Genomic DNA, 115,343 nt, shown 5'->3' with positions numbered 1-115,343 from the left:
ACGCGAACGCTTGTCGGCTCGAGCTTGGCGGGCATGTCGGCAAGAGCACGAAGCAATGGCTGTGCTGCTTCGAGCAATGGGTTCTGTGCGGCCTTGACTGCCGTCAGTCGCACCTGGGCCGAAGGCTCCGGCGCCAACTGGACGCCCAGAGGGATGTCCCCTGATGCGGCCGCTTCCCCGACTCGATCGTCCTGATCGGCGCGAGGCTGGAGTCCGCTGGTTCCGCCGGCGATCTCTTGCGTAGAGTTGTTGTCGAACATGAATGCCTTGGAACGATGAATAGACGAATAGATGGAACTGGGAAAAAATCGCGTGGGGCGCTTACTGGCTCATGAAGAAAAAGCTGCGCACCCGCAGATCGCTTTTGCTTTTCTGCAGCAGGCTCTCGGGCAGTTGAAATCTCGCGCAGTCAGCTGCAATGCGCGGACCGCACCGCGTTCTCTATTTGTCCCGCACTCCCCACAACTCCATGCGCAAACCCGGAAAATCGCCCGCCACATGCAAGGCCAGTCCGCCGTGCTTCACCAGGTGTTCCCACAGCGGGCCGCGAGAATCGATCTGGAAGTAGACGAAGCCCGCGTTGAAAGGAATCTGGCGTGGTGGCACCGGCAGCGTCTGAAGTGGAATCCCGGGCAGGTGCGAGCGGATCAGTTCAGCAAGCCGATCGCTCGGTCCCACCTTGCAGCGCGCCGGGAACTGCGTGGCAAGCTGGTCGGGCGGCGTGTGTGCGGCAACGGCAAAAACGAGGCTGGAGAAGCTCTGCAACTCCGACGGATCCACACTGGCAACCCGCACGCCATTGGCGCGATTGGCCAGCGCAATGTTCTGTGCGCTGCGCACGAGCACGTCGTTGAGCAAGGCCTGTACGTCCATCACCAATTCCTTGAAGGACAGGTACGGATCGACGTGCTGGTACGGCGGATGCGCCTTCGGCCGGCGGGTGCCGGGACGCACGTACGTGGACAACTCACCAGTGAAGGTTCGAAGCGCCAGGTAGATATCCTCAGGCGAGGTCTCGCGGACACGGAGCCAATGCTCAAACATCGGCTCGTACCGATTGAAGATTTGCAGCAGCAAGAAGTCCGACACCTCTGCCGCTTCGGTCGACTTGCCATCGTTGCCCGTGAGCCGCGTTGCGAGCGACTGGGCGCGCAGGCGGCAAAGGCCATGCAGGTTCGTCACCCAATCCAGCAGCAAGGAACTCGCGCCATAGCCCGCGACTGGAGGAATGAGCCTGGTATCGACCTCGATGCTGCCGTCCGAGCGCAGTGTCGTGACTTTTGAGATCGGCAAGCCAATCCAGGCGTCGGTCATTTCCCTTTGCGGCAAGAGGCGCAGTCGCAAGCGCGAGAGCTGGACCGGCTTGGGGCCCTGACCGACGGAGTTGGCATCGCGCAGTTCGGTCTCGAACACCGAGAAGCGCGCCAGCGACGCCACCGAGGTGGCCGCGTCGTCGAAGGTGGTCTCCTCGCCATTGGGCGTTCGGATGGGCACCGCCAGAAAGATCGTCTGCTCCAGATGCTCCGGGAGAATCGTCAGCGGCGCCGGTGGCGGTGTCTGGCCCGGTGTATCGAAGGGCGTGCCGTCGGAAAAAATGCCGGCCGCGCTCGCCAGCACCAGCTTGCCCAGCGACAGCGACTCCGCATCGATGCTGTAGTGGCTGAAGCCCCAATAGAACGGACTCAGCGATGCCGCCCGCTTGTGCGCGAGATGCTCCAGGTATCGCTCCTGCTGCTGGAACAGCTGCGGACGAAGAAAGAGCCCCTCGCTCCAAGCGACTTTGTTGTACCAACTCATGGTCTTGTTGTTTCAGTTGCAAGTCGACGGATTACTCAATGGGTGTGACCTGAATGCCCTTGGCCTGCAGGTCGATCCGCAGCTTCGCCTTGTTGGCCGGCATCACCATCCGGTACCACGCCGCCTCGGGCGCGGGATCCAGCTTTTGAACGACACGCCATTCGGCATGGGCAAGGTCACGATATCCGGCGAGGATGCCGACCGCTGCAAGATCTGGATGGGACTTTCTCCGAATTGTCTTTGTGTCTCCGGGCCGCAGAATGAACTCGTCTCGCACGAGCATGTCGGCCCCGATGACCGACTTGTCGTTGGCATTGAGCGTGAAGAAGTCGGCCGACTCGAAAGTGCCGGGCGACTTGAGTTCATACACCCGCACCATGATGGGCGCGGCCCTGCCCTTGTCGTCGGGATTGACGTCCTCGGCGGCAGCGATCGTGAGGTCGAGCTTCGTTTGCTCGCGGGGAAATGAGAACTGCGCGTGTGCAGCCTGGGGCATGCACAGAAGAGCGAATGCGGCGGCGATCAGGGGGAGCGCGGCGGCGAGCCAGGTTCTGGCCAATGACGCCGACGAACGCCGCAACGCGGCGAGTCGCCACAGGTCGGACAATTTGAAGGCCATGATGAGTATGGAATGGGTGTGGGAAAAAATCCGCTCCGGCATGAGTTCATTGGCGCGCAGTGCACCCATGCCTCCACCGGACCGGAAAACTTCGACCAGGCCCGGCGCACCGGGCCCGCGGCATCAGGATTCCTTGTTGCCCTTGATGTCGTAGCCGGCGGTCACGGCGCCGCCGCTGCCGCCCTGCGCGTTCTGCACCGCGTATTCCTGCTTGATCTTCGAGAAGGACAGGCGGACGCGCTCGCGCACACGCAGCTCGTCGGAGTTGGAACCGAAGGGCTGCACGCTCGTGACGATGACGTCGGTGAACGTGAACTTCAGGTACTCCAGCGGGCTGCCGCCAGCCTTGCGCACAGTGAGCTTGGCTTCCTGGATGTGCTTGCCGGTCAGGCAGTACTTCATCAGGTTGGGGCTCGAGCGATCGACGTAGTGGTCGAACTCCAGGTCTTCAACGGTGGCCTTGCCGGCGCCGCCGCCGGAGCCGGCGTGCATCATCGATTCCTGCATGGCCTTCCAGGAGAAAGACAGCACTTCGATTTCATTCTTGTGCGACGAATCCAGCGACTCGCCTTCGATGCCATTGATTTTCAGAAAAATGTCTTGAGACATGAGAACCTCCCTGAGCGTTGAGCTCTTTTATTGACTAACGGAAACGTCCGGGTGTCGACGCCGGACAAACATGACTGCGGCATCTCGGTGCCGCTTCTTCAATTGCTTGGGCTGATCAGGCTGCTTCCTTGAGTGAAGGCAGCTTGGCGACCAGGCGCAGCGAGACGGTCAGGCCTTCGAGCTGGAAGTGCGGACGAAGGAAGAACTTGGCGCTGTAGAAGCCAGGATTGCCTTCGATGTCTTCCACCACGACTTCCGCAGCCGCGAGCGGACGGCGCGCCTTGGTCTCCTGCGACGAATTGGAGGGATCGGCATCGACGTAATGCATGATCCATTCGTTGAGCCAGCGTTGCATGTCATCGCGCTCCTTGAACGAGCCGATCTTGTCGCGCACGATGCACTTCAGGTAGTGCGCAAAACGCGTGCTGGCAAACAGGTACGGCAGACGCGCTGACAGGTTCGCGTTGGCCGTCGCGTCGGGGTCCATGTATTCCTGCGGCTTTTGCAGCGACTGCGCACCGATGAAGGCCGCGTGATCGGTGTTCTTGCGATGCACCAGCGGAATGAGGCCGGCCTTGGCCAGTTCGGCTTCGCGGCGATCGGAGATGGCGATCTCGGTGGGGCACTTCATGTCGAAGCCGCCGTCGTCGGTCGGGAAGGTATGGCAGGGCAGGTTTTCCACCGTGCCGCCCGACTCCACGCCGCGAATCATCGTGCACCAGCCGTATTGCTTGAAGCTGCGGTTGATGTTGACGGCCATCGCATAGGCCGCGTTGTTCCAGACGTAGTTCTTGTGGTCGGCACCTTCGGTCTCTTCTTCGAAATCGAATTCATCGACCGGGTTGGACTTGACGCCGTAGGGCAAGCGCGCCAGGAAGCGCGGCATGGCCAAGCCAACGTAACGTGAGTCTTCGGTGTCGCGCAGGGAGTTCCACGGCGCGTGCTCGAGGTTGCCCGTGATCTTCGCGAGGTCGCGCGGGTTGGCCAGCTCTTGCCACGACTCCATGCCCAGCAGCGAAGGCGAAGAGCCTGCGATGAAAGGCGCATGCGATGCGGCCGAGATCTTGGCGACGGCGCCCAGCAGTTCCACATCCGCCGGGGTGTGGTCGAAGTAGTAGTCGGCCACGAGGCAGCCGTAGGGCTCGCCGCCCAGCTGGCCATATTCTTCTTCGTAGATGCGCTTGAAGATCGGGCTTTGGTCCCAAGCGACGCCCTTGTGACGACGCATCGTGCGACGCAGTTCGTCCTTGGACAGGTCCATGAAGCGGATCTTGAGCTTCTCGTCCGTCTCGGTGTTGGACACCAGGTGGTGCATGCCGCGCCAGGCCGATTCGAGCTTCTGGAACTCTTCCTTGTGCAGCACGAGGTTGATCTGATCGGACAGCTTGCGGTCAATCTCGGCAATGATGGCTTCGATGCTGCTGTAGGCGTCGTCGGTCATCGTCGTCGCATTGACGAGGGCCTGCTCGGCCAGCGTGCGCACGGCCGCCTCGACAGCATCGCGCGCCTCGTCGGTCTTGGGCTTGAATTCCTTGTCGAGCAAGGAAGAAAAGTCGGTGGAGTCCGCAAACCGGGTGTTGACTTCTACGGCTTGCTGGTTGTTGGTCGTCATTGTTGTGTTGCCTTCCCTTGATATCTGATGCCTGCCTGTGCGGGTCAGGCGACGGTGGCTGCTTCGGCACCGTCCTTGTCGGTGGCGGGCTTGGGCGTTGCGGTCAGAGACTTCATGAGCGCCGGGTCCTGCATGAGCTTGTTGATCAGGCTCTCGGCGCCGGCCTTGCCGTCCATGTAGGTCTGCAGGTTGGAGAGCTGCGTGCGTGCTTCGAGCAGTTGCCGCAGCGGCTCGACCTTGCGTGCCACGGCGGCGGGCGAGAAGTCGTCGATGCTTTCAAAGGTGATGTCGACCATCAGCTGGCCTTCTCCGCTCAGCGTGTTGGGAACGGCAAAGGCCACGCGCGGCTGGATCGCCTTCATGCGCTCGTCGAAGTTGTCGATGTCGATGTCGAGAAACTTGCGTTCGCCCACCACGGGCAGCGGCTGCACGGGCTTGCCCGACAGGTCAGCCAGCACGCCCATGACGAAGGGCAGTTCGATCTTTTTCTCGGAGCCGTAGATTTCCACGTCGTACTCGATCTGGACGCGTGGAGCCCGGTTGCGGGCGATGAATTTCTGACTGTTGTTGATCATGGGAATCGGAACGGATTGACTGAAGGTCTGATGGATTGATGAAGAAAACCGCGCGAGCTCAGCAACTGACGCGGAGGCGAACTGACATCACTGAGGTTCATGCAAAGTCGATGTGGCAAACGATGGAATGTCCTCCCCTGGATTCATGAATTGGCGTGCCGTTGGACGGAACGTCCACTGAAATGCGTGTGATCTTTCGCTTGTCCTGCAGGGCACTCAACCAATGCCGCGACAGGACGGGCAAGAGGTTTTGCTCGATGAAGCCGATGAGCCGGCGCGCGCCGGTCTCGTGCGTGCCGCACTTGTCGATGACGTGCTGGACCAGCGCGGGCGTGTACGCCAGTGCAATACCGTGCTGTGCGTGCATTCGGTCGACCACGCGGCGCAAATGCAGCGAGACGATGTTGCCCAGCGCGCTCGCGCCCAATGGCAGATACGGCACCACCGACAGCCGCCCGATGAACGCAGCGGGAAAGACCTTGCGCAATGGCGCCTGCAGGGCTTCGCGCAAGGCAGGCGTGTCGGGGACCAGCGCCGGGTCTTCGCACAGGTCGGCAATCAGTTCCGAGCCGGTGTTGCTGGTCAGGAGAATGGTGCTGTTGCGAAAGTCGATGCGACGGCCTTCGCCATCTTCCATCCAGCCTTTGTCGAAGACCTGGTAGAAGATTTCGTGGGCATCCGGATGCGCCTTCTCGACCTCGTCCAGAAGGATCACGCTGTAGGGGCGGCGACGCACGGCTTCGGTCAGCACGCCGCCTTCACCGTAACCCACGTAGCCCGGCGGCGAGCCCTTGAGCGTGGAAACCGTGTGGGCCTCTTGGAACTCGCTCATGTTGATGGTGATGAGGTTTTGCTCGCCGCCGTACATGGCCTCGGCCAGCGCCAGTGCCGTCTCGGTCTTGCCCACACCGGAGGGGCCCACGAGCAGGAACACACCCACCGGCTTGTCGGGGTCCGTCAGGCGGGCGCGCGCCGTTTGCACGCGCTCGGCAATCGCGGCAAGCGCGGCGCTCTGGCCGATGACTCGTCGGTCCAGCACTTCATGCAACTGGAACACCGCCGCCACTTCGTCCCGGACCATCCGCCCCACGGGGATGCCGGTCCAGTCCGAGATGATCGCGGCGACGACGGATTTGTCCACCTGCGGGAAGATCAGTGGCGTGTCTTGCTGGCGTTCTGTCAACGCGTGTTCGAGGGCTGACAGCTCCGGCGACAAGTTTGGATCTTGCACAGCGTCAGCGTCGCCCACCGTTGCAGCAGCTTGCTCGCGCAGCGTCTGAATCTGCTGCACCAGCGCGAGCTCTGCCTGCCAGCGCTGTTCCTGCGCGTCCAGTTCCTTTCGCGTGGAGTCGAGTTGCAGCTTGGCCGCCGCCAGCTGGCGCACCCGTTCATCGCTGCCGTGCGCAATCACACCTTCCTTCGTGAGGAGGTCAATTTCCGTTTCAAGGGCGCTGATGCGCTGGCGCAGGTTGTCGACCGCCGCTGGCGGCGCGTGCAACGACATGGCCACGCGCGCACAGGCGGTGTCGAGCAGGCTGATGGCCTTGTCCGGCAATTGGCGCGACGGAATGTAGCGGTGCGACAGCACGACGGCGGCACGAACAGCCTCATCAAGCACCGCAACACCATGGTGCTTCGCGAAGGTGTCAACCAAGCCGCGCACCATGTTGATGGCGCTGGCTTCCTCGGGTTCCATCACCTGCAAGACCTGGAAGCGTCGCGTCAACGCGGGGTCTTTCTCGATGTGGCGCTTGTACTCGCTCCACGTCGTCGCGCCAACGGTGCGCAAGGTGCCGCGCGCCAACGCGGGCTTGAGCAGGTTGGCCGCGTCGCCCGTGCCCGCTTGGCCGCCCGCGCCAACCAGCGTATGAACCTCGTCCACGAACAGGATGATCGGCTGCTTCGACTTGCCGGCCTCCTCCAGCAGCCCCTTCAACCGCGACTCGAACTCGCCGCGCATGCTGGCGCCCGCAATCAATGCGCCCACATCAAGGCTGAGCAGTCGCACTTCGCGCAGGATGGGCGGTACGTCCCCGCGTGCAATGGCAAGCGCCAAGCCTTCGACCACTGCGGTCTTGCCCACGCCAGCCTCGCCGGTGAGCAAAGGGTTGTTCTGGCGCCTGCGCAGCAGGATGTCGACCATCGTCCGGATCTCGTGCTCGCGCCCGATGACGGGGTCGATACCGCCTGCACGCGCTCGCTCGGTCAGGTCGGTGCAATATTTGGCGAGAGCCGACTTGCCGTCGCCCTGCTCCGCAATGGCTCCGCTGGCTTCACCGGGCACGGCGCTCGACAGGTCCGTGCCGTCGTATGCGCCCTCCTTGTCTTCCGGCGAACCCGCCAGGATGGCCGGCAGGTTGTCGCCCAGTTGGTCGACCGGCAACTTCTTGAAAGCCGGCGAAATGCCCAGCATCAACCGGCGCAAGTCGGGCTCCGACAAGATGGCCGCCAACAGCCACGCGCTGCGAATGCACGGGCTCGCAAACTCCAGGCTGGACAGCACCCACGCACGCTCGATCGCGCTGGCGATGTGATGGGAAAAATCGCTGATGGAACTTGCGCCGCCGGGAAGCGAGGCGAGCGCGGTGGCCATGTCGCGCTCGAAGGCGCTGGCCTCGATTTGATAGTGGCGACAAATGCGGTGAAGGTCGCTGTCGTTCGCCTGCCAGAGCTGGTGCAACCAATGCACGAGCTCCACATGCGGATTGCCGCGAAGCTTTGCGAATGCGGTGGCCGATTCGATGGCCCGGAACAGGGTGAGGTTCAGCTTGCCGAACAGGGCGCGTCGTGAGATGGACATTGTGTGGATTCGCGCACCGTCGCCATGCCACTCCGCAAGAGCGGAAGTCGCGTGACGATCAGCGCCAACTGATGTGGGGGTTGCTTCTCGCGGAGAAGTAAATCGGGCGACTCAGCCGTCGAGTCAATCGGAGCGATTGACTGAGGCCTGGCCCACTGCAAACTTCAACAACAGTGCTTGCACACCGTGTCAATGACCCCCGGGTGGAACGACTGGCTACGCAGCCGCCCACTCCTCTTCACGCATTCCCATGTCATCTCGATGCCCCTCGCCTGTCATTTTTTTAGGTGAGTGCATTCTTGAGTAAAAACTCGTATCGCGGAATGGTGAATATCACCCAAGTGCCGCTGACGCTACAAAAAAGCCCAGCCGCGAAATGCTTTTTTTCAATCGCCAGAGTTATTAACTGTTGAACGTGACAAGCAACAGTTGCACGTCGTATTCAGGCCCTGCCGTCGGGCATTCAAAGGCCGCCCAGCTGGCTGAATGAGGTCCGCAATCCGACGTAGTCTGTCGGCCCGCTGTTCTCTGGCGGGTTGCCGGTGGCGGACAGCCAGGCGGCAATGCTCGGCAGGCGTTTGTCGAAGTACACCTGCAGGTAGCGCCAGTTGCCGCTTTCGTTGTGCGCCTCCGTGACTTCGAGCGCCTCGACGCCGATGGCCCGTACGCTGGTCACCATGGCCAGTGAACGCCCTTCCAGCAATGGGAGCGTGACTTCGCGGCCCTGGCTGAGGATCTCGTGGAGGATTCGGCGATTGACCACGTACTCAGGCCAACTCTGCTTGATGCATGCATCGTTGAGTTCGCGAAACACCCAGTGCATGTTCGACGCGAAAAGTGCAGCCGCCTGCCCTGCCTGCCGCGTGCCTTGCGAGGCATGCAGCGACTGCAGGCGAACGGACCAGCCGATGGCCACCAGTACGCCAAAGGTCTGCACCCACGCGGCCCATTCCATGGACCCTTCAGGATGCACAACCCATGCGCACAGGGCAAGCGCAGCAATCAACGCGGCAATGGCCGCCTTTTGTCTAAACATGCTTCACCCCGATATGTCGTCCGCGCATCAATCGCGCGGTCCGTCGTTTCCGAACATCCTGCGAATTGCGGCAACGCCGGAGACCAGCGCGTTCGCGTAGCTGGCGTATGGCGTGGACGCTGTCTCCAGGGTCACATAGGGCAGGACGTCGTCCAACGGAAGGTCAGAGCCCTCCATCAAGACCCAATAGAACTCGCCCTCTTCGAGTTCATGGACCGTCAATGCAATATTTCGCAGTTTCGACATCAGTGGACTGCAGGTACCGCCAAACCAGACAAGACCATCCTACGGGCCCTCCGTAGAAACACTGAGCAATTTTCTCACGCTTAATAACAAATGTGGCTCTTTGTATCAATTTGGGCAACACCTGAATACCCTGAAAAGGTGCAGCCTTGCTTGCAAGAGCGCGGCTTGCAGTGTTTTTCCTACAGGCGGCGGCGGCCAGAAACCGTAATGTGAAAACCCCAACTCAATGCGCACGTGGAGGCAACAATGAAGAAGTTCACTCTGGACAATCACATGATCTCGGCCATTGGAGGCGCCTTCTATCCCACGGGCCACTCCATGGTGATGTTCCCCTCGGAGGCGGACGCGAGCCGCATCGGCCATCAATTGATCGAGCGCGACGTGGTGAGCGGCGATGAGGTCTACCTGATACCGGCCTCGGAGATCCTTGCCCAGATCACACCGACCGTGAAAGACACCGACAATCCCCTGCCCTCCGCGGGCACCGACGGCGCCACGGTCCGCGCCTACACAAAGCTCGCGCGAGAAGGCCATGCGGGCTTGCTCGTCAAGACCCGCGATGAAACGGTCGCCGAAAAAGTGATGGAGGTCGTCCGGCAGGCGCCGTATTCGATTGCGCAGCGTTACCGGCGCCTGGTCATCGAAGACCTCTGAGGGCGCAGGAAACGCTGCACACTGGCGAGACGCGCGGCCTCAGACGGCCATCGTCCCGGTCTTGGCGTTGATGAGTTCCTCCGGCTGGTCGGCCTCGACCCAGGTCTGGTTGTTCAATCCAGCCTGCAGGCGCTCCTCGTCCAGCGCATCCGTCCATTTGGCGACCACGATGGTCGCCACGCCGTTGCCAATGAGGTTGGTGAGCGCCCGCGCCTCGGACATGAACCGGTCGATGCCCAATATGAGCGCCAGCCCCGCCACCGGCACATGCCCAACGGCCGACAGCGTGGCCGCCAGCACGATGAACCCGCTCCCCGTCACGCCCGCCGCGCCCTTGGAGGTGAGCAGCAGCACGCCCAGCAGCGTGATTTCCTGCATCAGCGTCATTGGCGTATTGGTCGCCTGCGCAATGAACACCGCGGCCATCGTGAGGTAGATCGAGGTGCCATCCAGGTTGAAGGAATAGCCCGTCGGAATGACCAGGCCCACGCAGGTCTTGTTGGCGCCCAGGTTCTCCATCTTTTCCATCATCCGGGGCAGCACCGACTCGGACGATGACGTGCCCAGCACGATCAGCAGTTCTTCCTTGATGTACTTGATGAACTTCCAGATCGAGAAGCCATGGAAGCGCGCAATGAGCCCCAGCACCACGAAGATGAACAGCAGGCAGGTGAGATAGAAGGTGCCCATCAGCTTGCCCAGCGAAAAGAGCGAGCCGACGCCGTACTTGCCGATGGTGAAAGCCATCGCGCCAAACGCACCGATGGGCGCCACCTTCATCACGTAGCCGATGATCACGAAGAGCACGTGCGACGCCTTCTCGATCACGTCGAACACCAGCGTGCCGCGCCCGCCGAAGCGGTGCAGCGCAAAGCCCGTCATCACGGCAATCAGCAGCACCTGCAGGATCTCGCCCTTGGCGAAGGCATCGACGACCGTGTTCGGAATGATGTGCAGCAGGAAGTCGACCGTGCCTTCCATCTTGCCGGGCCCCGTGTAGGCGGCAATGGCCTTGGTGTCCAGCGAGGCGGCGTCGATGTTCATGCCCGCGCCCGGCTTGAACAGGTTGACCAGCACCAGCCCCACCACCAGCGCCAGGCTGCTCACGATCTCGAAGTAAAGAAGCGCCAACCCACCGGTCTTGCCGACCTTCTTCATGTCTTCCATGCCGGCGATGCCCACGACCACCGTGCAGAAGATGATCGGCGCGATCAGCATCTTGATGAGCTTGATGAACGCGTCCCCGAGCGGCTTCATCTGCTCGCCCAGCGCCGGGTAGAAGTACCCGAGCAAGATGCCAATGACCACCGCCGTGATCACCTGGACATACAGCGACTTGTAGAGAGGCGGCTTCGCGCCGCTTGCAATCGGTGCTGACATCGACATCTCCTGGTGTGTGCGTTATGGGAGCCTGGCGCGTCACTCTAGTCCCGTGGTGCCAACCTGTGTGTAGTCCAGTGTCTGCGCCTTGCACCCGGTCCCGCAAAAAAGAAAACCCGCCGAAGCGGGTTTCTTTCAGTTGGCTGTCATCGACAACTCAATGCATGTGCAAGCCACCGTTCACCGAGAAATCGGCGCCGGTCGAGTAGCCACCTTCATTCGTTGCCAGCCAGGCAATGATGGAAGCGATTTCGCTGGGCTCGCCCAAGCGCTTGACGGGGATGGTCGCCACGATCTTGTCGAGCACTTCCTGGCGAATGGCCTTGACCATCTCGGTGCCGATGTAACCCGGGCTCACGGTGTTGACCGTCACGCCCTTGCCGGCCAACTCCTGCGCCAGCGCCATCGTGAAGCCGTGCATGCCGGCCTTGGCCGCCGAATAGTTGGTCTGCCCGGCCTGGCCCTTGGCGCCATTGACCGAACTGATGTTGATGATGCGGCCCCAGCCCTTTTCGACCATGTCGCCCACCACCTGCTTGGTGACGTTGAACATGCTGTTGAGGTTGGTCTCGATGACCGCGCTCCAGTCTTCGGGCGACATCTTCAGGAACATGCGGTCGCGCGTGATGCCCGCGTTGTTCACCAGCACGTCGATGGTGCCGTGCTCGGCCTTCGACTTGGCAAAGGCTTCCACCGTGGATTGCCAATCGCCGACGTTGCCGACGGATGCATGAAAGTCATAGCCTTCCGCCTTCTGCTCGCCCAACCACTTGGCGTGGTCGCGAGTGGGCCCGCAACCTGCGATGACGGTAAAGCCGTCTTTGTGCAGGCGCTGGCAAATAGCCGTACCGATGCCTCCCATGCCCCCGGTGACGTATGCGACTTTCTTGCTCATGTTCATTCCTTCATAAGTACAAGCCCATTGTGGGCGAAACCACTTTAGCCAATTAAGAAGTCAGGACTCTCAGGAAAACACCAAGTGAGATTGCAACGAAGTGTCACGCCCGCGTTTGATACGGACTCAATGTTTTCCATCGTGTGAAAAAGGATTGCAAAGTCCTGGGCCGAGAGTACCGCATTGCACGCCGCAAATCTGCAGGCGGCGCCCTGTTCTTTTTGGGTATTGCCAAGGCCTTCGGGTCGCGGCGCGGCGACCACCCTGCCCTCATCGCCGGCTCGAAACCGCTTCCAGCGGCTGAAGCCGATCCAGCCACCTGATTGGAGCGCGACATCAATATGGTCGCTCGGGGACGATGCGCCCGTTCCACATTTGAGCGTGGCGGACAACATCACCTTTGGCCTATCCGTCGCGAGCCGACTACGGGACGGCGTCTCACGCTCGCCTGGCTCAAGCGTCCGCCCTGTCGGGGCGCAAGCCTTCACAATGGATTGGCGGTCGGCGCCATCGGGCTTCGGCACTCTCTCAAAACTTCATGCGGGCGGGTAATCCAAATGAAAGTCGTGACATGGAACACCCAATGGTGCTGCGGGCTCGACGGCGTGGTCAGTCCGAGCCGCATCGTCGAGGGAGCACGCGACATGGGCGATTTCGACGTGCTGTGCCTGCAGGAAATCGCCAGCGGCTTCGACGAGATGGACGGCGCTCCCGGCGACCAGCCGGCGCAGTTGCAGGCCCTGCTGCCGGGGTTTCGACTCTTCTTTGGCGCCGCCGTGGACGAATTCGACACCCAGGGCCGGCGCCAGCGCTTCGGCAACCTGATCGCCACGCGCCTGCCCGTGGCACGCGTACAGCACCACCCCCTGCCGTGGCCCGCCGACCCCGGCGCGACCAGCATGCCGCGCATGTGCACCAGCGTCACCATCGACAGCCCCGAACTGGGAGCGCTGCGGGTGATGACGACCCATCTTGAGTATTACTCGGCCCTGCAGCGCATGGCCCAGGCGCAGGCGCTGCGGACGCTGCATGCCGAGGCCTGCGGCATGGCGCTGAGGCCGCCCCTGCCGGACGAGCCTGGCACGCCCTTTCAGCCCAAGTTGCACACCTGCGAAGTCATTCTCTGCGGCGACTTCAACATGCCGCCGGCTGACCCGGCCTACGACGAGATCGTGCAACCTTTCGCCTGCGACGGTGCGCGCAGCACCCTGCGGCTGCACGACGCGTGGCGCGTGCTGCACGGCAACACCCCCCACGCCCCGACCTTCCGCCTCTTCGATCGCCGATACGGCCCCGATCCTCTCGCCTGCGATTTCATGTTCCTGAGCGATGGGCTTGCTTCACGGCTGAAGCGCATCGAGGTCGATCTGGCGACGCGGGTGTCCGACCATCAGCCCGTCCTGATCGAACTCACCTGACGAATCCACCACTGCAAAGCGCAGCCCGCCCGGTTAGAGTTTGCCCAAAAGGCCGTGCGCCAACGGCCGGACTGGAGACACATCGCATGAAGCCAGCATCGCGTCCACCGCGCCAACGTGCCCATCCCGTCGGGCGGGCCGACCTCGCGTGGGTCTTGTTGCTCACGCTGCTGACCTTTGCACTGTCGAGCGCACTCGAGCTTCACGAGCGCCTGGTGGCCATCGCGGCAAGACTGGAGGCATGGCAGGCCGATGAGTTTCCGCTGACGCTGGTCGTCCTGTCCCTTGGGCTGGCCTGGTATGCCTGGCGCCGCCGCAACGAAGCCGCGCACCTGCTCGAAAACAACCGCGAACTCACCCAGCAGCTGATCTCCATCCAGGACCGCGAGCGGCTGGCGCTGGCGCGCGAACTGCACGACGAACTCGCCCAGCACTGCACCGCCATCCGCATCGAGGCCACCTACATACAGCGCTCTCGCGCGCTCGACCAGATCGGGGCAGCTGCCCGCCGCGCCGCGACGTCCGCCGAACTGCTGCAGGTCGGCGTGCGCCGACTGTTGCGCCGCTTGCGGCCTGCCGAACTCGACGAACTCGGGCTGGTGGCCGCCATGCAATCGCTGTGCGAAGACTGGGCCGCGCGCAGCGGCGTGGACTGCGAGTTCCAGCCGCAGGGCGATCTGCGTGCCTGCGGCGAAGCAGTGGACACCACCGTCTACCGAGTGGCGCAAGAGGCGCTGGCCAACGTCATGCGACACGCCCAGGCGACAAGGGTGCACATCGACCTCGCGTCCACGTCCACCAGCGTCGTCCTGCAGGTCAAGGACGATGGCCGCGGCTTCACCGCCACGAGGCCCCCGCCCGGCTTTGGCCTGCTGGGCGCGACCGAGCGAGCCGCCGCGTTGGGCGGCACCTTGGAAACCAGGAGCGCGCCGGGCTCGGGCACGCAGATCCGCATGCAGATTCCGCGCATGGCGCAGGCCCCGCTGTGATCCGGCTGCTGCTCGTCGACGATCACCCCGTGGTGCGCGCCGGCTACCGGCACCTGCTCGAACAGGACGGCGACATGACCGTGGTCGCGCAAGCCGGCGACGCCGACGAAGCCTATGCGATGTACGTCGCCAATGCGCCTGACATCACCATCACCGACATCGCCATGCCGGGCAGCAGCGGCCTCGAATTGATTCGCCGCCTGCGTGAGCGCGCTGCGCAGGTGCGCACGCTGGTTTTCAGCATGCACGACAGCGAGATGCTGGTGCGTCGTGCCCTTGAATTCGGCGCGCTCGGCTTCGTGTCCAAAAGCAGCCCGCCCGAATGCCTGATCGACGCGGTTCACTGTGTGCGCAAGGGCGGGCGCTACCTGAGTCCGGGCTTGCCGCAGCGACTGCTCGAAGGCGAGCCGCCGGCGCCCGGGGTCGAATTGCTGACGCAGCGCGAGTTCGAGATCTTCAGGCTGTTGTCGCGCGGCGATTCGATCGCCGATTGCGCGCGCACGCTGCACCTGAGCCAGAAGACCGTGTCGAACCTGCAAAGCCTCATCAAGGACAAGCTGGGCATCAGCACCACCGCTGCCATGGCGCACCTTGCCATCCGCCATGGATTGATTCCTCCAGATAACCACTGAGACCGGTCGGGAAGTCTTCCCTGTTGCATTTGATTGGGGGCCCTTAACTTGACTGTTGGGCGCGCAGCGATGCGCGAAAAAGAAAACAACAGCAGGAGACCCTATGAAGCGTTGCGCGCGCGCCTTTGCCTTTTCATTGGCACCCATTGCGGCAGCCGGCCTGCTGCTTTGCAGCACATTGGCGGCCCATGCGCAGACAACGCAACCCGCGGCGCCAGACGAAGCCAACGTGCCCGCCGGGCAACTGCCTCAAATCAATGTCATCTCGGCCACGCCGCTGCATGGCCTGGATGTGCCGATCGACGACATCCCCGCCAATGTGCAGACGGCCACCGGCGCCGACATGGAACGCCTGCATTCGCTGGACCTCTCGAACTACCTGGCGCGTGCGGTCGGTGGCGTGACCATCAACGAGACGCAGGGCAACCCGTTCCAGGTCGACATCAACTACCGGGGCTTCACGGCATCTCCCTTGCTCGGCACCCCGCAGGGCCTGTCGGTGTTCATGGACGGCGTGCGGCTGAACCAGCCCTTTGGCGACGTGGTGAGCTGGGACCTCTTTCCAAGCTCGGCCATCGCCAACATTGCGCTGATGCCGGGCAGTAATCCGCTCTTCGGGCTCAACACGCTGGGCGGCGCACTGTCCATCCAGACCAAGGACGGCATCAACAACCCGGGCACCTCCGTTCAATTTCTGGGGGGCTCCTACGGGCGCGTGGCCGCGGAGTTCGAGACGGGCGGCAGCGACAAGGAAAGCGGCTTCAACTGGTTCGTGACCGGCAACCGCTTTCACGAGCGCGGCTGGCGCACGGCATCGCCCTCGGACCTGAGCCAGCTCTTCGCCAAGGTGGGCCGCACGATGCGCGACACCGACCTCTCACTGACATTGGCACTCGCGGACAACGACCTCACCGGCAACGGAGCGCAGGAATTGGGTGCGCTGCAGCGCGACTGGTCCAGCGTGCTTTCGATTCCCGACCAGACCAGGAACAAGTCGGTGTTCCTCAACCTGGCCGGCACGCACGCCATCAACGACGCCGTGAGCTTCTCGGGCAATGCGTACTACCGGAAGATCCGCACCAGGACTTTCAATGGCGACGTCAATGACGACGCCTTCAGCGAGAACGTCTACCAGCCCAATGCCGCCGAGCGCGCGGCGCTCGCTGACGCGGGCTACACGGGCTTTCCGACGAGTGGCGAGAACTCCTCGAACACGCCTTTTCCGAGCTGGCGTTGCATCGCCACCGCGCTCCTGAACAGTGAGCCGAACGAGAAGTGCAACGGCCTGATCAACACCACCTCCACCAACCAGAGCAACTACGGTTTCACGGGCCAGGTCTCGGCGCAGACCAAGACGGGCAGCATCGAACACCTCGTCACCGCCGGCGTTGCGTACGACGCCAGCCGCGTGAGCTTCACGCAGGGTACGCAGTTCGCCTATCTGAATCCGGACCGCACCCTCACCGGTGTCGATGCCTTCGCCGACGGCACGCAGGACTCGGAAGATGCCTTCGACGGCCGGGTCGACCTGACGAGCCGTTCGCAAACCGGCAGCATCTACCTCACCGACACCATGGCGCTGAACGCCATGACGCACCTGACCCTTTCAGGCCGCTACAACTACACCAAGGTGAAGAATGTCGATGGCATCACGCCCGGCGGCGAACCGGGTTCGCTGGATGGCGAGCACAACTTCTCGCGATTCAACCCGGCCATCGGCCTGACCTTCAAGCCCGTCGAGAGCTTCACCTTCTACGCCGGCGCCAACCAGGGCAGCCGTGCGCCCACGGCCATCGAACTGGGTTGCGCCGATCCGGAGACGCCCTGCAAGCTGCCCAACTCCTTCGCCGGCGACCCGCCGCTCAAGCAGGTCGTGACCACGACCTTCGAAACCGGCGTCCGCGGCACCTGGAACAACCAGCTGGCGTGGAACCTGGGTGTGTTCCGCTCCGACAACCGCGATGACCTGCTCTTCGTCACCGACGACGTAAGCGGCTTCGGCTACTTCAAGAACTTCGGCAAGACCCGGCGCCAGGGTGTCGAGATGGGCTTGCACGCCAAGCCGGCCAAGGGCTGGACCATCGGCGGCAACCTGAGCCTGCTCGACGCCACCTACCAAAGCCCGGAAACCGTCGGCGGCGCCGGCAACAGCAGCAGTGACCTGGCGCAGGCGGGCTTCCCCGGCACCGGCGGCAATATCCAGATCAACCCGGGCGACCGCATTCCCATGCTGCCGCGCCAGACCCTGAAGCTCTACGCGGACTGGGAGCCGAACATGCAATGGCGCATCGGGCTGGACATGACGGCGTCGGCGGGCTCTGCCGTGCGCGGCAATGAGAACGGACAGGACGTGCCGGACGGCGTCTACTACACCGGCCCCGGCCGCACCTCGGGCTACGCGGTGTTCAACCTCGGCGTCGACTACAAGCCGAAGCCGGGCCTGAAGCTCTTCCTGCAGATCACCAACCTGTTCGACCGCAAGTACGCGACGGGTGGCGTGCTGGGCAGCAACGGCTTCACCACCAACGGCAGCTACATCGCACGCGCCTTGCCGGCGAACGCCAACGGGGACTTTCCGGTGAGCCAGGCCACCTATTGGTCGCCCGGTGCGCCGCGCACGGCTTGGGTCGGGGTGCGCTACACGTTTGGAAGCTAGCCTCAGGCCTGATTCAGGTTTGAATGAACCCGGCCCGCCCCCCCTCCAGCGGCGGCGGCGCAGGCAGCGTTTCACCCATCATCTCGCGCAGGGTCGCCTCGATCATGGCCGACATGGCATCGAGGGCCAAGTCGTTGGGCTGGGTGCCGAAGGGTTCCTCGATCTCCGCGCCCAGCGCCTCGAGCGCGAAGAAGGTGTAGGCGATGAAGGCGACGATCACCGGCGTCATGGGCCCGATCGAGTCGACCAGCCCGAAGGGCAGCAGCACGCAATAAAGGTAAATGGTGCGATGGATGATGACGGCGTAAGTGAACGGAATCGGCGTGCTGGCGATGCGCTCGCAGCCGCCCAGCGCTTCCGTCAGCCGGCCGAGCGGCCCTTCCATGGCCTGGATCAGCTCCGGTGACAGCTGTCCCGCTTGCCGGCGGTCTCGCAGCCATTCGCCGGCCATGAGCAGCAGCATCGCCGCCTTGTAGCGGGTCGGCTGCAGGCGGGCACACTCTTCTTTCGACAGCAATCGCTGGAAGTCGGCCACCGGATCCGTCATGCGCAGTTGATGGCGCGTTGCGTGGACAAAAGCGATCAGCCGTGCGGTCAGCGTGCGCACCTCCGACGGCGAATCGGCCAGCGTCAGCGCCTGGCGCACCAAGGCGCGCGTTTCGTTGAGCAAGGCGCCCCAGAGCGTGCGCGCCTCCCAGAAGCGCGCATAGCTCGTGCTGTTGCGAAAGCCCAGGAAGATGGCCAGCGTCAACCCGATGAGGGAGAAGGGCACGAAGTTGAGCGGGATCTTCCAGGCAAAGAGGTGCCCGTGGAGCATCGTGACAACGATCGCAAAGGCGGTGGTCCCCAACAATTGCGGCGCGATGTCGCGCAGCACCGAGCCGCGCCAGACAAAGAGCATGCGAAGCCAGTGCGGTCGCGGACGGACGATCATCGGACAGGCGTCAGGTTCACCGGGTCATCAAGGGCAGCGAGGCGATCATTTTTACGCGAGGCTTGCTTTGACGCAGATCACGCGAAAGCAAAGAAGCACGGCGATGATAAAAAGGAGTATTTTTTCATTACTCCCGCCGACCCAGCGGTAGTGGCCAACTTTGAAAGCGTCATGTTTGAACTCGCACCGGAACGCTATGCCTCCTTGAATCCCTTGATGGAACTCCCGTGCAACGGCGCGGAAGTCGCAAATGCCGTGCTCTCGGGCCGCACGCAGGGCAAGGTGTTCATCAGCGCCCCGAACGACTTTCGATCTGCTTTTTTCTACGACAACGGCTTCTGCGTGCTCGCGGGCGAGTGTGCGAACGCGGCCTTCGCAAGAGCCAGCGTGCGATGGCTGCAAGCCCGTGCGCCTCAGGACTTCTTCGTGCTCTATCCCGGCCATGGGGCCTGGGTGGAAGTGCTCGATGCGGCCATTTCCCCCTCCACGCGGAAGCGCCAAAGGTTCGCGTTCGAATTCGACCATTTCAACTTCCGCGTCCGGCGCACCAAGCGGGCGCTTCCGCCGGGCTTCTCCATGGTCCCGATCGACGCAGCCCTGATGCGAAAGGCGGAAGCGACCCTCTATCCATGGATGGGGGGAACATGGAAGTCGGCCATCGACTTCGAGCAGAACGCCCTCGGCTTCTGCGTGCTGGCCGACGAGCAGGTCGTGAGCCTTTGCTATTCGGTCTTCGTGGCCGGGAAGCGCCACGTCATCGACATCCTGACGGCTGAGCCCTGCAGGCACCTTGGATTGGCAAAGATGGTCGCCACGGCCTTCATCGACGAATGCCTTCGCCGCGGGCTGCAACCGGCGTGGGATTGCTTTGAACACAACGTGCCCTCGCGCTGGCTTGCGCATTCGCTGGGCTTCAGTCCAGCGAGCGAGTTCCCCGTGTATTCGTGGCAACGGACAAGCGACCCGGCGCAGTCGATCCCCGAGGGCCGGATGCGGGCATGAGCCTGAGCCCGGGGTGATCCGCTATTCGAGCGTGAACCCGACCTTCAGCGTGACCTGCCAGTGCGCGACCTTGCCATCCTTCACATGGCCACGCGTCTCGATGACCTCGAACCACTGGATGTTGCGCACCGTCTCGCTGGCCTTGGCAATGGCGTTGTGCACTGCGTCGTCGCTGCTCGTGGGCGAGGAGCCGGCGAGTTCAAGAAGCTTGTAGACATGGCTGCTCATGGTCTCTTCCTTTTTTTGGATGAGGGGATCGCAAGGAACCCCGGGAACTTGCACCGACCGGCCGCCCTTCGGACGACCTGCCGGGCCGCCCGCCCACTATACGGCTATGCGCGCTCGCGCAGTCGCATTCGCAGGCCCACAGGCGTCATCGTGAAGGACAGCAATTCGCGCGCGGCCTGCCCATCCGGCGTATCGACGCCTTCGATGTCGAAGCGGCCCAGCAAGGTCGCCATGGCCATCTTCATTTCGAGCAAGGCGAGGTAGCGTCCCGGGCAGATGCGCGGACCGGCGCCAAAGGGCATCGACGTGCGCCTGGCGCTGCTGGACAAGGCAGCAGGGTCGCCGCCAGCGAGCCAGCGCTCGGGCACGAAAGCCTGCGCATCGGGCATGTAGGCATCGCTCACGCTGTTGCGCCGCATGATGGCGAACAGCACCGTGCCCTTGGGCACCTGCACGTCGGAAATCACTGTGTCGTGCAGCGCCTCCAGACCGATGAGCGGCGCCACCGGCTTGAGGCGCATCGTTTCGTTCGCGCAGGCCTCCACATAATCCAGTTGCGCCACCTGGTCGAAGGTCGGGCGGGCGCCGTCGCCGACCACGGCGCGCACTTCCTGCGTCGCACGGGCCAGCGCCTGGGGATGGCGCCACAGCAGGTCGATCATCCACGCGATGGTGTTCGCCGTCGTGTCCTCGCCGGCCAGCAGCATGGTCATGACGTTGCCGGCCACCTGCCGATCGGTGATGCCACTGCCCGGCTCGTCCGCCGCGACGATCATGGCTTCGAGCAGGTTGCGCGGATGCGTGCGCAAGGTTGGGTCGGCCTCCATCCGGGCACGCGCTTGCGCTATGAACGCGTCGACGGCTTCGTTGACCGCCGCCACGCCCCGAGCCAGCCGCCGGTCGGCGGCCGAGGGAAAGTAGCGCCACGTTGGAATCGGCGCCAGCACGCGCTTCAGCACGGCCGGGAAAATCTTGTCCAGGTGCTGCTGGATGATGTCGCCTTCGGACTCCAGCGTGTTCACCTCGGCACCGAATGCCAGGCCGGCAATGGTGTCGACCGTGTAGCGCATCAGGTCGCCCTGCAGGTCGATCGACTTGCCGCTTCGCGCGGCGGCCGACCAGCGCCGGCCCAGCCGGTCAGCAACGTTCTGCAGCGAGGGAAAGTAACTCTTGACGTGCGCAGGATCGAAGCCAGCCATGACCATGCGCCGCTGACGCCGCCAGTCTTCGCCGTTGGCACTGAAGACTCCCGGCTTGAGACCCAACTCCTCGAACACGGCTTGCAACCGCCGCGTGCGCCTGAAGCCTTCGGGCCGGTCGCGCAAGACCGAGGCAACGACTTCGTGGTCGCCCAGGACCAGAAAGTTCCGGCGCCCCAGCTTCAGCTTGTAGACGGCGCCGAACTCCTGCGCCCATTGCTCCAGTTGCAGATGCATCCTGGACCCATCGATCTCCAGCAGTTGCCCCAGCACCGGGAGGCCGCGCGGCCCGGGCAGGTCGGCGATCTGGCGCAACGCTGCCGGCGCGGTCGCCGCAGGCTTTTCAAGCGTAGTGGTTTCCATGGCGCAGCCAGCATATCGTGCGCCAATGGAAATGCAAAAAAGAAAAGCCGCGCTGCATCAGCGCGGCTTGACTTGAGGCAAAGAGGAAGATCAGCGCTCGATGGTCAGCGCAACGCCCATGCCGCCACCGATGCACAGCGAAGCGATGCCCTTCTTCGCGTTCTGGCGCTGCATCTCGTGCAGCAGCGTCACAAGAATGCGACAGCCCGACGCACCGATGGGGTGACCGATGGCGATGGCGCCACCGTTCACGTTGACCTTGCTGACGTCCCAGCCCATTTCCCGGTTCACGGCGCAGGCCTGCGCGGCAAAGGCTTCGTTGATTTCCAGCACGTCGAGGTCAGCGGCTTTCCAGCCCGCACGCTGCAGCGCCTTGGTCGAAGCCGGCACCGGGCCCATGCCCATGATGGCGGGGTCCAGACCTGCAGTCGCATAGCTGGCGATGCGGCCGAGCGGCGTGAGGCCGAGCGACTGCGCGCGCTTGGCGGTCATCACGACCACGGCAGCTGCCCCGTCGTTCAGGCCCGAGGCATTGCCTGCCGTGACGCCACCGGCCTTGTCGAAGGCGGGACGCAGTCCGGCCAAGCCTTCGGCGTTGGTCTTGCGGTTGATGAACTCGTCCTTGTCGAAGACGATGGGGTCGCCCTTCTTTTGCGGGATGGTGACGGCGGCGATTTCGTCCTTGAACTTGCCGGCGTCCTGTGCCGCGGCGGCCTTGGTCTGGCTGCCCAGCGCCAGTTCATCCTGCGCGGCGCGGTCGATGCCGTATTTCTTGGCCACGTTCTCGGCCGTGATGCCCATGTGGTACTGGTTGTAGACGTCCCACAGGCCGTCGATGATCATCGTGTCGACCAGCTTCCAGTCGCCCATGCGCTGGCCGTTGCGCGAGTTGGGCAGCACGTGCGGCGCCAGGCTCATGTTTTCCTGGCCGCCCGCCACGACGATGTCGCTGTCGCCCGTGGCCACCGCCTGTGCCGCCAGCATGACGGCCTTCAGGCCCGAGCCGCACACGGCGTTGATGGTGAGCGCGGGAACGCCCTTGTCGATGCCGCTTTTCAGAAGCGCCTGGCGCGCGGGGTTCTGTCCGGCACCGGCGGCCAGCACTTGGCCCATGATGACTTCGCCGACTGCGTCGTTGCTCAGCTTGGCGCGTGCCAGCACTTCCTTGATGACGATGGCGCCCAGCTCCGTGGCGGGAATGCTGGCCAGCGAACCGCCAAACTTGCCGACGGCCGTGCGAGCGGCAGAAACGATAACGATATCTTCCATGTGCATATCTCCTGGGGGTTGCTGAAGCTCGGAAAAAAAGCTGATGGCCCGGGGTGGGTCAGGCCTTCGCTTTCACGTAGTTGCCCGGCGCGGGTTCGGTCGCCTTGTACTTGCCGCGGCCATAGGTCCTGGGTGCGGCAATCTGCTTGCCCGCATGCGTCTTGAGCCACTGCGACCAATCGGTCCACCAGCTGCCCGCATGCTCCTGTGCGCCTTCAAACCATTCGTCGTACGACTTCGGCAGCTTGCCGTCCTCGCGTATCCAGTGGCTGCGCTTTTTCTTGGCCGGCGGATTGATCACACCCGCGATGTGGCCCGACGCGCCCATGGCGAAACGCTTCTTGCCCTTGAGCAACTGCGTGGACGCATACGCGCCGCCGATGGGAACGATGTGGTCTTCGCGCGAGCCGTAGATGTACGCCGGCGCCTTGATCTTGCCCAGGTCGATCGACTCGCCGGACACCGTCAGGGCGTTGGGCACCTTGAGCTTGTCTTCGAGATAGGTGTTGCGCAGGTACCAGGCATAGAAGGGACCCGGCAGGTTGGTCGAGTCGCAGTTCCAGTAGAGCAGGTCGAAGGGCGGCGGGGTCTCGCCCTTGAGATAGTTGCTCACCACGTAGTTCCACACGAGGTCGTTGGGACGCAGGAAGCTGAAGGTGGACGCCAGGTCGCCGCCAGGCAAGAGGCCGCCCTTGCCCATTTCCATTTCGCGGTACTGCACCATGGCTTCGTCGATGAAGATGTTCAGGATGCCGGTATCGGTGAAGTCGAGCAGCGTGGTCAGCAGCGTCACGGACGACACGGCATCGCCTTCGCCGCGCGCCGCCAGGACGGCCAGTGCGGTGCTCAGGATCGTGCCACCGACGCAAAAGCCCAAAGCGTTGAGCTGTTCGCTGCCGGAGATCTCCTGCACGGTGTGGATGGCCGTGATGACGGCTTTCTCGATGTAGTCGTCCCACGTGGCTTCGCGCAGCGAATCGTCCGGATTGCGCCAGCTGATGACGAAAACCCGATGGCCCTGCTCCACCGCATAGCGGATCAGCGAGTTTTCAGGCTGCAGGTCGAGGATGTAGAACTTGTTGATGCAAGGCGGCACAAAGAGAAATGGCCTCTCGTAGACCTTGGCCGTGAGCGGCTTGTATTCCAGCAACTGGAACAGCTCGTTCTCGAAGACGACCGCGCCTTCGGTGGTGGCCACGTTGCGCCCGACTTCGAACGCGGTTTCATCGGTCATGCTCAGGTGGCCACGCTTGACGTCGCTCACCAGGTTGTGCAGGCCCTTGGCGATGCTCTCGCCCTGGGTGTCGATGGCTTTCTTGATTGCGTCGGCGTTGAACGCCAGATAGTTGCTTGGCGCAGAGGCTGCCATCCATTGCTCGATGGCAAAGCGCAGGCGGGAACGGGTTTTCTCGTCCGTTTGCGCGGCCTCGGCCATGGCCATCAAGGTCTTGGCGTTGAGCATGTAGACGGCTGCCGTGAAGGACGCCATCGGGTTGCTGCTCCATGCCTCGCCGGAAAAGCGCCGGTCACTGCCGGGCTTGGGCGCGAAGCCCTGCTGCCAGAGCTCGCTGGCCTCGGATACATATTGTTGCTGCATGGTTTGCAGCTTTTCCGCATCAAAGCTGATTTGCGGCAGGTCCCACGGGGCACCCTTGCCCTGACCCTTGCCAAAGGCCTGGATGGATTCCAGCGCCTGATTCCACCCCTGCTGAAACGGCTCGAAAAGATCTGATGCCGCTGTCTGCTGTTTCATCATGTCTCCTGTCCCTCACGTGATCGGATTCGTGCATTGAGTATGCTGCATTCGACGACCCCCCACAACGCGGTGGACCTTTCACGCTTTTCGTTCTTTCTGTTATGCATCTTGTGATCATCGCCTGGCTCTATGTGGCGCTGATGATGGCGGTGGCCGAAGCGACCAACACCACGGGCACCGTGCTGGGCGCGATCATCACCTTCGTGCTCTATGGCCTGTTGCCCATCGCAGTGGTGGCCTACATCATGATGACGCCTGCACGGCGCAGGGCCCACAGGGCGCGCGAGGCGGCCGAGCGCGAGGCCGCCATTCGAGCCGGGGCGGCGGCCCAAGCCTCAGCGCCGCCAGACCAGGGCGGCGAAGCGCCCGCTCACCCGGTCGCGCCTGTGAGAAAAGAACCTTGAAGGGTTCGCGACGGTGCACCACGTATCGGTGCCATCGTTGCCGTGAACTTCCTGAATGCCCATCGACCGCAGTTGCAGGCGCGCCAGCGCAGACAGGTTGGCAAGCCACTTCCCCGGGGGCCCGGCGGGCGTGAAAAAGCGCTCGGCCTGCGGGTCCTGCGCCTCGAACTCGGCCTTGACCTCCGGCCCCACCTCGAAAGCATTGGGCCCGATGCACGGGCCAAGCCAGACCATCAGATGGCCGCGGTCCGCATCACCAAAGCTTTCCACGGCACGCCCCAGCACCCCTGCCGCCAGGCCGCGCCAGCCGGCATGTGCAGCCGCAACGTGCGAACCGGCCCGGTCCGTCAGCAACACGGGCATGCAGTCAGCCACCATCACGGTGCAGGCGACGCCGGCAAGCGATGTGCTGCACGCATCAGCCTGCAATCCATCGGGCGAGCCGGCGTCCAGCGGGACGATTTGCGTGCCGTGGACCTGCTGGAGAAACACCGGCCGCGCGCCGATGGCATCGGCAAGGCGCGAGCGGTTGCGCGCCACGTCGGCAGGGTCGTCGCCGACATGGTCACCCAGATTGAGGCTTGCATACGCGCCGCTGGAGACGCCGCCGGCGCGCGTCGTGCACAACGCGTGGATGCCCGCAGGCGCGGGCCAATCCGGCACGATCCAGTCGGGATCGATGGCGCTGCTCACGCTTCGGCGTCCGGACAGCGCGAGGGCTGCGCGCTCTGGAAGGCATCGAGTTGCATGCAGGCCTCGAAGGCGGCCATGGTGCGCGGCAGGCCGCTGAAATCGCAGTCGAAGCGCTGGCCATTGAAAACTTGCGGCACGAGGCAGCAGTCGGCCATGGTCGGCGTGTCGCCGTAGCAATAGACCGAACGCGGTTGCTGCCCGAGTTGCCGCTCGAAGGCCTCCAGGCCCTCGCGCACCCAGTGGCGATACCAGCCGTTCTTGGCCTGATCGTCGAGCTTGAGTTCGCGCACGAGGTGCTTGAGAACGCGCAGGTTGTTCAGCGGGTGAATCTCGCAGGCGATGGATTCCGACAGGGCCCGCACCCGCGCGCGACCCAGTGCATCCGCGGGAATGAGCGCTGGCTCGGGATGGAGTTCGTCGAGGTATTCGATGATCGCCATCGACTGCGAAAGCCGCTGGCCATCCTCCAGTTCGAGCATCGGCACCAGCGTGTCGGCCGACTGTTCGACGTAAGGCGCGCGCTTGTGGTCGCCGCGAGCGATGTGCACCGGCACGTATTCGTAGGGAAGCCCCTTCAGCGCGAGCGCAATGCGCACGCGAAACGACGCCGAGGAACGAAAATAGTTGTACAGCTTCATGATCCGGGGAGCATAGCGGCGGGCGAGTCCCGTACACAAGCGAAGGGCCGGCGCGTCTGGCACACTGCCGCGTTCAGAGTCCCCGACCACTGTTTAATAGGAAAAGACGAGATGGCTTCCGAGTACGTTTTCAGCGCCGTTCCCATGGTGTCGCTCCCCGTCGTGGGGCAGCCGGCGCGCTATCCGGTACACCGCATCTATTGCGTCGGGCGCAACTACGAAGAGCACGCCAAGGAAATGGGCTTCACCGGCCGTGAGCCGCCCTTCTTCTTCATGAAGCCCGCCGACGCGGTGGTGCTGGTCGAGGCGGGCCAGACGGGCGCCATGGCCTATCCGACGCTCACGAAGAACCTGCACCACGAAATCGAACTCGTGGTGGCCATCGGCAAGGCCGGCAAGAACATCAAGGCGGCCGACGCCCAGCAGTACATCTACGGCTACGCCGTTGGCCTGGACATGACGCGCCGCGACCTGCAGAACGACATGAAGAAGCAGGGCCGGCCCTGGGACATCGGCAAGGCCTTCGAGCAGTCGGCGCCCATCGGCCCGATCGTGCCGGTGGCGCAGGCCGGCGACGTGGCCAACGCCGAAATCTCGCTGCAGGTCAACGGCGTCGACCGCCAGCGCAGCACCGTGAGCAAGCTGATCTGGAACATCGGCGAAACCATCGAGCATCTGTCGGCTGCGTGGGAACTGCAACCCGGCGACCTGATCTTCACCGGCACGCCCGAAGGTGTAGCCGCTGTGGTCTCGGGCGACACGATGGTCGGCGAAGTCGCGGGCCTGCCGAAGCTCACGGTCAAGGTCGAGTGATCCGCGCATGTTCCCTCGCGCGCTGATCAAACACTGCAAGAACTGCGGCACCGCCGTCGTCTACCGCATTCCGGATGACGGCGACACGCGCGAGCGCGCGGTATGCCCGCAGTGCAACACGATCCACTACGAGAATCCCAACAACGTGGTTGGAACGGTTCCGTTCCTGGGCGACAAGGTGTTGCTGTGCAAGCGCAACATCGAGCCGCGCTGGGGCAAGTGGACGCTGCCGGCCGGCTTCATGGAGCTCAATGAAAGCGTGGCGGAGGGCGCGGCACGCGAAACGGTGGAAGAGTCCGGCGCCAACTTCGAAATGCGCGAGCTCTTTGCCGTGATGAGCGTGGTGCGGGTCGGGCAAGTGCACATGTTCTACCTTGCCGAACTCATCAACGACACTTTTGCGCCGGGACACGAGACCATCGAGGCGCGCCTGTTCACCGAGGACGAAATTCCGTGGGAGGAAATCGCCTTTCGCACTGTGCGCGAAGCCCTGCGCTGCTACTTCGAAGACCGGCGAAATGGCAGCTTCGGCCGGGTCCACACTGCCGTTATCGTGTGACACCTTTGAAGCCCAAAGTTAGCGTTGGCACGCTTCGCGTGGTTCAGGGAAACTACTTCACGCCTCGTCACCTTTTGGAGGGAACATCGGGCGGCGATTGCGTTCCAATGCCAGCCATGGATCAGACACGACGCCCCTTACGCCTTCTTCAAGCCATCAGCATTGCGCTCGCCGCGAGTGTGCTGGTGGCCTGCAAGACCACACCCCTTCCGCCTCCGACGCCCAGCACGCAGGCCGTTCCACCGGTTCCCAAGCAGATCCAGCCGCGCTTCATCCGGCCCGCCAACGGCGTGACCATTGCGCGCTTTGATGGCAACTCCCGCAAGGGCATCGACATCGCGGGCAACCTGGGCGACCCCGTGGTGGCATCGGCCGACGGGCGCGTGGTGTACGTGGGCGACGAGTTGGCCAACTACGGCAACCTCATCATCGTGGACCACGGCGACAACTTCCTCACCGCTTACGCGCACAACCAAGTCTCGTTCGTGCGCGAAAAAGAAGTCGTGCGTCAAGGCCAGCAGATTGCCTCCATGGGCAAGACTGGCACCGGCGCCGAACGCGTGAAGCTGCACTTCGAGATTCGCAAGCAGGGCTCGGCGGTCGACCCCGAGCCTTACCTGTCGGGCAAGCTGCGCTGATTTCTTGCCAGCCGGAAGCCCTTCGGCAGCCCGGCCTCGGGCGTCATGCCGTAGACCGGCTCTCCCGGCAGGCCGGCCATGAGCGGAACACGCGCAACCAGCAAGCGCTCGATGTCGATGCCGGTGCGTACGCCCATGGCCTCGAACATGAACACCAGGTCTTCGGTGACCACGTTGCCCGAAGCACCTGGCGCGTAGGGGCAGCCGCCCAGTCCGCCGAGCGATGAATCGAAGGTACGCACGCCCTCCTCGAAGGCGGCCAGGCAGTTCGCCAGCCCGAGGCCGCGCGTGTTGTGCATGTGCGCCGCGCCGGCCTTGGCCCCCAGCTCCGCGCGCAGGCGCTTGAAGAGGCGTCGAACCTGCGCCGGGTTGGCGTAGCCCACGGTATCGGAAAGCCCCGCCTCATCGGCACCGGCCTCCACGCATTGCGCCGCCAGCCGGATGACTTCGTCTTCCGGCACCTCGCCCTGCAGCGTGCAGCCAAAGGCAGTCGAGATGCCGGCTTCGAGCCTGACCTGCGGCGCAAGCTCACGTCGCAAGTCGCTGATGGCACGCACCTCCTCGACCATTTCCTCGCGCGTCTTGCGAACGTTGGCCAGCGAGTGCGCCACGCTGGCCGACACAGGCATGGTGATCTTGTGCACGCCCGCCTCGATGGCCGCCTGCGCGCCCTTGCGGTTGGGCACCAGCGCCATCACCGTCAGCCCGGGCAAGGTGATGGCGTGCCGCACGACGTCTGCAGCATCGGCCATTTGCGGCAACAGGCGCGCCGGCACAAAGGACGCCACTTCGATCTCGCGAATGCCGGCTGCGTGCAGCGCGTCGATCCAGCGCAGTTTGTCTGCGGTCGGCATGGTGGCCTTGATCGATTGCAGGCCGTCGCGCGGCCCCACTTCACTGATGAGAATGTCGGGCGCGGCGGGTTTCAGAGGTTCCACGGTAGTTCTCCTCGGAGAGCAATTCAAGCACGTTCACTTCTTTGCGGCCGACCCCATCATCTCGTGCACCAGCCCCGCGAATGCCCGCGCCGCAGGCGACGGCGTTCGATTGGCCAGCATCACGATGCTGTAGTGCGTCTGCATGTGGGTCAGCTTCTTCATCGGCACGCGAACGAGGGCGGCGCTTCCCTCGCCCATCTGCGCGAAGTCAGGCGCGAGGATGATGGCATCGGCGGTCAGCGCAAGATGCACCAGCGTCCACAGGTCGTCGCACACCACATTGAACAAGGGTCGATCGCTTCGCCTGACCTGCTTGCTGAAATGGGCATGGGTGCCGGCGGGCAGGTTGGGGCTTCCGACGGGGTAGTCCATCGCCTGGTCCAGCGTGACCTGGGAAAGCGCCAGCAGCGGATGGCCGGGACGTGCAAAGAATGACACGGGCACATTGGGCACGCGCTTGAGCTGCAGGCCTGGCTGCTTCTTCAGCTCGCGCGTGTCCGCCACGAACAGGTCAAGTTCGCGCCGGTGCAGCCGCTCGCACAACTCGTTGGGGTCCGCCAGGTCGACGCGCACGGCGATCTGCGGGTGGCGACGCATCATCTGCGAGAGCACCGGCCGCCCGAGCACGCTGGCCGCATAAGGCCCCAAGCCCACACGCAGGCTGCCAATGGACAGGCCCTGCAGCATCGCCACATCGCGCTTGACCTGGTCCGCGTCTGCCACCAGTTCCCGCGCGCGCGCCAGCACCAGTTCACCGGCAGCCGTGAATCGCACCTGGCCGTAGACGCGGTCGACCAGGCGCGCGGCGAGGTCTTCTTCCAGCGCTTCGATGCTGCGCGACAAGGCGGGTTGCGACAGGTGCACCGCCTCGGCGGCGCGACCGAAGCTGCCCTGCTCTGCGAGGGCCACAAGATGGCTGAGCTGTCGCAACTGCATTTTTGCAATCCATGTAAAAAGAAACGACGTTTTTTGCATTGGAGATTATTTCTCCGGCGTACCAGAATTCCATCACTCGACACGAAAAAACGGAGACTCGCAATGAAATTCAACTTCGCCTGGCGCACCGCCGGCGTTCTTCTGGCGGGATTCGCCATCCACGCGACGGCAACGGCCCAAGACTACCCCCGCAAGCCCATCACGATGGTCGTACCCTACGCGGCAGGCGGCGGAACCGACGTCGTCGCACGTGCGCTGGCCGAGCAGATGAGCAAGCAACTCGGCCAGCCCGTCATCATCGACAACAAGCCGGGCGCGAGTGGCATCCTGGGTACCAACTACGCGGCCAAGGCGACGCCGGACGGCTACACGGTTCTGGTCGGGCTGACGCAATCACTGCTCACGAACCAGTTCCTGTACGACAAGCTGCCCTACGACCCGCGCAAGGAACTGGCGCTGGTGACGCAGATTGCCACTGCGCCGCTGGTGCTGCTGGTGCCCGCGTCTTCCAGCGTGCACACCGTATCGGATCTGCAACGCGAGATGCGCGCCGCCAGCAAGGGTGGCAACTGCGGCTCCTGGGGCGCGGGCTCCTATCCGCACCTGGCTTGCGCGCACATGGCGGCCAGCTGGAAAGCGGAGATCGCTCACGTCGCGTACAAGGGCGAGGCGCCGATGCTGCAAGACCTTGCCGGCGGCACGCTCAGCTTCACCATTGGCAGCGTCGCCACGTCCAAACCCCTCATCGACGCCGGCAAGCTGCGCGCCATCGCCGTGACGGGCACTGAACGCATGGCCGCCTTGCCCAACGTGCCGACCTTTGCCGAAGCGGGCTTTGCCGATCCGCAATACCGCATGAGCGGATGGCTCGCGCTGGCCGTGCCGCAGGGCACGCCCAAGCCCATCGTCGCGCGGCTGCAGCAGGTGGCGCAGCAGGCCATTGCCGCGCCTGAACTCATCAAGCGATTCGAGCCGCTGGGCATGCTGCCCATGGGCACCACGGCGGAGCAGTTCCGCCAGAACTACGCAGCCGATTGGCCGGTGTGGGAGCACCTGGTGAAGGTCTCCGGCGCCAAACTGGACTGAGCATTGACATGACCACCAACAACAACGCCCGACTCGCGCAAGCGCCCTTCTTCCCCGACACCAAGGCCAGCGCGGCTCACCAAGAAGACGACGCCACCCGCGGCTTCATCGCCACATGGCCGAATGCCGAAGTGCGCGATGCGAACGGCCGCGTGGTCTGGACGCTGGCCGGCTACGAATTCCTGCAAGACGAGGTGGCCGCGCCCACCGTGCATCCGGGCCTGTGGGAACAGGCGCGGCGCAACATGCACCACGGCCTGTTCGAAGTGACCGAACGCATCTACCAGGTGCGCGGTTTCGACCTGGCGAACATGACGATCATCGAGGGCGACAAGGGCGTCATCATCATCGACCCGCTGACCTGCGCCGAGACGGCCGCGGCCGCGCTGAAGCTGTACCGCGAGCAGCGCGGCGAGCGTCCGGTGACGGCCGTGATCTACAGCCACAGCCACGTCGACCACTTTGGCGGCGTGCGCGGCGTGATCGACGAGGAACACGCGATTCGAAACAACATCCCGATCATTGCGCCGGCCGGCTTCCTCTGGCACACGGTGGCCGAAAACATGATCGCGGGCAATGCGATGTCGCGGCGCTCGCAGTTCCAGTTCGGCAGCACGCTGCAGCGCGGCGTCTGTGCACAAGTGGACTGCGGTTTGGGCAAGACCCTTCCGCACGGCACCATCACGCTCATTCCACCCACCCGCACCATCGAGAAAGACCGCGAGACGCACGTCATCGACGGCATCGAGATCGTCTTCGCGCTGGCGCCGGAAAGCGAAGCGCCGTCGGAGATGTTCTTTTTCTTTCCGCAGCTTCGTGCGCTCAACCTGGCCGAACTCGGCCAGCACACGATGCACAACCTGTGCCCCCTGCGCGGCGCACAGGTGCGCGATGCGCGCTTGTGGTCGCGCTATCTTGACGAAGCGCTGCACGAATTCGCGCCCCACGCGGACGTCGTGTACGCGCAGCACAACTGGCCCACCTGGGGGCAGGAGAAGCTGACGCAATTCATCGCACAGCAGCGCGATCTCTACAAGTACGTGCACGACCAGACCGTGCGTCTGATGAACAAGGGCCAGACCGCCATCGAGATCGCCGAGGAGCTTCGCCTGCCGCCTTCTCTCGCGCAGGTGACGCATGCGCAAGGCTACTACGGCGCGCTGGTGCACAACGTGAAGGCGGTCGTTCAGCACTACCTGGGCTGGTACGACGGCAATCCTTCGCGCCTGCACACGCTGCCGCCGGTGGAGGCGGGGTCACGCTATATCGACTACATGGGCGGCGCCGATGCGCTGCTGGCCCGCGCGCAAAAGGACTTCGCACGCGGCGAACACCGCTGGGTGGCCGAGGTGCTGAGCCATCTCGTGTTTGCCGATCCGGCGAACCACGCGGCGCGTCAGCTTTGCGCGGCGTCGCTGGAGCAACTGGGCTTCGAGGCGGAATCGTCAACCTGGCGCAATGCCTACGTTTTGGCTGCGCGGGAGCTACGTGAAGGCGTTCCCAAGGCCAAGCGGCGCAGCATGAGCTACGACCTGCTCAAGGCCGTGCCGATGGAGATGTTCCTCGACTGCCTCGCGATTCGCCTGGTTGCGGAGCGCGCACAAGGCCAATCAATGCAGATCGGCTGGCACATCACCGATGCCGACGAGCACTGGGTGCTGACACTGGGCAATGCAGCCTTGACCTACCGTCGAATGGAGAGCGGGGCCGACGCGGATGCCACGATTGCGGTGACGCGCGAGCGACTCGTTGGATTGCTGGCGCACGACAGCGGCGTGGCCTCGGCCATCGCGCACGGGCTGGAGAGCGGTGACGTCGCCGCCACGGGTGACGTCGCTTGCGTGAAGGCGTTGATGTCGATGCTCGACGAGTTTGATCCGATGTTCAATGTCGTCGAGCCTTGAGTCTCGCCCCGGCAGGGCTCAGTCGATGACGACCGTCGACGCTTCGGGATAGAGGTTCGGCAGCAGGATGCCAAGCGAGGACAACGGAAAGCCAATGCTCAGCGGCGAGCGATGGCCGTCGCTTCTCAGGATGCCGTCGGCAAGAAAGCGTGAGATCACCTTTCGTGCCGTGCGCTCCTCCAAGCCGGTCATGCGGATGAAATCTCCGCGAGACATCGCACCTGTGGCGGCGACAGTCTGAAGGGGAAGAATGGCCTCCTCCCTGTACTCCGTGATGCTTTCCGTTGCGCCACGAACAAGTACGTACGCCCGAATCCGGTCCTTGAGTTTTCCCAAGTCGAGCATGGTGGCCATGAATTGCACCTGGTCTTCGCACACGCTCACAAAGTATCGGCACCATTCGAGCAGCATTCGCTGACTCAGGTTGCCGCGACCATCCAGGTCGCCCTGCCGCGCGCTGTCGGCGTTGTCCAGCATCTCGTAGTAGCGCTCGCGCTGACGGGCCAAGCCGCGATTGACCGACCACAGTCCGCCGTTGATCGGCAAGAGAGCGCAATGGGTTTGCAATCGCACGGCCCGCCCATTCCCGTCTTCGAAGGGATGCGTCCATGCCATGCGATGGTGTGCGGACGCGACGGTGTACAGAACGGCGTCGACACCCGACAGCCGTCCATATCGTTCATCCATTCTTGCAAGGAACTTTGGGACCGACTGCCACGCCGGTGGCTGGTGCCGACCGACTGCAACGTCATGCGTGCGCAACTGACCCGGGACGACGAGGCGACCGTCGTCTGTGACGCGATCCTCGAGCGACAGCCGGCTGTACAGCCCCGTATGGGCCTGAATCAGGAAGTCACTCTGGAGTGCGCCCGCTTCGGTCGTCACCAGTTGCTCGAGTTCCTGCTCCGCCTCGATGTGCGCGAGCGCCACCCGCTGTCCCTTGGCTACATCGGCCTTGTCGGAAAAATCCTTCCTGAGGGCGCGTTCGATGTTGGCAGGATGCGTTCCCTGCCCCTCTATCCGATTCGAATAGTAGGAGTTCATCGACCTGACAATTTCTCGAAGGACCGCGCGCGTCTCGGGACTGGCCGACGCCTTGAGTTCTGACGACTTCTCGAAAATACGTCTAGTGGCTTCGATCACGTCGCCCAAATCGTTTGCGGGCAGAAGCGGCTCGAACTGATGAGGCTGATCGTAGACAGCGACGGACTTCGAAGGTACTGACATGGTTTCCGGTTTGGATTCCGGCCACCCTACCAGCTTACTTAAACAATATCAACAACTTATCGTTGTTCCAGCATCAATTCAAGAGATGCGAATTCCGGTTTCTTTTCCGCATTGAACCGGTGCAGCACGGATTGAGCCGACTACGCAGCCTGCTCGGCTCCTGAAGTCGCGACGCAGTAATCGAGCAAGGCGTCCAACTCGGTCGACTTGTCGAACACCGCATCCGCGCCGCAGTCGAGACAGCGCCGGCGCATCGCCGCCGTAGCGTAGTTCGTGACGACCGCCACCTTCTGGAAAGGCTTGCGATCGCGGCATGCAGCGATGACGCCGATGCCGCTGCCTTCAAGCAGGAACAGGTCAACGATGGCAACGCTCCAGTTGTCTTCGTTGGCCCCCAGCCACTCGACGGCGTCGGTCTCGCGGGCGGCAGTGCCGACCACTTCGACGTTGGCCAGTTCGTACAGGGTTTCGGTCAGGTTGTTCCGGATGATTTCGTTGTCTTCAACGAGAAAAGCTCGCAGCTTCAAGAGTCGCCTTCAGTCTTGTCCTGGTTCATCTTCGCGCGCGCAACGGACAGGGTGCCGTACGAAGCTCACGCGAGTATGAAAGCCCTGCGCGAAGGCGCTGTAGGACAAGGACCAATCCCCTCGACACCGGCCCGCCATTTGCCGGTCGGCGCGGTTTTGGCCCGGCGAAATCAGTTCGATTCGGCCTCGGCAAAGGCGGGCGCCGTTGCCGTCGCCTGCGCCGCAGGCACCACGCCAGCCGATGCCTGCAACGCGCCCCGATAGCGCCGGCTGCACGGCACATGCGTCCCGTCGCGCATGTGCAGGCGCGCATCGCCGCCGTCCAGCGGCTCGATCTCGGCGATGCGGTCCAGGTGCACCGCGTAGCTGCGATGCACGCGCACGTGGCGCGCCGGATCGAGTTGCGCCAGGAAGTCGGTCAGCGTCGCGCGCAAGAGGTAGTCGTGGCCGTTGACGTGCAGGCCGACGTAGTTCCCCTGCGCCTGCAGCCAGTCGATGTCCCCGGCGGCGATGAGGAATTCGCGCCGCAGCTTGCGCACCAGGAAGCGCTCCGGCCGCGCAGGCGCGGCGCTCGCCAACGGCAGCTTCAACCCGGACGCGCCCGCCGCATCCCCTGTGCCCACCCCATCCGGCGCTTCCGCAGCAAGGGCCGGCACCGGCGCATCCTCCGGCTCGTCCAGCACGCGCGCCTCGCCTTGCAGCCGCAGCATGAAGAGCCGGTACGTCAGGATCGCCAGCAGGATCAGCCCATAGGTCCGCACGTCCTTGAAGTATTCGTACGGCCAGCGCAGCAGCCAGTCGCCGAAGTCGTAGCGGCCGCCGGCGAGCGCGTAGATGCCCTTGCGCAACGCCACCATGCACGCCACGTGCACCACGCTGAAGACGACGCTGGCCAGCACATGCCACGACCAGTTGCGCCCGACCAAACGCAGGTTGACCGGAAAGCGCCGCTCGAAAGCGATCACCGCCGGCACCAGCGCCAGCATGGTGAGCTGGCTGGTGAGCTCCCACGTCACGACTTCCCAGAAGGCGACGCTGCGGCCGGCCGAACGGGCGTCGACGACGGCCACCGCGATGCTGAAGACGGCCTGCAGTCCCAGGAGCACCACCCAGAAGGCGATCTCGGCCCGGCGCCGGAAGGGGCGGTAGCGCTCGAACGAGTTCATGCGGGGCGCGTCCATCTGGCGGATTTTCGCCATTGCAAGGGACCGGAGCGGCTTTTTTCGCCACGATTTCGTCCCTGCCGGGCACCGCTCGTCACAAAGCGGCCCCGTCTCGACCCATTGGCAAGCCGCTTTCGCGGCCTCGCGCCAACCATGGCGGCCACTTCTACCTCCAGGAGAGCGCCATGAAAGACGAAAGGCGATACGACATCGATGCGCTGCGCGCGCTGGCCTTCGGCCTGCTGATCCTCTACCACGTGGGCATGTACTACGTGGCCGGCTGGCCCTGGCACCTCAAGAGCCCCTACGCGGCCGAGTGGCTGCGCTGGCCGATGCAGTTCGTCAACATCTGGCGGATGGACTTGGTGTTCCTGGTCTCGGGCGTGGCCTTCGGCTTTTTGAGCCGGGGAGAATCCTCCCTGCGACTGATCGGTCAACGTGCGTGGCGGCTGCTGCTGCCGCTGGTGTTCGGCATGCTGGTGGTCGTCCCTTACCAGGCTTACGCGCAAGCCGTGGCCAACGGCTCGGTGCCACCCGGCTTCGGCGCCTTCATGCTGCGCTACTGGGCACAGGGCCCATGGCCGAAAGGGGCCTTCGACGGCTCCGACTTCGGCATCACATGGAACCACCTCTGGTACCTGCCTTACCTGTTCTGCTACACCGCCCTCCTCGCACTTTTGCTGCCGGTGCTGCGTTCGCCGCACGGGCTTCGGTTGCGTGCCGCCTTCACCGGCCTTCGCGGCTGGCGGCTCCTGCTGCTGCCCGCCCTGCCGCTGGCGCTGTACACGCTGACGCTGGCCGCCCGCTTTCCGGCGACGCACGACCTGATCCATGACGGCTACCTGCACCCGCTGTATTTCACGGTGTTCCTCTACGGCTACTGGATGGGGGTGGACGCCGGCCTGTGGAACGAGCTGGCACGCCTGCGCCGCCTCTCGCTCGCGCTGGCGCTTGGGCTGGTCGGCCTCTACTTCGTCGCGCGGGCACTTCCGCTGGACGCTTCGACCGGCGCGTGGCTGATGCGCCTGCTGCGCGCGCTCTATCTCTGGACGGCCATCGCCGCCATCCTGGGCTTTGCGCACCGCCACCTGAACCGTCCGTGGCCCTGGCTGCGCTGGGCCAACGAATCGGTCTACCCCTGGTACATGCTGCACCAGACGCTGATCATTCTCGGCGCCGTCCTGCTGGCGCGCTACGAATTGGGGCCCGTCATGGAACCGCTGATGATGGTGGCGTTCACCGCGCTCGGCTGCTGGATGCTGACGGATGGCGTCATTCGCCGGGTGGGCTGGATGCGGCCCTTGTTCGGACTCAAGCCCGCCGAGGCGCGGCGTTCGCCCGCACGCCCTGCCCCGGTGGCGGTCTATCTTGGATCGGGCGAATGAACCGCGCTCATGCAGTCGGCACGTTCGCCGGAATGCGCTTGCCCATGCTGACGCGTGGCTCGACCACATAGCCCAGCGATTCGTAGAACGGCGTGACCGCCTCGTTGCCGCCGACAATCTGCAGGTTGATCTTCATGCAGCCGCGTTCGATGAGGGCCTCTTCAGCACGACGGACCAGGGCCGTGCCGATGCCGCTTGCCCGGTGCGTCGCCTTGACCGCAACGGAATAGAGCCAGCCACGGTGGCCGTCGTAGCCGGCCAGGATGGTCCCGATCACTTCGGTTTCGGTGTTGTCCAGCGCGACGAAGAAGAAGTTGCCCGCCACTTCGAGCATCTTGTCGATCACGAGCGGCGGTTCGTTGTGCGGTGTGCCGTAGGAAAAGGTCGCCTTCCAGAGTTCGATGACGCCTTGGCGATGGATTGCGTTGTCGTAGGGCGTTAGGTGGGTCATGTTGCGCGCACGTGATATCGGGAAGGCGGCAACGATATCAGTCTGCGGCGCCAGTCATCGCCGCGCCCTCGCGCAGCACCGCTCAAACGCCCAGCAGCGCCGCCACCGGCTCCGGCGCCGCAATCATCGCCGCCGATTCCGACGCCAGCACAATGCGGCCCTTCTCCATCACCACCGCACGATCGGTGTGCGCCAGCACCTTGCGCCAGTCGCGGTCGACAATCAGCGTCGCGATGCCCGTGTGACGGATCTCGCCGATCACGCGCCAGATCTCGGCCACCACCAGCGGCGCCAGGCCTTCGGTCGCCTCATCGAGGATCAGCAGGCGCGGGTTGGTCATCAGCGCGCGGCCGATCGAGAGCATCTGTTGCTCGCCACCGGACAACTGTTGCCCGCCATGCGAGAGCCTCTCCGTCAGGCGCGGAAAGGTGCTCATCACGCGGTCGAAGGTCCAGTCGCGACGGCCTTCGGGGCCGGCGCGTTCGCTCATCAGCAGGTTCTCGCGCACCGACAGGTTTGGGAAGATGCCGCGGCCTTCGGGCACGTAGCCGATGCCCTGGCGTGCCATCTTCTCGGGCACCCAGCCGGTGACGTCACGGCCGTCGAGCTTCACGTGGCCTGACGCGGGGCGCACATAGCCCATCAGCGTACGGATGAGCGTGGTCTTGCCCATGCCGTTGCGCCCGAGCAGGCCCACCGAGGTGGACGCGGGCAATTGCACGTCGACGCCGCGCAGGATGTGGCTGTCGCCGTAGTAGGTGTTGACGCCTTCGATTTGCAGCATGTCCGTGCTCATCAATGGCCTCCCTCTTCGCCGAGGTAGGCGGTTCGCACTTCCGGGTTCACGCGGATCGAGGCCGGGTCGCCGGTGGCGATCACCGCGCCGTTGACCATCACCGTGATGCGGTCGGCAATGCGAAAGACCGCGTCCATGTCGTGTTCGACCAGCAGGATCGCGTGCGTCGATTTCAGGTTGGCCAGCAGCGCGAGCATGCGATCGGTTTCCTCGGCGCCCATGCCGGCCAGCGGCTCGTCGAGCAGAAGCACGCGCGGGTTGGTGGCCAGGCACATTGCCACTTCGAGCTGTCGCTTGGCGCCGTGGCTCAGCGTGCCTGCGACGCGATGCGCCACGTCTGCGAGGCCGGCCGCTTCGAGCGCCGATGTCGCTGCCGCATTGCTCGTCGCACAGGCGCTGGATGACTGCCAGATCGCCCACGGCCGCGGCGTCGCCGCCTGTGCGGCGAGCCGGCAGTTCTCGTGCACGGTGAACTCCGGAAAGATCGTCGTGCGCTGGTAGCTGCGGCCCACACCGGACAGCGCACGCGCGGGCTGCGAGCGCTTGGTGATGTCGTGCCCGTCGAGCGCAATGCGGCCCGATGAGGCGGCAATCTCGCCCGAGAGCATGTTGATCAGCGTCGACTTGCCGGCGCCGTTGGTGCCGATGACGGCATGCACTTCGCCCAGCCGCAGGTCGAGCGTGACGCCGTTGACGGCCACCAGCCCGCCAAAGCGGCGCGTGAGCGTTTCGACGGAAAGCAGTGAACTCATACCGCCGCCTTCGATGAGAAACGCCCTGCCAGGCCGATGAGTCCCTTGGGCAACAGTGCCACAAAGGCAATGATGGCCAGCCCCAGCGTCAGCTGCCAGTGGTCGGCCAACGGCCCGACGAACGCCTGCGTCGACAGCACTTCCTTGAGCAGAGTGAACGCCACCGCACCGATGACCGCGCCGCGCAGATGCCCGAGCCCGCCGAGGATGATCATCAGCAGCACCTCGCCCGAGTTGTGCCAGGCCAGCAATTCCGGATTGACCACGCCATCGCGCGACGCCACCAGAAAGCCCGCCAGCCCCGCCAGCGCCGCCGCGATGACGAAGGCCGCCAGCTTGTAGCCATACACCGGAAATCCGGCCGCACGCATCCGTTGCTCGTTGACGCGAATCCCCGCCAGCGCCGCGCCGAAACGCGAACGGCGAATCAACACCAGCAGGCCGTAGGTGAACACCAGCGCGGCCAGCACGAAGTAGAACTGCACAGTGCGGTTCTCCAGGTCGAGCGCACCCAGCGCCGGGCGGATGTACATGTAGATGCCATCGCTGCCGCCACCGATCTTGGTGTCGTGGAACACGAAGAAGGCCATCTGCGCAAAGGCCAGCGTGACCATGATGAAGTACACGCCCCGCGTGCGCAGGCTCAGCGCGCCGACGATCAGTGCATAGCCGGCAGCGCAACCCATCGCCAGCGGCAGCAGCGTCGCGATGGAACCGCCCTCCTTGCCCGACCCCAGCACCGTGGCGTATGCCCCGATGCCATAGAACGCCGCGTGGCCGAGGCTCACCAGCCCCGTCATGCCGACCAGCAGTTCAAGGCTCAACGCAAAGATCGAAAGGATCATCACCTTGACGATGAAGTCCGACACGTAGGGGCTCAGCATCGGGCCCGCAATGGCCAGGATGATCGCGCACGCGAGCGGAACAAAAGTGGAGATCCGGTTCATCACGCCTTGCGCCCCATCAAGCCCTCGGGCCGCCAGATCAAGACAATCGCCATCAGCACATAAACGCCCATGCCACTCACCTCTGCAAAGAACACCTTGCCGAAGGTGTCGACAAAGCCGACCAGCAGCGACGCAACGAGCGCACCGGTGATCGAGCCGATGCCGCCAATCACCACCACCACGAAGCAGATGATGAGCACGCTCGCGCCCATGCCCGGATACACCGAGGACATCGGCGCGGCGATCATCCCCGCCAGGGCAGCCAGCGCCACGCCCGCCGCAAACACGATGCGGTACAGGCGCCGGATGTCGATGCCCAGCCCGCGAACCATGTCGCGGTTGCTCGCACCGGCGCGGATCATCATGCCCAGCCGCGTGCGGTTGACGACGAAGTAAAGACCGATGGCCAGCACGATGCACGCGGCCGACGCAAAGAGCCGGTACCACGGATAGCTCATGAGGTCACCCAACGCAAAGCTGCCGTCGAGCCACGGCGGCACTTTCACGCCATGCACGTCATTGCCCACGAGCATCGAGCGCAGTTCCTCGAACACGAGGATGAGCCCGTAGGTCATCAGCACCTGCTGCAGGTGGTCGCGCTGGTACAGGTAGCTGAAGAAGGCCCACTCCAGCACATAGCCGAACACCGCGGCGAGCACCACGCCCGCCAGCAGCATCACAAGGAACTGGTCGCCAAACAGCGGCGACAGCGCAAACGCCATGTAGGCGCCGATCATGTAGAAGCTGCCGTGCGCCAGGTTGATGACACCCATGATCCCGAAGATCAGCGTCAGCCCGGACGCCACCAGGAACAGCAGCAATCCGTATTGCACCGAGTTCAGGCACTGGACAAGAAAGGTTCCGAAATCCACTGTGGACCCACCTCAGTTTTTTTATCTGTCTCCATCGCCGAAAACCGCGGAGCCGGCTTTCGCCGGCCCCGCTCAAGTCACCCTCCGGGGGTGATCACATCTTGCAGCCGCGCGCCGGGTCGGACAGACCCTTCACCGCCACATTGACGTACTTGTTTTCCTTGCCTTCCACCTTGCGCAGGTAGAAGTCCTGCACCGGGTTGTGCGACTTGCTGATCGTGAACGGGCCACGCGGGCTGTCGATCTTGGCCTTCTCGATGGCGCCGGCGAAATCGGCCTTCTTCGTCAAGTCGCCCTTCACCGCCGTCATGCCGATGGCCAGCATTTGCGCGGCGTCATAGCCCTGCACGGCATACACGTCCGGCTGCAGCTTGAACTTGGTGGCGTAGGCGGTGCGGAAGCTGTTGTCGCGCGGCGTGTTCAGGCCGTCGGCGTAGTGCAGCGTGGTGAGCATGCCTTGCGCGGCGTCGCCTTGCGCATCGAGCGTGCCGTCGGTCAGGAAGCCGGGGCCGTAGAGCGGAATGGTCTTGTTCAGGCCGGCCGCCGCGTAGTCCTTGACGAACTTCACCGCGCCGCCGCCCGCAAAGAAGGAATACACCGCATCGGGCTTGGCCGCCGCGATCTCGGTCAGCAGCGCCTGGAACTCGACGTTGGGGAACGGCACCGTCAGGTCCTTCACGACCTTGCCGCCGCCCTTCTCGAAGCCCTCCTTGAAGCCGGCCACCGACTCGTCGCCGGCGGCGTACTTCCAGGTGATGGTCATCGCGCGCTTCTTGCCTTCCTTGGCGGCCACTTCGCCCATGGCGTAGGCCGGCTGCCAGTTCGAGAAGGAGCTGCGGAAGATGTTCTGCGCGCACATCGGGCCGGTCACCGCGTCGGCGCCGCCGTTGGGCACGATCAGCACGGTGCCGCTTTCCTTCGCGGCCTTGGCCATCGCCATCACGACGCCGGAATGAACCGTGCCGATGATCACGTCGACGTTGTCGCGCTTGATGAGCTTGTTGACGTTGTCGGTCGCCTTGGCCGGATCGGATTCGTCGTCGACCTTGACGTATTCGATCTCGCGGCCGCCGAGCTTGCCGCCGAGTTCGTCGACGCGCAGCTTGAAGCCGTTTTCAATCGCGACGCCGAGGGCGGTGTAGGTGCCGCTGTAAGGCAGCATCAGCCCGACCTTCAGCTTGGGCTGCTGTGCATGGGCAAAGGTGGCGAGGCATGCCAGTGCGAGGCTCGACAGCACTGTGCGGGTGACGGGGTAGCTCATGCGTGACTCCAGTTTTCATGAATAAACGAAACGGCAGCAACTATTGCCTTTTCTGGCTGATCGCGATGCGGGGAATGCCCGCATTCCGGCAATTCGAGCAGCTGCGCATGCAAGACGCGCGCCTTGATGTCGCGAATCTGGGCGAGTGTGCCGTACTCGTCGTCGATGCCCTGGATGGCGAGGAGCGGGCAGCGGATCGTCCCGATTTCCTGCTCGATGTTCCATTGGCGAAAGTGGGAGTTCAGCCAGATGCGGTTCCATCCCCAGAAGGCGGAATCGGCGCTGTCGTGGTAGCGGGCGAGTCGCTGCGGGAAGTCCGTTTCGAGGTAAGCCTGTCTCGCTTTTTCGATGTTCTCGACGGTCACGTCTTCCACGAAGATGTGCGGCGCGAGCACAACAAGCCCTGCGACGCGGTCGGGATATTTCGCGGCGTACAGCAGGGAGATGGAGCCGCCGTCGCTGTGGCCGAAGAGCCAGGGGCGCTCGTCAATGCCGATGGCGTCGAAGAAGGCGGGGAGCACTTCATGCGCCTGGCGGTGCATGAAATCGACGTCCCAGGTTTCGTCGTCGTCGCGCGGCGTGGAGCGGCCGTAGCCGGGGCGCGAGAAGACGATGCCGCGAAAGCCCCCTGCGTCGCAGAGCTGCTGGGGGAAGTCCTTCCACATGGCGACGGAGCCGAGGCCTTCGTGGAGGAAGATGACGAGAGGCGCATCGGTGCGCTCGGGCGCGATGTAGACGTATTCGATGCGCACGTCGCGCTCGCGCCATCGAATATCCGCAAATTCGGTCATACCTCTTGCCCCCTCTCCCTCCGGGAGAGGGTTGGGGTGAGGGCTCCGGACGGTTGATGAGGCGGGGCGGTGGATACGCCCGGTGCCCTCACCCTAACCCTCTCCCGGAGGGAGAGGGGACAAGACAAACCCCTCACGCCTGCTTCTCCCGCTCACGCAGGCGAAAACGCTGGATTTTGCCGGTGGCGGTCTTGGGCAGCTCGTCGACGAACTCGATGAAGCGCGGGTATTTGTACGGCGCAAGCCGCTCCTTCACAAAGGTCTTGAGCTCATCGTCACTCACAGCCTGCCCCGCCTTGCGCACGACAAAGGCCTTGGTCTTCGTCAGCCCGTCCGCATCCTCCTTGCCAATCACCGCAGCTTCGAGCACACCGGGGTGCAGCATCAACGTGGACTCAACCTCGAAGGGCGATACGTAGATCCCACTGACCTTCAGCATGTCGTCGCTGCGCCCCGCATAGGTGTAGTAGCCATCGGCGTCGCGCGAGTATTTGTCGCCGCTCTTGGTCCAGCCGTCCTTGAACGTGTCGGCGCTCTTCTCTGGATTGCCCCAATACATGAGCGCCGTGCTCGGCCCCTTGATGTACAGGTCGCCCACTTCGCCCACGCCGACCGGCTTGCCGTCCTCGCCGCGCAGTTCGATCTCGTAGCCTTCAACGGGTTTGCCCGTAGTGCCGTAGCGAATGTCGTCCGGCCGATTGGAGATGAAGATGTGCAGCATCTCCGTCGAACCGATGCCGTCAACGATCTCGCAGCCGAAATGGTTCTTGAAGCGCTGCGCGATCTCGCCCGGCAAGGCCTCGCCGGCCGAGGAACACATGCGCAACGCGACCGCGTCTCGCGCCGGCAAGCCGGGGTTCGCCAGCATGCCGGCAAAGCCTGTCGGCGCGCCGAAGAAGACGGTCGGCTTGACGGCGCCGGTCCAGCGCTTGAAGGTTGCGTCAGGCGTCGGCCGCTCGGCCATCAACAGCACCGTCGCGCCGACGGAAAGCGGAAAGGTCAAGGCGTTGCCCAAGCCGTACGCGAAGTAGAGCTTCGCGGCCGAGAAGCACACGTCGCCTTCGGTGAGGCCCAGCACCGGCTTGCCATACAGCTCGGCCGTCCACCAGGGATTGGCGTGCGTGTGCACCGTGCCCTTGGGCTTGCCGGTGGAGCCGGACGAATACAGCCAGAAGGCGTGGTCCTGCGGCGCGGTGGCGGCAGGCGCGGCCAGCGGCGTGTGCTCCGCGATGACCTCGGACATGACCTGCACACCGTCGGGCAAGTCACCCGACGGGTGCGACACGATGATGGTGCGCACGCTGTTCGGCGCCTTCGACATGGCATCCCGCAACACCGGCAGCAAGGCGCCGGACACGAGCGCGCCCTTTGCGCTGCTGTTGCCGAGCATGAAGGCGTAGTCGTCGGCCGTGAGCAGCGTGTTGACCGCCACCGGCACCACGCCGGCATAAAGGCAGCCGAGGAAGCTCACAGGCCAATCGGTGCCGTCCAGCATCAGCAGCAACACGCGGTCTTCGCGCTGCAAGCCGCCCGCCAGCAGCGTGGACGCAAGCCGGCGCGACTGGTCTTCGAGCGCGCCGTAGCTCAGCTGGCCGTGGTCGTCGACATACGCCGTCTTGCCGGCGCGGCCGCGATTGAGCGCGAACAGGTGCTCGGCAAAGTTGAAGGTGTCGGGCAAGCTCATCGTGGGTGTCTCCTCGGGTTCATCGGCTGCGGCGTCTCTCGCGATCCATCAAGTGAACTTGATCTGCCCCTCGGGCAAGAGATAGAGCACCAGCGCCCTGCCCTGCGCAACGGTCGGATGGTGGGCAGTGCCGGGCCCGTAGACGCACCAGCCCGCGGGCCGGCCATCGAAAGTGGCCTCGCCTTCCAGCGGAATGATCAGGTCGATCTCGCCGTTGGGGTGCGTGTGGTGCGGGCCGGCAATGTCGCGCATGTCCACCACGTCCACCGAGAAGCGGTGCAAGGCGTCCTCCGCCTTGAAGACGCGGCCGTAGCGAATGCCGCCACCTTCGCGCTCGCACAGCCAGCCTTCTTCAACTCCCTGCTCGCACAACTGCTTGATCTGGCCAAAGGTCTCGCTGCCTGCGCCGTGCGTGGCGTTGAGCCATCGGTCGAGATCGTCGTCCAGCGGACGACCGGCGATCTGCGTGCTCAGGTCGGCGATGACTTGGTGGAAGGCTTGCTTGGACATGGTTCGTGGGATTTCGCTTGCGTTCGAACTTGCGACAATTGCCTGCGTGCAGTATCTTGCCTGTGCTCGAACCATAAACATCGAGACAATAGGTGTCAAGCAATATAGTGCATGGCGGGTATTTACCCTGAGGAACCGGCCAGAGAACGAAAGCGCCAATGAACGAGCGAATCGACGACAACTTGCTCACCGCCCCCACCGCCGAAGTGGCCGAGCCCGCGGAGGAAGCCAAGAACCCCCTGCTGGTGTCGCTGGGCGAACGCGTTCGCAACCTGCGCGCACGGCGCGGCCTGACGCGCAAGGCCGTGGCGCAGGCAGCCGCCGTGTCGGAGCGCCACCTTGCCAACCTGGAATACGGCATCGGCAATGCGTCGATCCTGGTGCTGCAACAAGTGGCCGGTGCCCTGCAGTGCTCGCTGGCCGAACTGGTGGGCGACGTAACCACCGTCTCGCCCGAATGGCTGCTGATCCGCGAACTGCTCGAAGGGCGTGGCGAGGCGGATTTGCGCCGGGCGCGCATCGCCTTGGGCGAACTGCTGGGCACCGCCAGCAGCGACCCGGCACGCAGCCGCCGCATCGCCCTCGTGGGCCTGCGCGGCGCGGGCAAATCCACTCTGGGCCAGATGCTCGCGGACGACCTCGAAGTGCCCTTCGTCGAGTTGAGCCGCGAGATCGAGAAGTTCGCGGGTTGCAGCGTGCGCGAGATCCACGACCTCTACGGCACCAACGCCTACCGCCGCTACGAACGCCGCGCGCTGGAAGAAACCGTGCAGATCTACAGCGAGGCCGTCATCGCCACGCCGGGCGGCATCGTCTCGGACCCGGCAACTTTCAACCAGCTGCTCGCGCACTGCACGACCGTCTGGCTGCAGGCCGCGCCGGAAGAACACATGGGCCGCGTCGCCGCGCAAGGCGACACCCGCCCGATGGCCGCCAGCAAGGAGGCCATGGAAGACCTGCGCCGCATCCTGAGCGGGCGCGCTGCTTTCTATTCGAAGGCCGATCTCACGGTCGACACCTCGGGCCGCGACCTGGCGGCGAGTTTCCAGGCTTTGCGAACGGCGGTGCACGAACGAATCAGCCAGACCGCCTGAAACCCGAAAACTTTCGTCCAAGGGCTTGACGCGCACGTCAACATGCATAATGATGCATGTCACGCCGCCAGCAACTTGCATTATTCTTCCAACAGGAGACCCCGACATGACCGACACCGCCGCCTACCCCGCACGCGTCGACTACCGCATCGATCCGACGCAGTACCGCCACTGGAAGCTCAGCGTCGAAGGCAACGTCGCGCGCCTCTCGCTGGACATCGCGGAAGACGGCGGCATTCGGCCCGGCTACAAGCTCAAGCTCAACAGCTACGACCTGGGCGTGGACATCGAGCTGAACGACGCGCTCAACCGCGTGCGCTTCGAGCATCCGCAGGTGCAGTCGGTCATCGTGACCAGCGGCAAGGACCGCATCTTCTGTTCGGGCGCCAACATCTTCATGCTGGGCGTCTCCAGCCACGCCTGGAAGGTCAACTTCTGCAAGTTCACGAACGAGACGCGCAATGGCATCGAAGACACGTCGAAGCACTCGGGGCTGAAGTTCCTGGCTGCCGTGAACGGTGCCTGCGCCGGTGGCGGCTATGAGCTGGCGCTGGCCTGCGACGAAATCCTGTTGGTGGATGACCGCTCTTCCTCCGTGTCTCTGCCCGAAGTGCCGTTGCTGGGCGTGCTGCCCGGCACCGGCGGCCTGACCCGGGTGACGGACAAGCGCCATGTGCGGCATGACCTGGCCGACATCTTCTGCACCAGCGTCGAAGGCGTGCGCGGCCAGCGTGCGGTCGAGTGGCGTCTGGTGGATGCGATTGCGAAGCCGGCGCAATTTGCGGCGGCCGCGCAGGAGCGTGCGGCACAGCTCGCATCGAAGAGCCTGCGTCCCGCGTCTGCCAAGAGCGTGAGCCTGACACGCCTCGAACGCGAAGACGGCGCCGACAGCATCCGCTACGAACACGTGACGGTGCAGATCGACCGCGCCCGCCGCACTGCCACTCTCACCGTGAAGTCGCCCACCGGAGCGCAGCCCACGGACATCGCCGGCATCGAAGCCGCAGGCGCGTCTTGGTGGCCGCTCGCCATGTGCCGCCAGTTCGACGACGCCATCCTCAACCTGCGCACCAACGAACTCGACATCGGCACGTGGCTGCTCAAGACTGAAGGCGACGCGCAGGCCGTGCTGGCCAGCGACGCAACGATGCTGGCCAACAAGGACCACTGGCTGGTGCGCGAAACCATCGGCGCGCTGCGCCGCACGCTGGCGCGGCTGGACGTTTCTTCGCGCAGCCTCTTCGCGCTGGTTGAAGCCGGCTCATGCTTCGCCGGCACGCTGGCCGAGATCGCCTTCGCCGCCGACCGCACCTACATGCTCGCGCTGCCCGACGAACCCGAGCGCACGCCGAAGCTCGCGCTCAACGAGTTCAACTTCGGTTTCTTCCCGATGGTCAATGACCAGAGCCGCCTGCAACGCCGCTTCTACGAAGAGTCGGCGCCGCTCGAAGCCGCACGTGGCGCAGCCGGCAAGTCGCTGGACGCCGACGAAGCGCTGAAGCTCGGCCTGGTCACCGCCGCGCCCGACGACATCGACTGGGACGACGAAATCCGCATCGCCATCGAAGAACGCGCCGCCATGTCGCCCGACGCCCTCACCGGCCTTGAAGCCAACCTGCGCTTCGCCAGCAAGGAAAACATGGCGACCCGCATCTTCGGCCGCCTGACTGCTTGGCAGAACTGGATCTTCAACCGCCCGAACGCTGTTGGTGAAAAGGGGGCGCTCAAGGTCTATGGCACGGGCGAGAAAGCCGGCTTCGACCTGAATCGCGTCTAGTCATGTTGCTCTCCCCCAGGCATCGCGCACTTCGTGTCGCTTCGCCAACCCCCTCACCGGGGGCAACACCAGCGGCCCGGCAAAGCCGATTCCGCGGTGTTCCACGAACAATCCCGGAAATCCCTGGGTCGACAAATCAATCAGAAGAGGAAGCACGATGAGCACGATCAACTACAGCGAGAAGATCCCCAACAACGTCAACCTCGGCGAAGACCGCACCTTGCAGCGCGCGCTCGAAGGCTGGCAGCCGAACTTCATCAACTGGTGGGACGACGTGGGCCCGGACGGCTCGACGAATTACGACGTGTACTTGCGCACCGCCGTCAGCGTCGACCCGCAAGGCTGGGCGCAGTTCGGCCACGTCAAGATGCGCGACTACCGCTGGGGCATCTTCCTGAACCCGGGCGACGCGAACCGCGAGATCCACTTCGGCGACCACAAGGGCGAGAAGGCCTGGCAAGACGTGCCCGGCGAGCACCGCGCCAACCTGCGCCGCATCATCGTCACGCAGGGCGACACCGAGCCGGCCTCGGTCGAGCAGCAACGCCACTTGGGGCTGACGGCGCCGTCGATGTACGACATGCGCAACCTGTTCCAGATCAACGTGGAGGAAGGCCGCCACCTGTGGGCGATGGTCTACCTGCTGCACAAGCACTTCGGCCGCGATGGCCGGGAAGAAGCCGAAGCACTGCTGCAACGCCAGTCCGGCGACGTGGACAACCCGCGCATCCTGGGCGCCTTCAATGAGAAGACGCCTGACTGGCTCGCGTTCTTCATGTTCACCTACTTCACTGACCGCGACGGCAAGTTCCAGTTGTCGGCCTTGGCGGAGAGCGCATTCGACCCGCTGGCCCGCACGACCAAGTTCATGCTGACGGAAGAAGCGCACCACATGTTCGTCGGCGAAAGCGGCGTCTCGCGCGTGCTCTCGCGCACCGCTGCCGTGATGAACGAACTCAAGACCGATGACCCGCAGAAGGTGCGCGCAGCCGGCGCCATTGACCTCGGCACGATCCAGCGCTACCTGAATTTCCACTACAGCGTGACCATCGATCTCTTCGGCGCGGACCAGTCGAGCAACGCCGCCACCTTCTACAGCTCGGGCCTCAAGGGCCGCTACGAAGAAGGCAAGCGCACCGACGACCACGTGCTCAAGGGCCAGACCTACAAGGTGCTGGAAGTGAAGGACGGCCAACTCCTTGAAAAGGAAGTGCCGATGCTGAACGCCCTGAACGAAGTGCTGCGCGACGACTTCATCAAGGACTCGGTGGCCGGTGTCGGCCGCTGGAACAAGGTGCTGGAAAAGGCCGGCATCCCGACGCGGCTCACCGTGCCGCACAAGGCCTTCAACCGCCAGATCGGCGCGCTGGCCGGCATCAAGATGTCGCCGGATGGCCGCGTGGTGAACGAGCAGGAATGGGCTGCGAAGAAGAGCGAGTGGCTGCCGACTTCGGATGACTTCGCCTTCGTGACGTCGCTGATGGGCCGCGTGGTCGAACCCGGCAAGTTCGCAGGCTGGATCGCGCCGCCGGTGATGGGGATCAACCGGCAGCCGGTCGATTTCGAATACATCCGCTTCGGTTGATTGGAGTTACTCCTTCCCCTCCGGGGGAAGGCTGGGATGGGGGCAGCGGCGTACCCACGATCAACGTCGCTTGCCCCCACCCAACCCTCCCCCGGGAGGGGAGGGCTCAAGAAGGGCTCAAGGAGATAAAAACATGGACATGGCCGTCAACGTCGCGGTGATCAAGCAACACCTGATCGACCCCGAAATCTGCATCCGCTGCAACACCTGCGAGGCGACCTGCCCCGTCAACGCGATCACGCACGACGACCGCAACTACGTGGTACGCGCCGATGTGTGCAATGGTTGCATGGCCTGCATCTCGCCCTGCCCCACGGGCTCGATCGACAACTGGCGCACCATGCCGTCGATCAAGGCCTATTCCATCGAAGAGCAGCTGACGTGGGATGAACTGCCGCCCGAACTCACGCCCGAACAACTCGAGGCCGAAGGCGTCGGCCCTTCGCCCGAAGAAGAAGCCGGCCCGCAGGCCGCAGCCGCCGCGGCCGCCGAACAAGTGGAGCCGGAACCCGGCACGGTCGCTTTCAATTCCGCGCAATACGGCGCCACCACGCCGCCCTGGTCGGCCGCGCACGCGTACACCAATCTCTATCCGCCCAAGGCGCCGACCACCGCGACCGTCGTCGGCAACTTCAACTGCACCGAAGCTGGCTTCGAGAACCAGACGCACCACATCGTGCTCGACTTCGGCACCATGCCCTTCCCGGTGCTGGAAGGCCAGTCGATCGGCGTGATTCCGCCCGGCACGGACGCCAACGGCAAGCCGCATTTCGCACGCCAGTATTCGATCGCCAGCCCGCGCAACGGCGAGCGGCCCGGTTACAACAACATCGCGCTCACAGTGAAGCGCGTGACCTCCGACTACAACGGCAAGCCGGTGCGCGGCGTGGCGTCCAACTACGTCTGCGACCTGCAGGTGGGTGACAAGGTGCAGGTCATCGGCCCCTTTGGCGCGTCCTTCCTGATGCCCAACCACCCGAAGTCGCACATCGTGATGATCTGCACCGGCACCGGCAGCGCGCCGATGCGCGCGATGACTGAATGGCGGCGCCGGCTACGCAAGAGCGGCAAGTTCGAAGGCGGCAAGCTGATGCTGTTTTTCGGCGCCCGCACGCAGCAGGAACTGCCCTATTTCGGCCCGCTGCAGAACCTGCCCAAGGACTTCATCGACATCAACTTCGCCTTTTCGCGCAACGTGGGCCAGCCCAAGCGCTACGTGCAGGACCTGATGCGCGAGCGCGCCGCCGACCTGGCCGAACTGCTCAAGGACGGGCAGACGCACTTCTACGTCTGCGGGCTCAAGAGCATGGAAGAAGGCGTCGTGCTCGCGCTGCGCGACGTCGCCACGGAAGCCGGACTGGACTGGGACACGGTGGGCGCGGGCCTCAAGCGCGAGGGCCGCCTGCACCTCGAAACCTATTGACCGCCGCCGCATGAAATTCGCGGAGTTTCATGTCGGGCAGATCATCGAAGCAGGCCCTCGCGAGGTCAGTCAGCAAGAGATCCTCGCCTTTGCGAAAGACTACGACCCGCAGTGGTTCCACACCGATCCCGAGGCCGCGGCGCAAGGCCTGTTCGGCGGCCTCATCGCCAGCGGCTGGCAGACCTGCGGCATCGCAATGCGGCTCGTGGCCGACAAGGCTCTTGCCGACTCCGAATCCTTTGCGTCGCCGGGCCTGCAATACCTGAAGTGGCCCAACCCGGTGCGTCCCGGCGATTCACTTCGACTGCGCGCGGAAGTCATCGCCGTGCGCCGCTCCGCGAGCAAGCGCACGCTGGGCATCCTTGAATGGCGCTGGCTGCTTTTCAACCAGAACGATGCGATGGTGCTGGACTTGGTCGCGACCAGTCTCTTTCGCCTGGAAGACGACTGAATTCCGCGCAGCTCAGCCGGCGTCCGCCGCTTCGTGCTGATACGGCGGCAGCCTGGCGCCGCAGTCGCTGCAAAACAAGGCCCGCGAAGAATGCCCTTCGCTCAGGCACTCATGGCAGGTGCGGGTCGTGGACTCCCGCTGCTTCTGCGCGGTGAATTCCGCACTGACGATGCCGGTCGGCACGGCGAGCGTGCCCCAGCCCAGCAGCATCATGGCCGAGGCAATCACCCGCCCGAGCACGGTATGCGGCGTGATGTCGCCGAAGCCCACCGTGGTCATGGTCGTGATGGCCCAATAGATGCCAACCGGAATGCTCGTGTAGCCGTTCTCCGGCCCTTCGACCACGTACATCAGCGTGCCCATGACCACCACGACCAGTGCCACGAAGGTCACGAACACCAGAATCTTGCGCCGCGACGCGTAGAGCGCCTGCCCCAATGCGCCGAACTCGGTCACGTACTCGCTGAGCTTGAAGATCCGGAACACCCGCAAGAGGCGCAGCACCCGCACATCGATGAGCGCCGACATCCCCGGAACCAGAATGGCCAGGTAGCTCGGCAGCACGGCCAGCAGGTCGATGATGCCGTAGCCGCTCAGCGCATAGCGAAGGGGCTTGCGCACACACGAGAGCCTTGCGATGTACTCGGCCGTGAAAGCGAGCGTGAAGATCCATTCCAGCACCCTGAAGACGGAGTCGTATTTCGCATCGACGGAAGGCAGGCTGTCCATGACCACGACGGCCACGCTGGCCAGGATGAACACGAGCAGCGCGACGTCGAAAAGTCGGCCCGCCCGCGTGTCCGCTTCGAAGATGATGGTGTACAGGCGCAGCCGCCAGCCCGCGTCGGGACGACCCAGGCGTTCCTGGTCCCTGGCTTGCGGGCTTGGGTTCGCGGGCATGGGCGGCATGGTATTGCGCGACACTGGTGCCGCACAAGAAAAGAAAATGAGAAGGAAGCCATCATGAGCCATACCGAACACCAGCGCTGCTTTTGGGCCGGCAGCGACCTGATGATGATTGCCTACCACGACGAAGAATGGGGTGTGCCCGAGTACGACTCGCGCGCGCTGTGGGAAAAGCTGATGCTCGACGGCTTCCAGGCCGGGCTGTCGTGGAGCACCATCCTGCGCAAGCGCGACGCCTTCCGGGAAGCCTTTGAGGGTTTCGACCCCGTCAAGGTGGCGCGCTTCGGCGAGAAGGACGTTCTTCGCCTGCTCGACAACCCCGGCATCGTCCGCTCGCGCGCCAAGATCCAGTCCACCATTCAGGGCGCACGCATCTATTGCGAGATGGCCGATCGCGGTGAAGACTTCAGCGACTTCTGCTGGTCGTTCACCGACGGAAAGGTCATCACCGGAGACGGCGACGGCTTCGTCGCCTCATCGCCTTTGTCCGAGCAAATCTCGAAGGAACTGAAGCGCCGCGGCTTCAAGTTCGTCGGGCCGGTGATCGTCTATGCGTGGATGCAGGCGGTGGGCATCGTCAACGACCACAGCCTCGAATGCTTCCGCCGCGAACAGGTCAAAGGGCGCGGTAAGCGTGCGTCCAGAAGTCGGTGAACACGGCCGGCGGCGCGGGCGAATCCATGAGCCGTTGCGTGAGCAGGATGCCGATGAAATCATTCGCCGGATCGGACCAGGCCGAGGTGTCGAACCCGCCGTCCCAGCCGAAGCGGCCGGGCACCGTCCACGGCAGCGACTGACGGATGTTGACGCCCATTCCGAGGCCCCAACTGCTGTGATCGCCGAAGAAGATCTCTGTGCCTTGCCGCTGCACGGGTGTGAGCTGGTCGCGCGTCATCGCTTCGACCGACGCTTCTGACAAGAGTCGCACGCCCTTGTGCATGCCTTTGTCCAGCATCATCCTGCTGAAGGCGAAGTAGTCGTCAACGGTCGACACCAGCCCGCCTGCACCCGATTCGAAGGCAGGTGGTCGGCTGTAGTCGCTGGCGGCCGATGCGTTGTCGAACACTTCCAGCTTCTGGCTCGCGTGGTTGAAGGCATAGCAGCCGGGCAGCCGATCGAGACTGGACGCGGGCACGCTGAACGCCGTGTCTTTCATGCCGAGCGGACCGAACATCCTCTCGCGCAGGAAGTCCCCGAAGGATTGCCCGGCCACGCGCGCGATCAGCACGCCGAGCACGTCGCCACCTGTGTTGTAGGCCCAGCGCTCGCCGGGCTGGTACATCAGCGGCAAATCGCCCAGCCTGCGCATCCATTCATCCGTTGCGGGCGTCAGCGCCGGCTGCGGTGGGCCATCACCACCCAGATGCCCTTCTGCAATCGGTTGCTGAATGGGGTGAGTGCCCGGCATGGCCATGACGCTGCCGAAGCCGAAGCAGTAGGTCAGCACGTCACGAACGGAGATCGCGCGCTTTGCAGCCACGGTGTCGTCGAGCGGCGATTCGATGCTGCGCAGCACCTTGCGATTCGCCAGCTCCGGCAACCACGGTTCGATGGCATCTTCGAGGCGGAGCTTACCGTCGTCGACCAGCATCATTGCGGCAGCCGCGGCGATGGGCTTGGTGATCGATGCGACGCGGAAGATGGTGTCGCGGCGTATCGGCGCCTTGCCATCGATCGTCAGGGTGCCGACGGCATTGACATGCACGTCATCGCCGCGCGCGACAAGCGTCACGATGCCGGGGATGTCGCCGCGTTCGACATGCTGGCGCATCGCATCGTGCAGTTGCGCGACGCGCGACGCATTGAGGGGTTGCTTGCTCGGCATGAGGCCTCCAGAGCGGATCATTCTTTCGCGCCAAGGCGGTTCGCGCAAGAAAAAGACCGCAGCCCCGGCACCGGGACTGCGGCCGCCTGAAAGCGATTCGCGCGCTTCAGTTCACCAGGCCGATCTGCATGTAGCCGGCAAAAGCACCCGCGCCCGCCACAGCGACCAGTTTCTTGTTTCGCACGACCCAATAGCCGCCGGTGCCTGCGTCGGGAATTGCCAGGCCCAGCTTGATATCGCCAATGCCCGGAAATTTCAGCGGGAGGCTTTGTGAGCCATTGCTGCCGTCGGGGCGCACGAAGTTCGTCACATAGCTTGATGCGTCGATGTTCAAGCTTCCCCAGGCGCCATTGCTGTCGGCGCCCTGCGCCGTCGATGCCGGCCACGCTGCCGAATGCACGACCCCGATCCGGAACACCGTCTCACCGGGCGATCCGCCTGCAGGCATGCCACCGGCCAACAGGTACACCTTTTCACCACCCACCATGGCGATGGCGAACTGGCCGGTGTCTGCAGCATTGGCCGAGTTGGTGATGCGCCATTCGTTCGCTGTCGTGCCCGGCGTGATGTTGTACGTCGTCAACGAGGACGTACAACTCGTGATGGCCGTCACCGCCACATCGTTGCAGTACTGCATTTGGGTGCCGCCCGTCGTCACCAAAACCTGGCGAATGTTCTGACCGTTGGTTCCCCCTGGCACGAGATTGCCGCCGACGCGGTCGTATGTGCCGGCCAATCCGGCTTGCGACGTCACGAATGAATTCGACGCAACAAAAGGCTGAACCGCAAACGCCGTGGTGCTGCCTGCCTGGTTGAAAGGAAACGCCCCGACCACCGCGTTGTCCGTCATGCGAAAGCGCGCTGTATTGGTCGGGGCGGTGACGCGCGAGCTGTTGAAGATGTACCCGGTGCCGTCCGCCGCGAAGGTGCCGCCTGCCGAAACACCGGCCGCATCCGTCATCGTGTAGCGCATGGTGTCGAAATTGAGGTCCAGCGTCTGCTTGCTCCCATTGGCTGCATAGACGCGGTAGGTGCCATTGCGCGCATCGCTGTGGCCGCCACCACCGCCACCACCGCTACCTCCTCCACCGCCACACCCCGCAAGACTGCCTGCCATGATCGCCGCGCAGGCGAAAGCGCTCCAAAACCTCATGCTTGTTCTCCCTGACTGTTCTCGTTATGCCGACTTGATCGGGATGACAAGGCCCGACCCGGGAAAGCGTAGCACTTGAAAAGACCGGATTTCTTCTGCCTGGAGCGTCCTCAAGAAGAAAATCGCAACCTTTGGTTCGGGACGGAGCCAGCCGGGGCGAGGTCCGTCCGAAAGACTTGGGCGAACCCTTCAGCGAACCACTGAAAGGATCACTCATTCGCACTGCGCGCGCGCAGCCTGTCGAACAGCACCGCCACGATGATGAAGCTGCCGACGAAGGTGCCCTGCCAGAAGGTGCTGATGCCCAGCAGGATCAGGCTGTTGCGGATCACCTCGATCAACGCCGCGCCCACCACCGCGCCAAAGGCCGTGCCGATGCCGCCCGCGAGGTTGGTGCCGCCGATCACGGATGCCGCAATCACCGACAGCTCCATGCCCTGCCCCAGGCTCGTCGTCACCGTGCCGAGCCAGCCGACTTCGAGCACGCCCGCGATGCCCGCGCAGAACGCGCAGAACATGTAGACGCTGACCTTCACGAGCTTTACCGGCACGCCCGTCATCGTCGCCGCACGCTCGTTGCCACCGATGGCGTACAGGTGCCGCCCCCACCGCGTCCAGCGAAACAGAAAGCTCGCCACCACCAGCAGCACGATCAAGAAGAGCACCGGACTGGGAACGCGAATGGGATCGACAAAAGGCAGCGCCACATTGACGAATCCCCCACCCAGCGCCAGCAGCTGCGGCTGGTCCGGCCCGAACTCATAGACCATGCGGTTGTTGGACAGCACCATCGCCAAGCTTCGCACGATGGACAGCATCCCCAGCGTGACCACGAAGGGCGGCACGCCGATGTACGCGATCATGAATCCGTTGAGTGCGCCGACCAGCAGCGACGCACCCAGCGCCAGCGGAATCGCCACCCAGATCGACGTGCCCGCATGCATCGTCATGCCCACCACCATGCCGGACAGCACGAGCACCGCCCCCACCGACAGATCGATGCCACCCGTGACGATCACCGCCGTCATGCCAATCGCGATGATCGCGACGAAGGCAAAGTTGCGCGTCACGTTGAAGAGGTTCTGCTGCGTCGCGAACACGTCGCTCGCAAAGGTGAGCACCACAAATGCGACGATCGCAGCCACCGAGACCCAGAAGGTCTGCTGGCTGACGACCCACGAGAGCCAGCTGCCATGCGCACTGCTGTCGATCGATTCCTCAAGCGTCGTCACGGCCATGTCGTCTTGCCTCGCTTCATGCGGTCTCGATGGCGCCGGTGATGAGGCCCGTGACCTCTTCCGGCGAGCTTTGCGCGATCGGCTTGTCAGCCACCTTCACGCCGCGCCGAAGCACGACGATGCGGTCCGCCACCGCGAACACGTCCGGCATGCGATGGCTGATGAGCACCACCGCGATGCCGTGCTCGCGCAGGCGACGAATGAGGTTGAGCACCTCGGCGATCTGGCGCACGCTGATGGCGGCGGTGGGCTCGTCCATCAGCACGATCTTCGGATCCGCCAGCCGAGTCCGCGCGATGGCGACGGCCTGACGCTGGCCGCCGGACATGCGGCGTACCAGGTCGCGCGGCCGCGTCTCCGACTTCAACTCAGCAAACAGTTCGCCCGCGCGCCTGAACATCGCGCGGTAGTTCAGCACCTTGAAGGGGCCGACGCCGCGCGTGAGTTCGCGCCCGAGATAGACGTTCTCGGCCGCCGTCAGGTTGTCGCACAGCGCGAGGTCTTGATAGACGATCTCGATGCCCTCGCCGCGTGCGTCGGCGGGCTTGTGAAAGGCCACCTTGCGCCCCTCCATCAACACCGCGCCGTCGCTTGGCGGGTAGTTGCCCGCGACGATCTTCACCAGCGTGGACTTGCCCGCGCCGTTGTCGCCCATCAAGCCGACGACCTCGCCGGGCTCGATGGCCAGCGAGACGTCGATGAGCGCCTGGATGGCGCCAAAGTGCTTGGAGACTCCGGCGAGCTCCAGGACAGCCATGCCGCTTACTTCGCCGGGCACTTGTCCAGGTTAGTCGGCACGCATTCGTCCAGCCCCGTGTAAAGCGGGTCTGCCACCTTCTTGCCACCGATCAGGTCGATGAGCACGGCCGGGGCGCGATGGCCCATTTCAAAGGGTCGCTGTCCGACCTGCACGTGGCTGCGACCATTCTTCAGCGCGTCGAGTTGTGGCGGCAGCGTGTCGCCGGCGATGATGAGCAGTTCCTTGGACGCCAGCTTCGGCTTCACCTGGTCCGTCACCTGCGCGTAGGCCGAGGGGCCAAACTGCGCCCAGCCGCCCACCAGGATGAAGGCGTTGAGCTTCGGGTTCTTGGTGAACACGTCGGACATCTGCTGGTTCGCCAGGTCGATCTGGTCGTTGGTGAACAGCGGGCAGCCGGCGATCTCGGTCCATCCGCCCTCGCCCTTCAGGCGGTCGATGCCCTTCTTGCCGCTGACGGTGTCGCGAAAGCCCGCTGCGCGCTGGTTGATGTTGTCGGCCGCCACGTTGCCCAGCTGCATGCACACCGTGCCGCCCTTGGGATTGAGCTGCTTCAGGTGCTTGGCCATGAGCACGCCCATGTCGTAGTTGTTGGTGCCCAGGTAAGTCTTGCGCAAGCCGTGGTCGGCAGCCGCCAGGTCGGCGTCGATCGTCATGATCGGCATCTTGGGCGCCTTGGCCTTGAGCATGGTGGCCATGGCCGGCGCGTTCGACGGCGAGATGGCGATGCCCGCCACGCCCTTGTTGATGAGGTCTTCGACGATCTGCACTTCGCCGGCTTCATCGGCGCTGGACGCCGGGCCGGTGTAGAGGCAGGTGTATTCGGACGTCGGATTTTCCTTGTTCCACAGCGCGCAGCCGTCGCCGAGCACCGTGAAGAAGGGGTTGTCCAGCCCCTTCACGACCACCGCCAGCGTTTTCTTCTGGGCCATCGCCGGTGTGGCGGCGAGCAGCGCGGCCAAGGCCGCGCCCACGAACACAAGAACTGACTTCTTCATTGCGTCTCCTTCATTTTCTGGATGGGCACTGACAAGTTCTCTTGCACCGCCACGGTGAGCCGCGGTTCTCCTGCGCGCTGCCTGCGACCCAAGAGAAGGCGGACTATAGGACTCGCACCGGAGCGTGTCGAGCGTGAAGACCCGCGCTTTTCAGCGCGATGGGGCCAGCAACGATTCGCGGCTCTCTCAGTTGCCCGCAGCCGCCGACAGCCGCGACGCGAGTCCGCCCACCCGGTCGACACGCCTGGCAATAGCTGCCTGCATCACCTCGGGCGCAGCCACCAGCGTGAACCAGTGGCGGGCCCGCGTGATGCCGGTGTAGACCAGTTCACGCGTGACGACGGGGCTCGCCCGTTCGGGCAAGAGCAGCGCAGCGTGCGTGAACTCCGAACCTTGCGACTTGTGCACCGTCATGGCGAAGACCGTTTCCACCGCGCGCAACCGGCTCGGCAGCACCCAATGGATGCCACCCTGGCCGTCGCCGCTGGCAAAGGCCACCCGCAGCGTCCAGCGCGGTCGGGCCTCGCCGGGCACGACCATGGGAATGGCCAGCGTGATGCCCACGTCGCCGTTCATCAGGCCCAAGCCGTAGTCGTTGCGCGTGACCAGCACCGGCCGGCCGGCGTACCAGCCGCCCTGCTCGGCCTCCAGCAAGCCTTGCGCGCGCAGCAGGTCCGCAATGCGCTCGTTCAGTCCCTCCACGCCCTGCGGCCCGCTGCGCAAGGCGCACAGCAACTGGAACTGGCCGTAGGCGTTGAGCACATCCAGCGCCCATGCGTCGAACGCGTGCTGCGGCGCGTCGATGGCGGGCTTGTTCTCGCGCATCAGCGTGAGGTAGTGGCGATAGCCCACCGGCGGTGCCAGACGCTCGCCGCGTTCGCTGCGCCCCTGGCCGCGGCCGGCAAAACCATCGGGCGCACCATCGACCGCGAGGCGCCGCAAGGTCGCATCGTCGGCCGGCCATTGATGGGCGATGTCTGCATGCCGGTGCTCAAAGGCGCGTTGCACCGCCACCCCATCGCCCGCATTGACGGCCTCCGCCAGCTTGCCGATGCCGCTCGATGCGCTGAAACGGTGGCTCACGCGCAGCTTGACCACGGCCTGGTCCAGCGGACGGCCCTTCGCATCGCACAGTGCCGCTTCGAACATCTCGCCGGTGGTGGCCTGCAGCCACGCGGCCGTTTCGACGTTGTAGTGGCCCGCATCGGCACGCGCACACAGGTCGCCGAGCACGGCGCCCGCCTCGACCGAGGCGAGCTGGTCCTTGTCGCCCAGCAGGATGAGGCTGGCCTGCGGCGGCAACGCGGCAAAGACGGACGCCATCATTTCGAGGTCAAGCATCGACGCCTCGTCCAGCACCAGCAGGTCCAGCGGCAGCGGGTTGTGCGCGTTGTGCCGGAAGTGGCGCGTGTCGGGGCGGCTGCCCAGCAGGCGATGCACGGTCGTCACCCCGGTCGGGATCGCGGCGCGCACGGCCTCGGGGTCGGCCAACCCTTCCAGGGGCAAGCGCGCCACTGCTCCGGCAATGGATTCGTTCAGGCGCGCTGCGGCCTTGCCAGTGGGCGCCGCCAGGCGAATGCGCAGCCGGGCGCCGCCCTGCGACAGCGCAAGGTGCTGCAGCACTGCGAGCAGGCGCACCACCGTCGTCGTCTTGCCGGTGCCCGGGCCGCCGGTGATGATGCCAAAGCGCTGCCGCACGGCGACTGCGCAGGCCACCTTCTGCCAGTCGGTCAGCGCGCCGTCGCGGGGCGGAAACAGGATGTCCAGGGCGGCCGCAAGTGGGGCCTGCATTTCGGGCGCTGCGGCGGGCGTGGGCATCGCCACGCGGCGGGCAATGGCCTGGCTCACCGACTGTTCGTACTGCCAGTAGCGACGCAGGTACAGGCGATCGCCCGCGTGCACGAGCGGCGTCGCGCCCGGACCGCTGCCCACCAGCGCGGGATGCTTGAGCGCCTTGTTCCACCGCGCCAGGCTCACGCCCGCGAGCAAGGCCGAGGGCAAGGTTGGCGGGGCCGTGCCCTGTGTCGATGGGTTCGCGCCTTCGGGCGGCATGGACAGGGCTCCCCCTGCATCGGTCAGCGCGGCCTGCAGGTCGAGGCAGGCATGGCCGCGGCCGAGCTGATGACTGGCGAGCGCGGCACCCAGGATCAGCAAGGGATCGGCGTCGGGTGCGCGCTGCGCCAGGAAGGTGGCGAAGCTGCGGTCCAATCCGCGCAGCCAGCCTTGCTCGACCCAGCGATCCAGGTCCGCGAACAACGCGGCGTGGCGGGCCGGCAGAGCGCCAAGAAAGACGGCGCTTGTCATGCCGCCACCCCGCGATTGGTTGCTGTTGCCACAGTGGCGCTGAACAGCGCGTCCAGCGACTCGATCAAGGCCTTGGGCGGCCGCTCGCAATGCAAGCCCTGGCCGGGCGCCGCGTGGCCGCGAAGAAAGAGGTAGACCGCGCCCCCGATGTGGCGCTCGTAGTCGTAGTCCGGCAGGCGCGAGCGCAACAGTCGATGCAACGCAAAGACATAAAGGACGTACTGCAACTCGTAGCGATGGTGGAGCACCGCGTCGCGCATCGCCGCAACGGTGTAGTCGGCGTCGCGCGGGCCCAGCCAGTTGGACTTGTAGTCGGCCACGTAGTAGCGGCCTTCGTGCTCGAACACCAGATCGATGAAACCCTTGAGCATGCCGTTGACCTGCTGCGGCTGCAGCGCCGGTCGCGGCACGCCGCCCAGCGTGTGGCGGGTAACGAGCGCGTCCAGCGCCAGCGTGTCGACGTTCTGTGCAGCGAGCCAGAACTCCATTTCGATCTGGACGTGGCGCAGGGACGACGGCGAGACCGCGACCGGCTCTTTCCCGTGGAGCGCATCAAGTTGGAGGGGCGTCGATAGCCACGACTGCATCCACGTGCGCAGCGGCTCGATCCAGTTGCTCCAGCCGTTGAGGTTGCAGCGCCGCGCAATGAGGTCGGCGAGATCGGCCTGCGCTTCCGCGTCGCTGTGCAGGCGCGCAAATCCCTTGCGGCCGGCCCACTCCAGCAGTCCATGCAGGAAGCTGCCGGGCGCCGCGCCGCGAGGGAATCCATGCAATCCACCGCCCTCGTCGACGGCGACCGGCGATGCGTCTTGCTCCACTGCGCCAGCAGCGGCACGGCTTTCCGCATAGATGTCCTCGGCGGCGGTGGCGGGGCTGGGCTGCATCGCCACCGGGACCGGGGCTTCGTCACCGGCCAGGGCGATGTCGTCACGCCTCAAGGCCGAGTAGCTGGCAATCCACCAGTTTTCGCGCGGGCCGGTGGGCAGGGGTGGTTCGGGCGCAGGCTCAAGTTCCGGATCGCGCGGCTGGTAGCGCGCGTCCCGGGCCTCGGGCGCCGGCTGTACGGCGATGGCATCGTGGCTCCGCGCCATTGCTTCGAGGGCATCGTTCAACGCCGACGGCGACAATGCCTCGCCACCGCTCAGCAGATAGCCAATCGCGCTGTCCTGGACGGCGGCCAATGGCGCCACGCCCATCCAGGTGGCATAGCGGGCGCGCGTCAGCGCCACATAGAGCTTGCGCAAATCTTCGCCGAGCCTTTCGCGGTCCACGCGTTCCACGGCCTCGTCGTCGGCGCTCAGGGCGACGATGAGACGGCCGCTGTCATCATGCCACTTGAATGGCGGGTCGTCGCCCCTGGCGGGGCGGAATGCGCTTGCGAAGGGCAGGAAGACCAGCGGGTACTCCAGGCCTTTGGACTTGTGCACCGTGACCACCTTGACCAGGTCGGCGTCGCTTTCCAGCCGAAGCTTGCGCGCGTCGTTTTCGCTTTCGCTGTCGCTGCGTTGTTCGGCCAGCCAGCGGATGAGCCCATGCTCGCCTTCCACCTGCACGCTGGCCTGCTGCAACAGTTCCGCCAGATGCAGCAGGTCGGTCAGCTTGCGCTCGCCGCCCGTTTCGGCCAGCAGGCGTTGCGGCACGTCGAAGTCCTGCAACAGGTGGCGCAGCATCGGCAGCACGCCCTGGCGCCGCCACGTTTGCCGGTAGCGCCGGAACTGCAGCACACGCGCTTCCCACGCGAGTTCGTCGTGATTGAGTCGGTCGAGTTCGGGCCAGTCGAGTGCAAGCACGGCCGTGGACAAGGCCGCGCGCAAGGGACGATCGTCATCGGGCTCGGCGCAGGCCAGCAGCAGGCGTTGCAGGTCGGCCGCCACCGGACTCTGGAACACGAACTCCCTGTCGGAAAGGTACACGCTGCGCACGTTCCGTTCGGTCAAGGCCTGGCGCACGATGGCGGCCTCGCGGCCGCTGTTGACCAGCACGGCAATGTCGCCTGGCTTGACCGGGCGCAAGGCGTGGCCGTCGCCCGCGAATCCCGCCCTGCCCGCCTGTGCTTCGGCCAGGAGTCGCACGATTTCGGTGGCGCAGGCGGCGGACATCAAGACCTGCGCCTCGCCCGAGCCGATGGGTTGGTCGGTCGCCACGGTCCAGCAGGTCAGCGCGGGCGCAGGCGCATCGCCATCCACCCAGCGCTCATCGCGGCCCTTCGCATCCACGGCGATGAACGGCAAAGGATTGTCGCTCGGGCTGCGAAACAGGAAGGCGCCCTGCCCGGCATCGCGCTCTTCCGCCTGCATGAAGACGCGGTTCACCGCGCCCACCATCGCGCCGGTCGAGCGAAAGTTCATGCCCAGCGTCGCGTGACGGTCCGCCGTATCGCGGCGCGCCCCCAGGTAGGTGTAGATGTCCGCGCCACGGAATGCGTAGATCGCCTGTTTCGGATCGCCGATCAGCACCAGCGCCGTGTCTTGCGCGTTCGCCGCCACGTTGTAGACGGCATTGAAGATGCGGTACTGCAAAGGGTCGGTGTCCTGGAACTCATCGATCAGCGCCACGGGAAACTGCGTGCGGATGAGTTCGGCCAGGCGCCGGCCGTTCGGGCCCTGCAGCGCGGCGTCCAGGCGCGTGAGCAGTTCGTCGAAGCCCATCTGCGCCCGCCGCGCCTGCTCCGTGGCCAGGCGTGCCGCGGCCCAGTGCACGGCGTGGCGCAGCACGTCGTCGTGCGCGTCGGGCAAGGCGGCCAGGCGTGCGCGCAGGGTCTGCATGTCGTCGAATGCCGGATGGTCGGGTGCGGGCACGCCTTTGTTGAAGGCCTCCGCCATGCCTTCTGGCGTCAGGCGTGTCCAGGCCTTGCTGCCCTTGTCCAGCGGCGGCTGTTGCGCATCGCTCGAGGCCCACAGCCGCAAGGCGTCGAGCCAAGGCTGGTAGTGGCGGGTCTGCAGCTTTCGGCCATCCACTTGCTTGCCCGCAACGGCCTTGTCGAGGAGCGCCTGCAGTTCTTCAATCCAGGCGGCCCAGGGTGCCTTGATCTGCGCCAGCTCCCGCTCGGCCTGCTCGCGGGCGGCGCGCAGCGCAATGGCGGGGGGCGTTCCCGGCGCCATCGAATGAGTCAGGCCCAGCAACTTGTTCGCCGATTCCAGCAAGGCGGCAGGCGTCGCCCACCACTCGTGCACCTGTCTGGCCTCGTCGAGCGACAAGGGCGTGAAGAAGCTGCGCCAATAGTCGCGCAGCACTTCCGCGCGCAGCTCCGCCTGGTCGGCTTCGAGCGTCTGCGTGAACAGGGCGCCGCTGTCGAAGGCGTGCTCGCGCAGCATGCGGTTGCACCAGCCGTGGATCGTTGAAACGGCGGCTTCGTCCATCCACTCCGCGGCCAGTCGCAGTGCACGCGCGCAGGCGAGCCATTCGGTTGCGGGATAGCTGTCGCGCAGGTCGTGGAGCAGGTCCTGTCCTGGCGCCTTCGGCTGCACGTTGTCCGCATCGACGGCAAAGGCTTCCGCCGCTTCGGCCAGGCGCGCACGGATTCGATCCCGCAGTTCCTTGGTGGCCGCCTCGGTGAAGGTGACGACCAGGATCTCGGGCGGCGTGAGTGCGCGCGAAAACGCTGCGGGTCCGCCGTGCCCCAGCACAAGCCGCAGATACAGCGCAGCAATGGTGAAAGTCTTGCCGGTGCCGGCACTGGCCTCGATCAGGCGGCTGCCGCGCAGCGGGAAGCTGAGCGGCTGCAGCACGGGTGGTGTCTTTGCGCTGCTCACGCATTTTCCTTTCCGGCGCGCGCACCTTTGGTGGACGTGCCAACCGCATCGCTCAGGGGCTTGAGCAAGGCCAGGGTCCAGTGGGCCAACGCGCCGTCAGACCACAGCGCGGAAAAGTCCGGGAAGGCACGCCGCAGATAGTCGCTGCCACGCGATTCCGCAAATGAAAACTTCGAGTCGTCGTCATAGCACTTGCGCGCCGCCTCATAGGCGTCAGATTGCAGCAGGTTGTCATGCGTGCCGCCGCGGTCGAGCCAGGACAGGCCTGTTCGCAGGGCCAGCGCAAGAGGCTCGCACTGGCCTTGCTGCCACGCGTCGAGCAGCACCAACCAGTACACGCGTGCCGCTTGCGCGTCCAGCGGCAACAGCGTCACGCTGCCGACCTTGCTGATGATGCGGGTGGTCATCGATTCGCCAGCCAGGTGCGCCGCGACGTGCGCGATCCAGAAGGGCACGAGCTTGTCACGGCGATAGCGGTCGTCCTTGACCAGGCTGCCGCTGTGGAGCACGAGCCGGCATCGGTCACCATTCGCGTTCGTGCGCAGGTTGCCGAGCCAGTCGACCAGTCGCAGCGATTCGTCTTCCACGCCATCGGGCAGGTAGTCCAGCGCTTCGTCGGGCAGTTCGTCCGGCCAATCGGCCTGCGCCGCCGCGTATTCGACGAACATCTTTTCCATGGGCTCGGCGAGCACCTCCTGCTGCAAGGCACCGAAAGGGCCGGGCGACAACTCGCCGCGACCCGCGATGCGTTCGAGCTGGCTCTCCATCACTTGCTGGCGCGACGCGCCCGCTTCCAGCGCCGTTCGCTGCACCTGGATCAATTCGTCCTGCAGGCGCCAGTTTTCCAGCGCGTTGAGGTCGAAGGGCTCCTGGTCTTCGCTCACACGGTCTTCCGTCTCGAGGTAAACGCCCAGGCGAAGGCGGAAGAAGCTGCGCGCAGGCTCCTTGAGGAAATCCGAGAGCACGCGCAAGGTCAACGGGCCTTCGAAGGGTCGCGGCGGCAGCACCTCGCGGGCAAGCGATTCGCCTGCCGGCATCGACGGCGCCTTGGCGCGCCAGGCACTGGCGTAGCTGAACAGGCGCTCGTCATCGCCCCGTGTGAAGTACGCCGGATGGAAGGGTTGCAGGCGATGCTCCACCGTCAAGGCATGGAGCAGGCGCTGGCCAGCCTTGTCCTGTGGCAAGTCCTCGTCGCCCTGAAGGCGCCAGCCCGCAGCAAGGTGGTCGCGCAGTTGCGCCACCAGCACCGAGGGCGGACGCTCCGAATGGTCGAGGATGCTGCGACCGACCCAGCTGATGTGCAGCTTCCCCCGCGCCGACAGCAGCGCTTCGAGAAAGAGGTAGCGGTCGTCCTCGCGTCGCGAGCGGTCGCCGGGGCGGTAGTCGTGGCCCATGAGGTCGAAGTCCATGGGCACGCGGCTGCGCGGATAGTCGCCGTCGTTCATGCCGAGCAGCGCCACGACGCGGAAAGGAATCGCGCGCATCGGCATCAGCGTGGCGAAGGTCACGGCGCCGGCGAAGAAGGGCTGGTTGAGCGTGGGCTGGTCGAGCTGCGCGAGCCAGTGTTCGCGCACCACCGACAGGGGCAAGGCTTCGTCGAGCCCCGCGTTGGCGCAGGCGTCCACCCAGTTCTGCAAGTGGGCTGCGAGCTTTTGCACGGTGAAGCCGTCGGCGCTTTCGTCGCTTGCGAAAAAATCAGCCAGTAGCGCGCGCAGGCGTTCGCCCCACACTTGCGGTGCGGCCGGGGTCGCCAGGGTGCGCCAGTGGGTTTCGAGGGTGGAAAGCAGTTGCGCCAACGGGCCGAGCAGCGCGGCGTCCAGCCCGCCCACTTCGTCCAGCGGCTCCACGCCCGCCCAAGCCTCGCTCGCGCCGACGGCATAGCCCAGCAGCATGCGCTGCAGGCCGAAGTCCCAGCTGTTCTGCGCCAGCGCTTCGGGCAGGTCGAGCGTCTGGCGTTGTTCGGCGTGCAGGCCCCAGCGAATCCGGGCCGCCGAGATCCAGCGGTGCAGCAGCGGCAGATCGCTTTCCTCGATGTCGAAGCGCGCCCGCACCGCAGGCACTTCCAGCAGGTCCAGCACGTCGCTCACGGCCACGCGCGATTGCGGCAAGGCCAGCAGTCTTTCGAGCGCGCCGAGCATTGGGTCGTGATGGCGCTGGCCCTGATCGGCCAGCGTATAGGGAATGTGCCGCGCGTCGTCCGGCGAGAGAAGGCCGAACACGGCCTGGATGTGCGGCGCGTAGGCGGCGACGTCCGGCACCATCACGATCACGTCGCGTGGGCGCAGGGTGCTATCGGCGGCGAACGCGGCCAGCAACTGGTCGTGCAACACCTCGACCTCGCGCTGCGGGCCGTGGGTGATGTGGAACGCGATCGATGGGTCGGCGCGCGCATCAAGTGCGGGCCAGGTGCCGCGCGTCTCGGTCAAGGGTCGCAGGTCGCGAATGTCGTCCTGCAGTTGGCGCAGCAAGGTGTCACGCGGGTTGGCATCGAAGTGGGCGATGCGCTGGCCGATGGCGTCGAAGCGCTGCGCATAGGCTTCCTGCTCGTCGTGCTCATCGAGCAGACGGATGAAGTCGCGGCCCTGCTTGCCCCAGGCGGCGAGCAATGGTTGCGCGTGAAGGTGCATCGCCTCATCGGCGATGGGGCCTTCGCTGCCGGGGCGGCGGCGCTGGCGCAATCGTTCGGCACGCAGCAAGTCCTTGTCGGCCACGATGTGCGACCAGTCGTGCTCGCAGGGGTTGTGCACGCACATGAGCACCTGTACCCAGCGTGCCAGCGCGGCCAGCACTTCCAGCGACTGCTGCGGCAGTGAGGAAATGCCGAACACCACCAGGCGCCGCGGCAACTCGGGCGGCCGATCACCTTGCCACGACTGGGCCTTGGCCAGGAAGCGCTGATGCACTGCCGCGCGACTGCCATGCGCGCCTGCCTCACCCACGTCGTCGAGCAGCGCGCGCCAGAGCCTGGGTTGCCAGCGCAATTCGTCGGGCACTGGCTGGCGCCCGCCGCGGCTGGTCACGATCTCGTCGTGGCCAGCCGCCCAATCGGCGAGCCAGTCGGCGCGATAGACCTGGTACTGGTCGAAGAGATCGGCCAGCCGCCCCGCCAGTTGGTGGCGCTTGCGCATGTCCGAGTCGTCCAGCAGGAAGCGCGCGAGCGGCGCAAACACGTCTTCGCGCAGCAAAGCGGGCAGCAAGCGCATCAGCCGCCAGACCAGCAACGCCTTGTCGAAAGGCGATGCCGCCGGCACGGCTTGCGCGCCCAGTACCGCACGGTAGGCCTGCCAGATGAAGCTGGAAGGCAGCTCGGTCTTGATGGCGGCCGCGATGCCGACGCCGCCCTGCGACGCATCGCTGGCCAGCGAGAGCTTGAGCCACTGCGCGACGCCATTGCTCTGCACCAGCACGCATTCGTCTTCCAGCGGCGCCAGCGGATGGCGCGCCATCCACGCGATCATGAGGTCGCGCAAGGCTTCGGGATGGTTGCTGTGCACCGCCATGAAGCCGGGCGAAAGGACGGAATGGGTCATCAGGTCTTCGATTGTCCTCGGTGCGATTCAGTCGAGCGAGCGCACGCCCACGCCCATGTCCCGCCAGTCTTCCGGATGACAGGTGAAGAGCAGGATCTGGTGGCGCTGCGCGGCATCGAAGAGTACGCGTTTCATCTGCGCGAGCCGGGTGGTGTCGCTGTGGACCAGTGCGTCGTCCAGGATGAGCAGCGTGGGGCGGCCGGCCTGTTGCAGCAGGTCGGCATAGGCGAAGCGGCTGATCAGGCCCAACTGCTCGCGTGCGCCAAAGCTCAGGTCGCTGAAGAGCCCCGCTTCGATCGCGCCACCCGTCTGCGCGGCGCGTGTGAGCAGGCCGGGCGCCAGGTCGGCATCCATCTGCACCTTGGCGCCGGGCATGAGCAGCGGCAGGTAATGCTGCATGCGTTCCTGCAGCGGCGCCTGCAGGCGCGCGAGCGTGGCTTCGCGCCGCGCGTTGAGCCGGGTGCACAGCAGGTCCAGCGCTTCGGCGCGGTGCTGCAGTTCGGCGTGGCGGCGGGTCGCCTGCGCGAGTTGGCCTGCCAGGGTTTCGCGTTGTTCTTCCAGGCCCTGCGCGCCGGCCTGCTGCAGGGTGTTCTCCAGCACCAGGATCTGCTCGCGCCGCAGCTGGTGGCTGCGCGTCATCTGCTCGATGCTGCGTTGCAGGCGGTCGATGTCCTGCGCGAGGATGTCGGGCCGGGCTTCGCGCACTTGGGCGATGGCGAGCGCGACCCGTGCCGCCAGCGCATCGTGTTCGGCGCCAGAGGCCAGCAATTGTTGCTGCGCCTGTGACGCGCGTTGCTGCCGCGACGGATCGGCAAGCGCCGCCTGCGCGGCCGCGTGCTCGCGCTGTGCCGCCTCGTGCAGGCTTTGCGCGCCGGCGCGCTGGCTCTGCGCATGGGCCAGCGCCGCATTGGCCTGCTGCTGCGCGGCGATGGCGGCGTCATGCGCGGTCTCGGCCTCGTCGAGCGGCTGCACGGGCAGTTCGCCGACGGCGGCGGGCAGGCGTGCAAGGGCTTCTTGCGTGGTGCTGATGCGAACCTGCACGTCCGACAGTGCGTTGCGCAAGGCATCCAGCCCCTTGGGCGCGACGATGGTCAAGGCCTGGTCGGCCATGCGGATCTGCGCGTCGCGTTCGGTCACGCCGGCCAGGCGTGACTGCGCCTCGGCGACGTCCTGCACGCCCAGGGATTGAAGCAGGCTGCGCAGGGCTTCCTGCGCCGCATCGTGGCTGCGGGCCAGCCGATCGAGGTCATCGCCGCCGGGGGTGATGACAAGCTGTCCGCCGCCCGGCAGTTGCAGCGTGGCCGGCGAATCGATCAGCAGTTCGCCTTCGGCGTGCATGCTTTGCGGCTGGCCGTGCGTCAGCAAAGCCAGCGATTGGCCATCAGGCAGCCGGAATAGCAATCGCGTGGCGACGGCCTGGCGTTGCAGCCGCGCGTCGCGCTCGGCCCGCTCGAGCGTGAGGAGCTTGTCGACCTGCGCCTTGGCGATGGCGGGCGCCGCGGCCGCGCTGGCGCGAAGCGCGTGCAGGCGCTGCTGCGCTTGCTCGGCGCGCTCGAGGGCCTCGAAGCTGCGAGCCGCATCCGCCTGCGCCTGTTGCAACTGTTGCGCCAAGCTGCGGCGCGTGGCTTCCTGCCTTGCAGCGCGCAAGGCTTCGGATGCGCCGTGCGCGCGTGCACGCGCATCCTCGGTGCGCTGCAGCGCCAGGGCCACGGCTGCGTCTTTCGCTTCCAGATCGCGGGCGGCTTGCAGCAAGGCCTGTTCGCGCGAACCGGCGTTGGATTGCTGGCGTGCCAGCCCTTCCAGTTCCTTGGCCAGCAGATCGCGCGTGCGCTCCAGCTGGACAAGACGGCCCTGGTCACCGTGCAACTGGTCTTGCGTCGCCTGCAATGCCACGTGGCGCTGGCGGGCTGCGGCAAGGCTCTGGCGCATCGCTTCCCACGGCTCGTTCGCCTCGTCGGCCTGATGCTGGTGGCGAAGCATGGCGAGTTGGTCCACCTGCTGGCGATAGGTGGCGATCTGCGCGTCGAGTTCGTCGATCTGCGATTGCAGCGCAGTGATGGACTCCGCTGCCTCCAGATAGGCCGCACGCGGCTTGCCCAAGCCGGTCAGCAGCTCGCCGCGCTGGCCAAGAAGCTGCTGCAGCAGTTCGTCGCCGCCCGTGGCGGCCAGCGCCCCGGCCTGTTCGCCCGCCTGCCCCTTGAGAGCAGCGTGCAGATGATTGCGGGCATGGCTCACATCGAGGTCCTGCCCTGTGCCCTGCTCCACCCACAGCAGGCCCGGAATGCCCCAATGCTCCGGCTTGCTCGCGCCCTTGCCGGCAAAGGCAAAGCCGAAGATGCGGGCGAGGTGGTCTTCGGCGTCCGTGCCGTCCAGCGTGCGCGCGCCGATCTGCAGCGTGCAGCGCCTCTTTCCCAAAAAGGTCTTGAGCAGCCGGTGCTCGTCGCCACCCAGCGTGAAGTCGAGCTCCACCTGCGGCGCTGCGCCACTGCCTTCGCCCCAGGGGCGCAGGTCGTCCACCTGCGTGGACCGGTGCCGCTCGAAAAAGGCGGCGCGAATCGCGCGCACCAGCGTGCTCTTGCCCGCTTCGTTCGGAGCCGCGAGGATGTTCAGGCCGCGCTCGAATCCGCTGAGCTCGCGCGGCTGGCGAAAGCGCCGCAGTTGCTCCACGCGCAAGCGGGTGATGTGGATGCCCATGTTATGCAGCCTCCGCAGCGTCCAGCGGCGCCGGCGCGCGCTGCGCCAGCGCGGCCGTCAGGATGGACAGCGCCCCGCGCGCAGTGCGCGCCTGCACGGCATCGGCTCCGCCTTGCAGGCCGCGAAGTTCCGCAACGAGCTCGCTCAGATAGCCGTCCACCTGCAGTGCGGCGATGTCCTCGTCGGTCGGCACCAGGCGCAGCGCCGAAAGATCTGCCTGCAAGTGGCGCGCCCTCGCCTCGGCGCGGCCCACACCTGCCTGCAGGCGCTGCAATCCGGCGAGGTCCACCTGTCCCTGCACACGCAGGTCGGCAACGGACTGCGCGTCCAGTTCGTCGAGCTGGTCGCAGAGCGATTCGACATCGCTTGCAACTTGCAGCACGACCTCCATCGCGCGCCAGCGATAGCGCCCGACGGCCAGCGGCGTGACCTGCGGCTGCGCACCGGGCCCGGCGATGTCGATGAGCAGCGCCTGCCCCGCATCGTTGGCCTTGAAGCGATCGGGCTCCGGCGTGCCCGCATACCAGGTGCGTTCGTTGATGCGTTTGCAGCCATGCCAGTCGCCCAGCGCCAGGTAGTCCAGCCGCGCGGTGGATGCACGGTCGGGCGCGATGGGATTCGTCGAGTCGATGCCTTCGGCCAGGATCCCCTGCACGCTGCCGTGCGCCAGGCCGATGCGCAGCAATCCGTCGGGCGTGTCAGCGGCATCGAACCACGCGCTGAGGTCTTCGTAGGTGTGGCGTTGCACCAGGGGCGCCGGCAGCGCCGCAAAGCCTTGGGCCGCAAACAGGCGCACGCCGGGCGTCAGGAGCAGGTGCGCATGCGGCGGCACCACGCCCAGGCGCTGCGCACGCGTCCACACGCTCTCCGCCAGCGCGGCATCGTGGTTGCCGGGAATCATCAGCCAGGGTCCGGCGTAGCCCGACAGCGCGTTGAACAGGCGCCGCATGGTGCGCTCCGACACCGTCTGCGCGTCGAACACATCGCCCGCGACCAGCACCGCGTCCACTTTGTGCAAGTTGGCTAGCGCCGCCAGTTGTTCGACCGCCGCGATGCGCGCCTCGGCCAATATGGGCGCGTGCTCGGGGTCGAAGGTTGCGAACTGGCGGCCAATCTGCCAGTCGGCCGTGTGAAGAAAACGAGTCATGGTGTGTTCAGGATGATTTTTGCCTGCCGGAGGAACCCAACAGATCGATATTCGGCGACGGGAGGCTCACAGCGTGAGCCAGGGCGGATTTCGGGCTACCGCGCGCGGCTGGACGGCTTGGCGCGCTCGTAGACGGCCGCGGCCAACCGCGTTTTGTCGGCAACGTGGCGCCGCAGGGGCGCGTCGCCCACCACCTCGACATCGGCGCCGTGACGCATGGCTTCCATGGCCAATTCGCGGACGTCGGTGTAGGGAATGCGCAGTTGCAGCCGGCCGTCGGGCAGCCAGTCCGCCTGCTGGTCCGGATGCCATTGTTCGCCCGCGACCCAGCGCGCCGCCTCGGCGGAGAAAACAAGGGTGGCCTGCCGCACCTCGGCGCCTCCGTAGGCGCCGTAGCCGGCGTCCAGCTGCTTTTCCAGCGTCTTGAGCGACACCTCGCGTGCCGCTTCGTCCACCACCTTCGCGCTTCGGATGGCATCGAGCGCAAAGCGGCGCAGGCCCGCGCTGCTGTGGCACCACGCATCGAGGTACCAGGTGTTGCGGATGTGCACCAAGCGCTGCGGCGAGACCACGCGCAAGGATTCGCTGGAGCGGCTGCGGGTGAAGTAAAGAATCTCCACGCGCTTCCGCTGCGTCAGCGCCATGCAGGCGAGTTCGAAGTATTTGCTTTCGACCGGCCTGCGGTTCATGCTCGCGATCTTGACGCGGTTCAAGAGTCCTTCGGCCTGCCCGTCGACGCTGCCCAGCATCTGGTGGACCTTGTCGAGAATGGGCTGCACATGCCGCGACAGCACGCCGCCTTCGTCCAGGCCGGACATCAGCTGATGCATGGTGAGCAGCGCATGCAATTCGCGTTCGCTGAACCAGACGCCCGGCAGATGGTGCGCGGAGGCCGCGGCGCCCTTGGCTTGCGTCTCGAATTTGTAGCCGTTGTGGAAGCGGTCGTAGACGATCGGCGCATCGAGGCGATCGCGCAGGTATTCCAGGTCTCTCTTCAGCGTGGCCCTTGAAACGCCCAGTTCGGACATGAGCTCGTTGAAGCTCACGTAGCCCGCCCCCTCGGGGCGGTTGCGAATCAGCATTTCGATCTTGTAGAAGCGTTCGGTTCGATCCACGGGTTCCAGTCAGTCACAGGCTCAACAGGTGAGCCCGTGAGTGTAGCGCGCTCACCTCCAACGGATCACTACGGCGCGCCAGCTGACTTAAGCTTTTCAACCATGGCCGCGTAGCCGCGCGCGCGGGCCAGTTGCAGGGGCGTGTTGCCTTGCCGGTCCGTGAGCTTCAGGCTGGCACCGGCGTCCACCAGCAAGGCGAGCGTGCGCTGGTGGCGCGAACCGCCGTCGCCCAGCACGATGGATTCGATCACGGCAGTCCAGTGCAGGTTGTTCACGTGGTCCAGCGGTGCGCCGGCGGCAATCAACTGGCGCACCACTTCGTCGTGGCCCAGGTGGGCGGCGGCGATCAGTGCGGTGCCGTCGTAGCGGCTGGTGGTCTGCTTTGCGCTGGCGCCGAGCGACAGCAGCACGGCCAGCGTGGCGGGGTCGTCGGCCACGGAGGCGATGGTCACTGCGTCGTAGCGATCGTTCTCCAGTACGTCGAGCTTTGCGCCGCCGCGCGCCAGCAGCCGGATCGCCTCGCGCTGGCGGGCAAAGGTGGCGACGTGAAGCGGCGTGCGTCCCATGCCGTCGCGCGCTTCGGTGTTGGCGCCCGACTTCAGCAGTTGCTCGATGCGCGGCAAGTCGCCCTTCCATGCGGCCAGGTGCAGGCCCTGGTAGGCCTGTGCTTCAGCGGTCGAAGGCGCCACCTGCGCCATGGCTGGCGTGGCGCACATCAGCAAGGCCGCACCGATGCATGCGAGCAGGCGCCGTTGGAAGGTGGAATGCATGAAGGAGTCTCCGAAAGGAAAAGGGATGGCGCGGCATCGTCGCCGCGTCTGCGGACTGTAGAAACTGCCCCGCCCGCACGCCAGTCGTACGGCTACGGGGCTGGTCCGTAGGTTTACGGAGTCGCCCTACTTGCGCAGGAACTTCACCCGCGCCGAATGCGTGATGGCCGCCACGCAGGGATGCGTGATGCGCCGCTCCAGCGACACGGCAAAGAACTCTTCCACCAGTTCGGGTGCGCGCCCGAGCACCCTGACGCCGTATTGCGCGCAGGTTTCATCCTCCAGCACGCTCGGCGACATGAACACACCACGGCCTTCGCTGCCGAAGGCCTTGAGCAGCGCCGCGTCGTCGAACTCGCCGATCAGGCGCGGTCGCAAGCCATGCTCCGCGAGCCACAGGTCCAGCCGCTGCCGCATCGCCGATGACGATCCCTGGATCAGCATGGGCGCGCCATCGAGGCAGGCCGGAAACGCCCCTTTCACCGTTTTCTTGAGGCTGTCCGCCATGAAGAAGGTCATGTCGGTGGTGCCCAGCGTGTGGTTGAAGGCCTTGACGCTGGTCTGCTTGCCCATGGCTTCGTCGGCAATCACGATGTCCAGCCGATGCACCGACAGCTGCGCCAAGAGGTCGCGGAAATTGCCTTCGTGGCAGATCAGGCGGACCTGTTCGGGAATGGCCAGCGCGGGCTCCAGCAGGCGGTAGGCGATGGACTTGGGCACCGAATCCGCAATGCCCACCCGAAAGCTCAGGCTTCGGCCCGAGAGGCCCTTGCTGCTGACGGCAGCCTCCAGTTCGGCGCCCAACGAAAAGATCTGTTCGGCGTAGCTCAGCGCGGTGCGCCCATCCGGCGTGAGCTCCACACCGCGGCCGCTTTTCTGGAACAGGTGGCAGCCGAGCGAGTCCTCGAGCAGCTTGATCTGCGCCGACAAGGTCTGCGGCGTGATGTGCAGCTGCTGGCCCGCGCGCACGATGCCGCCCGCCTTGGCCGCAGCCCAGAAGTAGTGCAGATGCTTGAAGTTCATTGGCGGGTAATCCCTCGATACTTCGCATAAAGCGATGAAACGATGCCAAATATACGACTTTTCTCGAAGACTCAATGGCCTTAGATTTGACGGGTACAACTCCTTCAGGAAAATCCAGATGAACCAAGAACTGCACTTCCCGCGATCGGCCCGCGTCGATTCGGCCGTCGAGCGCAACCGCGTGCTGCGCAACACCTACTGGCTGCTGTCGCTTTCCATGGTGCCAACGGTGCTGGGCGCGTGGATCGGCGTGGCAACGGGCATCGCAGCAGCCATGTCGCCAGGCATCAGCATGATCGTGTTCCTGGGCGGCGCCTTCGGCTTCATGTTCGCCATCGAGAAGACCAAGAACTCGGCGGCCGGCGTGCCGGTGCTGCTGGCCTTCACCTTCTTCATGGGGCTGATGCTGTCGCGCATGGTCGGCAGCGTCCTGGGCCTTGCGAATGGCGCGGGCCTGGTGATGACCGCATTTGCCGGCACGGGCGGCGTGTTCCTTGGCATGGCAATGCTGTCGTCAGTCATCAAGCGCGACCTCAGCGCAATGGGCAAGTGGCTCTTCATCGGCGCCATCGTGCTGCTGGTGGCGGGCATTGCCAACCTGTTCATCCAGTCGAGTGCGTTGATGATGGCCTTGTCGGTGCTGGCCATCGGCATCTTCTCCGCCTTCATCCTGCATGACCTCAAGCGCGTGCGTGACGGCGAAGAGACCAACTACATCAGCGCGACGCTGGGCGTGTACCTGAGCCTGTTCAACGTGTTCCAGTCGCTGCTGGCGCTGCTGGGCCTCACGAGCAGCCGCGAATAACGTCAACCTGGCCGGAGAAGATCCATGCGTCTCACCACCAAGGGCCGCCAAGCGGTGGTCGCCATGATCGACGTGGCCCTGCAGCAGCGCTCGGGCCCCGTGGCGCTGGCCGGCATTTCGCGCCGGCGCCACATGTCGATGTCCTACCTCGAGCAGATGTTCACCGACCTTCGTCGCCACGGGCTGGTTCAATCCACCCGGGGCCCCGGCGGCGGCTACAAGGTCGCGCGGCCGCTGGAAGCCATTTCGGTGGCGGACATCGTTTCGGCTGTTGACAGCGCGGAACTCGACGTGTGCCGCGAGTTGGGCGCCGATATCCGCCCCACGGGGCAACGCTGCCTCACGCCGGAGCTCTGGACCTCGCTGGGACAGCGCGTGCTGGAGTTCCTGGCCTCCGTGACCCTTCAATCACTCGTCGATGAACAGCGGGCCGCCAACGTCCAGCCCGAAGTGCAGCCCGCGCAGCAGGCGACCACCAAGGGCCGCCGCGTCAAGTCCTTGTTGCCGCAGGCGCCCAACTCGGTGTTCCAGCTGGGGATGTTCCTGCCACGCTGATCTTGGCGCGTCAAGTGCGCTGGCCTCCCGGCCGCGCACATCCCGGCATCCCCATGAGCCCCGTTCGACGGGCACCCAATCCACAAAAAAAATCAGGCCACCTGAAGGGCAACATTTTTGCTACCTTCGGGCCCTTCAACATCAGCAGCGACCGAAGCCATGCAACTCCTCTCGGACCCCAACGTCTGGATCGCGTTCGCGATGCTGACCAGCCTGGAAATCGTTCTGGGCATCGACAACATCATCTTCATCTCGATCCTCGTCGGACGCCTGCCGCCCGAGACGCGCGACAAGGCGCGGCGGCTCGGCCTGGGCTTTGCGATGGTCACGCGCCTGCTGCTGCTGCTCTCGCTGAGTTGGGTGATGGGCCTGACGGCGGACCTCTTCACCGTGGCCGGCCAGGGCATCAGCGGACGTGACCTCGTGCTGCTGCTGGGCGGGCTCTTCCTGCTCTACAAGGCGTCGCACGAAATCTTCGTGGAGGTGGAGGCGCGCGAAGAGCACGGACCCGGCGAAACGCCGCCGGAGGTGTCCGCTGCTGCAGGCAGGACCATGTTCTGGAGCATCATCGGCCAGATCGCCATCATCGACATCGTCTTCTCGCTCGACTCCGTCATCACTGCCGTGGGCATGGTCGACCAGATCGCGGTGATGATGGCCGCGGTGATTGCGTCGGTGGCCGTGATGCTGGTGGCCGCCAAGCCGATCGGCGACTTCGTCGACAAGCACCCCTCGGTCAAGGTGCTGGCTTTGGCCTTCCTGGTGATGGTGGGCATGGCCCTGACCGCCGAAGCCTTCGACCAGCACGTGCCCAAGGGCTACATCTACGCGGCCATGGCGTTCTCGCTGGCTGTGGAGGCGCTCAACATCCGGGCGCGGGCCAAGCGCCGGGCGCTGGCCGGTCTCTCCTGAAGCACGCAGGGCTCCAGGGGAACGCGCGATCCACCGCGCGATTTCCCGAGCGCTTGCGGGCGGGTTTTTCCGGAGTCTGAACTCCAATCCGCGCGGAACTCGACGCGAAGGGGTCGATCAGAGTACGTCGGTCTGCGCCAGGACCGTTCCCGAGGGCGTCGTCACCTCGTTGCTGCGAGGCTTCCACGATGTCGATCATTGATCCACCTTCACCGGAGTCCACATGCCCCCACCACAACTTTCCGCCAAAGATTTCGATCAGGAACTGCTGGTTCTTTTCGATGCGTACGTGCACGGCGGCGTCGATCGGCGCGGGTTCCTGCGCGGCGCCGAGCGATTTGCAAAAGCCGGCATGACGGCGGCCGGCTTGCTGGCAGCACTCAGTCCCAACTTTGCGGCAGGCCAGCAGATCAAGCCGGACGATGCACGGATCAAGACGGAGCGGGTCACCGTGCCCTCGCCGGCCGGCTACGGCACCATCAACGGGTACCTGGCCCGGCCTGCCTCCGCCGGATCGAAGCGACTGCCGGCGGTGCTGGTCGTCCACGAGAACCGCGGACTCAATCCGCACATCGAGGACATCGCGCGCCGACTGGCGCTCGACGGTTTCATGGCTTTCGGGCCGGACGCATTGACGTCCATGGGCGGCTATCCCGGTGACGAGGACAAGGCGCGGGACGCGTTCGGCAAGCTCGACCAGGCCAAGACGCGCGCGGACTTCCTGGCCGCTGCAACCTGGCTGCGCGGCCGCGCCGATGGCAATGGCAAGCTGGGCGTGATCGGCTTTTGCTGGGGCGGCGGCATCTCCCACTGGCTCGCCACGCAAATGCCCGACCTGAACGCCGCAGTGCCCTTCTACGGCAACACGCCCGCGCCGGAAGAGGCCGCCAAAGTGAAAGCACCACTGCTGGTGCAACTGGCCGGTGTCGATGAGCGCATCAACGCGGCATGGCCCGCCTATGAAACCGCCCTGAAAACCGCGGGCGTGAAGTACACGATGTACCAGTACGCAGGCACGCAGCACGGGTTCAACAACGACACGACGCCGCGCTACGACCCCGCGGCCGCGCAACTGGCCTGGGAGCGGTCGGTGGCCTTCCTGAAGGCGAATCTGGCCTGAAGGCGGACGGGGTGCGCTGACAGACACGGCGCACCCGGCACCGCTGGCTGAGTGAAACCTTCAGCTGTTGCCTGCCTTGGCCTCATTCATGCGCACATCCCCGTCACGCTTCCTCACACCGTGACGGCCGCTGCGCCCGGATATCGCAACGTCTGCCGCGCCAACGCGTACAGCACCGGAAGAGCCGCGAGCGCAGCCGCCAGGTGCTTGAGGGTGTGGCCCGAGATCAGCTCGTGCGTCGCGTCAAAGATCGCATGGTCCCCCAACTCGAACAGCTTGGCCAGCCCGTAGCAGGCGATGACCCAGCCCAGCCTGACGCCGACAGCGTTGCGCAGCGGCTTGGCGAGCGCCAGCGCCAGGATCACGGCCATGCCGCCGAATTGCACCAGCGCCCATGGCAACACGTTGCCGGTCCCGTGATGGGTGCTCGCCGCCAATACACCCGCAACGAGCATGAACCAGGCCGCAGGCCAACCCGCGCGCGCACTGACCCGGTCGCAGACCGCAACGCCCACGATGCCGGCGAACGCAACCGACATGCCCAGACGGTCCGCGACCAGACGCCATTCGTCCGGCTCCAGGTGATAGAAGGTCGAGCCCGCGGCGGTGAGGATCAGCCCCGCAAAGAACATCCAGGCGCAATGGAGCGCGTTGTCAGGCGGATGATCTGCGCGATGCTGCAACGGCCGCACCCGGGCGCCGTGGCGAAGCCGACCCAGCCGGTGCAGCCACAACAAGCCGCTGAAGCCGAACATGGCAAAAGGCAGGTTGCTCAGCACGTCCATCGCGTTCGGCAAGCCCATCCACGCACGACGATCCGCAAATGCCGCGCCGAAGTGCTCGGGCATCGGCAGCGCCGGCGCGACGACGGCGATGACCAGCAGCACCGCGAACAGAGTCAGCAATCCGCGTTCGCGATGTGAGACTGACGGCGGGATCATGGAGCATTCCAGGGCGACAACCACTCCAGCTGCGAAGCGGCCTTCAGCCCTCGCGCAGCATCGAAATCGGGATGGGGCATTTTGCGCCAACACCGTCGAGACCCGTCCACGCTTCCTGCAGGGTGATTCAGCAAGCGCTGCCGGGCGTCACGCCTCGGCAGCAGGTTGCACCGCAGGAACCGAGAACTCGCGTCCGATGCCAATTCGCGCATACAGGTAGTTGCTGCGGGCCCTGTCGCTGAGCGTGTCCATGTTCACCTGCCCGCCGGCATCGCATGGAAACGCATACCCGCGCCCCTCGTTGAAGAGCGAGCGAAAGCGCAGTTCGTAGTGACTGCCCGAGCCTGAAGCTGTTTGAGATGAGTTCATCTTTGCTCCCCTTGAAGCTCATGTGGATGGACGTAATACGCGCGAAGCATCTGTCTGGATTTGCAATCGGCGTGCAGCCCGGTTTGCTCGCTACTCACGGTGCAACCATCGTGCCAAGGCGCGACCGGCCAGCCGCCTCAATGAACCCTTCGGCCTGCGCCAAAGACTTCTCGTGTTGCCTATGAAACGCCGTGGGGCGGAGTGTGTTCGAAGGCACCGAAACACGCTTCGCCGATGAGGCCCGTCCAAGGCCCTGCAACGAAACGAGCTTCGCCGCAAACGCACTGTTTGCCCCCCAAACCCGGGTGTTTGCGCTTGGCACACCGATTGCAAAGAGTGGTGCATGAACGCGGCCACCAACAATCAACGACTCGTGCAGTACAGCCCGGAGATGGAAAGCATCGACGCCTTGGCGGGAGCGTTGCCAAGCACGGTCGCACACCAGTATTCGGCGAACGCGGAGACCTTCAATGAAGGCCTCGTCATGGAGTTCGCGGCCGAGTTGCTGGAGGCCACCAGCGATCGCGCTTTCGCGGAGACGCTGGAACGCCTGATATCCCGTGCAGGGCAGGCTGCCTTGCGCAAGCTGGGCCCGGCGACCGCGCAGGCGTTGCAGTGCAAGCTGCTGGGCCTTGCAAAGAACGCATTGCCCTTTGCAGCACGCGCGCTCGGCGTGCCTCGCCAGGCGCCCTCTTCCACGTCGCCTGCCGCGACGGCGCCAGCAGCAGCGAACCCGATCGCACGTGCCGCACAGGTCTTCGGCCTCGAACTCGAAGGACTCAGCCCCGAGGACAAGGAGTTCGAACTGACCAGGAGCTTCGTGCGCCTGGCAGTCGATGCGGTGCGCCATGCCGCTTCACTGCCCGATTCGCTCCCGCCACAGACCACCGCCTTGCGTGCCGCCACCGAGGCCGCACGCCACTGGGCGCCCGCGCTGCTTCGCAACGGCGCCGCCCATCGCAGTCCTTTTCAAGTTCCCAACGGCGAGCGCGCAGGCGTTCGCAATTTCAACGCAGTCACCCACCGCAAGGAGCCAACCATGCACGACATCGATCGGACACAGCTTGAGTATTCGAATGAACAGTTCGAGTTCGGGGAAAGCGAATGGTCGCCCGAGGGCACCTTCAGCGAGAGCGAGCAAATGGAACTCGCCAGCGAACTTCTTTCGGTCAGCAACGAAGGCGAATTCGACCGCTTCCTGGGCGACCTCGTGAGCCGCGCCACCAAGGCGGTCGGCAGCTTCGCGCGGTCCTCCGCGGGCCAGGCGGTAGGCGGCGTGCTCAAGGGCGTTGCCAAGAAGGCCTTGCCCTTGGCCGGCACCGCCATCGGCACCTACTTCGGCGGGCCGCTGGGCGCCAAGATCGGCTCCGGCATCGCCAACGCAGCCAGCAGCGCACTCGGCCTCGAAGGCGAGATGGCGGGCGAGGACCGCGAGTTCGAAGGCGCCAAGCAGTTCGTCAAGATCGCCGGGCAAACAGCGGCCACCGCGGCCGCCGCACCACCCGGCTCCAACCCGCGCGCAGTGGCCCAGCAGGCCGCGATGACAGCCGCCATGCAGCATGCGCCCGGACTGCTTGCGGGCGGCGCGCCAGCACCCGCTGCAGGCGCAGCCCCAGGCGGTGCCACAGGCGCGCGCTCGGGCCGCTGGCTGCGGCGCGGCACCAAGATCGTCCTTTACGGCGTCTGAACCGTCATGGCCGTCGGCACCTACCCCACATCGATGCTGTCGCAGGAGGCGCGTGCGCTCCTGACAAGGCTCGGCCGGGTCAAGCCCTTCGCGCTGGTCGAGCCGATGGTGCCGGCGGCCAACCTCCTTCCGGCCGCGCAGACGGCCATCGAGCGCCACCTCATCGAGGGTCGCCGCGAGTTGCGCCGCATGGTGCGCGCCTTCATCTCCTGGCTGCAAGGCCCGGGTGCGGCGCGGTCCACGGCGGCCGAGGCGCAGCGCAGGTTTTCCTACCTGCGCCTCAAGTTCAACGCCGTGCTCACGCAGTTCGACCTGTTCAACGACGTGATCACGCAACGCAGCGAGAACGAGAGCGGTGTCTGGCTGTCGGGCCTGGACGTGGTGTCCGCCGATGCGCTGTCGCTGCCCGGCGCGTACTTCGAGGCGCCGCCCATCGTCTGCTATCTGGATCGCGGGCCAGGCGCCGCCATCCGCCGCGCACGCACGCGCTTGCCCGGCGGCGGCGAGAACCCCGTGGCCGTGATCCGCGTGCCGCGCGAACGAATGGTCGGCAGCGGCATCGCGTCATCGCTCGTGCACGAGGTCGGCCACCAGGCGGCTGCGCTGCTCGACCTCGTGGCCTCGTTGCGCCCGGTGCTTCGTGGCCTGCAGCACGGGGCTGGCCCCAACGCGATGGCCTGGCAATTGTTCGAGCGCTGGATCTCCGAGATCGTGGCGGACTTCTGGTCGGTGGCGCGCATCGGCATTGCAGCGCCCATGGGCCTGATCGCGGTCGTGAGCCTGCCGCGCGCCTTTGTGTTCCGGCTCAATCTCGACGATCCGCATCCGGTGCCGTGGCTGCGCGTCAAGCTCAGTTGCGCAATGGGCCAGGCGCTCTATCCGCATCCGCAATGGCAACGGCTCGCCGACCTGTGGGAAGCGTTCTATCCACTGCGCGGCCTCGATGCACCATCGATCGGCCTCCTGCAGCGCCTGCAGGCCCTGCTGCCCGCCTTCGTGACGGTGCTGGTGGAGCACCGGCCCGCCGCCTTGCGCGGCAAGACGCTGACCCAGGCGCTGCAGGTTTCGCAGCGCCAGCCGGTGCGGCTCGCAACGCTCTTCCGGCTGTGGAGGCTGGTGCCCGAGCTGATGTACCGCGCGCCGCCATCGCTGGCCTTCGCCGTGATCGGGCAGGCGCGCTCGGACAACCGGTTGAGTCCCGAAGACGAGGCCGTGCTGCTGGGCAAGTTGCTGACGCACTGGGCGCTGGCCAGCACGCTCGAAATGTCGTCGACCTGCGCGTCCAGCACGGCGCGGGCGCAGCCACCCACCGCACGAGGCCCGGCCTCGCCCTCTTTCAGTCCGATCGCCGATTGACCATCACCCAAGGAGTATGAAATGAACACGCAGCAAACCGCTTTGAACGAAGAACGCAAGGCGTCGATCGTTGTCAAGGTCACCGACGCAGCGGGAGCCTGCGCCGTAGTGTCCAGTGCATCGATCGCGCTCTTCCGCAAAGCCAGGGGAAAGCAGGGACCGCACCCGAAGCCGCAGGAACTGCACGGCCACGCCGTGCCCGAGCGCGTGCAGTTGACCAACCAGCATGGCGTGACGGTCTTCGATGGCCTGGAGCCCGACTACTACGCGGTGGCCTACCTGAACTATCCCGCTGGTGTCGTGTCGGAATGGGTCAATGCGGAGCCCGGTTGCGCAACGCATGTGCACCTGGAGCCGCCCATCAACGCCGCGATCGCAACCGTCGTGCAGTCGGACGACTGCCAGCCGCTCAACTGCCGCCAGCCGCGCGCCGGCGACAACATGGTGACGACGCTCACGCATGCCGCTGGGCTCAACGCGACCATCATCGCGCCGCCCGGCACCATGCGGCTGCGCAGCGACTCCGACGTGCTCGACGAGTTCGCCTGGACGGCGCACCAGGGACGCCTCCAACGCGTCTTCACGATGCGCATTCCCCTGTCTTCGCAAGCCTTGGGCGCCGGAGGCTTTGCGAGTGCGCCGCCGCCGGCCGAACTCGACGTGCCGGAGAACGTCAACGTCATCGCGCAACTCCCCGTTCCCGTCACGGGCAACGTCGGTGTCTCGCTGACGCGCACCGAGACCGAGAACACGCCGGACCTGCCCCTGTGGGTGGCCATTCGCAGCGGCACCGAGGCGCTGTCCTTCAACAACTACCTGCACTACATGGACCTGCTCTTCTGCGCCGAAGACCGGCAGGCCGTGGCCAACGCCTTCCCCGCGGAGAAACGGCTCTTCCACCAGCTCAAGGGCAAGCGCTTCCTGCCGTTTACCGACACGGATGCCTATCGCGTGCTGAAGGCGGCGACCGAGGCCTTCGTGATGGTGAACTGCGCGGTGCTGCGCGAACCCGACTTCGACCGGCGCGACGACAACGCCTACCTCGACCGCCGCGACCTGCCGCCAATCGGCAACTTCGACCGGGCCTTCGAGCGCTATCTGGAGCCGCTGGGCGTTGGCCAGGGCAACGATCGCGTGCTGCCCTACCTTGCGCTCATTCGCCGCAAGCTGCCCGACATCCCGATCACCAACCCCGATCGCGTGGACGATAGCCTGTGCGTCGGCTTCGTGCAGGACAAGCTGGCCAACCCCTGCCTGGTGGAGCTGATCTGGTCTTACTGGCTCGAAGAGGCGATGCTGGTGCAAACGATGAACGCCGTCACGCGGCGCTTCCAGAACATCCGCTCGCCGGGCACGCCCGACCCGCTGGCCAACCTGGAGATCGATCCGCTGCGCCCGCTGAACAACCTGATCTGGGGCTACACGCAAGACGAGCAGCACCGCCTCACGGTGAACCGGCGCAACTACGAGTACGACCACCAGTACGGCCTGCGGCTGCATGGCCGCGCCATCCGGTCCATGCGCGCGGCCGACACGCGTTCGCCGTTCCTGGAGGCTTTCCACCACCTGCTGCGCCTGTGCACCGTGTTCTTCAAGCAGGACGACGACACGACGGTCAAGGCCGATGCCTTCCCGGTGCTCAACGCGCTCAAGGAAGTGCACCTGGTGATGTCGCAAGGCGCGCACAACCAGTTCGGCGACCTGCCCTCGACCGCGCGCATCGAGATGCTGATGCAGCAATGGCTGCTGGCACGCCCCGAGTTCCGCGAGTTCCTGCCGACCCGCATCATGGTGGCCTACCCCGAGCCGTGGATGGACCGCGTCGACGCGATGAAGAAGATCCAGGGATGGACGGACACGAGTGTCGTGCACTTCCGCAACCTGGCGATCTTCGGCGAGCAACTATTGCTCAGCATTCGCTACGGCGCATGGAGCGAGGTGTTCGAGCCCACGCAAGCCTTCAACTGGGCGCGCTTCTGGCGGCCGCAGATCCAGGGCTACAACCACGCCTTCTGGGCGGCCACCGGTGTCGAGCTCAGTGGCGAGAACGCCGACAAGACGGCGGACGCCACGCTGCCTTCGCTGCTGCTTCAAAAGCGGCTGGCCGTGCAACAGCGCACCGCATGAAGCGGGTGGCGCCATGCTCGACTTCACGTCGTCGCTGTACCTCGGGTTCCAGCACCCGAGCACCAGCGTTGCGCCCTGGGAGGCCCTGACGCTGGGGCGTCCCGCCGCCCTGCAGGCGCCACCCGGCGCGGCCGAAGTGGGCGCCGAGCTCGCGGCGTTGCAGGGCTGCGAGGCGAGCACCTTGCTGCCGTCGACGCTGCACTTGTTCTTCGACCTGTTCGGCGTGTTGAGCCAGCAGGACACGACGATCTACATCGAAGCCAGCACCTATCCGATCGCGGGCTGGGGCGTGCAGCGCGGCGCGGCATTGGGCACGCCGGTGCACTCCTTCCCCTTCGGCGATGCGGTCGCACTGGAGCGGCTGATGGCAAACGCCACGAAGCTGCGCCGCCGGCCAGTCATCGTTTGCGATGCGCTGCGTCCCGGCAACGACCGGCAGCCTCCGCTGGCACGCTATGCCGCGCTGGCCGCGCGCCACGGCGGCTTCCTGGTGCTTGACGACACGCAGGCGTTGGGTGTGCTCGGCCACGGCGTCCGCCCCGGACGTGTGCTGGGCGTGGGCGGAGGCGGCTCGCTGCGGCGCCATGCGCTGATGGGTGAGCAGATCATCGTGGGCGCGTCCCTCGCCAAGGGCTTCGGCGTGCCGATGGCCGCGCTGTCGGGCAGCCGTGCCGTGGTGCGCCTCTTCGAATCGCGCAGCCAGACGCGCGTGCACACCAGTCCGCCTTCGGTGGCGGTGATCCATGCGGCGCGACATGCCCTGGCGCTGAACCGGCGCTGCGGCGATGCGCTGAGGCTGCGCCTCGCGCAGCGCGTGCGTCAGTTCCGCGATCGCATCGCGAGGCTCTCCTTGTCCGCCACGGGGAGCGAATTCCCGGTGCAGGCGCTGGTGCCCAAACAAGGCATCGATGCGGTGGCCTTGCACGCGGGCCTGTTGCAGCGGCGCGTGCGCACGGTGCTGCAGCGCGGCGGCACGGGCGCGTCGCGGCTGAGCTTCGTGCTGACCGCGGCGCACACCGCCGATTGCATCGACCGGGCCATGGACGCGCTCGCGCAGACCCTTCGAGCCTTGAAACAACCTCCTGCCATCGCGGGCACAACCTCACTGGAGACATCATGAACACACCCAACCAATTCGAACTGGTCGCCACGGGCAGCGAGTTCGAGACTGCTTCGGAAGAATTCGAAAGCCGCATGCCCCGCGGGGGCGGATCGCGCCAGGGCGGATCGCGTCAAGGTGGATCGCGTCAGGGCGCCTCGCGTCAAGGTGGACCACGTCAGGGTGGATCACGCCAGGCCGCCTCGCGCCAAGGCGGTCCGCGTCAGGGAGGATCGCGCCAGGCCGCATCACGCCAAGGCGCACCACGTCAAGGCGGATCGCGCCAGGCCGCTTCAAGTCAGGCCGCCTCACGCCAAGGCGGACCGCGTCCGGCCGGATCGCGCCAAGGCGCCTCGGGCCAAGCCGCCTCACGCCAGGCAGCCTCGCGCAGGAGCCCGTCGAGTCAAGCCGCAGCGCAACGCGGTTCACCTCAAGGACAGGGACAGCAGGCGCAACGCTCCGCGCCAACATTTCCCTCGCAATATCCATCGCAATATCCCTCGCCATATCCCCCGGGATTCCCATCGCCATCGCGTCGCAGGTACCCGCCGCGGCCCTATGGCTATGCACCCTGGGCGCCATGGGGCGTGGACCCGCTGCCCTTTGGCCAGGGGTGGCAATACCGCCGCTGCATGCAAAGCTGCCTTGCCGCGGGGATGCCGCCGCCACCCGACGCCGTACCGCCCCCCGGCGGCCCGGAGCCAGAGCCCCCCAGCGCCCCGCCGGCAGACGGCCCTGATGCGGACGCGAGCGCCGATTCCAGTTCCAGTTCACCCGACCAGGAGATGACCATGCACAAGCTGAGCTGCCAATGTCCCAAGTGCAATCCCGCCGCAACGCCGTTCCCGATCATGGACTTCAAGCCCCGACAGGCCGAGGCCTTCGAAGGTGAAGGCGAGTACGAAGGCGAAGGCGAATACGAAGGTGAGTACGAAGGCGAGTACGAAGGAGAAGGAGAAGGCGAAGGAGAAAGCCAGTACGAAGGCCCCGGAGAGTACGAAGGTGAAGGTGAAGGCGAATACGAGGGCGAAGGTGAATACGAAGGCGAAGGCGAGTACGAAGGCGAATACGAGTGGAGCGGCGAAGGCGAGAGCCTCTTCAGCGAAAGCGAGGAAATCGCGCTCGCCGCCGAACTGCTCTCCGTCACGAACGAAGCAGAACTCGAGCAGTTCCTGGGCAAGCTCTGGAAAGGCATCAAGAAGGTCGGCGGCACCATCGCCAAGGCCGCCAAGCCCTTCGCGGGCGCACTCAAGTCGGTGGCCAAGGCGGCACTGCCCATGGTCGGTGGCGCACTCGGCACGATGATCCCCATACCCGGCGTCGGCACCGCTGTCGGCAGCGCACTGGGCGGCGCATTGGCCAAGGCGCTCGAACTGGAATACGGCGAGCTGGAACTCGAAGACCGCGAATTCGAGATGGCACGCAGCTTCGTGCGCATTGCAGGCACTGCGGCGCAGAACTTCCAGCCACCCGCGCCCGGCGGCAACGTGCAGGCAGCCGTGCAGTCGGCCATCGCCAATGCCGCACGGCAGCACCTTCCGCACTTCGCGCCACAGGGCACGACGCAGTCTTCGCGGATGGGCGGCACCTGGGTGCGGCGCGGCAACACGCTGGTCGTCGTCGGAGCCTGATGGCTGTCCGCGTCATTGCACCCAATCGACGGGAGAATCGTCATGGACAGATTCGAGATCCTGCCCTTGCAAGGCGAGTCGGGCTTCGGTGACCTGATCGGCCGTATCGGCAGCGGCATCGGCGCCGTTGCCAGCCGTGTGGCCGACGTGATCGGCAGCGACGGCATCGTCGACCTCACGGCCCAGTCGGACAAAAGCATCCGCAAGGGCGCGCGTGACATGAAGAAGGTCCACGCGCTCGTGCTGCACCAGATGGCGTGCTGCTTCCAGCGCAAGGATCCCATGCGCGGCTACCTGGGCCTGAAGGCCCACTTCGCGATCCTGCCCGACGGCAGGATCCTGAAGATCCATCCGGTGGAGCAACTCATCTGGTCCTCCAACGGATTCAACGCGGGCAGCGTCGCGGTTGAATTCGCGGGCAACTTTCCGAACGTCAAGGGCAAGTGGTGGGAGGGCGACAAGTTCGGTCGCAACCGGGTCACACCCGCGCAGATCGAAGCAGGCCGGCGCCTCATTCGCCACCTCATTCGCACGATGGGGCTGCGCACCGTGCTCGCCCACCGCCAGTCGAGCGCCACGCGCGAGAACGACCCCGGGCCGGACATCTGGTCGGGTGTCGGGCAATGGGCTGTCGACACCCTGGGCCTCAAGGATGGCGGGCCGGGCTTCAAGGTGGGTGACGGCAATCCGATCCCCGACGTGTGGCGCACGTGGGGTCGTACCAAGCCCGCTCCCGCTCCCACGCCGCCGACCAGGGAGTATGAGTTTGGCGAACTGGGAGAACTGGAGCAGGAGACCTTCTTCGGCCCCGTCACCGCCACGCTCAAGTGGATGAAGAAGACCTACACCCGCACCGACGTGGTGAAGAATGCGCGCGGCTTCGGCGGCGTGTACATCGCCTTCCAGGAACCTGCGCAAAAGGGGGGCAAGATCAAGATCCTCAAGGTGGGCATGACCGGCACCTTCGCGCGGCGCATGGCCGACAAGAAATACGTCGATTGGGACAAGCAACCCGGCCTTCGCTTTTATCTCGCGGAAGTGCGGGGCAATCGCCACAACCGTGGCATTGGGGGTGTCGTGCGCATGGTCGAGTTCGCCCTTGCAAGGCTGCTGCGGCGCGCCGGCGAGCTGACGGGAAAGGAGCTCCCCAAGAATCCCTCGGTCACCAAGGGTGCGGTCAAGATCACGAACATCCTGCCCGACGCGCTCGTGCATCTGCTCGATCCAGGATTGCGCAAGCCCGTTCCCGCGGAAGGCGGCACGGCTTACACCGGAACCATCACACCCGGACAACTCACGCTGCCGGTCGATTTCAACTGGGAAGCCGAGCAGGCATTCGGCTGATGAAGGGCTATGGCCATGATCATCGACTGCCACTGCCACGCGGGTCCCGGCGACGGCTTTACCGGCCCGTGGGACAGCGGCGCCCCGCTCGAAGACTATGCCCGCCGGGCGGCGCAGGCAGGCATCGATCGAACGGCCATCTTTGCGGCCTTCCATCTGGACTACGCCGCTGCCAACCGCGCGGTCGCGCGGATCGTGGCGCGCAACCCGGAGCGCTATTGCGGCTTTGTGTTCGTGCATGCATCACGCGACCGCGGACGCATTGCCGCCATGGTGCGCGAGGGCGTGGAGCGCCTGGGCTTCATCGGCATCAAGCTGCACCGGCATGACGCCAACATCACGCGCGAGGTCTGCGATGCTGCAAGGGCCCATGCCTTGCCGGTGCTCTACGACGTCGTCGGTGAAGTGTGGCAAGCCGAACTGCTGGCAGCGCAATATCCGGACGTCAACTTCATCGTGCCGCACCTCGGCAGCTTTGCCGACGACTGGCGCGCACAGCTCGCACTGGCCGACCACCTGGTGCGCCACCCGAACATCTACGCCGACACCTCGGGCGTGCGCCGCTTCGACCTGCTCGCGCAGGCCGTGCGGCGCGCGGGCGCGCACAAGCTGCTGTTCGGCTCGGACGGCCCCTGGCTGCATCCTGGCGTGGAGCTCGCCAAGATCAGGGCGCTTCGCCTGTCCTCGCACGACGAGGCCTTGATCCTCGGTCGCAACTTCCTGCGCCTGACGGCGCGGGTGCGCGGCAACCGTCGCCCGGCCCTTGCTGCGATGACTTCAGTTGACGGAGGCTGACACGTTCGCATCACGCTGGCTGGCCTTGCGTATTTGCAGCGCGCGGTCGGTCACGCCAAGGCGCGCCGCCGCGCGTTGCAGGTTGCCGCCCTCGCGTTCCAGCGCCAGTTCGACGGCCAGGTCCGTGGCCGTCTGGCCGATGTCTTTCATGCGAATGCCCAGCTCCACCGCAACGCGCACGGCGGATCGGAAACTGCTCTCGGGCCATGGCGCGGCGCCGCTGTCGCATCCGGCACGGTCTTCGTCGGGGATGTCGCCGATGGTGATCGGACCGCTGCCGGCATGGCGGTGGCAGATGCGCGTGACGAGTTGGCGCAGGTCGCGCACGTTGCCGGGGTAGTCGCGCGTGACAAGGAACTCCTGCACGGTGCTGTCGATCTCGACCTCCGCGCATTCTGGCAACTGTTGCTCGATGAAATGCCGTGCCAGCGGAAGGATGTCGTCCTTGCGTTCACGCAGGGGCACGGTGCGACATTGCCATCCCGCAATGCGATAGAAAAAATCCGAACGAAAACTGCCATCGGCCACGCCGCGTTCGAGGTCGCGGTTGGTCGCGGAGACGAGGCGCAGGTGCGTCGTCTGCCAGATGTTGCTGCCAACCCGCTTGTACTTGTGCTCCTGCACCGCCCGCAAGAGTTGCGCCTGCAGCGTCGGCGTCAGCTCGCCCACCTCGTCGAGAAAAAGCGTGCCGTTGTTGGCCAGCGCAAATGCACCATCGCGCGCCGTCATGGCGCCGGTGAAAGCACCGCGGTCGTGGCCGAAGAATTCGCTGCCCGACAACTCGGGTGACACCGTCGTGCAATCGACGACGACGAAGGCGCCCTTGTCGGGTCGTGGGTCGAGGTCATGGATGAGTTGCGCGATCAACTCCTTGCCCGTGCCGCTCTCCCCCGTGATGAGCACGGACGACGCCGTGAAGGTGGCGGCCTCGACGATGCCGCGAACGACGCGGCGCCAGGCCGGGCTCGCGCCCACCAGGGATTCGCGCACGCGGGGCGAGTCGAGCACTGCGCCCACGGTGGACCATCGTCGAAGGCGGCAGGCCACGTCTTGCGCAGCCTGCGGCAAACATGGCCACTGCAGCACATCGAGCGCGCCGGCGCGGATCAGCGACCATAGCGTGGCGCTCGTCAACGGCTCCCTGCCAACAGAAAGCGCAAGCACGCCCATGCCCTGGCTCGCACCATGCAGCAGTGAAAGCAATCGCTCGTCCACGGCGTCGAACACGACCACGCCGACACCGTCGGCATGGCTTCCCGGCATTTCATTCAGGGCGCAGGCGCAAACGTCGGCGTCTTCGAGCAATGCAACGATCTGCATGCGCACGCTGTGTTCGATCGAAGCGGCGAATTCGATCCACGTCGACAACGCCATCTCCCCTCCTCCCGTCGTAGCGTCTCGTCACACGCGGATCACGTCAAGCCTCGGGCCCATGCCGATGACTGACAAAACCGGTGCCGATGATTCGAGGCTCATACGCTGTCGATGCGACTTGGTCTTTTTGGGGTTCGCGGCCGGAAGTCCGAGGTGGGCACTTACCGACGCGAAGGACGGTGAGTCTGCGCGCGGCGGGTGAAGAAGTGAATCGCCCAAAAGGGGTATGGGCCGCGTGCGCCATTCACCCTTTCAGCCCCACGGTGGTGCTAATAACGGAAGAGGTCGTTGGAAACGCGCCGAACAGGCCTTGCAACGCTCAGATCCTGATCTTATGGGCCATCGACTTCTTTCGTTCGATCCATGTGTCCGCCTCCAGGCTGGTCGTGGCGCCACACTTGACCAATCCTTCGAGATAGTGCTCACGCAGCAGTGCCAACCATTGCGCGTTGGTGGGGACGCGCGCCCAGATGCGGTGGACCTTTGCAGCATCGTCAAGCCCGGCGAAAACGCTTCGGGCTTCTTCGATTTTCCCCAGTTGCGCATAGGCGGCGGACAAGAGCAGCTTCGACGCCCAGTACGTGGGCAGCACGGTGAGCGACTTCTCGAGCCACCTCACTGCCGCCGCATGGTCCCCCGAAAGAAGGCAGGCCATTCCCAGGAACAGCAGCCAGGCCCAGCGGTGCGGATCACGCGGCGAGAGTTCAAGGGCCCTTCGCATCGGCGCAAACGCTGCCGCGCAATGGCCCTCGTACATGTGCAGCACGCCTCGCCACAGATGTGCACGGGGCGCGCTCGGGTTGAGTTCGAGCGCGGTCTCCGCGCTGACGAGTGCCGCATCGTGTCGATCCTGGAGGTTTCGCACGCGCGAGATCATCTCGTGCGTCAGGTGGTCGAAGGAATCCAGCGTCAGGGATCTCACCAGGTCCGCTTCTGCGCGCTGGATTTGCGTGGCAATGTCAGGTCCGGGCCAACTGTCGGCCTGGGTGACCAGAAAGGCACCGCGCCAGGTCAGCGCCTCGGCGTTGTCCGGATCGATCTGCAGCGCTCTTTCAAGGAGTTCAAGCGCCTTGGTGTAAGCCCCCGTCGACCAGGTCAAGCCACCGATGCTTCTCGCTTGCATCACGAGATCGGTTGCCTTCACTTGCGCCGGGTTCTTGCGTCCGCTGCGCTCGCCTTCTGCGACAAACAGGTGAACGCCCAGCGAATTGGCGAGCCGCGCAACCAACTCGCGGCGGATGTTGCTCACGCCGGCCATGCCGACTTCGATCGCGTCCGACCAGACGACCAATCCGGTGGCGGCCTCCGCGAGTCGCGCATTGATTTCGATGCTCGACTCCGAGCGGTCGACGCGTCCGTGCAGGACGTATCGCACGCCGAGTTCGCGCGCCAGGCTCGCAAGGTCAATGGCTTGGTGCTTGTACGAGAGTGCCGTGGGGCTGCCGATCACATAGCTGCCGCGGATCCTGGACAACTGCGTGGTGATGTCATCGGTGATGGCGTCTGCAAAGTACTCCTGCTCGGGCGCCGCGCCAGGCTCGAGAAACGGCAGCACGATGACCGAGAGCGGTCGGGTCGTGCCATCCGCCGCTGGATCGACGTACGACGTTGCCGCCAGTGCGGCACGCACGTGACGAAAAGCACGCACCGGTTGCGGGACGTTCTTGATCGACAACTCGCCGACGTCTTCGAACCGGGCATCGCCACGCCGCGAAGCCGCGCCATGCACTGCGTGTGAAATCATGATGCCGCCGGGCTCGGCCACAGACTGGAGTCGAGCGGCGATGTTGACCCCGTCGCCGTACACCGTACCGTCCGCCTTCTCGAGCAGATCTCCGAGGTGGATGCCGATTCGAAATGGCATGTGAACTTGCTCAGGCGAAGTCGCGGCTGCCAACTCCTCCTGAATCGCGATCGCGGCGCTCAACGCGCCGCTCGCCGTGTCAAAGACTGCCAGCACGGAATCGCCCGCCATGTCGATGGTGCGCCCCGATGCCGCGGCGACATGCGTTACAAAAACGCGACGTGCGGCGTCCAGCGCCGTCAGCGCCTGCACGTCGTCCGCGGCCATCAGGCGCGAATACCCTGCCGCGTCTGCGGCCAGGATTGCCAGGAGTCGATGCCTGATGTCGATTTCTTGCATGGCCAGTTCGCCAATGGCGCCCGTCCAGGAGATCTCGCCATTGTGCGCCGTCAATCCTTGAGCGGGAACGAGTCAACGCACTCCAACGACCGGCCGCTGAGCGGGCTTTCCAATCCCACGCCATCGTCATAGCATGGCCTCCGACAAGCGCTCGCCGGGAGACAACATGCAAACCAACGCAACCGAGACAGCACGCAGGAACGAACGACTGGACGAGGTGGTGCAGCTGATCCGCACCAAGGTCGTCGCAGAGCCTGCGGACCTTCTTGCCGACTTCGTCCGGCAGTATTTCGGACAGGTCGATCCCGAGGACCTTGACGATCGGCCGGTGGAAGACCTCTACGGCGCCGCGCTGTCGCATTGGGGCTTCGCGCGCACCCGCGAAATTGGCCACGCTCGCCTGCGCGTCTTCAACCCGACGATTGCGGAACACGGCTGGCAGTCCACGCACACCATCATCGAGATCGTCAACGACGACATGCCCTTTCTCGTCGATTCGGTAACGATGGAAGTCAACCGCCATGGGCTGACGCTGCACCTCATCATCCATCCGCTGGTGGCGGTCATTCGCGATGACGAAGGAACGCTCCAGGGCCTGGCGACGGACGCTTCCTCGAGTGGCGCGCGTCGCGAATCCTTCATCCATGTCGAGGTGGACCGCGTAGCCGATGCGAGCCGGCTCGAGGCACTGGCCACTGATCTGCTGCGCGTGCTGGGCGATGTGCGCCTGGCGGTGGCCGACTTCGACAAGATGCGCCAGAGCGTTCTTGCCATCGTGCGCAACCTCGAAGAGCACGCGCCGCCCCTGCCGGCGCAGGAACTCGCCGAGGGGCAGGCCTTCCTGCGCTGGCTGGCGGACGACCATTTCACCTTCCTGGGTCATCGCAGCCACGAACTGGTCAAGGTCGACGGCGAAGACGCACTGCAGGTCGTGCCGGATTCGGGCCTCGGCATCCTGCGCGCGGCCACCAAGGATGGCAAGGATGCGTTCGCCGCGCTCTCGCCGGTGGCGCGGGCCTATGCGCGTCGTCCTGACCTGTTGATCATCACCAAGTCGAACTCGCGCTCCACCGTGCACCGTCCCGGCTACCTGGACTACATCGGCGTCAAGCGCTTCAACGCGGCGGGCGACGTGTGCGGCGAAGACCGCTACCTTGGCCTGTTCACCTCCACGGCCTACAGCGCCAACCCGGCGGACATTCCCTTGCTTCGGCGCAAGGTCGCCGACGTGGTGCAGCGCGCGGGTCTTTCCGCAGGCAGCCACTCGGGCAAGGCGCTGGTCAACATCCTGGACACCTATCCACGCGACGAGCTGTTCCAGACCAGCGCCGACGAGTTGCTGCAAACGGCCATGGGCATCCTGCACCTGGGCGAGCGCCAGCGCTTTCGCCTGTTCGTGCGGCGCGACCCCTACGAGCGCTTCGTCGCCTGCATGCTCTATGCGCCGCGCGAGAACTACACGACCGAGCTGCGCCAGAAATGGCAGTCGATCCTGATGGAGGCCTTCAACGGCACCAGTTCGGAATTCAACGTGCACCTGTCGGAGTCCGTGCTGGCGCGCATCCAGATCACCGTGCGCACCAAGTCCGGCGAGATCCCCAACGTTGACGTGCGTGAGCTTGAACAACGCCTGGTCGAAGCGGCGCGGCGCTGGGACGACGACCTGAAGTCAGCACTGATCGGCACCATCGGCGAGGCGCGCGGCAATGATCTGCTGCGCCGCTTTGGCGGCGCCTTCCCTGCCGGTTACCGCGATGAGTTTGCCGCACGCGCCGCCGTGCACGACATCGAGTTGATGGAAGGTTTGAACGATACCCAGCCGCTGGGCATGAACCTCTATCGCCCCCTCGAAGCGCCGCCCGGAATGCTGCGCTTCAAGGTGCTGCGCCGCAGCGAGCCGCTCGTGCTGTCGACCAGCCTGCCGATGCTCGAACACCTGGGCATGAAGGTGCTCGACGAACATCCGCACCGGCTCGCGCCGCAGGGCGAGGCGCCGATCTGGATTCACGATTTCGGTTTGCGCAACGCACTGGGCGACGCCGACATCGACGTCGATGCCTTGCGCCCGGTGTTCGAGGAGGCATTTGCCGCGGTGCTGAGCGGCGAGGTCGAGAACGACGACTTGAACCGCTTGGTGCTCGCAGTGCGCCTGCCGGTGCATGAAATCGTCGTGCTGCGCGCCTACGCAAAGTACATGCGGCAAATCGGCTTTGCGCTGTCGCAGTCCTTCATCGAGAGCACGCTGGTTGCCAACGGGCAGATTGCGCGGGACCTCGTCGAGTTGTTCAGCCTGCGCTTCGATCCTTCGAAGGCCGACGATGCACAGGACATGGCCGGCCAGAAGGTGCGCGAGATCGAGGCCGCCCTCGAAAACGTGGCGAACCTTTCGGAAGACCGCGTGCTGCGCGAGTACCTTGCGCTGATCCAGGCGACCACGCGCACCAACGCGTGGCGCCGCGATGCGAGTGGCAAGCGGCGCGGCTTCCTGTCCTTCAAGTTCGACTCGGCCAAGGTGCCCGACCTGCCGGCCCCCAAGCCGATGTTCGAGATCTTCGTGTACTCGACGCGCTTCGAGGGCGTGCACCTGCGCGGCGGGCGCGTTGCGCGTGGCGGCTTGCGCTGGTCCGACCGGCCCGAAGACTTCCGCACCGAAGTGCTGGGGCTCGTCAAGGCGCAGATGGTCAAGAACACCGTCATCGTGCCGGTGGGCTCCAAGGGCGGCTTCGTGCTCAAGCGCGCGCCCGCGGCCAGCGACCGCGAGGCGTACATGCGCGAAGGCGTGTCCTGCTACCAGGACTACCTTCGCGGCCTGCTCGACATCACCGACAACCTCATCGGCGAAAAGGTCGTGCCGCCGCCGCAAGTGCGGCGCCATGACAACGACGATCCCTACCTGGTGGTCGCGGCCGACAAGGGAACGGCCACCTTCAGCGACTACGCCAACGGCGTCAGCAAGGAATACGGCTTCTGGCTCGGCGATGCCTTTGCATCCGGCGGCTCCGTGGGCTACGACCACAAGGTCATGGGCATCACGGCGCGCGGCGCGTGGGAATCGGTGAAGCGGCACTTCCGCGAAATGGGCGTGGACACGCAGACCACCGACTTCACCGTCGCCGGCATCGGCGACATGTCGGGCGACGTGTTCGGCAACGGCATGCTGCTGTCGCGGCACATCCGGCTCGTGGCGGCCTTCGACCACCGGCATGTGTTTCTTGATCCGGATCCCGACGTCGAAAAAAGCTTTGTCGAGCGCGAGCGCATGTTCAAGCTGCCGCGTTCGTCGTGGGCCGACTACGAAGCGGCCTTGATCTCCGAAGGTGGCGGCATCCATGCGCGCAGTGCCAAGTCGATTGCACTCACGCCGCAGGTGCAGCAGGTGCTGGGCATCACGGCCGATGCGCTCACGCCGACGGAACTGGTCAACGCCATCCTCAAGGCCCCGGTGGACCTGATCTACAACGGCGGCATCGGCACTTATGTGAAAGCGTCGAGCGAGAGCCACGCGCAAGTGGGCGACCGCGCCAACGACGCGCTGCGCGTGAACGGGCGCGAGCTGCGCTGCAAGGTGTTTGCCGAAGGCGGCAACCTGGGTTGCACGCAACTGGGCCGCATCGAGTTCGCACTCGCCGGTGGTCGCATCAACACCGATGCGATCGACAACTCGGCGGGCGTCGACACCTCCGACCACGAGGTCAACATCAAGATCCTGCTCGGCCTGCCGATCACCGAAGGCGAGCTCACCGAGAAGCAGCGCAACGCCGTGCTCCCGCAGATGACCGACGAGGTGGCTGCGCTCGTGCTGCGCGACAACATCTTCCAGACGCAAGTGCTGTCGGTGACCGGCCGCGTGGCGCCGCAGCTGCTGGACGCGCAGACGCGCTTCATGCAGTTCCTGGAGAAGGCCGGGCGACTGAACCGCGCCATCGAATACCTGCCGACGGACGAAGAACTCGGCGAGCGCCGCGCAAGGGGCCAGGGTCTGACCACGCCCGAGCGTGCCGTGGTGCTGGCCTACAGCAAGATCTGGCTCTACGACGAACTGCTGGCCTCGCCGCTGCCCGACGACCCGTGGGTGGCAACGGCACTCGAGCGCTACTTCCCGACGCTGCTGCGCGAGAAGTTTTCGGCGTACATGCCCCGGCATCCGCTGCGGCGCGAGATCATCGCGACGCACGTGACCAACAGCACCATCAACCGCGTTGGCAGCACCCTCGTGCATCGCCTGGTCGAGACCACCGGCGCGCGCGCCTTCGAGGTCGTGCGTGCCTACCTGATGAGCCGCGAGATCTTCGGCATGGTGCCGCTGTGGCTGGCCATCGACGCCTTCGACAACAAGGTCGACGACGCGGTGCAGTCGAGTCTGCTGATCGACACCAGCCGGCAACTGGAGCGCGCGACGAAATGGTTCCTGCGTTCGCGGCGCCTGAACGAAGACATGCAGGCCACCATCGATCACTTCAAGCCCAACGTGGATGCCCTGTCGGCACGACTGGCCGAACTGCTGGACGCCGACGAACGCGCGCGTGTCGATGCCGCCGTGGCGAAGTACGTCTCGGCGGGCGTGCCGCGCGAAATCGCGGAGCGCGTCGTCACCTTCGACTCATTGAACGCCACGCTCGACATCGCCGAGATCGCCGGCAGTGCGCGCTGGCCGGTGGCGCTGGTGGCCGCGATCTACTTCGATCTGGCCAACCGCCTGGGCATGCCGTGGTTGCGCGACCGGATCGCCGCGCTGCCAGGCGACCGGCATTGGCAGACGCTGGCCAAGGGCGCGATGCTCGACGACCTCTCGGGGCTGGAGCGCGCGATCACCGCCGCGGTGCTGGCGGGGAACGAAGACGCGGAATCGCCGGCAACGCTGGTGCAGGCGTGGGAGGCTGGAAACGGCCGCGCGCTCGAACGCGCCGCGCAGTTGATGGCGGAACTCAGGGCCGTGCCGGCGCCCGATGCCGCAATGTTGTCCGTCGCGCTGCGGGAACTGCGGGCGTTGGCCTGAGGGATCGGCAGCAGGGCCTCGACAGTTCACCGCTTTGAGGCAAGGACGCTTGGGTCCATCGCGTCAGTGCGTCCATCGTTGGCGCAGGCGCTCCTTCATCACCCAATAGCCTGCGCCGGGCACGTCAACAACAGATGCGGTGAAGGCTGATGCGCAATGCCACCGGTCCGCCTTGAAAACGCCCCCTTGCGCGCCTAGACTTTTGGCCCACGCTGGAAGGAGACACGCCATGAGCACGCCAACCGAAATCGCACAACAGGGCTATGCCGCGTTCGGGCGCGGCGACGTCCCCGGCATTCTCGAATTGCTGGCCGACAACGTGGACTGGCACTTCATTGGCTCCGATGTCCCCTATGCCGGGCACTTCGTGGGCAAGGAGAGAGTGCAGGAATGGTTCGTGGCGCTGGCTTCGTCCGACGAGATTCAAAAGCTCGAGCCGCGCGAATTCCTGGAAGGACCGAATCATGTGACCGTGATCGGCTGGGAGCAGATCAGGCCGTTGCCGAACGGCAAGGTATTCGAGACCGACTGGGTGCACGTGTTCGTGGTCAAGGACAACAAGGTGACCCGGTGGATCGGCACCGCCGACACGTCCGCACGCACCAAAGCCGCCCAGTGAATCCGGACTTCCTGCAGATCGGCCTGCTGCAGCCGCAGATCACAGCGCCTTCTCGATCAATGCGCCCTTGAACAGCACCGGCCCCGTCGGTCCGCGCTCGCTCGGCACGCCACCCCTGGGTTCGAGGCTGATCGCAAGCGCAGGCACCTCGCGCACCTGGGATTCGCTCGCGGTGAGCTTCAGCACAGGCGCCTTGTCGATCACGCCCAGCGATCGCGGCGCGGCGCCGCCGGGCGGCAACGCCCACAGCTGCAGCGACTTGTCCTCGCCTTCGCGATAGTCGCCCACGCGTTGCAGCACCAGCTGGCGGTTCTTGGGGTCGAAGGTCACCAGCATCGATGGCGCGGACTTGTCGTCGGACAAGACGGCCACGTACTGAACCACCGGCGCCTCGCGCAGTTGATGATCGAGTCGAACGCCGACGGCCACGGCGATCACGGTGGCCAGCGCACCCGCTGTTGCCGCGCTGCGCCAAAGCGGCAGGTTGCGCCACCAACCGGTCGGCGTGCTGGCTGGGGGAACAGGCGTTTCGCGCTGACGCTGTATCGCGAGTTGCTGTCGCTGGCCATCGATCTCGTTCTGGATGCGCACCCAGACCGCCGGATCGGGTGTGACGGCGGGCTGCAGTTCCGCCATGCTCGCGAGCCGACCCTGCCAGACCAGCGCCGCGGCACGCACGGGCGCCTGCTCGCGTGCGAGCGCCTCGAAGCGTCGGCGTGCGCCCGCGCGCAAGGTGCCAAGCGCGTAGCTTGCAGCAAGCAATTCGAGCAGTCGGGGATTGGCTGAGATCTTCATGCGCCGGTCTTCGTCAGGCAAATTGCTTCATGCAGTTGCGCAGCTTCTCCAGTGCGCGCCTTATCCATGTCTTGACGGTGCCCAGCGGCAGCGCGAGTTGCCCCGCAAGCTCAACGTGGCTCATGTCATGCAGCCAGGCGAGGCTGACCACTTCGCGTTGACGGCCGTCCAGTTCCTGCAGGCATCGATGCAGTGCCTGTGCCTGCTCGCTTGCGTCCGCGGCATCCATCGGGCTGGCGGCGTCTGACACCAGGGCGTCGGCCATCGTTTCATCGAGATCCTGCGTGAGTTGCGCGCGCTCGGCCGAGCGCCGGCGCAGCAGGTCCAGCGAGCGGCTGCGCACGATGAGGCCCATCCACGCGAGCGGCGGGCTGAGCGAACTGCGGTAGTCGCCGGCCACGCGCCAGATGGTGAGGAAAGACTCCTGCAGCACGTCCTCGGCCCATTCACGCTGCCGCACGACGCGCATCGCCAAGCCCAGCAGCCGCGGAGCGGTACGGTCGTAGAGCAGGCGCAACGCCGTCTCGTCGCGTTGGCCGACGCGGTCGATCAATGCCATCAGTTCGGCGTCCAGGCTGGGGGCACTCATGGGTGGATTGTGGGCCAAGGCGCCCACAACGAATACGCCCGAACCGCCGGCGCGGATTCAGGAACGCAAGATTTCTGAATCCACCGCAGCACCCGCTGCGTATTGGTGACAGGGCCGAGCTTTCGCACGCGAATCCACCGGCCCTGCCCATCCACGACCTGACCAATGAGGTGATGCCAATGAGACTCCCGAAGCCATCCGTGCAACTCGGCGTGCTCGCCACATGCGCGATTGCAACCGCCGGCGCCCTTGCGTCCAGCCACCGCGAGGCGCCTTCCATTGCAGGCATGCCCAAGGTGGATGCCACCGACTTCTACATGTTCCGCAGCTATGAACCGGGACGCCAGGCCTACGTGACGCTGATCGCGGACTACCAGCCCGACCAGAGTCCCTATGGCGGTCCCAACTATTTCTCGATGGATCCGGATGCGCTCTATGAGATCCACCTCGACATCAACGGCGATGCGGTGGAAGACATCACCTTCCGCTTCCGCTTCACCAACAAGCTGCGCGACATCCAGTTGCCCATCTCCGGCAAGCAGGTGTCCATTCCGCTGGTGCAGGCCGGCGGCATCTCCGGGCCGAATCAGCCCACGAGCAACCTGCGCGAGACCTACACGCTGGACATCGTGCGAGGCGACCGCCGCAAGGGCGTCGTCGAGCCGGTCTCCATGAGCGGTGGTGGCACGGTGTTCGACAAGCCGACCGACAACATCGGCGACAAGACCTTTGGCGGACCCGCGGGCTACGCCAGCTATGCGAACCAGCACCTCTACACCGTCAACATCCCCGGCTGCGACGCGCCGGGGCGCGTGTTCGTGGGACAGCGAAAAGACCCGTTCAGCGTGGCGCTCGGCCAGGTGTTCGACCTGATCAACCTCAACCCGCTCGGCTCGTCCAGCGCCAACCCGGATGCCTTGGCCAACAAGAACGTCACCACCATGGCGCTCGAAGTTCCCATTTCGTGCGTGACCGCGGGCGGCCCCATCATCGGTGGCTGGACCACGGCCAGCGTCCGGCAGGGACGGCTCATCGCCAGCCCGCCCAGGAGCGGGCACGGCACCACGGCCCTCAACGGCGGCCCGTGGGCGCAGGTGTCGCGCCTGGGCATGCCGCTGGTCAACGAAGTGGTCATCGGGTTGAAGGACAAGGACAAGTTCAACAGCTCCAAGCCGAAGGACGACGGGCAGTTTGCCGACTACGTCACCAACCCGACCTTGCCGGCGCTGATCCAGACGCTGTTCCCCGGCGCAGTTGCACCGACCAACTTTCCGCGCACCGATCTCGTGGCCGCATTCCTGACGGGCGTCGAGGGCGTCAACAAGCCGGCGAACGTGAAGGCCTCCGAAATGCTTCGCCTGAACACGTCCGTCGCGCCGACCCCCAAGGCGAGCCAGAACAACCTCGGCGTGCTGGCCGGTGACAACGCGGGCTTCCCGAACGGCCGGCGACCGGGCGACGACATCGTCGATGCCGAGTTGCGCGTTGCGATGGGCGCGCTGTGCGTGGCGACCGGGGCGGGCGATGCGCTCAAGGTCGGCTGCAAGCCTTCCGATGCACCTGCCGGCGCTGCAATGCTCACCGATGGGGCCGCGCAAAGCCCGACGCAGTTCCCCGACGCCTTCCCGTACCTGACGACGCCCTTGCCCGGCGCGCAATAAGGAGCACGGCATGAACCGCAAGACCTTTCGCTTCGCCCTGCCGCTGGCCGCGGCAATTCTGGCTGCCGCCTGCGGTGGCGGTGGGCACGACCACGGGCCGCCCCCGGTGGTGACCAACCCGCCCGGGCAGAACGACCCGCTCGACAAGTTCATGGCCTATGTGAAGGATCTGGTCGCGACTGCGCTGGACACGGCCGAGCCTGTCGATGTGTCCGCCTTCGATCCCCCGCCGACCTCGGACACCAAGGAACCCGTGGCGACGCCATGATGTGCAAGGGCCGTCCGCTGGCGTGCGCCCTGGTGCGATGGAGCGTGATCGCGTCGGTGCTGCTGGCGGTGTCTGCGCCAGGCGGCGCGACACCGCGCGTTCCCTCGAGCGAGGACGCCGTGGTCGAGACCCTGCCCACCATCTCTGGCTGGTCGCGCGAGCAGCGCCAACTGCGCAACGCACTCGCCCAGCGCCCCAGGGACGAGGCGACGGCCATTGCCGCGGCGCAGGCTTACCTTGAACTGGCGCGAAGCCAGGGTGACGCCCGCTACGCAGGCTACGCCATGGGCGCATTGCAAGCGTGGGACGGACCTGCTGCCGGCACGCCCGCCGCCATCCTCGTGATGCGCGCCACCGTTGCGCAGTTCCTGCATGATTTCGACAGCGCCGAAGCCACGCTCAAGACAGCACTGGCGCGCCAGCCCGCCAACGCGCAGGCGTGGATCACCCTGGCCACCATACTTCGCGTGCGCGGGCGCTACAACGAATCCGACGCCGCATGCCGTGCGCTCGGACGTGCCGGGCCTGCCCTCTACGGCGTGGCGTGCCAGGCCGAAAACGCCGCCCTGCGAGGCGCCCATGCCCCGGCGCGCGAGGCCCTGCGCGACCTGCTTGCGACACCCATGCTGCAAGGCGCGCAGCAGGCGGGCACGCGCCAGTGGCTCCTCACCACCTTGGCTGAAGTCGAGGAACTCGCAGGCCGTCCGGCCGCCGCCGAAGCCGCGTACCGGCAGGCGCTGCAAGCCGAACGCTCGGGCTATCTGCTGCTCGCCTACAGCGACTTCCTGCTGCAGGCGGGGCGCCCGGGTGAAGTGGCGCCGCTGCTGCGCAACGAGCCGCGCAGCGATGCCGTCCTGCTGCGCCTGGCCATTGCCAGGCAACGCACGCCAACGCAGAAAGCCAGCACCACGCAGGCCAACGACAACTTCACCGACGACGTCCGGGAACTGCAGGCCCGGTTCGACGCCGCCGCGCTGCGACCAGGCAACGCGAGCGTGCACGCGCGTGAAGGAGCGCTCTTTGCGCTCGACGTCCTGGGCGATTCAAGGCGCGCCCTGGAACTGGCCCGCGCGAATGTCCGCGTGCAGCGCGAGCCGATCGACATGCTGCTGCTTGCACGCGCCGCCGCAGCAACCCACGACGACGGGGCTCGCAGGGAAGTGCGCACCTTGATGCAACAGACAGGACTGCGCGATGCACGCATCGATGCCATCCCCTGATCGCACGCGCGCTTCGATTGCGCGGTGGGCTTGCAGATGCGCCCTCGCCCTGCTCTTCATTGCGCTCGCATGCGGCACTCGCCCAGCCCACGCGCACAAGGCCAGCGACGCCTACCTTCAGCTACGCGCCACCGCGGACACTGTCGAGCTGCGCTGGGACATTGCGCTGCGCGATCTCGATGCCGTCCTCGACCTGGACCGCAACGGCGACCGCAAACTGACATGGGGTGAGGTGCAGTCCCGCATGGACGACATCCGCGCCTATGCGCTGCCACGCCTTCGCCTGCAGCAAGGTCGTTGCGCGATGGCCGAAGCCAGTGCACCCGCAGTGGAAGATCGCATCGATGGCGCCTACCTCGTGTTCGAGTTCAAGGCACGATGCGACATCGCGGCAGGGCTGGACATCGACTACCGGCTGCTGCGCGAAGTCGATCCCACGCACCGCGGCTTGCTGCGCATTGAACAGCGCGAAAGCCACGATCCGATCCTGCGCTCCCTCGACCCCGCAGCCGGGCCAATCACCGTCGACTGGCCCCGCACTTCGCCCGGCGACGCACGCGGCGCAGTCGCCTCCAATTCCTTGCCAGCCAACACCAGCCTGTTTCAGGACGGCATCCATCACATCCTGATTGGCTACGACCACATCCTGTTCCTGCTCTGTCTCCTGCTGCCCGCCGTGCTGCGGCGCCGGCAAGGCGGATGGAAACCGGTGGTGACCTGGCGTGAGGCGGTGTGGCCGATGCTGGGCATCGTCACCATGTTCACCGTGGCCCACTCGCTGACGCTGGCGCTGGCGGGCCTCAAGCTCGTGACCATTTCGCCCCGCGTGGTGGAACCGGCCATCGCCGTCACGATCATGCTGGCCGCGGTCGACAACATCTATCCCTTGCTGCGCGGGCGGCGCAAGCTGTTCAGTTTTCTGTTTGGCCTCATCCACGGCTTCGGCTTTGCCGGTGCGCTGGCCGAACTGGAACTTCCGGTGCGCGGCTTCGTCGTCGCGCTGCTCCAGTTCAACCTGGGCGTGGAGGCCGGACAACTCGTCGTCGTGTTTGCCGCACTGGGCACGCTGCTGGCCGTGCGCCGCTGGCGCTGCTACCAGCCGCTGCTGCTCCAGGGCGGGTCGGTCGCTGCGATGCTGCTTGCCTCGATCTGGTTCTTCGAGCGCGTGCTGGATGTCCAGGTGTTGCCTTTCTCTTGAACTTTTCAGTTGAAAAGATCGCGGACAGCCGTGGGGTCGTTTGGGGAGTGAACAATGCGGGCTTTTTGCTTCTGGATGTCGTCTTCTGCCATGAACCCCCTCGCCCGGCCACGCCCACGTCCACGCCAGCTCTTGCTGGGCGTCGCGTTCGGCAGCGCTGCGGCCTGCGCGCAGGAAGCGCACCTGCCCGAAATCGTCGTCAGCGGGCCGCGTGACGCCTCGATTGGCCTGGCCGACAGCGCCAGCGAAGGCGCGGCCGAACGCGAGGTGTTCCAGGCCCGCCCCAAGCTGCGGCCCGGCGACATCATCGAATCGGTGCCGGGCGTGGTCGCCACCCAGCACTCGGGCGACGGCAAGGCCAACCAGTACTTCCTGCGCGGCTTCAACCTGGACCACGGCACCGACTTCTCGATGAAGGTCGATGGCATGCAAGTGAACATGCCCACGCATGGGCACGGCCAAGGCTTTGCCGACCTCAACTTCCTCATCCCGGAGCTGGTTTCTGGCGTGAGCTACCGCAAGGGGCCGTACTTTGCCGACAACGGCGACTTCTCGCTGGCCGGCAGTGCATCGCTTGACTATTTCAGCGTGCTCGATGCGCCGTTTGCACAGCTCACGCTGGGCTCCAACCACTACCAGCGCCTGCTGGCCGCCGGTTCGCGCACCGTGCAAGACCAGACTTGGCTGGGCGCCGTCGAACTGGTCGGCAACGACGGACCATGGGACGTGCCGGAAAACCTCAAAAAGGCCAACGCCGTGCTTCGCTATTCGCAGGGCTCGCCCGTGCAAGGCTTCAGCATCACGGGCATGGCCTACAAGAGCACCTGGACCTCGACGGACCAGGTGCCGCAACGCCTCATCGACAGCGGCCAGTTGCCGCGCTTCGGCTCGCTCAACCCCACCGACGGCGGCGAGACGCAGCGGGTGAGCCTTTCAGGCAAATGGTTCAACAAGAGCGCGGCCGGCGAGACGAACATCAGCGCCTACGCCATCAACTATCGCTTCGACCTTTTCTCCGACTTCACCTACTTCCTGAACAACCCGGTGAACGGCGACCAGTTCGAGCAGACCGACCGGCGCAATGTCTTCGGTGCCCTGGCGTCGCACACCATGCCCAACAAGATCGGCGGGCTCGACGGCGTGTTGAGCTTCGGGGCGCAGTGGCGCGGCGACCGCATCGGCGAAGTGGGCCTGTACAACACGCAGGCGCGCGAGCGACTCTCGACGGTGCGCAACGACGAAGTGTCGCAAGACCTCTTTTCCATCTACGGGCAACAGCTTGTGAACTTCAGCGAGCGCTGGCGCGGCTATGTGGGCCTTCGCGGCGACCTGCTGCGCTACGACGTGCAGGGTCGCGAGCCCGTGTACGGACCGGGCAACAGCGGCAAGGGGCACGACTCGCTCGCCAGCCCCAAGGCGGGCCTCATCTTCACGCTGAATCCGCAGAACGAGTTCTACCTGAATGCAGGCGTCGGCTTTCACAGCAATGACGTGCGCGGCGCAACCATCACGACCGACCCGCAATCGGGCCTGCCGGCCGACCGCGTGCCCGCGCTCGTCAAGGGAACGGGCTCCGAACTCGGCTGGCGCTTCCAGCCCAACGATGCCTTGAGCACGACCATTGCCCTGTGGCAACTCCGTCTTGATTCAGAACTCGTCTACGTGGGCGACGCCGGCACGACCGAGCCCGGCCGCGCGAGCCAACGCAGCGGCGTCGAGTTGACGGCCCGATGGAGGCTGAACGACGCCTGGCGTTTCGAGGTCGATGCGGCGCTGTCACGCGCCAGGTTCCGCGGCGTGGCGCCGGAGGGCGAAGGCAACTACGTGGACAACGCTGCCGAGAGCGTGCTGGCCACAGGCCTGACCTACATCCAGGGCCCATGGAGCGGCTCGCTGTGGCTGCGCTACCTCGGTCCCCGCGCGCTGGACACCTTGAACACGGTCCGCTCGCAAGGCAACACCGTGCTCAACTTCGGTGCGCGCTACGCCGTCAACAAGAACCTGACACTGGGCCTGGACGTGTTCAACATCGCAGGCAACAAGGGCAACGACATCGAGTATTTCTACGCCTCGTGCACTGCCGGCGAAGTAGCCAGCGGCGCTTGCGGCTCGGGCATCGAGGATCGCCACATTCACCCGATGGAACCACGAAGCGCTCGCATCACGGCGAAGTGGACGTTCTAGCGCCTGCGCCGACGCATGGCCCGGAGATGCCTTTCGTCGGGTAGATCAACTCGCCATGAAATCGCCGGGCGGTTATCGTGTTCGTCCCTGTTCCAGACACCGGCGGTTCCGCGAAATTCATGAAGCAACATCCGCGCGCACGCTGGCGATGGCTGCCCGACGAGGGCAGCTGGACCTATCACCTGATGCTGGCGGCCACGGGCATGCTGGTGCTGGGCCCGCTGGCCGGCGTGACGGCGGCCTACATGAATTTCTCGCTGGGCTTTTTCGTTGGCGGCCAGGTGCTGGCGGGGCTGCTCGGCTCCGCCGTCACCGCGGGCTACGGCGCCTCAGGGCGGCATGGTGCCAACTACGTCCAGACGGCGGCCGCTTCGGTCGCCAGCATGAGCGGGATGGGCGTGCTGCTGCAGGCCATGGTGTGGATGGGCCTACCACAGCCGCCGGGCTGGCAGATGGCCTTGTACCTTGCGTGCATCGGCATGTTCGGCGTGGGCGTGGGCATGCTCTACACGCCGGTTCTGGTCGATCGCATGCAGCTGGTTTTTCCTTCGGGGCTGGCCGTCGCGAACATCTTGCGGGCATTGACCGACACCGCACTGCTGCGTCGCTCGGTGCGGCAACTCGGCAGTGGGGTTGCGCTGGGACTGGCCACGGGACTGTCTGCAGGCCGCTTGCAGTGGATGGGCGCCGTCGAACTGTCGGCCTCCACCTTCGGCGCAGGGCTCGTCGTCGGCGCGCGCATCGGCATCCCCGCGGTGGTGGGCGGGTTGATCGGCGTGGCGCTGCAGCCGTACTTCATCCGGATCGGGTGGCTGCAGGCGGGCGACCCGCCGCGCAAGATCATGTTCCTCATCGCGCTGGGCGCGATCATGGGCGCGGCGCTGGTCGACCTGACGCTGATCTTTGCGCGCGCCCTGCCCCGCGCGCGACGGAAGGCTGCACGGGTTGAAGCACCGCGCCCCGTTGACGACTGGCGCCGCGTGAACAACGTCCGCCTGGTGCTGTGGGTGGCCTTCTGGGCAGCGGCCACCGTGGCCTGCGGCCACTGGTTGCTGGGGCAGCCGGTCTTCTTCCTGCTGCTGGCGGTGGCGCTGGTGTTTGTCTTCGCCCTGGTCAACGGTATCTCGGTCGGGGTCAGCGACTCCAATCCGATCTCCTCAGCATTCGTGGTGACGGTCGTCATCCTTGCCGCCTTGGGCTTGAGGGATCCGGGCGTGGGCCTGATGGCGGGCGCGGTGCTGCTGGTGGCGACCAGCGTGGCCTGCGACATGCAGCAAGACCGTTCCACCGGCTGGCGGCTCGGCACGCCGCGCGTGCCGCAGTTTCGCTACCAGGTGCTGGGGATCGTCGTGGGCGCGGTGCTGGCCGTGGTGTTCGCGCGGCTGTTCATGAGTGCCTATCCTGCCCTGCTGCAGGACCAGACGATGCTCAAGGCCGATCAGCAGCCCGCCGGCTGGAGTTCCGCGATGACGTACAAGTTCGTGGGCGTGCTGCGCAGCCTGACGGAGGACCTGCCGTTCCAGCGCGTCGCCATTGGGGTGGGCATCGCGGCCGGCCTCGTGATCGAGGTGTTGCGCAAGTGGCTGCGCCCGCGCAGTTTCGTGCTGGACGCCATTGTGCTTCCCTCTCCCTACGCCTTGTCATTCGGCGGCTTCGTCAACTTGCCGACGGCGCTCTGGCTCGGGGCGGGCGGGGTCGTCGGCAGCCTGCTGACAGCGCGTGCGTCCGCGAGACAACGCGACCTTCCGCAAGACATGAGCGGCGTTTCGCTGTTTGGCGGCGGGCTGATCGCCGGCGATGCGCTCGCGGCGGTGGGGATTGGCATTGCGGGCTTGATGGCGGCATTGAAGTAGGCCAAGCGCAGCAGCCTCGGTTGCGGTCGCGTGTCGGGCGGGTAGACAATGCCTTCGTGGCGAACAAGGCATCTCCCGCTTTCCAATCCCTGACCGGCATCTATGAGCCGTCAGGCATTCAACAATTGCCAGACGGCCGCTTTCTTGTCGTGGAGGACGAGAAGGAGCATCCCTTCAGCTTGATCACCATCGGTGTCGATGGGCAGGTGGACAGCAGCGAACTCGGTCCGGGCCTGCTCCAGATATTCAGCGACTTCTGGAAGCTGGAGGACCTCGAAGGCCTTTCCATGGACCGCGACGGCTTCGTCTATGCCATCACCTCGCACTCGCGGGACGACGATGGCGACGAGAAGACCTCCCGTGAACGACTGGTGAGGTTTCGCGTCGAGGGCCATCGGGTCGAGGACACGAAAGTCGTCGAAGGACTGAAGGGCGCCCTGACGAACGCGCACCCTGTGCTGGCAGCGGCGGCGCAGGTGCTGGACGTCAAGACCGGCGCGGGTCTCAACATCGAAGGGCTGGAGATCACCCAGGACCAGCAGCAATTGCTGATCGGCTTTCGTGGTCCGCTGCACGAGGGGCGCGCAATCATTGCCCGCATCGAGAATCCCCGTGGCATGTTCGAGGCAGACGAGGCGCCCCGGGTCGCTGCGGATCTCGATGAACTGGATCTCGGCGGCCAGGGGATCCGTGGGCTGGCCTACGTGCGCACCCTTGCCGAGTACCTGATCGTCAGCGGACCGGTGTCGCGCGAAAAGGACCCCTTCGGCCTTTGGCTCTGGGACGGTCGAGAAGGCAGCCCGGCCCGCCGAGTCGTCGTTGCGGGCTTGAAAAGCCTGAAGCGCGCGGAAGGCGTGTGCTCGGCGGTCCTTCACGGACGGGCGCGAGTCATCATCGTCAGCGACGACGGCGACCGGAAAACCCAACGAGCCGCCAGCTACCTCCTGCTGGATCTCGACCAGTTGCAGACGGCCTCCTGATGCGGCTGACTGCACAACGCCAGCTAGACGATGTCCATCCTGCCAAAGTCCCTATACCGCCGTCAGCCTCGGGTTTTGACCGTCTTCCCGATACGCTACGGGTACCAACCACCGCCGTCAAAAGGATTGGATCGTGCAAGAGCTGACTTTCCGCGCTCTCCTGTACCGCTACTTCTTCTTCGAGTGGCTCTTCCTGGACGTCAACAAGGGGAGCTTCCTCGAGCGCTCTGCGGCGGCGCGGTACAACCGTTCCCAGGCGCACTGGCTGCTGACGTACATGCACCGCTGGCTCTGGTGCGCCGTGCTGTTTTACAGCCTGGGCGGCATCGTCGAAATCCAGCTCGACGCAACGGTGGCGTCGGCGCTGCTCTACGTGCCAAGCGCCGTGAGCGTGTCGGTGAATGCGGTGATCGCGGTGGCCTGGCTGGGGCTCAAGACGACGTAGGCGCCCGCGGCATTGAAGGCGTCATTCATCGGCAGATGCCCCGTCATGCCACCACTCGATTGCCTGAGCCCGACACCCGGAACAAGCGCTCCACGAGCATCTTGACAGTCGCCGGAGCGCACGCAGGCCGACTCCCCTACTTGAACAGCTGCAGCGAAACCGACTCGCCCATCGCGCGATACCCGGCGTCGCTGGGATGCAGGTGGTCACCGCTGTCGTAGAGCGGCAGCAGGCGGGACGGGCGGCCCGGATCGCGAATGGCCAAGTCGAAGTCGATCACGCCGTCGTACTCGCCGCCGGTGCGGATCCAGTTGTTGACCGCCTGGCGCTTGCCTTCGCCTTCGGCCGAGTAGTAGCCCGCGCCCTCGAACGGCGGCAGCGTGGCGCCGAAGATGCGCAGCCCTTTTTGGTGCGCGCGGGAGATGAGCAGTCGATAGCCGGCGATGAGTTGGCTGGCCGTCACCGGCTCGGATGACGACAGGGCGCCCTGGCCAATGTCGTTGATGCCTTCGAGCACGATCACATACTTGATGCCGGCCTGGGCCAGCACGTCGCGATCGAAGCGCGCAAGCGCACTGGGCGCAGTGACATTGCGCAGCACCCGGTTGGCCGAAATGCCCTCGTTGGCCACCGCCACCGGGCTGCTCGCGGCCTGCAGCCGCTCCGTCAGCACATTGGTCCAGCGCCGGTTGGTGCCGGCCGCGGAGGGATAGCCGTCGGTGATCGAATCGCCGAGCACGGCGACCGTCGATGCCCCGCTCACCGAAAGAACGTCCACCGCAGTCAGGAAGAAATACGACTGCACGGTGGATGCCACCGGCGGCACGGCCATGCCGGTGTAGTCGCCGAACTGCGAAACGTAGTTGGTCTGCAGCGAAAAGTAGTGCCTGGTGCTGCCAGTGCTCGCATTGGGCAGGTACAGGCTCACCGCGAGATCCGACTGCGCCGGCACGTTGAGTGCCACCGGGTCGCTCAATGCCGGCGCGCCGGCCGGGATGGTGATCGAGTTCGCGCCGCCGAAGGTGAGCGTCCGATCCGACCCCACGGCGACGCCGGCACCCGAACTGCGCAGGCCGACATGCGCGGCGCCGATCACCAGCGGCTGGCTACCGAATTCGTTGGACAGCCGCACGCGCACGCTGGTCCCGCCGCTGCTGACGCGCACGATCTGCCGCAGCGTGGTCTGTGCATTGAACTGGGTATAGGCTGCGAAATCGTTGCCATAGTGCGGCCCGGCGCTCCAGGTCGCGACCCAACTCTCGTCGCTCCAAAGTGCCCAGGCACTCGAGGCGCCGATCACGCCCCACAGGCAGATCGATGTCGCGGCTGCCAGCGCCACGCGCCGCGGCAGGTCCGAACGGCCGGCCGCAGCGGCCCACAAGTGCATGGCGGCGCCGCGGCCATGTGCGCCAAGGGCCTGGACAATGGATCTCATGGCTGCGCTCCTCATGGCGATGGACCTTTGCTGCCTGCCTCGCAGCGGCGAGCGCCGTTTCTACGCCGATTGCGCCAGCGGCGCCCGCATTGGCCCTTCACCATGCATGGTCGGCAGCGAGCCGGCACGCCTGCTTCAGTCGATCCGGATGTCGCGCTCTTTCACGAGTTTGGACCACTTCGCGCTTTCACTGTCGATGAAGGACGCAAACTCCGCGGGCGCTCCACCACCGACCTCGTTGCCCTGCGCCAGGATGCGGTCCTTGACCTCCGCATGGTTGATGGCCTTGACGAATGCGGCATGCAGCTTGGCGACGATCGCGGGCGGCGTTCCCTTCGGCGCGATGTAGCCCATCCAGTTCGACACCAGCACCTGCGGGTAGCCCGCTTCGGCGAAGGTCGGCACATCGGGCATGCTCGCCAGGCGCTTGGCCGAAGTCACAGCGATCGGTCTGATCTTGCCCGCCTGGATGGAAGGCACCGCGGCGCTCGTCTGCTCGAACATCAGGTCGACCTGCCCCGCCAGCAGCGCGTTCGATGCGGGGCCGCCGCCCTTGAAAGGCACGCCCACCATGTCGATGCCCGCAGCGCTTTCGAACAACTCGGCGGACAGGTGATGTGCGCCGCCCGGCCCGGCATTGGCGATGTTCAGGGAACCCGGCTTGGCCTTGGCCGCCGTGACGATGTCCTTGACGGTCTTGTACGGCTTGTCCGCGGGCGTCGCGAGCACCAGCGGGCTCTTTTCAAGCAGCACGATGGGCACGAAGCTCTTGGGGTCGAAGTTGACCTTGGGATAGATCGACGGGTTCACCGCCAGCGGCCCGAAGCTGCCCATGCCGATCGTGTAGCCATCGGGCGCCGCGCGGGCGAGCAGTTCGATGCCGATGTTTCCGCTGGCACCCGGCTTGTTGTCGATGATCACAGGCTTGCCCAGGATGGTGGAAAGCTGCAGCGCGACCAGGCGCGTCTTCACGTCCGTGTTTCCGCCGGCTGCGAAGGGCACGATGATGGTGATGGGCTTGGTCGGGTAGTCCTGCGCAAGCGCCGGGCCGGCGAACAAGCCGGTCGCGGCGGACAGCAGGGCGAGAAGCGCGTTGCGTCGTTGGGTGATGGTCATGAAAGTCTCCTGGGGTTTGATTACGAAGCGAGGGAAATGGGTTTGGAAGCAGGTGCCACCGATGCGCCTTCGATGCCGTGGCGCGCGAGCGCGGCAGCCACGAAGCCGCTGGCCTTCATCTCTTCGACGTACGCCGCGAGGAAGTTGGCGGCCTGCTCGCCGCGGCTGCGGGGGGTTCCCATGGCTTGGCGGATGACCATGAAGCGTTCATCCAGCAACCGCAGGCCGCCGAGCCTGGCTGCGTCGGCTTGCAACTGTTGCCTGACGCCGGCGGCCACGTCCGCCTGTTGCGCCAGGAAGGTGTCGACCACCGTGGGCGATGTCGGCGAGCGAACGATGTGCGCATGGCGAAGTTCGCGCGACAGGAACAAGTCGTAGGCACTGCCCTTGCCAACCACCACCAGGTTGCCTTCGCGGTCCACCTGGTCGTTGCTGTGGATGGGCGAGTCGTCGCGCACCAGGTAGCAGCCTTCGATGAGCACATAGGCGTCGGTGAAAGCGATGTGCACGCCGCGCTGCAGGTCGATGGCGAAGAAGCCGATGTCCGCGCGTTCGTCGGCGACCGCTTCGACCGACTTGCCTGCCGCATCGAACACCACGAGTTCGAGCTCCACGCCCAGGCGCTCGGCAAAGCCCTTGGCCAGATCGACCGAGACGCCCTTCGCGACGCCGGTCGCGGGGTCCTTGCTGGCCAGGATCGGATTGCCGAGGTTGATGGACGCGCGCAGCTTGCCGGTCGGCGTGAAGGCGGAAACGATGTGGGGGTCGAGGGTCATGGCATGAAGTCCAGGTTGATGCGTCGTCAAGCGGTCACCGGCACGCGCGGCGTGCTGCCCGTCTGCGCTTCGATGGTCTTTTTAAGGATGGAAGGGATCACGCCGCCGTCGCGAAGCAGATCCGTCTCCAGTTGGGTTTCGATGGCGGCGATGGCGCGCATGGATTCGACCTCGCCATTGGCCCGAATGACGCAGACACCGATCTCGCAGAGCGGCGCGATGCGCTTCGGATCGGCGTCGATCTCGATCCGGTCTCCCGGCTTCAGTGCCAGCGTTTGCGGATTCACGCCTTCGGGCAAGCGCAACGGAAGAATTCCCATGCCGATCAGGTTCGAGCGGTGGATGCGCTCGAAGCTCACCGCCAGAACGGCGCGAATGCCCAGCAGGCGCTGCCCTTTCGCCGCCCAGTCGCGTGACGATCCGGTGCCGTAGCGCTCGCCGGCCACCAGCACCACCGATTCGCCGGCATCGCGGTAGCGCTGCGCGACGTCCCAGATCGGCTGCACGTCGCCGCTGGGCACATGCAGCGTGTGCGCCACCGGCATGCCGGGCTGGAGCAGGTTGACCAGCGTCTTGCTGTGAAAGGCCGCCCGCATCATCACTTCCCAGTTGCCGCGCCGCGAAGCGAAGACGTTCAGGTCGAGGCGGTCGTCGCCGCGCGCCACCAGGAAGTCCGCGACCAGGCTGTCGGGCGGAATGGCGCTGGCCGGTGAGATGTGGTCCGTCGTGATGTCGTCGCCAACGACCAGCAGGGGATACGCGCTGTAGCGGCCCAGCAGGCTGCCTTCGGTGACCGACGCGAACGGGGGACGACGCAAGGCCGTCGATTTCGGGTCCCACGGAAAGAGCGGCGTGTCGGGCGCTTCGAGCGCATGCCAGGCCGGGTTGCGGGTGGCGATCTTGAATGCGCGTGCGAAATCCGCCGGGTCCGCACCCAAGGCAAGATGTGCCGCGACTTCTTCGCGCGTTGGCCACAGGTCGCGCAGGAACACCTCACGTCCGTCCTGCGTGGTCTGGACCGGCTCGCGGCTCAAGTCGCGTTCGGCGTCGCCGGCCAGCGCGAAGGCGATCACCAGCGGTGGCGACATCAGGAAGCCCAGGTCCAGATCCGGATGCACCCGTCCCGGAAAGTTGCGGTTGCCGGAGAGCGCAGCCACCGGGTGGATGCTGCCGGCAGCCAGGGCTTGGCGAATGACCTCCGGCAAGGGGCCGGGGTTGCCGATGCAGGTGGTGCATCCGTAGCCCACGATGTCGAAGCCGACCGCTGACAGGTCATCGGTCAGGCCCGCGCGGTCGAGATAGCCCGCGGCGGCCGGCGAGCCCGGACCCAGCGAGGTCTTGACCCAGTGCGGCACCTTGAGGCCGAGTCGCCGGGCCTTGCGTGCAACAAGACCCGCCGCGATGAGCAAGGAAGGATCGGATGTGTTGGTGCAACTGGTGATCGCGGCGATGGCCACCGGATGGCGCGGCATCTCCCGGTCAGCCAGCGTGGGCGTGAAGTCGAGCGCTTCGAGCGTGCTGCGCGCCTGCGAGTAATCCAGCAAGTCTTGCGGACGCTTGGGCCCGGCGATGTGCATTCCGACAGCCGACAGGTCGATGTCGATGGTGCGCGTGTAGCGCGGCTGCGCATCGGGGTCGAACCAGATGCCGACGCGGCGCGCATACGCCTTCACCAGTTCGCGCGCCTTGACGCTGCGGCCAGTCGACGCCATGTAGTCGAGCGTGTGCTGATCGATCGGAAAGTAGCCGGTCGTCGCGCCGTAC

At 65.4% G+C, this 115,343-nt stretch carries 97 protein-coding genes (2 of these 97 cut by a window edge); 40 read left to right on the top strand and 57 right to left on the bottom strand.

The features are described from left to right. The 9 genes from tssL to QTI66_RS08010 all read right to left on the bottom strand — a co-directional run. Positions 1–260, bottom strand: partial view of a type VI secretion system protein TssL, long form gene (gene tssL / locus QTI66_RS08050; RefSeq protein ID WP_286558749.1) — the 5' end (the start) only. The gene continues 1,219 nt to the left of window position 1, outside the view; 260 of the gene's 1,479 nt are visible here — the first part of the coding sequence; it begins with the start codon at positions 258–260; its stop codon lies beyond the left edge, outside the window. A gap of 181 nt (positions 261–441) precedes the next feature. Next, on the bottom strand, positions 442–1,797 hold the full coding sequence (gene tssK, locus QTI66_RS08045) for a type VI secretion system baseplate subunit TssK (RefSeq protein ID WP_286558745.1): 1,356 nt from the start codon (positions 1,795–1,797) through the stop codon (positions 442–444). Between the two features lie 31 nt (positions 1,798–1,828). After that, positions 1,829–2,485: a type VI secretion system lipoprotein TssJ gene (gene tssJ, locus QTI66_RS08040; RefSeq protein ID WP_286558743.1), complete on the bottom strand. Its 657-nt coding sequence runs from the start codon at positions 2,483–2,485 to the stop codon at positions 1,829–1,831. Positions 2,486–2,539: 54 nt separating this feature from the next. After that, positions 2,540–3,025 carry an Hcp family type VI secretion system effector gene (locus tag QTI66_RS08035; protein ID WP_286558741.1) on the bottom strand — a complete coding sequence of 162 codons (486 nt, stop codon included), beginning with the start codon at positions 3,023–3,025 and terminating at the stop codon, positions 2,540–2,542. 115 nt (positions 3,026–3,140) lie between these two features. After that, positions 3,141–4,637, bottom strand: coding sequence for a type VI secretion system contractile sheath large subunit (tssC, locus tag QTI66_RS08030; RefSeq protein WP_286558739.1), 1,497 nt, complete (start codon positions 4,635–4,637; stop codon positions 3,141–3,143). Between the two features lie 44 nt (positions 4,638–4,681). Beyond that, the gene (gene tssB, locus QTI66_RS08025) at positions 4,682–5,212 is read right to left on the bottom strand and encodes a type VI secretion system contractile sheath small subunit (RefSeq protein ID WP_444814962.1); all 531 of its coding nucleotides are present in this window, start codon (positions 5,210–5,212) and stop codon (positions 4,682–4,684) included. Between the two features lie 97 nt (positions 5,213–5,309). Further along, positions 5,310–8,012 (bottom strand): type VI secretion system ATPase TssH, encoded by a 2,703-nt coding sequence (tssH, locus tag QTI66_RS08020; protein WP_286558737.1) that lies wholly within the window; start codon positions 8,010–8,012, stop codon positions 5,310–5,312. 463 nt (positions 8,013–8,475) lie between these two features. Next, positions 8,476–9,048 carry a hypothetical protein gene (locus QTI66_RS08015; protein WP_286558735.1) on the bottom strand — a complete coding sequence of 191 codons (573 nt, stop codon included), beginning with the start codon at positions 9,046–9,048 and terminating at the stop codon, positions 8,476–8,478. A gap of 27 nt (positions 9,049–9,075) precedes the next feature. Further along, entirely contained in the window at positions 9,076–9,294 is a 219-nt protein-coding gene (locus QTI66_RS08010; protein WP_286558733.1) for a hypothetical protein, read from the bottom strand. Positions 9,295–9,540: 246 nt separating this feature from the next. Here QTI66_RS08010 and QTI66_RS08005 point away from each other — a divergent pair, with 246 nt between their 5' ends. Beyond that, complete coding sequence (locus QTI66_RS08005; RefSeq protein ID WP_286558731.1) at positions 9,541–9,948, top strand: hypothetical protein; 408 nt, start codon at positions 9,541–9,543, stop codon at positions 9,946–9,948. A 39-nt stretch (positions 9,949–9,987) separates the two neighbouring features. Here QTI66_RS08005 and QTI66_RS08000 read toward each other — a convergent pair whose 3' ends face one another. From QTI66_RS08000 to QTI66_RS07990, 3 genes are all read right to left on the bottom strand, one after another. Further along, complete coding sequence (locus tag QTI66_RS08000; RefSeq protein ID WP_286558729.1) at positions 9,988–11,334, bottom strand: dicarboxylate/amino acid:cation symporter; 1,347 nt, start codon at positions 11,332–11,334, stop codon at positions 9,988–9,990. Between the two features lie 151 nt (positions 11,335–11,485). Beyond that, entirely contained in the window at positions 11,486–12,223 is a 738-nt protein-coding gene (phbB, locus tag QTI66_RS07995) for an acetoacetyl-CoA reductase (protein ID WP_286558727.1), read from the bottom strand. Positions 12,224–12,267: 44 nt separating this feature from the next. After that, on the bottom strand, positions 12,268–12,618 hold the full coding sequence (locus QTI66_RS07990; RefSeq protein WP_286558725.1) for a hypothetical protein: 351 nt from the start codon (positions 12,616–12,618) through the stop codon (positions 12,268–12,270). 162 nt (positions 12,619–12,780) lie between these two features. Between QTI66_RS07990 and QTI66_RS07985 the strand changes: the two genes are divergently transcribed. From QTI66_RS07985 to QTI66_RS07970, 4 genes are all read left to right on the top strand, one after another. Continuing rightward, positions 12,781–13,641 (top strand): endonuclease/exonuclease/phosphatase family protein, encoded by an 861-nt coding sequence (locus QTI66_RS07985; protein WP_286558723.1) that lies wholly within the window; start codon positions 12,781–12,783, stop codon positions 13,639–13,641. A gap of 86 nt (positions 13,642–13,727) precedes the next feature. Further along, positions 13,728–14,630, top strand: coding sequence for a sensor histidine kinase (locus tag QTI66_RS07980; protein WP_286558721.1), 903 nt, complete (start codon positions 13,728–13,730; stop codon positions 14,628–14,630). Continuing rightward, positions 14,627–15,262, top strand: coding sequence for a response regulator transcription factor (locus QTI66_RS07975; RefSeq protein ID WP_286558720.1), 636 nt, complete (start codon positions 14,627–14,629; stop codon positions 15,260–15,262). The genes QTI66_RS07980 and QTI66_RS07975 overlap by 4 nt, the downstream gene beginning before the upstream one ends. A 103-nt stretch (positions 15,263–15,365) precedes the next feature. Continuing rightward, on the top strand, positions 15,366–17,918 hold the full coding sequence (locus QTI66_RS07970; protein ID WP_286558719.1) for a TonB-dependent receptor: 2,553 nt from the start codon (positions 15,366–15,368) through the stop codon (positions 17,916–17,918). Between the two features lie 13 nt (positions 17,919–17,931). On the opposite strand, the gene QTI66_RS07965 is transcribed toward QTI66_RS07970, so the two are convergent. Beyond that, positions 17,932–18,852: a bestrophin family protein gene (locus QTI66_RS07965; RefSeq protein ID WP_286558717.1), complete on the bottom strand. Its 921-nt coding sequence runs from the start codon at positions 18,850–18,852 to the stop codon at positions 17,932–17,934. A 171-nt stretch (positions 18,853–19,023) separates the two neighbouring features. On the opposite strand from QTI66_RS07965, the gene QTI66_RS07960 reads away from it, so the two are divergent. Next, positions 19,024–19,854 carry a GNAT family N-acetyltransferase gene (locus tag QTI66_RS07960; protein WP_286558715.1) on the top strand — a complete coding sequence of 277 codons (831 nt, stop codon included), beginning with the start codon at positions 19,024–19,026 and terminating at the stop codon, positions 19,852–19,854. A gap of 21 nt (positions 19,855–19,875) precedes the next feature. Here the strand turns inward: QTI66_RS07960 and QTI66_RS07955 are convergent, their stop codons facing one another. The 4 genes from QTI66_RS07955 to phaC all read right to left on the bottom strand — a co-directional run bounded on the left by QTI66_RS07955 (position 19,876) and on the right by phaC (position 24,666). Further along, the gene (locus tag QTI66_RS07955; RefSeq protein ID WP_286558714.1) at positions 19,876–20,082 is read right to left on the bottom strand and encodes a dodecin; all 207 of its coding nucleotides are present in this window, start codon (positions 20,080–20,082) and stop codon (positions 19,876–19,878) included. Positions 20,083–20,186: 104 nt separating this feature from the next. Next, the gene (locus tag QTI66_RS07950) at positions 20,187–21,644 is read right to left on the bottom strand and encodes a cytochrome P450 (RefSeq protein ID WP_286558713.1); all 1,458 of its coding nucleotides are present in this window, start codon (positions 21,642–21,644) and stop codon (positions 20,187–20,189) included. Positions 21,645–21,734: 90 nt separating this feature from the next. Further along, entirely contained in the window at positions 21,735–22,913 is a 1,179-nt protein-coding gene (locus tag QTI66_RS07945; RefSeq protein ID WP_286558710.1) for an acetyl-CoA C-acetyltransferase, read from the bottom strand. A gap of 58 nt (positions 22,914–22,971) precedes the next feature. Further along, a complete protein-coding gene (phaC, locus tag QTI66_RS07940; RefSeq protein ID WP_286559053.1) occupies positions 22,972–24,666 on the bottom strand; it encodes a class I poly(R)-hydroxyalkanoic acid synthase in 1,695 nt (564 codons plus the stop codon). Between the two features lie 104 nt (positions 24,667–24,770). Between phaC and QTI66_RS07935 the strand changes: the two genes are divergently transcribed. Then, on the top strand, positions 24,771–25,073 hold the full coding sequence (locus QTI66_RS07935; RefSeq protein WP_286558709.1) for a hypothetical protein: 303 nt from the start codon (positions 24,771–24,773) through the stop codon (positions 25,071–25,073). On the opposite strand, the gene pgeF is transcribed toward QTI66_RS07935, so the two are convergent. Next, complete coding sequence (gene pgeF, locus QTI66_RS07930; RefSeq protein WP_286558708.1) at positions 25,005–25,766, bottom strand: peptidoglycan editing factor PgeF; 762 nt, start codon at positions 25,764–25,766, stop codon at positions 25,005–25,007. The two genes, QTI66_RS07935 and pgeF, sit on opposite strands and share 69 nt — an antisense overlap. Next, entirely contained in the window at positions 25,763–26,404 is a 642-nt protein-coding gene (gene maiA, locus QTI66_RS07925) for a maleylacetoacetate isomerase (RefSeq protein WP_286558706.1), read from the bottom strand. The genes pgeF and maiA overlap by 4 nt, the downstream gene beginning before the upstream one ends. A 111-nt stretch (positions 26,405–26,515) precedes the next feature. Between maiA and QTI66_RS07920 the strand changes: the two genes are divergently transcribed. The 3 genes from QTI66_RS07920 (at position 26,516) to QTI66_RS07910 (ending at position 28,414) form a co-directional block, all read left to right on the top strand. After that, positions 26,516–27,217 (top strand): fumarylacetoacetate hydrolase family protein, encoded by a 702-nt coding sequence (locus QTI66_RS07920; RefSeq protein ID WP_286558705.1) that lies wholly within the window; start codon positions 26,516–26,518, stop codon positions 27,215–27,217. Between the two features lie 7 nt (positions 27,218–27,224). Continuing rightward, entirely contained in the window at positions 27,225–27,776 is a 552-nt protein-coding gene (locus QTI66_RS07915; RefSeq protein WP_286558703.1) for an NUDIX hydrolase, read from the top strand. Between the two features lie 116 nt (positions 27,777–27,892). Continuing rightward, positions 27,893–28,414, top strand: coding sequence for a murein hydrolase activator EnvC family protein (locus QTI66_RS07910; RefSeq protein ID WP_286558702.1), 522 nt, complete (start codon positions 27,893–27,895; stop codon positions 28,412–28,414). Here QTI66_RS07910 and QTI66_RS07905 read toward each other — a convergent pair. Beyond that, entirely contained in the window at positions 28,390–29,352 is a 963-nt protein-coding gene (locus tag QTI66_RS07905) for a hydroxymethylglutaryl-CoA lyase (RefSeq protein ID WP_286558700.1), read from the bottom strand. The two genes, QTI66_RS07910 and QTI66_RS07905, sit on opposite strands and share 25 nt — an antisense overlap. Positions 29,353–29,385: 33 nt before the next feature. After that, complete coding sequence (locus QTI66_RS07900) at positions 29,386–30,288, bottom strand: LysR family transcriptional regulator (RefSeq protein WP_286558699.1); 903 nt, start codon at positions 30,286–30,288, stop codon at positions 29,386–29,388. A 102-nt stretch (positions 30,289–30,390) separates the two neighbouring features. Between QTI66_RS07900 and QTI66_RS07895 the strand changes: the two genes are divergently transcribed. Next, entirely contained in the window at positions 30,391–31,374 is a 984-nt protein-coding gene (locus QTI66_RS07895) for a Bug family tripartite tricarboxylate transporter substrate binding protein (RefSeq protein ID WP_286558697.1), read from the top strand. 8 nt (positions 31,375–31,382) lie between these two features. Next, positions 31,383–33,278, top strand: coding sequence for an alkyl/aryl-sulfatase (locus QTI66_RS07890; protein WP_286558696.1), 1,896 nt, complete (start codon positions 31,383–31,385; stop codon positions 33,276–33,278). A gap of 18 nt (positions 33,279–33,296) precedes the next feature. Here QTI66_RS07890 and QTI66_RS07885 read toward each other — a convergent pair whose 3' ends face one another. The 3 genes from QTI66_RS07885 to QTI66_RS07875 form a co-directional block, all read right to left on the bottom strand. Then, complete coding sequence (locus tag QTI66_RS07885; RefSeq protein WP_286558694.1) at positions 33,297–34,505, bottom strand: Fic family protein; 1,209 nt, start codon at positions 34,503–34,505, stop codon at positions 33,297–33,299. Positions 34,506–34,645: 140 nt separating this feature from the next. Then, positions 34,646–35,032 carry a response regulator gene (locus tag QTI66_RS07880; protein ID WP_286558693.1) on the bottom strand — a complete coding sequence of 129 codons (387 nt, stop codon included), beginning with the start codon at positions 35,030–35,032 and terminating at the stop codon, positions 34,646–34,648. 170 nt (positions 35,033–35,202) lie between these two features. Further along, positions 35,203–36,213, bottom strand: coding sequence for a LytTR family DNA-binding domain-containing protein (locus QTI66_RS07875; protein WP_286558691.1), 1,011 nt, complete (start codon positions 36,211–36,213; stop codon positions 35,203–35,205). A gap of 167 nt (positions 36,214–36,380) precedes the next feature. Here QTI66_RS07875 and QTI66_RS07870 point away from each other — a divergent pair, with 167 nt between their 5' ends. After that, positions 36,381–37,580, top strand: coding sequence for an acyltransferase family protein (locus tag QTI66_RS07870; protein WP_286558689.1), 1,200 nt, complete (start codon positions 36,381–36,383; stop codon positions 37,578–37,580). Between the two features lie 7 nt (positions 37,581–37,587). Here the strand turns inward: QTI66_RS07870 and QTI66_RS07865 are convergent, their stop codons facing one another. From QTI66_RS07865 to QTI66_RS07825, 9 genes are all read right to left on the bottom strand, one after another. Then, a complete protein-coding gene (locus QTI66_RS07865) occupies positions 37,588–38,031 on the bottom strand; it encodes a GNAT family acetyltransferase (protein WP_286558687.1) in 444 nt (147 codons plus the stop codon). A gap of 82 nt (positions 38,032–38,113) precedes the next feature. Continuing rightward, positions 38,114–38,815, bottom strand: coding sequence for an ABC transporter ATP-binding protein (locus QTI66_RS07860; RefSeq protein ID WP_286559052.1), 702 nt, complete (start codon positions 38,813–38,815; stop codon positions 38,114–38,116). Between the two features lie 11 nt (positions 38,816–38,826). After that, positions 38,827–39,579 carry an ABC transporter ATP-binding protein gene (locus tag QTI66_RS07855; protein ID WP_286558686.1) on the bottom strand — a complete coding sequence of 251 codons (753 nt, stop codon included), beginning with the start codon at positions 39,577–39,579 and terminating at the stop codon, positions 38,827–38,829. Beyond that, positions 39,576–40,526 (bottom strand): branched-chain amino acid ABC transporter permease, encoded by a 951-nt coding sequence (locus QTI66_RS07850; protein ID WP_286558685.1) that lies wholly within the window; start codon positions 40,524–40,526, stop codon positions 39,576–39,578. Before QTI66_RS07850 ends, QTI66_RS07855 begins: the two co-directional genes overlap by 4 nt. Next, positions 40,526–41,398 carry a branched-chain amino acid ABC transporter permease gene (locus tag QTI66_RS07845; protein ID WP_286558683.1) on the bottom strand — a complete coding sequence of 291 codons (873 nt, stop codon included), beginning with the start codon at positions 41,396–41,398 and terminating at the stop codon, positions 40,526–40,528. Before QTI66_RS07845 ends, QTI66_RS07850 begins: the two co-directional genes overlap by 1 nt. A 94-nt stretch (positions 41,399–41,492) precedes the next feature. Further along, entirely contained in the window at positions 41,493–42,659 is a 1,167-nt protein-coding gene (locus QTI66_RS07840; protein ID WP_286558682.1) for an ABC transporter substrate-binding protein, read from the bottom strand. After that, a complete protein-coding gene (locus QTI66_RS07835; RefSeq protein WP_286558681.1) occupies positions 42,656–43,450 on the bottom strand; it encodes an alpha/beta fold hydrolase in 795 nt (264 codons plus the stop codon). The genes QTI66_RS07840 and QTI66_RS07835 overlap by 4 nt, the downstream gene beginning before the upstream one ends. A 133-nt stretch (positions 43,451–43,583) precedes the next feature. Then, positions 43,584–45,134 carry a benzoate-CoA ligase family protein gene (locus QTI66_RS07830; RefSeq protein WP_286558680.1) on the bottom strand — a complete coding sequence of 517 codons (1,551 nt, stop codon included), beginning with the start codon at positions 45,132–45,134 and terminating at the stop codon, positions 43,584–43,586. A 48-nt stretch (positions 45,135–45,182) separates the two neighbouring features. Beyond that, on the bottom strand, positions 45,183–45,644 hold the full coding sequence (locus tag QTI66_RS07825) for a 4-hydroxylaminobenzoate lyase (RefSeq protein ID WP_286558679.1): 462 nt from the start codon (positions 45,642–45,644) through the stop codon (positions 45,183–45,185). A gap of 158 nt (positions 45,645–45,802) precedes the next feature. Here QTI66_RS07825 and QTI66_RS07820 point away from each other — a divergent pair, with 158 nt between their 5' ends. The 5 genes from QTI66_RS07820 (at position 45,803) to QTI66_RS07800 (ending at position 51,974) form a co-directional block, all read left to right on the top strand. Continuing rightward, a complete protein-coding gene (locus tag QTI66_RS07820) occupies positions 45,803–46,738 on the top strand; it encodes a helix-turn-helix transcriptional regulator (protein WP_286558677.1) in 936 nt (311 codons plus the stop codon). 106 nt (positions 46,739–46,844) lie between these two features. Beyond that, positions 46,845–48,515, top strand: a complete 1,671-nt coding sequence (boxC, locus tag QTI66_RS07815; protein WP_286558675.1) for a 2,3-epoxybenzoyl-CoA dihydrolase — start codon at positions 46,845–46,847, stop codon at positions 48,513–48,515. A 157-nt stretch (positions 48,516–48,672) separates the two neighbouring features. Beyond that, positions 48,673–50,100, top strand: coding sequence for a benzoyl-CoA 2,3-epoxidase subunit BoxB (gene boxB / locus QTI66_RS07810; RefSeq protein ID WP_286558674.1), 1,428 nt, complete (start codon positions 48,673–48,675; stop codon positions 50,098–50,100). Between the two features lie 133 nt (positions 50,101–50,233). Further along, positions 50,234–51,523: a benzoyl-CoA 2,3-epoxidase subunit BoxA gene (boxA, locus tag QTI66_RS07805; RefSeq protein WP_286558671.1), complete on the top strand. Its 1,290-nt coding sequence runs from the start codon at positions 50,234–50,236 to the stop codon at positions 51,521–51,523. Between the two features lie 10 nt (positions 51,524–51,533). Further along, positions 51,534–51,974 carry a MaoC family dehydratase gene (locus tag QTI66_RS07800; protein WP_286558669.1) on the top strand — a complete coding sequence of 147 codons (441 nt, stop codon included), beginning with the start codon at positions 51,534–51,536 and terminating at the stop codon, positions 51,972–51,974. A gap of 12 nt (positions 51,975–51,986) precedes the next feature. On the opposite strand, the gene QTI66_RS07795 is transcribed toward QTI66_RS07800, so the two are convergent. Next, positions 51,987–52,883 (bottom strand): ion transporter, encoded by an 897-nt coding sequence (locus QTI66_RS07795; protein ID WP_444814961.1) that lies wholly within the window; start codon positions 52,881–52,883, stop codon positions 51,987–51,989. 54 nt (positions 52,884–52,937) lie between these two features. On the opposite strand from QTI66_RS07795, the gene QTI66_RS07790 reads away from it, so the two are divergent. Beyond that, positions 52,938–53,534 (top strand): DNA-3-methyladenine glycosylase I, encoded by a 597-nt coding sequence (locus QTI66_RS07790; RefSeq protein WP_286558664.1) that lies wholly within the window; start codon positions 52,938–52,940, stop codon positions 53,532–53,534. Here the strand turns inward: QTI66_RS07790 and QTI66_RS07785 are convergent. From QTI66_RS07785 to nhaR, 13 genes are all read right to left on the bottom strand, one after another. After that, complete coding sequence (locus QTI66_RS07785; protein ID WP_286558662.1) at positions 53,497–54,705, bottom strand: serine hydrolase domain-containing protein; 1,209 nt, start codon at positions 54,703–54,705, stop codon at positions 53,497–53,499. The genes QTI66_RS07790 and QTI66_RS07785 overlap by 38 nt on opposite strands. A gap of 106 nt (positions 54,706–54,811) precedes the next feature. Then, the gene (locus QTI66_RS07780) at positions 54,812–55,858 is read right to left on the bottom strand and encodes a hypothetical protein (RefSeq protein WP_286558660.1); all 1,047 of its coding nucleotides are present in this window, start codon (positions 55,856–55,858) and stop codon (positions 54,812–54,814) included. Positions 55,859–56,067: 209 nt separating this feature from the next. After that, positions 56,068–57,090: an ABC transporter permease gene (locus QTI66_RS07775; protein ID WP_286558659.1), complete on the bottom strand. Its 1,023-nt coding sequence runs from the start codon at positions 57,088–57,090 to the stop codon at positions 56,068–56,070. A 22-nt stretch (positions 57,091–57,112) separates the two neighbouring features. Next, entirely contained in the window at positions 57,113–57,853 is a 741-nt protein-coding gene (locus tag QTI66_RS07770) for an ATP-binding cassette domain-containing protein (RefSeq protein WP_286558658.1), read from the bottom strand. A 5-nt stretch (positions 57,854–57,858) separates the two neighbouring features. After that, the gene (locus QTI66_RS07765) at positions 57,859–58,851 is read right to left on the bottom strand and encodes a substrate-binding domain-containing protein (protein ID WP_286558657.1); all 993 of its coding nucleotides are present in this window, start codon (positions 58,849–58,851) and stop codon (positions 57,859–57,861) included. 186 nt (positions 58,852–59,037) lie between these two features. Beyond that, entirely contained in the window at positions 59,038–61,155 is a 2,118-nt protein-coding gene (recD, locus tag QTI66_RS07760) for an exodeoxyribonuclease V subunit alpha (RefSeq protein WP_286558656.1), read from the bottom strand. Continuing rightward, positions 61,152–64,907 carry an exodeoxyribonuclease V subunit beta gene (recB, locus tag QTI66_RS07755; RefSeq protein WP_286558654.1) on the bottom strand — a complete coding sequence of 1,252 codons (3,756 nt, stop codon included), beginning with the start codon at positions 64,905–64,907 and terminating at the stop codon, positions 61,152–61,154. The genes recD and recB overlap by 4 nt, the downstream gene beginning before the upstream one ends. Further along, a complete protein-coding gene (gene recC / locus QTI66_RS07750) occupies positions 64,904–68,437 on the bottom strand; it encodes an exodeoxyribonuclease V subunit gamma (protein WP_286558653.1) in 3,534 nt (1,177 codons plus the stop codon). The genes recB and recC overlap by 4 nt, the downstream gene beginning before the upstream one ends. A 27-nt stretch (positions 68,438–68,464) precedes the next feature. Continuing rightward, a complete protein-coding gene (locus QTI66_RS07745; protein WP_286558652.1) occupies positions 68,465–71,131 on the bottom strand; it encodes an AAA family ATPase in 2,667 nt (888 codons plus the stop codon). A gap of 1 nt (position 71,132) precedes the next feature. Further along, positions 71,133–72,278, bottom strand: a complete 1,146-nt coding sequence (locus tag QTI66_RS07740) for a metallophosphoesterase family protein (protein WP_286558651.1) — start codon at positions 72,276–72,278, stop codon at positions 71,133–71,135. Between the two features lie 95 nt (positions 72,279–72,373). Beyond that, a complete protein-coding gene (locus QTI66_RS07735; RefSeq protein ID WP_286558649.1) occupies positions 72,374–73,393 on the bottom strand; it encodes a helix-turn-helix transcriptional regulator in 1,020 nt (339 codons plus the stop codon). Between the two features lie 68 nt (positions 73,394–73,461). Then, a complete protein-coding gene (locus QTI66_RS07730) occupies positions 73,462–74,109 on the bottom strand; it encodes an ankyrin repeat domain-containing protein (protein ID WP_286559050.1) in 648 nt (215 codons plus the stop codon). Between the two features lie 180 nt (positions 74,110–74,289). Next, positions 74,290–75,186, bottom strand: a complete 897-nt coding sequence (gene nhaR / locus QTI66_RS07725) for a transcriptional activator NhaR (RefSeq protein ID WP_286558648.1) — start codon at positions 75,184–75,186, stop codon at positions 74,290–74,292. A 118-nt stretch (positions 75,187–75,304) separates the two neighbouring features. On the opposite strand from nhaR, the gene QTI66_RS07720 reads away from it, so the two are divergent. The 4 genes from QTI66_RS07720 (at position 75,305) to QTI66_RS07705 (ending at position 78,578) form a co-directional block, all read left to right on the top strand. Next, positions 75,305–75,991 (top strand): Bax inhibitor-1/YccA family protein, encoded by a 687-nt coding sequence (locus QTI66_RS07720; protein WP_286558645.1) that lies wholly within the window; start codon positions 75,305–75,307, stop codon positions 75,989–75,991. 24 nt (positions 75,992–76,015) lie between these two features. Further along, positions 76,016–76,546 carry an Rrf2 family transcriptional regulator gene (locus QTI66_RS07715; protein WP_286558644.1) on the top strand — a complete coding sequence of 177 codons (531 nt, stop codon included), beginning with the start codon at positions 76,016–76,018 and terminating at the stop codon, positions 76,544–76,546. Between the two features lie 159 nt (positions 76,547–76,705). Further along, positions 76,706–77,458, top strand: coding sequence for a TerC family protein (locus QTI66_RS07710; protein ID WP_286558642.1), 753 nt, complete (start codon positions 76,706–76,708; stop codon positions 77,456–77,458). Between the two features lie 223 nt (positions 77,459–77,681). Beyond that, positions 77,682–78,578, top strand: a complete 897-nt coding sequence (locus tag QTI66_RS07705; RefSeq protein ID WP_286558640.1) for a dienelactone hydrolase family protein — start codon at positions 77,682–77,684, stop codon at positions 78,576–78,578. Positions 78,579–78,691: 113 nt separating this feature from the next. Here QTI66_RS07705 and QTI66_RS07700 read toward each other — a convergent pair whose 3' ends face one another. Both QTI66_RS07700 and QTI66_RS07695 read right to left on the bottom strand, forming a co-directional pair. Continuing rightward, complete coding sequence (locus tag QTI66_RS07700) at positions 78,692–79,519, bottom strand: hypothetical protein (protein WP_286558638.1); 828 nt, start codon at positions 79,517–79,519, stop codon at positions 78,692–78,694. Between the two features lie 147 nt (positions 79,520–79,666). Beyond that, complete coding sequence (locus QTI66_RS07695; protein ID WP_286558637.1) at positions 79,667–79,888, bottom strand: hypothetical protein; 222 nt, start codon at positions 79,886–79,888, stop codon at positions 79,667–79,669. 343 nt (positions 79,889–80,231) lie between these two features. On the opposite strand from QTI66_RS07695, the gene QTI66_RS07690 reads away from it, so the two are divergent. The 7 genes from QTI66_RS07690 (at position 80,232) to QTI66_RS07660 (ending at position 89,927) form a co-directional block, all read left to right on the top strand. Then, complete coding sequence (locus QTI66_RS07690; protein WP_286558636.1) at positions 80,232–81,575, top strand: hypothetical protein; 1,344 nt, start codon at positions 80,232–80,234, stop codon at positions 81,573–81,575. A 6-nt stretch (positions 81,576–81,581) separates the two neighbouring features. Next, positions 81,582–82,931 carry a hypothetical protein gene (locus QTI66_RS07685; protein WP_286558634.1) on the top strand — a complete coding sequence of 450 codons (1,350 nt, stop codon included), beginning with the start codon at positions 81,582–81,584 and terminating at the stop codon, positions 82,929–82,931. A gap of 21 nt (positions 82,932–82,952) precedes the next feature. Then, positions 82,953–85,058, top strand: a complete 2,106-nt coding sequence (locus QTI66_RS07680) for a hypothetical protein (RefSeq protein WP_286558633.1) — start codon at positions 82,953–82,955, stop codon at positions 85,056–85,058. A gap of 13 nt (positions 85,059–85,071) precedes the next feature. Beyond that, the gene (locus tag QTI66_RS07675; protein WP_286558630.1) at positions 85,072–86,178 is read left to right on the top strand and encodes an aminotransferase class I/II-fold pyridoxal phosphate-dependent enzyme; all 1,107 of its coding nucleotides are present in this window, start codon (positions 85,072–85,074) and stop codon (positions 86,176–86,178) included. Between the two features lie 770 nt (positions 86,179–86,948). Then, positions 86,949–87,788 carry a hypothetical protein gene (locus QTI66_RS07670; protein WP_286558628.1) on the top strand — a complete coding sequence of 280 codons (840 nt, stop codon included), beginning with the start codon at positions 86,949–86,951 and terminating at the stop codon, positions 87,786–87,788. Between the two features lie 42 nt (positions 87,789–87,830). Then, positions 87,831–89,132: a peptidoglycan recognition protein family protein gene (locus QTI66_RS07665; protein WP_286558626.1), complete on the top strand. Its 1,302-nt coding sequence runs from the start codon at positions 87,831–87,833 to the stop codon at positions 89,130–89,132. A 9-nt stretch (positions 89,133–89,141) separates the two neighbouring features. After that, on the top strand, positions 89,142–89,927 hold the full coding sequence (locus tag QTI66_RS07660; protein WP_286558625.1) for an amidohydrolase family protein: 786 nt from the start codon (positions 89,142–89,144) through the stop codon (positions 89,925–89,927). On the opposite strand, the gene QTI66_RS07655 is transcribed toward QTI66_RS07660, so the two are convergent. Then, positions 89,910–91,301, bottom strand: coding sequence for a sigma 54-interacting transcriptional regulator (locus QTI66_RS07655; RefSeq protein ID WP_286558623.1), 1,392 nt, complete (start codon positions 91,299–91,301; stop codon positions 89,910–89,912). The genes QTI66_RS07660 and QTI66_RS07655 overlap by 18 nt on opposite strands. Before the next feature lie 319 nt (positions 91,302–91,620). Next, entirely contained in the window at positions 91,621–93,444 is a 1,824-nt protein-coding gene (locus tag QTI66_RS07650) for an adenylate/guanylate cyclase domain-containing protein (protein WP_286558621.1), read from the bottom strand. Positions 93,445–93,610: 166 nt separating this feature from the next. Here QTI66_RS07650 and QTI66_RS07645 point away from each other — a divergent pair, with 166 nt between their 5' ends. Together QTI66_RS07645 and QTI66_RS07640 are read left to right on the top strand one after the other, a co-directional pair. Continuing rightward, positions 93,611–98,440 carry an NAD-glutamate dehydrogenase gene (locus tag QTI66_RS07645; RefSeq protein ID WP_286558620.1) on the top strand — a complete coding sequence of 1,610 codons (4,830 nt, stop codon included), beginning with the start codon at positions 93,611–93,613 and terminating at the stop codon, positions 98,438–98,440. 229 nt (positions 98,441–98,669) lie between these two features. Beyond that, the gene (locus QTI66_RS07640; protein ID WP_286558618.1) at positions 98,670–99,059 is read left to right on the top strand and encodes a nuclear transport factor 2 family protein; all 390 of its coding nucleotides are present in this window, start codon (positions 98,670–98,672) and stop codon (positions 99,057–99,059) included. Between the two features lie 39 nt (positions 99,060–99,098). Here QTI66_RS07640 and QTI66_RS07635 read toward each other — a convergent pair whose 3' ends face one another. Both QTI66_RS07635 and QTI66_RS07630 read right to left on the bottom strand, forming a co-directional pair. Continuing rightward, a complete protein-coding gene (locus QTI66_RS07635) occupies positions 99,099–99,854 on the bottom strand; it encodes an anti-sigma factor (protein ID WP_286558615.1) in 756 nt (251 codons plus the stop codon). Between the two features lie 13 nt (positions 99,855–99,867). Beyond that, on the bottom strand, positions 99,868–100,443 hold the full coding sequence (locus QTI66_RS07630; RefSeq protein ID WP_286558614.1) for an RNA polymerase sigma factor: 576 nt from the start codon (positions 100,441–100,443) through the stop codon (positions 99,868–99,870). A gap of 179 nt (positions 100,444–100,622) precedes the next feature. Here QTI66_RS07630 and QTI66_RS07625 point away from each other — a divergent pair, with 179 nt between their 5' ends. The 8 genes from QTI66_RS07625 (at position 100,623) to QTI66_RS07590 (ending at position 110,252) form a co-directional block, all read left to right on the top strand. Continuing rightward, complete coding sequence (locus QTI66_RS07625; RefSeq protein WP_286558613.1) at positions 100,623–102,104, top strand: DUF4331 domain-containing protein; 1,482 nt, start codon at positions 100,623–100,625, stop codon at positions 102,102–102,104. A 10-nt stretch (positions 102,105–102,114) separates the two neighbouring features. Next, complete coding sequence (locus QTI66_RS07620) at positions 102,115–102,372, top strand: hypothetical protein (protein WP_286558612.1); 258 nt, start codon at positions 102,115–102,117, stop codon at positions 102,370–102,372. Further along, on the top strand, positions 102,369–103,592 hold the full coding sequence (locus tag QTI66_RS07615; protein ID WP_286558611.1) for a tetratricopeptide repeat protein: 1,224 nt from the start codon (positions 102,369–102,371) through the stop codon (positions 103,590–103,592). The genes QTI66_RS07620 and QTI66_RS07615 overlap by 4 nt, the downstream gene beginning before the upstream one ends. After that, entirely contained in the window at positions 103,579–104,790 is a 1,212-nt protein-coding gene (locus QTI66_RS07610) for a HupE/UreJ family protein (protein ID WP_286558610.1), read from the top strand. The genes QTI66_RS07615 and QTI66_RS07610 overlap by 14 nt, the downstream gene beginning before the upstream one ends. A 90-nt stretch (positions 104,791–104,880) precedes the next feature. Continuing rightward, positions 104,881–106,974 carry a TonB-dependent receptor gene (locus tag QTI66_RS07605; protein WP_286558609.1) on the top strand — a complete coding sequence of 698 codons (2,094 nt, stop codon included), beginning with the start codon at positions 104,881–104,883 and terminating at the stop codon, positions 106,972–106,974. A 119-nt stretch (positions 106,975–107,093) separates the two neighbouring features. Next, complete coding sequence (locus QTI66_RS07600) at positions 107,094–108,827, top strand: OPT/YSL family transporter (protein ID WP_286558607.1); 1,734 nt, start codon at positions 107,094–107,096, stop codon at positions 108,825–108,827. Positions 108,828–108,883: 56 nt separating this feature from the next. After that, complete coding sequence (locus QTI66_RS07595) at positions 108,884–109,807, top strand: DUF3616 domain-containing protein (RefSeq protein WP_286558603.1); 924 nt, start codon at positions 108,884–108,886, stop codon at positions 109,805–109,807. Between the two features lie 133 nt (positions 109,808–109,940). Next, a complete protein-coding gene (locus QTI66_RS07590; RefSeq protein ID WP_286558601.1) occupies positions 109,941–110,252 on the top strand; it encodes a hypothetical protein in 312 nt (103 codons plus the stop codon). A gap of 136 nt (positions 110,253–110,388) precedes the next feature. Here the strand turns inward: QTI66_RS07590 and QTI66_RS07585 are convergent, their stop codons facing one another. The 4 genes from QTI66_RS07585 to acnA all read right to left on the bottom strand — a co-directional run. Further along, positions 110,389–111,687 carry an SGNH/GDSL hydrolase family protein gene (locus tag QTI66_RS07585; RefSeq protein ID WP_286558600.1) on the bottom strand — a complete coding sequence of 433 codons (1,299 nt, stop codon included), beginning with the start codon at positions 111,685–111,687 and terminating at the stop codon, positions 110,389–110,391. Between the two features lie 135 nt (positions 111,688–111,822). After that, positions 111,823–112,803, bottom strand: coding sequence for a Bug family tripartite tricarboxylate transporter substrate binding protein (locus tag QTI66_RS07580; RefSeq protein ID WP_286558598.1), 981 nt, complete (start codon positions 112,801–112,803; stop codon positions 111,823–111,825). Between the two features lie 20 nt (positions 112,804–112,823). After that, on the bottom strand, positions 112,824–113,579 hold the full coding sequence (locus QTI66_RS07575) for an ABC transporter substrate-binding protein (RefSeq protein WP_286558596.1): 756 nt from the start codon (positions 113,577–113,579) through the stop codon (positions 112,824–112,826). A 26-nt stretch (positions 113,580–113,605) separates the two neighbouring features. Beyond that, positions 113,606–115,343, bottom strand: partial view of an aconitate hydratase AcnA gene (gene acnA, locus QTI66_RS07570; protein WP_286558595.1) — the 3' portion only. It continues 914 nt past the right edge of the window; the window shows 1,738 of its 2,652 coding nt (coding positions 915–2,652); its start codon lies beyond the right edge, outside the window; the stop codon is at positions 113,606–113,608.

The sequence above is a fragment of the Variovorax brevis genome (assembly GCF_030317105.1).
GTDB lineage: Bacteria > Pseudomonadota > Gammaproteobacteria > Burkholderiales > Burkholderiaceae_C > Variovorax > Variovorax brevis.
This window is presented reverse-complemented; position numbering and strand designations above follow the sequence as displayed.

Bases quoted from the DNA above. Each gene is read 5' to 3' on its own strand.
- tssK (WP_286558745.1), bottom strand. From the start codon at position 1,797: ATGAGTTGGTACAACAAAGTCGCTTGGAGCGAGGGGCTCTTTCTTCGT.
- tssJ (WP_286558743.1), bottom strand. From the start codon at position 2,485: ATGGGTGCACTGCGCGCCAATGAACTCATGCCGGAGCGGATTTTTTCC.
- QTI66_RS08035 (WP_286558741.1), bottom strand. From the start codon at position 3,025: ATGTCTCAAGACATTTTTCTGAAAATCAATGGCATCGAAGGCGAGTCG.
- tssC (WP_286558739.1), bottom strand. From the start codon at position 4,637: ATGACGACCAACAACCAGCAAGCCGTAGAAGTCAACACCCGGTTTGCG.
- tssB (WP_444814962.1), bottom strand. From the start codon at position 5,212: ATGATCAACAACAGTCAGAAATTCATCGCCCGCAACCGGGCTCCACGC.
- tssH (WP_286558737.1), bottom strand. From the start codon at position 8,012: ATGTCCATCTCACGACGCGCCCTGTTCGGCAAGCTGAACCTCACCCTG.
- QTI66_RS08015 (WP_286558735.1), bottom strand. From the start codon at position 9,048: ATGTTTAGACAAAAGGCGGCCATTGCCGCGTTGATTGCTGCGCTTGCC.
- QTI66_RS08010 (WP_286558733.1), bottom strand. From the start codon at position 9,294: ATGTCGAAACTGCGAAATATTGCATTGACGGTCCATGAACTCGAAGAG.
- QTI66_RS08005 (WP_286558731.1), top strand. From the start codon at position 9,541: ATGAAGAAGTTCACTCTGGACAATCACATGATCTCGGCCATTGGAGGC.
- QTI66_RS08000 (WP_286558729.1), bottom strand. From the start codon at position 11,334: ATGTCGATGTCAGCACCGATTGCAAGCGGCGCGAAGCCGCCTCTCTAC.
- phbB (WP_286558727.1), bottom strand. From the start codon at position 12,223: ATGAGCAAGAAAGTCGCATACGTCACCGGGGGCATGGGAGGCATCGGT.
- QTI66_RS07990 (WP_286558725.1), bottom strand. From the start codon at position 12,618: ATGTTGTCCGCCACGCTCAAATGTGGAACGGGCGCATCGTCCCCGAGC.
- QTI66_RS07985 (WP_286558723.1), top strand. From the start codon at position 12,781: ATGAAAGTCGTGACATGGAACACCCAATGGTGCTGCGGGCTCGACGGC.
- QTI66_RS07980 (WP_286558721.1), top strand. From the start codon at position 13,728: ATGAAGCCAGCATCGCGTCCACCGCGCCAACGTGCCCATCCCGTCGGG.
- QTI66_RS07970 (WP_286558719.1), top strand. From the start codon at position 15,366: ATGAAGCGTTGCGCGCGCGCCTTTGCCTTTTCATTGGCACCCATTGCG.
- QTI66_RS07965 (WP_286558717.1), bottom strand. From the start codon at position 18,852: ATGATCGTCCGTCCGCGACCGCACTGGCTTCGCATGCTCTTTGTCTGG.
- QTI66_RS07960 (WP_286558715.1), top strand. From the start codon at position 19,024: ATGTTTGAACTCGCACCGGAACGCTATGCCTCCTTGAATCCCTTGATG.
- QTI66_RS07955 (WP_286558714.1), bottom strand. From the start codon at position 20,082: ATGAGCAGCCATGTCTACAAGCTTCTTGAACTCGCCGGCTCCTCGCCC.
- QTI66_RS07950 (WP_286558713.1), bottom strand. From the start codon at position 21,644: ATGGAAACCACTACGCTTGAAAAGCCTGCGGCGACCGCGCCGGCAGCG.
- QTI66_RS07945 (WP_286558710.1), bottom strand. From the start codon at position 22,913: ATGGAAGATATCGTTATCGTTTCTGCCGCTCGCACGGCCGTCGGCAAG.
- phaC (WP_286559053.1), bottom strand. From the start codon at position 24,666: ATGAAACAGCAGACAGCGGCATCAGATCTTTTCGAGCCGTTTCAGCAG.
- QTI66_RS07935 (WP_286558709.1), top strand. From the start codon at position 24,771: ATGCATCTTGTGATCATCGCCTGGCTCTATGTGGCGCTGATGATGGCG.
- maiA (WP_286558706.1), bottom strand. From the start codon at position 26,404: ATGAAGCTGTACAACTATTTTCGTTCCTCGGCGTCGTTTCGCGTGCGC.
- QTI66_RS07920 (WP_286558705.1), top strand. From the start codon at position 26,516: ATGGCTTCCGAGTACGTTTTCAGCGCCGTTCCCATGGTGTCGCTCCCC.
- QTI66_RS07915 (WP_286558703.1), top strand. From the start codon at position 27,225: ATGTTCCCTCGCGCGCTGATCAAACACTGCAAGAACTGCGGCACCGCC.
- QTI66_RS07910 (WP_286558702.1), top strand. From the start codon at position 27,893: ATGGATCAGACACGACGCCCCTTACGCCTTCTTCAAGCCATCAGCATT.
- QTI66_RS07900 (WP_286558699.1), bottom strand. From the start codon at position 30,288: ATGCAGTTGCGACAGCTCAGCCATCTTGTGGCCCTCGCAGAGCAGGGC.
- QTI66_RS07895 (WP_286558697.1), top strand. From the start codon at position 30,391: ATGAAATTCAACTTCGCCTGGCGCACCGCCGGCGTTCTTCTGGCGGGA.
- QTI66_RS07890 (WP_286558696.1), top strand. From the start codon at position 31,383: ATGACCACCAACAACAACGCCCGACTCGCGCAAGCGCCCTTCTTCCCC.
- QTI66_RS07885 (WP_286558694.1), bottom strand. From the start codon at position 34,505: ATGTCAGTACCTTCGAAGTCCGTCGCTGTCTACGATCAGCCTCATCAG.
- QTI66_RS07875 (WP_286558691.1), bottom strand. From the start codon at position 36,213: ATGGACGCGCCCCGCATGAACTCGTTCGAGCGCTACCGCCCCTTCCGG.
- QTI66_RS07870 (WP_286558689.1), top strand. From the start codon at position 36,381: ATGAAAGACGAAAGGCGATACGACATCGATGCGCTGCGCGCGCTGGCC.
- QTI66_RS07865 (WP_286558687.1), bottom strand. From the start codon at position 38,031: ATGACCCACCTAACGCCCTACGACAACGCAATCCATCGCCAAGGCGTC.
- QTI66_RS07860 (WP_286559052.1), bottom strand. From the start codon at position 38,815: ATGCTGCAAATCGAAGGCGTCAACACCTACTACGGCGACAGCCACATC.
- QTI66_RS07855 (WP_286558686.1), bottom strand. From the start codon at position 39,579: ATGAGTTCACTGCTTTCCGTCGAAACGCTCACGCGCCGCTTTGGCGGG.
- QTI66_RS07850 (WP_286558685.1), bottom strand. From the start codon at position 40,526: ATGAACCGGATCTCCACTTTTGTTCCGCTCGCGTGCGCGATCATCCTG.
- QTI66_RS07840 (WP_286558682.1), bottom strand. From the start codon at position 42,659: ATGAGCTACCCCGTCACCCGCACAGTGCTGTCGAGCCTCGCACTGGCA.
- QTI66_RS07835 (WP_286558681.1), bottom strand. From the start codon at position 43,450: ATGACCGAATTTGCGGATATTCGATGGCGCGAGCGCGACGTGCGCATC.
- QTI66_RS07830 (WP_286558680.1), bottom strand. From the start codon at position 45,134: ATGAGCTTGCCCGACACCTTCAACTTTGCCGAGCACCTGTTCGCGCTC.
- QTI66_RS07825 (WP_286558679.1), bottom strand. From the start codon at position 45,644: ATGTCCAAGCAAGCCTTCCACCAAGTCATCGCCGACCTGAGCACGCAG.
- QTI66_RS07820 (WP_286558677.1), top strand. From the start codon at position 45,803: ATGAACGAGCGAATCGACGACAACTTGCTCACCGCCCCCACCGCCGAA.
- boxC (WP_286558675.1), top strand. From the start codon at position 46,845: ATGACCGACACCGCCGCCTACCCCGCACGCGTCGACTACCGCATCGAT.
- boxB (WP_286558674.1), top strand. From the start codon at position 48,673: ATGAGCACGATCAACTACAGCGAGAAGATCCCCAACAACGTCAACCTC.
- boxA (WP_286558671.1), top strand. From the start codon at position 50,234: ATGGACATGGCCGTCAACGTCGCGGTGATCAAGCAACACCTGATCGAC.
- QTI66_RS07800 (WP_286558669.1), top strand. From the start codon at position 51,534: ATGAAATTCGCGGAGTTTCATGTCGGGCAGATCATCGAAGCAGGCCCT.
- QTI66_RS07795 (WP_444814961.1), bottom strand. From the start codon at position 52,883: ATGCCGCCCATGCCCGCGAACCCAAGCCCGCAAGCCAGGGACCAGGAA.
- QTI66_RS07790 (WP_286558664.1), top strand. From the start codon at position 52,938: ATGAGCCATACCGAACACCAGCGCTGCTTTTGGGCCGGCAGCGACCTG.
- QTI66_RS07785 (WP_286558662.1), bottom strand. From the start codon at position 54,705: ATGCCGAGCAAGCAACCCCTCAATGCGTCGCGCGTCGCGCAACTGCAC.
- QTI66_RS07780 (WP_286558660.1), bottom strand. From the start codon at position 55,858: ATGAGGTTTTGGAGCGCTTTCGCCTGCGCGGCGATCATGGCAGGCAGT.
- QTI66_RS07770 (WP_286558658.1), bottom strand. From the start codon at position 57,853: ATGGCTGTCCTGGAGCTCGCCGGAGTCTCCAAGCACTTTGGCGCCATC.
- QTI66_RS07765 (WP_286558657.1), bottom strand. From the start codon at position 58,851: ATGAAGAAGTCAGTTCTTGTGTTCGTGGGCGCGGCCTTGGCCGCGCTG.
- recD (WP_286558656.1), bottom strand. From the start codon at position 61,155: ATGACAAGCGCCGTCTTTCTTGGCGCTCTGCCGGCCCGCCACGCCGCG.
- recC (WP_286558653.1), bottom strand. From the start codon at position 68,437: ATGACCCATTCCGTCCTTTCGCCCGGCTTCATGGCGGTGCACAGCAAC.
- QTI66_RS07745 (WP_286558652.1), bottom strand. From the start codon at position 71,131: ATGGGCATCCACATCACCCGCTTGCGCGTGGAGCAACTGCGGCGCTTT.
- QTI66_RS07740 (WP_286558651.1), bottom strand. From the start codon at position 72,278: ATGACTCGTTTTCTTCACACGGCCGACTGGCAGATTGGCCGCCAGTTC.
- QTI66_RS07730 (WP_286559050.1), bottom strand. From the start codon at position 74,109: ATGTGCGCCACGCCAGCCATGGCGCAGGTGGCGCCTTCGACCGCTGAA.
- nhaR (WP_286558648.1), bottom strand. From the start codon at position 75,186: ATGAACTTCAAGCATCTGCACTACTTCTGGGCTGCGGCCAAGGCGGGC.
- QTI66_RS07720 (WP_286558645.1), top strand. From the start codon at position 75,305: ATGAACCAAGAACTGCACTTCCCGCGATCGGCCCGCGTCGATTCGGCC.
- QTI66_RS07715 (WP_286558644.1), top strand. From the start codon at position 76,016: ATGCGTCTCACCACCAAGGGCCGCCAAGCGGTGGTCGCCATGATCGAC.
- QTI66_RS07710 (WP_286558642.1), top strand. From the start codon at position 76,706: ATGCAACTCCTCTCGGACCCCAACGTCTGGATCGCGTTCGCGATGCTG.
- QTI66_RS07705 (WP_286558640.1), top strand. From the start codon at position 77,682: ATGCCCCCACCACAACTTTCCGCCAAAGATTTCGATCAGGAACTGCTG.
- QTI66_RS07700 (WP_286558638.1), bottom strand. From the start codon at position 79,519: ATGATCCCGCCGTCAGTCTCACATCGCGAACGCGGATTGCTGACTCTG.
- QTI66_RS07695 (WP_286558637.1), bottom strand. From the start codon at position 79,888: ATGAACTCATCTCAAACAGCTTCAGGCTCGGGCAGTCACTACGAACTG.
- QTI66_RS07690 (WP_286558636.1), top strand. From the start codon at position 80,232: ATGAACGCGGCCACCAACAATCAACGACTCGTGCAGTACAGCCCGGAG.
- QTI66_RS07685 (WP_286558634.1), top strand. From the start codon at position 81,582: ATGGCCGTCGGCACCTACCCCACATCGATGCTGTCGCAGGAGGCGCGT.
- QTI66_RS07680 (WP_286558633.1), top strand. From the start codon at position 82,953: ATGAACACGCAGCAAACCGCTTTGAACGAAGAACGCAAGGCGTCGATC.
- QTI66_RS07675 (WP_286558630.1), top strand. From the start codon at position 85,072: ATGCTCGACTTCACGTCGTCGCTGTACCTCGGGTTCCAGCACCCGAGC.
- QTI66_RS07670 (WP_286558628.1), top strand. From the start codon at position 86,949: ATGCACAAGCTGAGCTGCCAATGTCCCAAGTGCAATCCCGCCGCAACG.
- QTI66_RS07665 (WP_286558626.1), top strand. From the start codon at position 87,831: ATGGACAGATTCGAGATCCTGCCCTTGCAAGGCGAGTCGGGCTTCGGT.
- QTI66_RS07660 (WP_286558625.1), top strand. From the start codon at position 89,142: ATGGCCATGATCATCGACTGCCACTGCCACGCGGGTCCCGGCGACGGC.
- QTI66_RS07655 (WP_286558623.1), bottom strand. From the start codon at position 91,301: ATGGCGTTGTCGACGTGGATCGAATTCGCCGCTTCGATCGAACACAGC.
- QTI66_RS07650 (WP_286558621.1), bottom strand. From the start codon at position 93,444: ATGCAAGAAATCGACATCAGGCATCGACTCCTGGCAATCCTGGCCGCA.
- QTI66_RS07645 (WP_286558620.1), top strand. From the start codon at position 93,611: ATGCAAACCAACGCAACCGAGACAGCACGCAGGAACGAACGACTGGAC.
- QTI66_RS07640 (WP_286558618.1), top strand. From the start codon at position 98,670: ATGAGCACGCCAACCGAAATCGCACAACAGGGCTATGCCGCGTTCGGG.
- QTI66_RS07635 (WP_286558615.1), bottom strand. From the start codon at position 99,854: ATGAAGATCTCAGCCAATCCCCGACTGCTCGAATTGCTTGCTGCAAGC.
- QTI66_RS07630 (WP_286558614.1), bottom strand. From the start codon at position 100,443: ATGAGTGCCCCCAGCCTGGACGCCGAACTGATGGCATTGATCGACCGC.
- QTI66_RS07625 (WP_286558613.1), top strand. From the start codon at position 100,623: ATGAGACTCCCGAAGCCATCCGTGCAACTCGGCGTGCTCGCCACATGC.
- QTI66_RS07620 (WP_286558612.1), top strand. From the start codon at position 102,115: ATGAACCGCAAGACCTTTCGCTTCGCCCTGCCGCTGGCCGCGGCAATT.
- QTI66_RS07615 (WP_286558611.1), top strand. From the start codon at position 102,369: ATGATGTGCAAGGGCCGTCCGCTGGCGTGCGCCCTGGTGCGATGGAGC.
- QTI66_RS07610 (WP_286558610.1), top strand. From the start codon at position 103,579: ATGCCATCCCCTGATCGCACGCGCGCTTCGATTGCGCGGTGGGCTTGC.
- QTI66_RS07605 (WP_286558609.1), top strand. From the start codon at position 104,881: ATGAACCCCCTCGCCCGGCCACGCCCACGTCCACGCCAGCTCTTGCTG.
- QTI66_RS07600 (WP_286558607.1), top strand. From the start codon at position 107,094: ATGAAGCAACATCCGCGCGCACGCTGGCGATGGCTGCCCGACGAGGGC.
- QTI66_RS07585 (WP_286558600.1), bottom strand. From the start codon at position 111,687: ATGAGATCCATTGTCCAGGCCCTTGGCGCACATGGCCGCGGCGCCGCC.
- QTI66_RS07580 (WP_286558598.1), bottom strand. From the start codon at position 112,803: ATGACCATCACCCAACGACGCAACGCGCTTCTCGCCCTGCTGTCCGCC.
- QTI66_RS07575 (WP_286558596.1), bottom strand. From the start codon at position 113,579: ATGACCCTCGACCCCCACATCGTTTCCGCCTTCACGCCGACCGGCAAG.